At 34.9% G+C, this 115,343-nt stretch carries 115 protein-coding genes, 5 pseudogenes and 2 other annotated features (2 of these 122 only partly in view); of the genes and pseudogenes, 98 read left to right on the top strand and 22 right to left on the bottom strand.

Annotated features, from left to right (window positions below):
• The 14 genes from AN964_RS13855 to AN964_RS13790 form a co-directional block, all read left to right on the top strand.
• Positions 1–1,504: the 3' portion of a solute symporter family protein gene (locus AN964_RS13855; RefSeq protein WP_055740244.1), read on the top strand. The gene continues 35 nt to the left of window position 1, outside the view; only the last 1,504 of its 1,539 coding nucleotides appear in the window; the start codon falls outside the window, past its left edge; it ends in the stop codon at positions 1,502–1,504.
• A gap of 279 nt (positions 1,505–1,783) precedes the next feature.
• Entirely contained in the window at positions 1,784–2,959 is a 1,176-nt protein-coding gene (locus tag AN964_RS13850) for an ABC transporter substrate-binding protein (protein WP_055740243.1), read from the top strand.
• An 82-nt stretch (positions 2,960–3,041) separates the two neighbouring features.
• The gene (locus AN964_RS13845; protein WP_055740242.1) at positions 3,042–3,920 is read left to right on the top strand and encodes a branched-chain amino acid ABC transporter permease; all 879 of its coding nucleotides are present in this window, start codon (positions 3,042–3,044) and stop codon (positions 3,918–3,920) included.
• Between the two features lie 15 nt (positions 3,921–3,935).
• Positions 3,936–4,907, top strand: coding sequence for a branched-chain amino acid ABC transporter permease (locus AN964_RS13840; RefSeq protein WP_055740241.1), 972 nt, complete (start codon positions 3,936–3,938; stop codon positions 4,905–4,907).
• Positions 4,882–5,661 carry an ABC transporter ATP-binding protein gene (locus AN964_RS13835; protein WP_055740240.1) on the top strand — a complete coding sequence of 260 codons (780 nt, stop codon included), beginning with the start codon at positions 4,882–4,884 and terminating at the stop codon, positions 5,659–5,661. Before AN964_RS13840 ends, AN964_RS13835 begins: the two co-directional genes overlap by 26 nt.
• Positions 5,661–6,368 carry an ABC transporter ATP-binding protein gene (locus tag AN964_RS13830; protein WP_055740239.1) on the top strand — a complete coding sequence of 236 codons (708 nt, stop codon included), beginning with the start codon at positions 5,661–5,663 and terminating at the stop codon, positions 6,366–6,368. The genes AN964_RS13835 and AN964_RS13830 overlap by 1 nt, the downstream gene beginning before the upstream one ends.
• Before the next feature lie 165 nt (positions 6,369–6,533).
• Positions 6,534–7,766 (top strand): beta-ketoacyl-ACP synthase II, encoded by a 1,233-nt coding sequence (gene fabF, locus AN964_RS13825; RefSeq protein ID WP_055740238.1) that lies wholly within the window; start codon positions 6,534–6,536, stop codon positions 7,764–7,766.
• A 188-nt stretch (positions 7,767–7,954) separates the two neighbouring features.
• Positions 7,955–8,542 carry a TerD family protein gene (locus AN964_RS13820; RefSeq protein WP_055740237.1) on the top strand — a complete coding sequence of 196 codons (588 nt, stop codon included), beginning with the start codon at positions 7,955–7,957 and terminating at the stop codon, positions 8,540–8,542.
• A gap of 44 nt (positions 8,543–8,586) precedes the next feature.
• Positions 8,587–9,168, top strand: coding sequence for a TerD family protein (locus AN964_RS13815; protein ID WP_055740236.1), 582 nt, complete (start codon positions 8,587–8,589; stop codon positions 9,166–9,168).
• Between the two features lie 28 nt (positions 9,169–9,196).
• On the top strand, positions 9,197–9,775 hold the full coding sequence (locus tag AN964_RS13810; RefSeq protein WP_055740235.1) for a TerD family protein: 579 nt from the start codon (positions 9,197–9,199) through the stop codon (positions 9,773–9,775).
• A gap of 49 nt (positions 9,776–9,824) precedes the next feature.
• Positions 9,825–10,595, top strand: a complete 771-nt coding sequence (locus AN964_RS13805; RefSeq protein WP_055740234.1) for a TerC family protein — start codon at positions 9,825–9,827, stop codon at positions 10,593–10,595.
• Between the two features lie 289 nt (positions 10,596–10,884).
• Positions 10,885–12,075 (top strand): HpcH/HpaI aldolase/citrate lyase family protein, encoded by a 1,191-nt coding sequence (locus AN964_RS13800; protein WP_055740233.1) that lies wholly within the window; start codon positions 10,885–10,887, stop codon positions 12,073–12,075.
• On the top strand, positions 12,020–13,408 hold the full coding sequence (locus AN964_RS13795; RefSeq protein ID WP_055740232.1) for a phosphoribosyltransferase family protein: 1,389 nt from the start codon (positions 12,020–12,022) through the stop codon (positions 13,406–13,408). The genes AN964_RS13800 and AN964_RS13795 overlap by 56 nt, the downstream gene beginning before the upstream one ends.
• Positions 13,389–14,477: a cysteine protease StiP family protein gene (locus AN964_RS13790; RefSeq protein WP_055740231.1), complete on the top strand. Its 1,089-nt coding sequence runs from the start codon at positions 13,389–13,391 to the stop codon at positions 14,475–14,477. Before AN964_RS13795 ends, AN964_RS13790 begins: the two co-directional genes overlap by 20 nt.
• 6 nt (positions 14,478–14,483) lie before the next feature.
• Here the strand turns inward: AN964_RS13790 and AN964_RS13785 are convergent, their stop codons facing one another.
• The gene (locus tag AN964_RS13785; protein ID WP_055740230.1) at positions 14,484–14,720 is read right to left on the bottom strand and encodes a hypothetical protein; all 237 of its coding nucleotides are present in this window, start codon (positions 14,718–14,720) and stop codon (positions 14,484–14,486) included.
• A gap of 124 nt (positions 14,721–14,844) precedes the next feature.
• Between AN964_RS13785 and AN964_RS13780 the strand changes: the two genes are divergently transcribed.
• The 11 genes from AN964_RS13780 (at position 14,845) to argH (ending at position 30,192) form a co-directional block, all read left to right on the top strand.
• Positions 14,845–16,455, top strand: a complete 1,611-nt coding sequence (locus tag AN964_RS13780; protein ID WP_152982389.1) for a YceG family protein — start codon at positions 14,845–14,847, stop codon at positions 16,453–16,455.
• Positions 16,456–16,473: 18 nt separating this feature from the next.
• On the top strand, positions 16,474–17,580 hold the full coding sequence (locus tag AN964_RS13775) for a toxic anion resistance protein (protein ID WP_055740229.1): 1,107 nt from the start codon (positions 16,474–16,476) through the stop codon (positions 17,578–17,580).
• Between the two features lie 173 nt (positions 17,581–17,753).
• A complete protein-coding gene (gene argC, locus AN964_RS13770) occupies positions 17,754–18,800 on the top strand; it encodes an N-acetyl-gamma-glutamyl-phosphate reductase (RefSeq protein WP_187356655.1) in 1,047 nt (348 codons plus the stop codon).
• A gap of 37 nt (positions 18,801–18,837) precedes the next feature.
• A complete protein-coding gene (gene argJ / locus AN964_RS13765) occupies positions 18,838–20,082 on the top strand; it encodes a bifunctional ornithine acetyltransferase/N-acetylglutamate synthase (protein ID WP_152982388.1) in 1,245 nt (414 codons plus the stop codon).
• A gap of 18 nt (positions 20,083–20,100) precedes the next feature.
• Complete coding sequence (argB, locus tag AN964_RS13760; protein ID WP_055740227.1) at positions 20,101–20,892, top strand: acetylglutamate kinase; 792 nt, start codon at positions 20,101–20,103, stop codon at positions 20,890–20,892.
• Positions 20,885–22,057 carry an acetylornithine transaminase gene (gene argD, locus AN964_RS13755; protein WP_055740226.1) on the top strand — a complete coding sequence of 391 codons (1,173 nt, stop codon included), beginning with the start codon at positions 20,885–20,887 and terminating at the stop codon, positions 22,055–22,057. The genes argB and argD overlap by 8 nt, the downstream gene beginning before the upstream one ends.
• 2 nt (positions 22,058–22,059) lie before the next feature.
• Positions 22,060–23,139, top strand: coding sequence for a carbamoyl phosphate synthase small subunit (locus AN964_RS13750; protein WP_055740225.1), 1,080 nt, complete (start codon positions 22,060–22,062; stop codon positions 23,137–23,139).
• Positions 23,126–26,311 (top strand): carbamoyl-phosphate synthase (glutamine-hydrolyzing) large subunit, encoded by a 3,186-nt coding sequence (gene carB / locus AN964_RS13745; protein WP_055740224.1) that lies wholly within the window; start codon positions 23,126–23,128, stop codon positions 26,309–26,311. The genes AN964_RS13750 and carB overlap by 14 nt, the downstream gene beginning before the upstream one ends.
• Before the next feature lie 192 nt (positions 26,312–26,503).
• Complete coding sequence (gene argF, locus AN964_RS13740; RefSeq protein ID WP_055740223.1) at positions 26,504–27,475, top strand: ornithine carbamoyltransferase; 972 nt, start codon at positions 26,504–26,506, stop codon at positions 27,473–27,475.
• An 81-nt stretch (positions 27,476–27,556) separates the two neighbouring features.
• Entirely contained in the window at positions 27,557–28,771 is a 1,215-nt protein-coding gene (locus AN964_RS13735; protein WP_055740222.1) for an argininosuccinate synthase, read from the top strand.
• 38 nt (positions 28,772–28,809) lie between these two features.
• The gene (argH, locus tag AN964_RS13730; RefSeq protein WP_055740221.1) at positions 28,810–30,192 is read left to right on the top strand and encodes an argininosuccinate lyase; all 1,383 of its coding nucleotides are present in this window, start codon (positions 28,810–28,812) and stop codon (positions 30,190–30,192) included.
• Between the two features lie 41 nt (positions 30,193–30,233).
• Here argH and AN964_RS13725 read toward each other — a convergent pair whose 3' ends face one another.
• Positions 30,234–31,196: an FUSC family protein gene (locus tag AN964_RS13725; protein ID WP_055740220.1), complete on the bottom strand. Its 963-nt coding sequence runs from the start codon at positions 31,194–31,196 to the stop codon at positions 30,234–30,236.
• Between the two features lie 161 nt (positions 31,197–31,357).
• Between AN964_RS13725 and pssA the strand changes: the two genes are divergently transcribed.
• The 23 genes and pseudogenes from pssA to AN964_RS13605 all read left to right on the top strand — a co-directional run bounded on the left by pssA (position 31,358) and on the right by AN964_RS13605 (position 52,595).
• The gene (pssA, locus tag AN964_RS13720; protein WP_055740219.1) at positions 31,358–31,849 is read left to right on the top strand and encodes a CDP-diacylglycerol--serine O-phosphatidyltransferase; all 492 of its coding nucleotides are present in this window, start codon (positions 31,358–31,360) and stop codon (positions 31,847–31,849) included.
• Positions 31,850–31,944: 95 nt separating this feature from the next.
• Entirely contained in the window at positions 31,945–32,898 is a 954-nt protein-coding gene (locus tag AN964_RS13715; protein ID WP_083489352.1) for a 2-hydroxyacid dehydrogenase family protein, read from the top strand.
• A 361-nt stretch (positions 32,899–33,259) separates the two neighbouring features.
• Positions 33,260–34,144, top strand: a complete 885-nt coding sequence (locus AN964_RS13710) for a YitT family protein (RefSeq protein WP_055740217.1) — start codon at positions 33,260–33,262, stop codon at positions 34,142–34,144.
• A 168-nt stretch (positions 34,145–34,312) separates the two neighbouring features.
• Entirely contained in the window at positions 34,313–35,005 is a 693-nt protein-coding gene (locus AN964_RS13705) for an ABC transporter ATP-binding protein (RefSeq protein ID WP_055740216.1), read from the top strand.
• Between the two features lie 408 nt (positions 35,006–35,413).
• Entirely contained in the window at positions 35,414–36,181 is a 768-nt protein-coding gene (locus tag AN964_RS13700) for a hypothetical protein (protein ID WP_055740215.1), read from the top strand.
• 196 nt (positions 36,182–36,377) lie between these two features.
• Positions 36,378–38,777 (top strand): excinuclease ABC subunit UvrA, encoded by a 2,400-nt coding sequence (locus tag AN964_RS13695; protein WP_055740214.1) that lies wholly within the window; start codon positions 36,378–36,380, stop codon positions 38,775–38,777.
• Positions 38,774–39,763, top strand: a complete 990-nt coding sequence (locus AN964_RS13690; protein WP_055740213.1) for a serine hydrolase domain-containing protein — start codon at positions 38,774–38,776, stop codon at positions 39,761–39,763. Before AN964_RS13695 ends, AN964_RS13690 begins: the two co-directional genes overlap by 4 nt.
• A 74-nt stretch (positions 39,764–39,837) precedes the next feature.
• The gene (locus AN964_RS13685) at positions 39,838–40,302 is read left to right on the top strand and encodes a DUF3995 domain-containing protein (protein WP_055740212.1); all 465 of its coding nucleotides are present in this window, start codon (positions 39,838–39,840) and stop codon (positions 40,300–40,302) included.
• Between the two features lie 24 nt (positions 40,303–40,326).
• Positions 40,327–41,034: pseudogene (uppS, locus tag AN964_RS13680) on the top strand (undecaprenyl pyrophosphate synthase); the annotation flags it as partial.
• Positions 41,035–41,178: 144 nt separating this feature from the next.
• The gene (catA, locus tag AN964_RS13675; protein WP_055740211.1) at positions 41,179–41,829 is read left to right on the top strand and encodes a type A chloramphenicol O-acetyltransferase; all 651 of its coding nucleotides are present in this window, start codon (positions 41,179–41,181) and stop codon (positions 41,827–41,829) included.
• A gap of 129 nt (positions 41,830–41,958) precedes the next feature.
• The gene (locus AN964_RS13670) at positions 41,959–42,189 is read left to right on the top strand and encodes a hypothetical protein (RefSeq protein ID WP_055740210.1); all 231 of its coding nucleotides are present in this window, start codon (positions 41,959–41,961) and stop codon (positions 42,187–42,189) included.
• A 689-nt stretch (positions 42,190–42,878) separates the two neighbouring features.
• Complete coding sequence (locus AN964_RS13660) at positions 42,879–43,715, top strand: DUF2935 domain-containing protein (RefSeq protein WP_235950553.1); 837 nt, start codon at positions 42,879–42,881, stop codon at positions 43,713–43,715.
• Positions 43,716–43,972: 257 nt separating this feature from the next.
• Complete coding sequence (locus AN964_RS13655; protein ID WP_055740207.1) at positions 43,973–44,239, top strand: CD3324 family protein; 267 nt, start codon at positions 43,973–43,975, stop codon at positions 44,237–44,239.
• A gap of 318 nt (positions 44,240–44,557) precedes the next feature.
• Positions 44,558–45,205 carry a FusB/FusC family EF-G-binding protein gene (locus AN964_RS13650; protein ID WP_055740206.1) on the top strand — a complete coding sequence of 216 codons (648 nt, stop codon included), beginning with the start codon at positions 44,558–44,560 and terminating at the stop codon, positions 45,203–45,205.
• Positions 45,206–45,400: 195 nt separating this feature from the next.
• Complete coding sequence (locus AN964_RS13645; protein ID WP_055740205.1) at positions 45,401–46,213, top strand: DeoR/GlpR family DNA-binding transcription regulator; 813 nt, start codon at positions 45,401–45,403, stop codon at positions 46,211–46,213.
• Positions 46,197–47,507, top strand: a complete 1,311-nt coding sequence (gene murA, locus AN964_RS13640; protein ID WP_340832204.1) for a UDP-N-acetylglucosamine 1-carboxyvinyltransferase — start codon at positions 46,197–46,199, stop codon at positions 47,505–47,507. The genes AN964_RS13645 and murA overlap by 17 nt, the downstream gene beginning before the upstream one ends.
• Complete coding sequence (locus AN964_RS13635) at positions 47,497–48,114, top strand: NUDIX hydrolase (RefSeq protein WP_152982422.1); 618 nt, start codon at positions 47,497–47,499, stop codon at positions 48,112–48,114. Before murA ends, AN964_RS13635 begins: the two co-directional genes overlap by 11 nt.
• A 46-nt stretch (positions 48,115–48,160) precedes the next feature.
• Positions 48,161–48,568: an NUDIX hydrolase gene (locus AN964_RS13630; RefSeq protein ID WP_055740203.1), complete on the top strand. Its 408-nt coding sequence runs from the start codon at positions 48,161–48,163 to the stop codon at positions 48,566–48,568.
• 19 nt (positions 48,569–48,587) lie between these two features.
• Positions 48,588–48,899 (top strand): annotated as a pseudogene (locus AN964_RS13625) (class I SAM-dependent methyltransferase); the annotation flags it as partial.
• Between the two features lie 105 nt (positions 48,900–49,004).
• On the top strand, positions 49,005–49,460 hold the full coding sequence (locus tag AN964_RS13620) for a 2-thiouracil desulfurase family protein (protein WP_055740201.1): 456 nt from the start codon (positions 49,005–49,007) through the stop codon (positions 49,458–49,460).
• Between the two features lie 130 nt (positions 49,461–49,590).
• Positions 49,591–50,118, top strand: a complete 528-nt coding sequence (locus AN964_RS13615) for a DinB family protein (protein ID WP_055740200.1) — start codon at positions 49,591–49,593, stop codon at positions 50,116–50,118.
• A gap of 117 nt (positions 50,119–50,235) precedes the next feature.
• Positions 50,236–50,491 (top strand) — a binding site (T-box leader).
• 66 nt (positions 50,492–50,557) lie between these two features.
• On the top strand, positions 50,558–52,117 hold the full coding sequence (gene lysS, locus AN964_RS13610) for a lysine--tRNA ligase (RefSeq protein ID WP_055740199.1): 1,560 nt from the start codon (positions 50,558–50,560) through the stop codon (positions 52,115–52,117).
• A gap of 175 nt (positions 52,118–52,292) precedes the next feature.
• The gene (locus tag AN964_RS13605; protein ID WP_055740198.1) at positions 52,293–52,595 is read left to right on the top strand and encodes a hypothetical protein; all 303 of its coding nucleotides are present in this window, start codon (positions 52,293–52,295) and stop codon (positions 52,593–52,595) included.
• Positions 52,596–52,727: 132 nt separating this feature from the next.
• Here AN964_RS13605 and AN964_RS13600 read toward each other — a convergent pair whose 3' ends face one another.
• Positions 52,728–54,377: a M4 family metallopeptidase gene (locus AN964_RS13600; protein ID WP_083489447.1), complete on the bottom strand. Its 1,650-nt coding sequence runs from the start codon at positions 54,375–54,377 to the stop codon at positions 52,728–52,730.
• A 309-nt stretch (positions 54,378–54,686) separates the two neighbouring features.
• Between AN964_RS13600 and AN964_RS13595 the strand changes: the two genes are divergently transcribed.
• The 3 genes from AN964_RS13595 to AN964_RS13585 all read left to right on the top strand — a co-directional run bounded on the left by AN964_RS13595 (position 54,687) and on the right by AN964_RS13585 (position 56,463).
• Complete coding sequence (locus AN964_RS13595; protein ID WP_055740196.1) at positions 54,687–55,265, top strand: hypothetical protein; 579 nt, start codon at positions 54,687–54,689, stop codon at positions 55,263–55,265.
• Positions 55,237–55,779, top strand: coding sequence for a signal peptidase I SipW (sipW, locus tag AN964_RS13590; protein WP_055741241.1), 543 nt, complete (start codon positions 55,237–55,239; stop codon positions 55,777–55,779). The genes AN964_RS13595 and sipW overlap by 29 nt, the downstream gene beginning before the upstream one ends.
• 84 nt (positions 55,780–55,863) lie before the next feature.
• Positions 55,864–56,463, top strand: coding sequence for a TasA family protein (locus AN964_RS13585; protein ID WP_055740195.1), 600 nt, complete (start codon positions 55,864–55,866; stop codon positions 56,461–56,463).
• Positions 56,464–56,536: 73 nt separating this feature from the next.
• On the opposite strand, the gene AN964_RS13580 is transcribed toward AN964_RS13585, so the two are convergent.
• Positions 56,537–57,775 (bottom strand): helix-turn-helix domain-containing protein, encoded by a 1,239-nt coding sequence (locus tag AN964_RS13580; RefSeq protein WP_055740194.1) that lies wholly within the window; start codon positions 57,773–57,775, stop codon positions 56,537–56,539.
• A gap of 332 nt (positions 57,776–58,107) precedes the next feature.
• Here AN964_RS13580 and AN964_RS13575 point away from each other — a divergent pair, with 332 nt between their 5' ends.
• From AN964_RS13575 to AN964_RS13560, 4 genes are all read left to right on the top strand, one after another.
• The gene (locus AN964_RS13575; RefSeq protein WP_055740193.1) at positions 58,108–58,512 is read left to right on the top strand and encodes a GNAT family N-acetyltransferase; all 405 of its coding nucleotides are present in this window, start codon (positions 58,108–58,110) and stop codon (positions 58,510–58,512) included.
• Between the two features lie 104 nt (positions 58,513–58,616).
• Entirely contained in the window at positions 58,617–59,186 is a 570-nt protein-coding gene (locus tag AN964_RS13570) for a GNAT family N-acetyltransferase (protein ID WP_055740192.1), read from the top strand.
• An 82-nt stretch (positions 59,187–59,268) separates the two neighbouring features.
• On the top strand, positions 59,269–59,754 hold the full coding sequence (locus AN964_RS13565) for a tetratricopeptide repeat protein (protein WP_055740191.1): 486 nt from the start codon (positions 59,269–59,271) through the stop codon (positions 59,752–59,754).
• Positions 59,741–59,920 (top strand): hypothetical protein, encoded by a 180-nt coding sequence (locus AN964_RS13560; protein WP_055740190.1) that lies wholly within the window; start codon positions 59,741–59,743, stop codon positions 59,918–59,920. Before AN964_RS13565 ends, AN964_RS13560 begins: the two co-directional genes overlap by 14 nt.
• A 111-nt stretch (positions 59,921–60,031) precedes the next feature.
• Here AN964_RS13560 and AN964_RS13555 read toward each other — a convergent pair whose 3' ends face one another.
• Positions 60,032–60,847, bottom strand: a complete 816-nt coding sequence (locus AN964_RS13555; protein WP_055740189.1) for a pentapeptide repeat-containing protein — start codon at positions 60,845–60,847, stop codon at positions 60,032–60,034.
• 384 nt (positions 60,848–61,231) lie between these two features.
• Here AN964_RS13555 and AN964_RS27105 point away from each other — a divergent pair, with 384 nt between their 5' ends.
• The 7 genes from AN964_RS27105 to AN964_RS13535 all read left to right on the top strand — a co-directional run bounded on the left by AN964_RS27105 (position 61,232) and on the right by AN964_RS13535 (position 66,160).
• On the top strand, positions 61,232–61,540 hold the full coding sequence (locus tag AN964_RS27105) for a hypothetical protein (RefSeq protein WP_235950551.1): 309 nt from the start codon (positions 61,232–61,234) through the stop codon (positions 61,538–61,540).
• Complete coding sequence (locus AN964_RS27100) at positions 61,537–61,863, top strand: GyrI-like domain-containing protein (RefSeq protein WP_235950549.1); 327 nt, start codon at positions 61,537–61,539, stop codon at positions 61,861–61,863. Before AN964_RS27105 ends, AN964_RS27100 begins: the two co-directional genes overlap by 4 nt.
• 238 nt (positions 61,864–62,101) lie before the next feature.
• Positions 62,102–62,527 (top strand): DUF1801 domain-containing protein, encoded by a 426-nt coding sequence (locus AN964_RS13545; protein ID WP_055740188.1) that lies wholly within the window; start codon positions 62,102–62,104, stop codon positions 62,525–62,527.
• Positions 62,528–62,597: 70 nt separating this feature from the next.
• Positions 62,598–62,871 (top strand) — a binding site (T-box leader).
• 164 nt (positions 62,872–63,035) lie between these two features.
• Positions 63,036–64,670, top strand: coding sequence for a methionine--tRNA ligase (gene metG, locus AN964_RS13540; RefSeq protein WP_055740187.1), 1,635 nt, complete (start codon positions 63,036–63,038; stop codon positions 64,668–64,670).
• 192 nt (positions 64,671–64,862) lie between these two features.
• Complete coding sequence (locus AN964_RS26415) at positions 64,863–65,018, top strand: hypothetical protein (protein WP_161809250.1); 156 nt, start codon at positions 64,863–64,865, stop codon at positions 65,016–65,018.
• 48 nt (positions 65,019–65,066) lie between these two features.
• Positions 65,067–65,216, top strand: a complete 150-nt coding sequence (locus AN964_RS26410; RefSeq protein WP_161809249.1) for a hypothetical protein — start codon at positions 65,067–65,069, stop codon at positions 65,214–65,216.
• Between the two features lie 92 nt (positions 65,217–65,308).
• Positions 65,309–66,160 (top strand): GNAT family N-acetyltransferase, encoded by an 852-nt coding sequence (locus AN964_RS13535; protein ID WP_213083980.1) that lies wholly within the window; start codon positions 65,309–65,311, stop codon positions 66,158–66,160.
• A 78-nt stretch (positions 66,161–66,238) separates the two neighbouring features.
• Here the strand turns inward: AN964_RS13535 and AN964_RS13530 are convergent, their stop codons facing one another.
• Positions 66,239–67,090, bottom strand: coding sequence for a VOC family protein (locus AN964_RS13530; RefSeq protein ID WP_055740185.1), 852 nt, complete (start codon positions 67,088–67,090; stop codon positions 66,239–66,241).
• 219 nt (positions 67,091–67,309) lie between these two features.
• On the opposite strand from AN964_RS13530, the gene AN964_RS13525 reads away from it, so the two are divergent.
• The 7 genes and pseudogenes from AN964_RS13525 to AN964_RS13495 all read left to right on the top strand — a co-directional run bounded on the left by AN964_RS13525 (position 67,310) and on the right by AN964_RS13495 (position 72,667).
• Positions 67,310–67,870, top strand: a complete 561-nt coding sequence (locus AN964_RS13525; protein ID WP_055740184.1) for an AAA family ATPase — start codon at positions 67,310–67,312, stop codon at positions 67,868–67,870.
• Positions 67,871–68,335: 465 nt separating this feature from the next.
• Entirely contained in the window at positions 68,336–68,932 is a 597-nt protein-coding gene (locus tag AN964_RS13520; protein WP_055740183.1) for a TetR/AcrR family transcriptional regulator, read from the top strand.
• Between the two features lie 2 nt (positions 68,933–68,934).
• Positions 68,935–69,609: an SGNH/GDSL hydrolase family protein gene (locus AN964_RS13515; protein WP_055740182.1), complete on the top strand. Its 675-nt coding sequence runs from the start codon at positions 68,935–68,937 to the stop codon at positions 69,607–69,609.
• 57 nt (positions 69,610–69,666) lie between these two features.
• Positions 69,667–70,101, top strand: a pseudogene (locus AN964_RS13510) (SDR family NAD(P)-dependent oxidoreductase); the annotation flags it as partial.
• A gap of 107 nt (positions 70,102–70,208) precedes the next feature.
• Positions 70,209–71,423 (top strand): translocation protein TolB, encoded by a 1,215-nt coding sequence (locus AN964_RS13505; RefSeq protein WP_055740181.1) that lies wholly within the window; start codon positions 70,209–70,211, stop codon positions 71,421–71,423.
• Between the two features lie 137 nt (positions 71,424–71,560).
• Positions 71,561–72,025 (top strand): GNAT family N-acetyltransferase, encoded by a 465-nt coding sequence (locus AN964_RS13500; RefSeq protein ID WP_055740180.1) that lies wholly within the window; start codon positions 71,561–71,563, stop codon positions 72,023–72,025.
• 75 nt (positions 72,026–72,100) lie between these two features.
• On the top strand, positions 72,101–72,667 hold the full coding sequence (locus AN964_RS13495) for a histidine phosphatase family protein (RefSeq protein ID WP_055740179.1): 567 nt from the start codon (positions 72,101–72,103) through the stop codon (positions 72,665–72,667).
• A 150-nt stretch (positions 72,668–72,817) separates the two neighbouring features.
• Here the strand turns inward: AN964_RS13495 and AN964_RS13490 are convergent, their stop codons facing one another.
• Positions 72,818–73,375: a cysteine hydrolase family protein gene (locus AN964_RS13490; protein ID WP_055740178.1), complete on the bottom strand. Its 558-nt coding sequence runs from the start codon at positions 73,373–73,375 to the stop codon at positions 72,818–72,820.
• 329 nt (positions 73,376–73,704) lie between these two features.
• Here AN964_RS13490 and AN964_RS13485 point away from each other — a divergent pair, with 329 nt between their 5' ends.
• Entirely contained in the window at positions 73,705–74,454 is a 750-nt protein-coding gene (locus AN964_RS13485; RefSeq protein WP_055740177.1) for an aminoglycoside phosphotransferase family protein, read from the top strand.
• A gap of 207 nt (positions 74,455–74,661) precedes the next feature.
• Here the strand turns inward: AN964_RS13485 and AN964_RS13480 are convergent, their stop codons facing one another.
• Positions 74,662–75,576, bottom strand: coding sequence for an NADP-dependent oxidoreductase (locus AN964_RS13480; protein WP_055740176.1), 915 nt, complete (start codon positions 75,574–75,576; stop codon positions 74,662–74,664).
• A 229-nt stretch (positions 75,577–75,805) separates the two neighbouring features.
• A complete protein-coding gene (locus tag AN964_RS13475) occupies positions 75,806–76,144 on the bottom strand; it encodes a VOC family protein (RefSeq protein ID WP_055740175.1) in 339 nt (112 codons plus the stop codon).
• A gap of 234 nt (positions 76,145–76,378) precedes the next feature.
• On the opposite strand from AN964_RS13475, the gene AN964_RS13470 reads away from it, so the two are divergent.
• The 4 genes and pseudogenes from AN964_RS13470 to AN964_RS13455 all read left to right on the top strand — a co-directional run bounded on the left by AN964_RS13470 (position 76,379) and on the right by AN964_RS13455 (position 80,460).
• Entirely contained in the window at positions 76,379–77,260 is an 882-nt protein-coding gene (locus tag AN964_RS13470) for a LysR family transcriptional regulator (RefSeq protein ID WP_055740174.1), read from the top strand.
• 321 nt (positions 77,261–77,581) lie between these two features.
• Positions 77,582–78,469 carry a GNAT family N-acetyltransferase gene (locus AN964_RS13465; RefSeq protein WP_055740173.1) on the top strand — a complete coding sequence of 296 codons (888 nt, stop codon included), beginning with the start codon at positions 77,582–77,584 and terminating at the stop codon, positions 78,467–78,469.
• A 370-nt stretch (positions 78,470–78,839) separates the two neighbouring features.
• Positions 78,840–79,471: pseudogene (locus AN964_RS13460) on the top strand (chloramphenicol phosphotransferase CPT family protein).
• A 68-nt stretch (positions 79,472–79,539) separates the two neighbouring features.
• A complete protein-coding gene (locus AN964_RS13455) occupies positions 79,540–80,460 on the top strand; it encodes a GNAT family N-acetyltransferase (RefSeq protein ID WP_055740172.1) in 921 nt (306 codons plus the stop codon).
• Positions 80,461–80,565: 105 nt separating this feature from the next.
• Here the strand turns inward: AN964_RS13455 and AN964_RS13450 are convergent, their stop codons facing one another.
• Positions 80,566–81,384: a DUF4405 domain-containing protein gene (locus AN964_RS13450; protein WP_200915589.1), complete on the bottom strand. Its 819-nt coding sequence runs from the start codon at positions 81,382–81,384 to the stop codon at positions 80,566–80,568.
• 234 nt (positions 81,385–81,618) lie between these two features.
• Here AN964_RS13450 and AN964_RS13445 point away from each other — a divergent pair, with 234 nt between their 5' ends.
• The 3 genes from AN964_RS13445 to AN964_RS13435 all read left to right on the top strand — a co-directional run bounded on the left by AN964_RS13445 (position 81,619) and on the right by AN964_RS13435 (position 82,880).
• Entirely contained in the window at positions 81,619–82,095 is a 477-nt protein-coding gene (locus AN964_RS13445; RefSeq protein ID WP_055740171.1) for a DUF2975 domain-containing protein, read from the top strand.
• A 9-nt stretch (positions 82,096–82,104) separates the two neighbouring features.
• Entirely contained in the window at positions 82,105–82,314 is a 210-nt protein-coding gene (locus tag AN964_RS13440; protein ID WP_055740170.1) for a helix-turn-helix domain-containing protein, read from the top strand.
• A 62-nt stretch (positions 82,315–82,376) separates the two neighbouring features.
• A complete protein-coding gene (locus AN964_RS13435) occupies positions 82,377–82,880 on the top strand; it encodes a GNAT family N-acetyltransferase (protein WP_055740169.1) in 504 nt (167 codons plus the stop codon).
• Between the two features lie 140 nt (positions 82,881–83,020).
• On the opposite strand, the gene AN964_RS13430 is transcribed toward AN964_RS13435, so the two are convergent.
• From AN964_RS13430 to AN964_RS13420, 3 genes and pseudogenes are all read right to left on the bottom strand, one after another.
• On the bottom strand, positions 83,021–84,760 hold the full coding sequence (locus AN964_RS13430; RefSeq protein ID WP_055740168.1) for an ABC transporter ATP-binding protein: 1,740 nt from the start codon (positions 84,758–84,760) through the stop codon (positions 83,021–83,023).
• A gap of 406 nt (positions 84,761–85,166) precedes the next feature.
• Positions 85,167–86,267 (bottom strand): GerAB/ArcD/ProY family transporter, encoded by a 1,101-nt coding sequence (locus AN964_RS13425; protein ID WP_055740167.1) that lies wholly within the window; start codon positions 86,265–86,267, stop codon positions 85,167–85,169.
• Between the two features lie 378 nt (positions 86,268–86,645).
• Positions 86,646–87,092 (bottom strand): annotated as a pseudogene (locus AN964_RS13420) (DinB family protein); the annotation flags it as partial.
• A 133-nt stretch (positions 87,093–87,225) separates the two neighbouring features.
• Between AN964_RS13420 and AN964_RS13415 the strand changes: the two are divergent.
• On the top strand, positions 87,226–88,098 hold the full coding sequence (locus AN964_RS13415; protein WP_055740165.1) for a YitT family protein: 873 nt from the start codon (positions 87,226–87,228) through the stop codon (positions 88,096–88,098).
• Between the two features lie 269 nt (positions 88,099–88,367).
• Here the strand turns inward: AN964_RS13415 and AN964_RS13410 are convergent, their stop codons facing one another.
• The 4 genes from AN964_RS13410 to AN964_RS13390 all read right to left on the bottom strand — a co-directional run bounded on the left by AN964_RS13410 (position 88,368) and on the right by AN964_RS13390 (position 91,619).
• Entirely contained in the window at positions 88,368–88,919 is a 552-nt protein-coding gene (locus tag AN964_RS13410; protein ID WP_055740164.1) for a DUF421 domain-containing protein, read from the bottom strand.
• A gap of 138 nt (positions 88,920–89,057) precedes the next feature.
• Entirely contained in the window at positions 89,058–90,035 is a 978-nt protein-coding gene (locus tag AN964_RS13405) for a DUF3231 family protein (protein WP_055740163.1), read from the bottom strand.
• A 542-nt stretch (positions 90,036–90,577) separates the two neighbouring features.
• A complete protein-coding gene (locus AN964_RS13395; RefSeq protein WP_055740161.1) occupies positions 90,578–91,024 on the bottom strand; it encodes an SgcJ/EcaC family oxidoreductase in 447 nt (148 codons plus the stop codon).
• Positions 91,025–91,043: 19 nt separating this feature from the next.
• Positions 91,044–91,619, bottom strand: coding sequence for a PadR family transcriptional regulator (locus AN964_RS13390; protein WP_055740160.1), 576 nt, complete (start codon positions 91,617–91,619; stop codon positions 91,044–91,046).
• A gap of 303 nt (positions 91,620–91,922) precedes the next feature.
• Here AN964_RS13390 and AN964_RS13385 point away from each other — a divergent pair, with 303 nt between their 5' ends.
• The 4 genes from AN964_RS13385 (at position 91,923) to AN964_RS13375 (ending at position 94,546) form a co-directional block, all read left to right on the top strand.
• Positions 91,923–92,435, top strand: coding sequence for a DUF3189 family protein (locus AN964_RS13385; RefSeq protein ID WP_055740159.1), 513 nt, complete (start codon positions 91,923–91,925; stop codon positions 92,433–92,435).
• 261 nt (positions 92,436–92,696) lie between these two features.
• A complete protein-coding gene (locus AN964_RS27305; RefSeq protein WP_268888327.1) occupies positions 92,697–92,828 on the top strand; it encodes a hypothetical protein in 132 nt (43 codons plus the stop codon).
• 416 nt (positions 92,829–93,244) lie between these two features.
• Entirely contained in the window at positions 93,245–93,589 is a 345-nt protein-coding gene (locus AN964_RS13380) for a cupin domain-containing protein (RefSeq protein ID WP_055740158.1), read from the top strand.
• Positions 93,590–93,982: 393 nt separating this feature from the next.
• Positions 93,983–94,546, top strand: coding sequence for a GNAT family N-acetyltransferase (locus tag AN964_RS13375; RefSeq protein ID WP_055740157.1), 564 nt, complete (start codon positions 93,983–93,985; stop codon positions 94,544–94,546).
• A 249-nt stretch (positions 94,547–94,795) separates the two neighbouring features.
• Here AN964_RS13375 and AN964_RS13370 read toward each other — a convergent pair whose 3' ends face one another.
• On the bottom strand, positions 94,796–95,554 hold the full coding sequence (locus AN964_RS13370) for a metallophosphoesterase family protein (protein WP_055740156.1): 759 nt from the start codon (positions 95,552–95,554) through the stop codon (positions 94,796–94,798).
• 254 nt (positions 95,555–95,808) lie between these two features.
• On the opposite strand from AN964_RS13370, the gene AN964_RS13365 reads away from it, so the two are divergent.
• From AN964_RS13365 to AN964_RS13345, 5 genes are all read left to right on the top strand, one after another.
• Positions 95,809–96,195 (top strand): RidA family protein, encoded by a 387-nt coding sequence (locus AN964_RS13365; RefSeq protein WP_055740155.1) that lies wholly within the window; start codon positions 95,809–95,811, stop codon positions 96,193–96,195.
• 360 nt (positions 96,196–96,555) lie between these two features.
• Positions 96,556–96,993, top strand: coding sequence for an SRPBCC family protein (locus tag AN964_RS13360; RefSeq protein WP_055740154.1), 438 nt, complete (start codon positions 96,556–96,558; stop codon positions 96,991–96,993).
• Positions 96,994–97,221: 228 nt separating this feature from the next.
• Positions 97,222–98,100: a S16 family serine protease gene (locus AN964_RS13355; protein WP_055740153.1), complete on the top strand. Its 879-nt coding sequence runs from the start codon at positions 97,222–97,224 to the stop codon at positions 98,098–98,100.
• A 116-nt stretch (positions 98,101–98,216) separates the two neighbouring features.
• Positions 98,217–99,248: a S66 family peptidase gene (locus AN964_RS13350; protein ID WP_055740152.1), complete on the top strand. Its 1,032-nt coding sequence runs from the start codon at positions 98,217–98,219 to the stop codon at positions 99,246–99,248.
• Between the two features lie 142 nt (positions 99,249–99,390).
• A complete protein-coding gene (locus tag AN964_RS13345) occupies positions 99,391–99,873 on the top strand; it encodes a DinB family protein (RefSeq protein WP_055740151.1) in 483 nt (160 codons plus the stop codon).
• Positions 99,874–100,060: 187 nt separating this feature from the next.
• Here AN964_RS13345 and AN964_RS13340 read toward each other — a convergent pair whose 3' ends face one another.
• The 4 genes from AN964_RS13340 to AN964_RS13325 form a co-directional block, all read right to left on the bottom strand.
• Positions 100,061–101,389, bottom strand: a complete 1,329-nt coding sequence (locus AN964_RS13340; RefSeq protein ID WP_055740150.1) for a sensor histidine kinase — start codon at positions 101,387–101,389, stop codon at positions 100,061–100,063.
• Positions 101,367–102,077: a response regulator transcription factor gene (locus tag AN964_RS13335; RefSeq protein ID WP_055740149.1), complete on the bottom strand. Its 711-nt coding sequence runs from the start codon at positions 102,075–102,077 to the stop codon at positions 101,367–101,369. Before AN964_RS13335 ends, AN964_RS13340 begins: the two co-directional genes overlap by 23 nt.
• 805 nt (positions 102,078–102,882) lie before the next feature.
• On the bottom strand, positions 102,883–103,377 hold the full coding sequence (locus tag AN964_RS13330) for a hypothetical protein (protein ID WP_126649496.1): 495 nt from the start codon (positions 103,375–103,377) through the stop codon (positions 102,883–102,885).
• Between the two features lie 32 nt (positions 103,378–103,409).
• A complete protein-coding gene (locus tag AN964_RS13325; RefSeq protein ID WP_055740148.1) occupies positions 103,410–104,156 on the bottom strand; it encodes a YqjF family protein in 747 nt (248 codons plus the stop codon).
• Positions 104,157–104,394: 238 nt separating this feature from the next.
• On the opposite strand from AN964_RS13325, the gene AN964_RS13320 reads away from it, so the two are divergent.
• The 11 genes from AN964_RS13320 to AN964_RS13270 form a co-directional block, all read left to right on the top strand.
• On the top strand, positions 104,395–105,807 hold the full coding sequence (locus tag AN964_RS13320; RefSeq protein WP_055740147.1) for an FMN-binding glutamate synthase family protein: 1,413 nt from the start codon (positions 104,395–104,397) through the stop codon (positions 105,805–105,807).
• Between the two features lie 451 nt (positions 105,808–106,258).
• Positions 106,259–106,717, top strand: coding sequence for an NUDIX domain-containing protein (locus AN964_RS13310; RefSeq protein WP_055740145.1), 459 nt, complete (start codon positions 106,259–106,261; stop codon positions 106,715–106,717).
• Between the two features lie 193 nt (positions 106,718–106,910).
• Positions 106,911–107,762 carry a protein phosphatase 2C domain-containing protein gene (locus tag AN964_RS13305; protein WP_055741238.1) on the top strand — a complete coding sequence of 284 codons (852 nt, stop codon included), beginning with the start codon at positions 106,911–106,913 and terminating at the stop codon, positions 107,760–107,762.
• 783 nt (positions 107,763–108,545) lie between these two features.
• On the top strand, positions 108,546–109,061 hold the full coding sequence (locus tag AN964_RS13300) for a P-loop nucleotide/nucleoside kinase family protein (RefSeq protein ID WP_055740144.1): 516 nt from the start codon (positions 108,546–108,548) through the stop codon (positions 109,059–109,061).
• A 49-nt stretch (positions 109,062–109,110) separates the two neighbouring features.
• Entirely contained in the window at positions 109,111–109,617 is a 507-nt protein-coding gene (locus AN964_RS13295) for a DUF1572 family protein (RefSeq protein WP_055740143.1), read from the top strand.
• A gap of 302 nt (positions 109,618–109,919) precedes the next feature.
• Complete coding sequence (locus tag AN964_RS13290) at positions 109,920–110,525, top strand: YdcF family protein (RefSeq protein ID WP_055740142.1); 606 nt, start codon at positions 109,920–109,922, stop codon at positions 110,523–110,525.
• A 47-nt stretch (positions 110,526–110,572) separates the two neighbouring features.
• Positions 110,573–111,634 (top strand): undecaprenyldiphospho-muramoylpentapeptide beta-N-acetylglucosaminyltransferase, encoded by a 1,062-nt coding sequence (murG, locus tag AN964_RS13285; protein ID WP_055740141.1) that lies wholly within the window; start codon positions 110,573–110,575, stop codon positions 111,632–111,634.
• 50 nt (positions 111,635–111,684) lie between these two features.
• On the top strand, positions 111,685–111,843 hold the full coding sequence (locus AN964_RS26400; protein WP_161809248.1) for a hypothetical protein: 159 nt from the start codon (positions 111,685–111,687) through the stop codon (positions 111,841–111,843).
• 704 nt (positions 111,844–112,547) lie between these two features.
• Positions 112,548–113,807 carry a group II intron reverse transcriptase/maturase gene (ltrA, locus tag AN964_RS13280; protein ID WP_055737770.1) on the top strand — a complete coding sequence of 420 codons (1,260 nt, stop codon included), beginning with the start codon at positions 112,548–112,550 and terminating at the stop codon, positions 113,805–113,807.
• A gap of 165 nt (positions 113,808–113,972) precedes the next feature.
• Positions 113,973–114,863 carry a GNAT family N-acetyltransferase gene (locus AN964_RS13275; RefSeq protein WP_055740140.1) on the top strand — a complete coding sequence of 297 codons (891 nt, stop codon included), beginning with the start codon at positions 113,973–113,975 and terminating at the stop codon, positions 114,861–114,863.
• A gap of 85 nt (positions 114,864–114,948) precedes the next feature.
• On the top strand, positions 114,949–115,343 hold the 5' portion of the coding sequence (locus tag AN964_RS13270) for a DNA topology modulation protein (protein ID WP_055740139.1). The gene runs 118 nt beyond the window's last position; only the first 395 of its 513 coding nucleotides appear in the window; its start codon is at positions 114,949–114,951; the stop codon falls past the right edge of the window.

Below are 115,343 nucleotides of genomic sequence, written 5' to 3'. Positions count from 1 at the left end.
AGTTGCCCTTACATTAGTCATTACTTATTATGCAGCGAAGAAAACAAAAACCGCCAATGAATTTTATACCGCTGGAGGGGGACTTAACGGTTGGCAAAATGGATTTGCCATTGCAGGTGATTATTTATCTGCAGCATCCTTTTTAGGGATCGCCGGGATGATTGCTTTAAACGGCTTTGATGGATTCTTTTACAGTATTGGATTTTTAATTGCGTATCTTGTGGTATTATTTATCGTTGCAGAACCTTTAAGAAATCTTGGTAAATATACACTTGCCGATATGATTAATTCAAGATTTGATGCAAAAAAAGTTCGGGCAGTTGCTGCTTTAAGCACTATAACGATCGTTATCTTTTACATGATTGCTCAGTTGGTTGGTGCCGGTGCTCTTATTCAGCTATTATTTGGATTAGATTATTGGGTTGCCGTCTTAATTGTGGGTGTTATGATGACCATCTATGTATTATTTGGCGGGATGACAGCAACAAGCTGGGTGCAAATAGTAAAGGCTATATTACTTATGATTGGTACGATTGTCATATCCTTTCTTGTTCTGTATAAATTTAACTTTAATATCGCAAATATGTTTCATCAAATGAAAACCATTACTCCGCTAGGTTCAGATTATTTAAATCCTGGCGTCAAATACAAAATGCCATTGGATACGCTCTCATTAATGTTGGCACTAGTATTGGGAACCGCAGGGCTTCCACATATATTAATGCGCTTCTTTACAGTGAAGAATGCAAAAATAGCGAGAAGCTCTGTTATTACCGCAACATGGGTCATTGGGATTTTTTATGTTTTAACTATTTTCTTAGGATTCGGTGCGGCTGCATTTGTTGGGTTTGATAAAATTAAAGAAGCGAATGCAGCAGGGAATATGGCTGCACCACTACTGGCTGGTGCACTTGGCGGGGACTTCTTAATGTCTTTCGTTTCAGCAGTAGCCTTTGCAACCATTCTTGCCGTTGTAGCAGGACTTGTATTATCCGGTGCGTCTGCATTTGCTCATGATATTTATGCACAGATAATCAAAAAAGGCGAGGTAACAGAAAAGCAACAAATGAAAGCAGCGAGATATGCTTCAGTTGGAGTTGCCGTTCTTTCGATTCTTTTAGCATTGTTTGCACAAAAAATGAATGTTGCCTTTCTTGTTTCACTTGCTTTCTGTGTAGCAGCAAGTGCCAACTTGCCTGTAATTATCTTTACGATTTATTGGAAGAAATTTAATACAGCTGGTGCGATTACCGGAATGCTTTCAGGGTTATTATCATCACTAATTCTAGTTATCATTAGTCCTAATGTATTCTCCCCTGTAGAAGGTGCAGCAATTTTTACAGGAGAACCGCTTATTACATTAACAAATCCGGCCATCATTTCCGTGCCTCTTGGGTTTATCGGAGCGTACATCGGTTCGGTAATTTCGAACAAACAGGATGTAAAACGGTTTGCAGAAGTATCGGTTAAAGCGAATACAGGTTACCGTGAAAATGAGATGTAGGAATGAAAGAAGTAATGCTAATTGGGCATTACTTTTTTCATTGTAAAAAATAAAATGGAAGACTTCCAAACCAAATATATGAGTGGAAATATTGTTTATCTTATATTTAGTATTTTTCGAACTATTTTCCTATATAGTATAGACGTAGATTAAATAATTTTGTACAATGTTTTCAGAATATTATTTGTTATGGGAATTATCCCAAATGAATGATATTTAAAAGAGGTATTTCCTCAGACGAATCATCCATAAAAATAAACTTAAAAGTGGGGGCAGAAGATGAAAAATAAAAAGTTTGTAGGAATCATGATGTCATTATTGCTTTCAACAGGTGTAATTGCCGGTTGCGGATCTGCATCAACTGGAGGTTCGGGTAAAGACAGCAAGACAATAGTAATTGGCGAGAACCTAGAATTATCTGGTGGTGTTGCTTCGTATGGTTCATCGGCGGATAAAGGTATTGCGCTTGCACTGGAGGAAATTAATAAAAAAGGAATCGATGGCAAGAAACTTAAAATAGTAAAAGTCGATAATAAATCGGATCAACAGGAAGCTACAAGTGCAGCACTTAAATTGATAACTCAAAATAAAGTGTCCGCTATTATTGGAGCCGCAACAAGCGGTGACACATTAGCACAAGTTCAAATTGTAGATAAAAAGAAAGTTCCCCTTATTACAACATCTGGTACAGCATCAAATATTACTTATGATAAGGGAAAATTAAACGAATTTGTATTTAGAACCTGTTTCATTGATCCATTTCAAGGGGTTGTATCCGCTAATTTCGCTAGCAACAATTTAAATGCTAAAAATGCAGCGATCTTTATTGACAGCTCAAGTGATTATGCTAAAGGCCTTGCAAGCAACTTCAAGGATACTTTCACGAAAAATGGCGGCAAGATTGCAAAGGAAGAAGCATATTTAGCTAAAGACACTGATTTCAGAGCACAGCTGACAAACATTAAAGCCAAAAATCCGGACGTAATATTTGTACCAGGTTATTATGAAGAAGTTGGGCTCATAGTGAAACAAGCCCGTGATTTAGGTATTAATGTCCCTATTATGGGTGGTGACGGATGGGATTCTCCTAAATTAGTGGAACTTGCAGGTGCGAAGGCACTTAATAATACCTTCATCACCAATCACTATTCTTCAGGGAATACAGAAGATCAAAAGGTTCAAGATTTTGTAAAAGCATTTAAAGATAAATATGGCCAAGAACCGGACGGATTTAATGCACTTGGATACGATTCCCTTTATTTGATTGCAGATGCTATAAAACGTGCAGGTAGCGGAGATCCAGTTAAAATTAAAAAAGCCCTTGAGGAAACAAAAGATCTCCAGCTAGTAACAGGTACATTTACATTTGACGATAAACATAACCCGGTTAAATCAGCTGTTATCTTAGAGTATGTTGACGGAAAACAACAATTTAAAGCAAAAGTAAATCCTTAAGAAAATACCACTTAGAGGGGGGACTTGTCCCCCTATTAAAGTTTTTAAAGACTGGAAAAAGTTATACAAGGAGAGTGCGAAAATGGAATTCATACAACAATTAGTTAATGGTATATCTCTCGGTAGTATATATGCACTGATCGCGCTCGGTTATACGATGGTGTATGGAATTGTTAAATTGATTAATTTTGCCCATGGCGATGTTTTTATGGTAGGTTCATTTATTGGATTTTATTCTATTACCTATTTACATTTAGGATTTTTCCCGGCATTGCTTTTATCCATGCTTGTATGTGCAATATTTGGAATGTTAATAGAACGTATTGCCTACAAACCATTACGTAATGCTACTAGGATTGCTGCTCTAATAACTGCAATTGGTGTTTCTTTATTTATCGAATATGGAATGGTATATATTCGCGGAGCACAGCCTGATGCTTATCCAAGGAATGTTCTACCCAATAAAACATTTGACATTTTTGGGGTAAGTATAAGCAGTCAATCTATATTAATTCTTGTAACATCTATCGCACTTATGATTATTCTTCAAGTTATTGTTCATAAAACAAAAACAGGTAAAGCAATGCGTGCCGTCTCCCACGATGCTGAAGCAGCGAAATTAATGGGGATTAATGTTGATAGAACGATATCTGCAACATTTGCTATCGGTTCTGCTCTAGCAGGGGCAGCAGGTGTTATTTTCGGTATTTATTACATTAAAATTGAGCCGTTAATGGGAATGATTCCGGGAATTAAAGCATTTGTGGCAGCGGTTCTTGGAGGTATTGGCATCATTCCGGGAGCGATGGTTGGCGGTATATTGCTCGGAGTGATTGAAGCGATCGTCAGTGCATTTGGATTTTCGTTATGGCGAGACGGGGTTGCATTCGTCGTCCTAATTCTCATATTAATTTTCCGTCCATCAGGTATATTTGGTAAAAATATGAAGGAAAAAGTATAGAAAGGTGACGAGGATATGCAGAAAATAAAACAATTTAAAAGTTTTTATATTAATATAATAGCCGCTATAATCGTCTTTGCAATCGTTCAGTTTTTAATTTCCGGACAGCTACTAAATGATTTTTATATAAATACTCTATTAGTAATTGTCATTAATATTATTTTAGCTGTCAGCTTGCATTTAATAATTGGTATAACGGGTCAGTTTTCTATTGGACATGCTGGATTCCTTTCAATCGGAGCATACTCTGCAGCTATTATTACGATGAAATTGCAATTACCTTTTGCACTTTCTTTATTGGTTGGCGGTATTGCAGCTGCCATAGCGGGACTGATTATTGGTATCCCAAGCTTACGTTTAAAAGGAGACTATTTAGCCATTGCCACCCTTGGTTTTGGGGAGATTGTTCGTATTACTTTGCTGAATATTGATTATGTCGGCGGTGCAAGTGGTATGATGGTAGATAATTTAACAACCTGGCCATGGGCATTTTGGTGTATGGTTATAACGATTTTGGTCATAGTTAATTTTACTAACTCTACCCATGGCAGAGCATGTATATCAATCCGCGAAAATGAGATAGCAGCTGATGCAATGGGGATTAATACAACTTATTATAAAGTAATGGCATTTGTTATCGGTGCGTTTTTTGCTGGAGTTGCAGGCGGTTTATATTCCCATAACTTTTATATTATTATGCCAGGGTCTTTTGGATTCATGAAGTCCTTTGATATTTTAATTTTTGTTGTTTTAGGTGGTTTAGGAAGTTTATCAGGATCCGTAATTGCAGCAATTTTATTAAGTATTGTTTCTACATTCCTTCAGGATTACCCAGAAACTCGAATGGTTATTTACTCTCTTGTACTGATTTTAATGATGATTTTCCGCCCGCAGGGATTATTAGGTACAAAAGAGATTACCTCCTTTTTCAAAAAAGGAAAGTCATCAGATGGGGGGAAACATGATGGAAAACAAACTGTTGCTTAAAGTTGAAAATGCAGGGATACAATTTGGCGGTTTAAAAGCTGTATCAAACACAAATGTAGAGATTAAAAAAGGGGAATTAATCGGCCTCATTGGACCAAATGGAGCAGGTAAAACAACTTTTTTTAATCTTCTTACAGGTGTATATGCTCCAACAGAAGGAAATATATTACTTGAAGGTAAGAGATTAAACGGACTTCCTCCCTATAAAATTACACGAAAAGGTATCAGTCGTACTTTTCAAAATATACGTTTATTTAATGAATTATCAGTGCTTGACAATGTGAAGGTTGCCTATCATACAAACTCAAAACACAGTATATTAAGTTCGATTTTTCGACTCCCTCCTCATTTTACAGGTGAAAGAGAAATGGAAGAAAAGGCAATAGACTTCTTGAAAATATTTAATCTTGATGGCTTTTTATATGAAAAGGCAAAGAACTTGCCATATGGGCAGCAAAGAAGATTAGAAATTGCACGTGCCCTTGCTACTCAGCCTAAGCTTTTATTACTGGATGAGCCCGCTGCTGGTATGAATCCAAATGAAACAGAAGAGCTTATGAATTTAATCAGCTTCATACGTGAGAAATTCGATTTAACTGTATTATTAATAGAACATGATATGCAATTGGTTATGGGAGTTTGTGAGAGAATTTATGTACTTGATCATGGACAGCTTATTGCTGAGGGATCTCCTTCTGAAATCAGAAACAATCCAAAAGTTATTGAAGCATATCTGGGCGAGGAGGTCTCATAATGCTAAAAGTTGAAAACATAGATGTTTATTATGGGAATATACAAGCGTTAAAAGGAGTGTCACTAGAAATTAATCAAGGGGAAATCGTGACATTAATTGGAGCAAACGGCGCAGGGAAAAGTACTCTATTGAAAACCATCTCCGGTTTATTAAAGCCAAAAAATGGTGAAATACTATTTGAACGTAAATCAATAAAGGGTAAGGCGGCTCAAACGATTGTGAAGCAAGGTATTTCTCATGTACCTGAAGGCAGACGAATTTTTGCCAATATGACAGTAACGGAAAATTTGGAACTTGGGGCTTTTTTAAGAAAAGATAAAGCAGGTATACGTCAAGATCTCGAAAGGGTATACCAATTATTCCCAAGACTTTATGAACGTAAAAAACAGTCTGCAGGTACTTTATCCGGCGGTGAGCAGCAAATGCTTGCGATGGGCAGGGCTCTAATGGCAAAACCACGCCTCCTCTTATTGGATGAACCATCCATGGGATTAGCACCATTATTGGTGAAAACCATTTTTCGAATCATTGAGGAGATTAGCCAAACGGGTACAACCATTTTGCTAGTGGAGCAAAATGCTAATATGGCTTTATCAATCGCTGACCGAGCTTATGTTATCGAAACAGGGCGAGTCGTCCTTTCCGGTACACCGGACGAATTAAATACAAGTGACCAGGTTAAAAGTGCTTATCTAGGTGGACATTAGTATATATGGAATGGAAAGAATTTATTCCAAATTGGCAGAAATGTCAATTTGGATTTTTTTTTTTAAAAATAATTAGTAAATACTGGAGGTTTTTGCAATTTTATGTCGAATGTAAACTGAAAAATAGGATTATTTTGATAGGGGAAATGGAGGAGGAATGTAAATATGAAGAGGGTTGTTGTAACAGGATTAGGGGCAGTTACACCTTTAGGGAATAATCTAGAAGAAATATGGGACTCAGCAGTAAATGGCAGATCTGGGATTGGTTATTTAACTAGATTCGATGCAACTAATTTTTCTGCAAAAACCGCAGCAGAGGTCAAAGATTTCGATTTATCCAATTATATGAAGGTAAATGAAAGGCATCGAATGGATCGCTTTACACAGTATGCCGTTGCCTCTGCCATTATGGCTGTAAAGAATGCAAATGTGACCATTGGTAAGGATGTCTTACCTGAAAATATAGGAGTATGTTTTGGTACCGCGATAGGAGGTATCGAAAGTTTTGAGGAAAGCTATCAGAACTTAATTACTGGTGGGTATCAAAACTTATACCCTTTTTCTACTACGATGGTGATTAGTAATATGGCTTCTAGTCAAGTTGCAATCACCCTTGGTGCAAAAGGATATAATAATTGCGTGGTTCTTTCATGTGCTTCAAGTTCGAATGCTATAGGCGACGGATATAGGGCCATTCAAAGGGGAGATGCAGAAATGATGATAGTCGGCGGAGCTGAGGCATCCATTACACCGCTTGGTGTTGGAGCATTCTGTGCAATGGGTGCAATATCTACCAATCCAGACCCTGAATCTGCTTGCCGACCTTTTGACGCGAATAGAGATGGCCTTGTGATGGGGGAGGGGGCAGGAGCACTACTCTTAGAAACCCTTGATTCAGCAATAAAGAGGAATGCTGATATTTACGGAGAAATAATTGGATATGCAACAAATAGCGATGCATACCATATAACAAGCCCAGCTCCAGGTGGAGAAGGGAGCATAAAGGTAATGGAATTGGCATTAAAAGACGCAAGTTTACGAAAAGAAGAAATTGATTATATTAATGCACATGGAACAAGTACTAAAAATAATGATAAAATGGAAACTGCCGCTATAAAAAAATTATTTGGCGAAAATGCTTATCATATTCCAATAAGTTCTACAAAATCAATGACTGGACATATGATGGGGGCTGCTGGGGCTATAGAAGCAATATTCTCCTTAATGACGATTCGTAATGGAGTTATTCCGCCAACCATTCACTTGGAAAATCAAGATCCAGAATGCGATTTAGATTATGTTCCTAATATTGCCAGGAAGAAGGATGTAAAAACGGTTCTCAGCAATGCTCTTGGCTTTGGCGGTCATAATTCTGCCCTAATTTTTAGAGCGGTATAAGATTTATTATAAGAAATTGAAACTTTTTATTCATGACATTCGTAATAAAAAATGCAAGATGTACAACATTTCTATTAAAACGTTTACCAATTCTTTCATTAAAGGTGTTTTTGTTGGAAATTGTCTATGAATAAAGTAAAATATAAATAGTATAATGTCGAAATAAATTACATAAAGGAGTGATTTTTTTGGCTATTTCTTTAGCGAAAGGTCAAAAAATAGATTTAACAAAAGGAAACACAGGTCTTAGTTCATTATTAATTGGCCTTGGCTGGGATCCCGTGAAGAAAAAAGGATTTTTTGGCACGAAAACACCAAATATTGATTGTGATGCTTCTGTTATAATGTTAAATGAGGCAGGAAAACTAGAAAGCAAACATGATGTTATCTATTTCGGTAACTTAAAAAGTCAATGTGGAAGTGTTCGCCATACTGGTGATAATCTTACGGGTGATGGCGATGGGGACGACGAACAAATTTTAATAGATTTACATAAAATTCCTTCAAGAATTCATTCGCTTCAATTTGTTGTTAATATTTATCAGCCTGTTCAAAGACGACAAGACTTTGGAATGATTGAAAATGCATTTATTCGAATTGTGGATAATAAAACGAATTCTGAGCTTGCTCATTTTAATTTAACGGAAAATTACAGTGGTTTTACAGCACTAATTCCAGGAGAAATATATCGCCATAATGGAGAATGGAAATTTAATGCGATTGGACAAGGTACAAGAGATACTTCAATTGGGGAGATCGCTAATAAACTTGTTTAAATTCATATGAAACTCTAGTTAAATTTTGAAAGGATGTTATGGAAATGGCAATCAGCTTAGCAAAAGGCCAAAAGGTAGATTTAACAAAGACTAACCCAGGACTGCAAAACATAGTTGTAGGTTTAGGTTGGGATGTAAATAAATATGATGGCGGCAATGATTTTGATTTAGATTCCTCCGTATTTTTATTAAATTCCGAAGGTAAATGTACCTCAGAAGCAGACTTTATATTTTTCAATAATTTAAAAGGCGGAAACGGATCTGTAGTTCACAATGGCGATAATCGTACAGGAGCTGGAGAAGGAGACGATGAAACCATTTCTGTCAATCTGTCTCAAGTTCCAAGCAGTATTCAAAAAATCGCATTTACGATTACCATTCATGAAGCGGAAGCACGCAACCAAAACTTTGGACAAGTTTCGAATTCGTTTGTAAGAATTGTAAATGAAGCTAATGGGGAAGAATTAATTCGCTACGATTTAGGGGAGGATTTTTCCATTGAAACAGCTGTTGTAGTAGGGGAATTATATCGCCATAATGGCGAGTGGAAATTTAATGCAATAGGCAGCGGCTATCAAGGTGGTTTGGCAGCGCTTGTCACTGATTTTGGCTTAGATGTTCAATAAATCTACTATATAATATTGAGGTGAGAGCATGGGAATCGTACTTTCCAAAGGACAAAGAATTGATTTAACGAAAACGAATCCAGGACTAACGAAAGCGATCATTGGACTAGGCTGGGATACAAATAAATACAATGGAGGTCATGATTTTGACCTTGATGCTTCAGCATTTCTAGCTGATGCAAATGGAAAAGTTATTAATGATCTTGATTTTGTCTTCTATAATAATCTGAAAAGTCCAGACGGCGGTGTAGAGCATACAGGTGATAACCGAACTGGTGAAGGGGATGGAGATGATGAACAAATTATCATCAATTTTCCTAAGCTATCTCAACATATTGAACGTATTGGTATAACGGTTACCATCCATGAAGCGGAAGCACGCAACCAAAATTTCGGACAAGTTACCAATGCATTTGTAAGGGTTGTAAATCCTGAAAACAATCAAGAAATTCTCCGATTTGATTTGGGAGAAGATTTCTCCGTTGAAACCGCTGTAGTCGTTTGTGAGCTTTATAAACATCAAGGGGAATGGAAGTTCAATGCCATTGGCAGCGGGTTCTCAGGAGGATTAGCTGCATTATGCAGAAACTATGGTTTAACAGTATAAAAACAGCAGTTTAAATAAGGGAAGTATTTCGGAGGAGCAGTAGAAATAAATGGCACAATTTTTTCATGACTTATTTCACAATTATGGAGAGTTCTTTTCATTACATGCAATAACGTCTGAACTCTCTAATCCCGCAAGTTGGGGAGTTATTTTCAGTTTAATTATTTTAGAAGGATTGTTATCGGCAGATAATGCATTAGTGCTTGCTGTAATGGTAAAACATTTGCCTAAGAAACAGCAAAAGAAAGCATTATTTTATGGTATCTTAGGTGCATATCTTTTCCGATTTATTTCCATCGGACTAGGTGTATTTCTTATTAAATTCACTTGGATTAAGGTTATTGGTGGTTTATACCTTTTATGGTTATCATTAAAAAACCTAATCAAAAAGGAAGAGGAAGAAGACGACGTCAAAAACAAAGGCTATGGTTTTTGGAAGACTGTCCTTTTAGTAGAATTAATGGATATTACCTTCAGTATCGATAGTGTTATTGCTGCTTTTGGTTTATCTAATAAAGTATGGGTGTTATTCCTTGGTGGAATTTTAGGAGTACTAATGATGCGTGGTGTCGCACAATTATTCCTTAAATTAATTGAGAAATTTCCGGAATTTGAAACTACAGCTTTTGTATTAATCGCTATTATTGGTATCAAAATGGTTGCTGCAGCATTTGGTTTTGATGTCAGTGAAATCATTTTCTTTAGCATTTTAGTTGTCATTTTCCTTGCCACATTTGTTGTGCATTTTCTTAAGAAAATGCACAACAAAAGGGGAAAACAAATAATTGTTTTCATAGATACTAGAAAAAGACGACCTTGAATGACTTGAAAAGGGATAAAAGAAATTTTATCCCTTATTTAAATATTATGAAAGAATAAGTTTTGGATAATATAAATATTCCACAGGATGAGTCTTGTCTAGCTCTAGCGCCAATCGGCTAACGGATTTCTTCGTCTTTTCCCTACCATAAGTCAACATCAGCTCTTGAACTACATCTCTGAGTATCCGTTGGTCTCGCCTGCGACTACAAAATTAGTACTCCGATTAGCAATGTGTTACCGCTTTTATTATTACCAGTCAGGATATTACTAGAATAGGAGAGTTTTTTATGAGACATTTTCAATATCTTTCCGATGATCAATGTAAGTCAATTTTTCACGTCTCTCCTGAAAGTTGGAACAAGGATTCACCAAAGGAAATATTGGCTAATGCTCTTGGTGGAACTCTATATATGCCTGGAACAAGAACACAAATTTCTAATGATATCCTAACTGGTAAATTTTTAAATGGCCAATATGCGGGACTTACTTCCATGGTTATTTGTTTAGAAGATTCTATAAGCGACGATGAGGTTGAATCTGCAGAAATCAATAGTATTGTTCAACTACAAACGCTTTACACAGCCGTCCGCAGTATGCAATTTTCTCAAAGTAATCTTCCGCTTATTTTTATACGAGTTAGGAATCCGTTTCAAATTAAAAAGCTTGTGGGAGATCTTGGTGCTGCTTCGACTATTTTAAGTGGATTTGTATTGCCAAAGTTTAATGTTGATAATGGCAAGGAGTTTCTTGACCAAATTGTAATGGTTAATAATACATATGGCTTATCCCTTTATGCATTACCAATATTGGAAACAAAAGAGGTAATTTATAGAGAATCAAGAATGGAAACATTGTTATCCATAAAGAAAATACTAGACCTCTATGATGAAATTATTCTAAATATTAGGATTGGGGCAACCGATTTTTCAGGCCTTTTTGGAATTAGGAGAGATTGTAATACTGTAATTTATGATATTGCAGTTATTCGAGATTGTATTGCAGATATTATGAATTTTTTTGGAAGAGTGGATCAAGAGTATGTTGTTTCAGGCCCTGTTTGGGAGTATTTTCAATCATCTGGTCCCAACATGAAACATAATAATACCAATGACAGAAATCGATTAGAATTCTCTTTTCCTATCGATAATGAATACCATGAAGCATTTATTCAGGAAATTCTTCTTGATAAAAGCAATGGAATGGTCGGAAAAACAATTATCCACCCCTCTCATATTAAACTAGTTAATGCTTTAAATGCTGTTACACATGAAGAGTACATGGATTCCCTTTCCATTATGCATCATTTTCATTCTCAGAATGGGGTTATTGCAAGCGTCTTTCATAACAAAATGAATGAAGTAAAGCCACATTATCATTGGGCGAGAAAAATATTGTTGAAATCTAAAGTTTACGGGGTGCTACATGAGCAGCAAAGTTTTATCCAACTCCTCCAGTTTAATGAACGAGTACACTTATAAAATACTAAATAATTTATCCTTAAAAGTTAAAATAACGAGGAATGATTTTCAGATTTCTCCTACGGCCTTATTCCAAATGGCAGCCAGAATTAATAAGAAAAGATCTTTTTTATTTGTCAGCAAAGTACTTGGAAAGCATCTTCCCGTAAATCCGATTACTTCAATACTTGCTAGTTCTTTGTTAGCCAGTAAGTATATGAAGGAAATATTACATATAGAAGACGAACAATTTACGTTGAAGCGAAATGGCTTTTTGGAATCTATTACTCAATTTGGTTCAAATATTGAGATAAAACCATATAAATTGCCACAAAGTACGATATTTATTGGATTTGCAGAAACTGCTACTGCATTAGGACATGGTGTATTTGATAACTTTCAAAATGCTTTTTTCTTTCATACTACAAGGGAAAAGATAGAGAATAAGGAATCAATAATTCATTTTGAAGAGGAGCATTCACATGCAACCTCTCACTATTGCTATATTGAACGTAATCAAATAGAAAATCAAAATCCTATTGTATTCATTGATGATGAGCTTACTACCGGAAATACCATTTTAAACATTATTCATGCAATCCAAAGTGAATTTCCTCGTAAAAGCTACACGGTTCTTACTTTATTAGATTGGCGAAATGAAGAAAGTATAGATCAATTTCGTCGATTGGAAAGCAATATGGGAATTGAAATCCATGTTGTATCACTAATCAGCGGGGAGATAGAAGTTGATTGTAAGGATGAAAAGATGAAGAAAGAAACATACCAACACCAATCGGATAAATTTGGCAAGATTGTTCCGATTGATTTATCTGATATAAACACATCTACCTCGCCATATTATCACAATTCATCGGCTTCAAATTATTTGTGGCAAACGGGAAGGTTTGGGTTGTATAGTTCAGAAAATGAAGAGTTTACCCATTATATTCATTCAATAGCTCAAAAATTAGTACCATTTCGTTCCGGTGGAAAAACGCTTTGCTTAGGAAATGGAGAGCTGATGTACCTACCAATGAAAATTGCAGCGCTAATGGGCAAAGAAGTTTATTTTCAATCAACGACGAGAAGCCCAATATTTGTTTCTCGTAACGAGGATTATTTGATACAGAGTAAATACACATTTCCCAGTCCTGAAGATTATTCTATCCAAAATTATTTTTATCAAATTGAGCCACACCTTTATAGCGAGGTATTTGTCTTTTTTGAAAGAGAACTTGTCGAAGGAAATATGTCACCGCTTTTATCCCAATTAGCTAGTCTATTTCAATATGTGTATGTTGTTACTTTAAGCACAAGAAAGGATGATGTTATTCATGCAAATGGTCCACAGTAAACCTTTTGGAACCTATTCCAATGATGATGTCATTTTTTTGCTTAAAGATATAAGTGAAAAGATGTATGAAACTTCAACGATGGATAAGGAAGAATTGATTCAGTCCGGAAAGCATTATTCTGAAATGCTTCCAATGGAATTTGAACCTTCTGAGGAATATAAGAATTTCTTCTTAGCATCATTACATGCTTATAAAGAGAAAATTGCTGGAGCGGTTCAGATTATTGCGGAGCAAATTTTAAGGCAAAAAGGGAAGAAAACACTATTAGTTTCATTAGCAAGGGCAGGAACACCAATTGGCATATTAGTGAAAAGATATATTTTTGCAAAGTACCAAATTTCATTACCCCATTATAGTATTTCGATTATCAGAGGGCGAGGTATTGATGAAAATGCCATTAGATACCTGAGTATGAATTATCCTGACTATGATTTTCAATTTATTGATGGCTGGACTGGCAAAGGAGCAATTAAACTGGAGCTTGATAAATCAATACATAAGATTAATCATAACGATCAAACAAACATCTCTGATTCGCTAGCGGTCTTAGCCGATCCGGGACATTGCGCCAATATTTATGGGACTAGAGAAGATTTTCTCATTCCAAATGCTTGTTTAAATGCAACTGTATCAGGATTAATTAGCAGAACCGTATTAAATCGTGAACTTCTAAACAAACATGATTTTCATGGTGCCAAATTTTATCAGGAACTTTATGAACATGACGTATCGAATTATTATGTAGATGAAATTTCGAAACAATTTGATTCAATCTTGGGTCAGGAAATATCGCCTTCCAAAATGGCTGAACCAAATTGGAAGGGATTAAGGGAAGTACATACTATTCAAAAACGGTTTAAAATAGAGGATATGAATCTAATAAAACCTGGAGTAGGTGAAACAACGAGAGTATTGTTAAGAAGGCTGCCATGGAAAATACTTGTTCGTGATATAATGGATAAAAATGTATCCCATATTTTATTGTTAGCAAATGAACGGAAAGTACCGATTGAAGAATATCAAGAAATGTCCTACTCCTGTTGTGGAATCATAAAACAGGTTAAGTAGCATAGGTTATTTTTTTACTCTTATACTTTTCGTAATCCAGTATAGCAGTATAACTGTGATGAGAAATGGGATAAATACAAGAAGAAAGTTGGGTTTTGGACTTATCATTGTTTCTGTTACAAATGAAAATAATAAGGAAAATCCGACGAACTCAAAAAACAAAAGGATTTTAAATTGAAACATTTCGTTTACCAATCCTTTTACTTCTTCTGTGATCTTCTGGTTGATTTTGTATTTGAACATACAAATAGACCTCCAAAATAGTCTATATTCTTATTAGTATGCATCTAATTAAAAAGTATTATACAGACATGCTTCTGAAATTTTTAAATAGATATTAGGACTTTTTGAAAGGAATGGACCTGCTGTGAATATTCACCCTATAAAGGTTGACCTCGAACAACAGGATTGGCAGAGTTTATTTGGCCTCCCTTTATCAGAAAGAGGTCAGTATTTGGACGCTGATGGTCAAGTCAAATATATACAAGTAACGGGAAAATTTATGGGCTGTCCTATGGATGAAGAGGATTATCTTGAATTTTTGTATTCACTTGTTCATGAAGCGGATTTTCCAGTTCATCATCTGGATAAGGAGTTGGATAAGGCTATCTCCAATGATATGTTCCAATCTATCCAAAGGATCATGAATATTCACCATGATCAAAAAGGATTATCTATTAACCGATTTGTTGCATTCATGGAGGGCGAAAAACTGCTTCCTTTAAAAGACAAAGGGGATTGGTACAGACATTATAGGTCAGCTTATATTCAGCTGCTGCAAATATACCAGGATAATCATCCCGATTTATTACATCCTGATTTTCGCAGATTAATTGTGGATACCGTTAAATGGTCTTGGAATCATATCAATCTTTGGGTTAAAGACATAGATTTGAAGAGGGAAGTTCCAAGAGTAGTATGGTATGGAGATGCCACTAAAAGCCAGAGCTATTTTTTATACTTTTTGATTTTACTAGGCTTTGATGTGTTGCTTTTTCATCCGGAAGGAAAGGATGTTTTAAAAGATTTTAAGGATGATTCTATTAGTGTTTTTACTTATCCTTCTGTAAAGCCATTAATGGAATTTCCGGAGGACAAGCCTGTAAGAAAATCTACTGTTGCTAAAAAAGCTTCGCAGGAAATGGAAAGAGTGCTTCATTCAGACAATTCATTGCTATATAGACCGTGGCAATTTCGTTCCTATAAGCCGCAATCGATCACACTAAAGACGACCTACGATGAAATTTTTCTGATCATGAGGGAAAAAGCTTTTATAAGGCCAAGTTTTGAAGTGAAAAATGAAACGGTCTATATTCCAAGTATTTTTGCAAAGGTATTAGGGATATCAACTAATCAAAAGGAATATTGGGGCAGAGTACAAGAAATAACGGATTTTGATTTATCATCTTTGCATATCCGTTTTCCAATAACAAGTCCGGTAAAAGGAAATCAGTTACATCATTATCAAAATGCATTAACAAATGGAAAACTGGATCCAATGAAAATGGTAAAAGGAAACTGGTGGAGATATAAACAAATGCCAGAGGGACTTCAGATTGGACTTGCTTCAGCCATTTCAAGATATGTAGATAAAGCATTGCTTACTAAATTGGAGCATGAAACAGAGGAACAATTAAAACTTTATATGTTTTCTGCTGTTATGGAGATTCCAGATACGATAATCAAGCTACTACAGCAATTTGATTATTCACAGACGGTTCCAAGAATCGTGATTTATAATAATGGCAGCAGTGGAGAGATAAATAGAAGTGATGCGGCACTGCTGTTATTGTTAAATGAAATGGGAATAGATATATTACTGTATAATCCTACTGGACAAAATGATATTGAATTATTTATCGACTCCTCCATTTTTGATTCTCATTGGTTAGAAGAAGTTAGTTTTGAGGAGAATTTAGAAAAGCATCGTAATAAACCAAGTGTATTGATTAAAAAATTTATTCATAAATTATTTTAGAAAAAGGTGAAAAGTAGAATGTCAGTAAATGTGAATGAATTACAAACTCTCAATCTCGAAAAAAAGGAAGAAGTACTGCAGAATCCAAACGATTTGAAATTACAATTACGTAATGATCCAGAGGTTGTCCATTTAGCTCAGGAAATTGATACAAAAGATCAGCTGGCTTTATTAGAATTTGGGAAGGAACCTGCTAATCAAATATCTGCTTTTTCTGGCCGCGTGTTAAATTCGATAAAATCAAGCAGTATGGAAGAATCAAGTGCGTTGTTAAAGCACTTAGGTAAAATTATGGACAAGTTTGACAGCAAGGATTTTGTTGAGGACAAGGGTCTTTTCTCCAAAATGTTTGGAAAAGGCAAGAAATTTATCGAAAAAATCATGGCAAAATATCAAACGATGGGCAGTGAAATTGACAAAGTATATGTTGAAATCAAAAAATATGAAACGGAAATGAAAAATTCTACTGTAACGTTAGAGCAATTGTACGAGGAAAATTTTAATTATTACATGGAGCTGGAAAAGTATATTGTTGCTGCAGAATTAAAAATCGAGGACATTAGGAATAATGTGCTTCCGCAACTGGAAAGCCGTGCTGCAAATATGGATCAGCTTGCCCAAATGGAATTAGATTCAGTGCGAAATGCTGTGGAACTACTTGAGCAACGTGCATATGATTTAGAAATGGCAAAGCAAGTAGCCTTTCAATCGGCTCCACAAATCAGGATGTTGCAAAGAGGGAATACAAAGCTTATTGCTAAAATTAATTCCGCGTTTGTTACGACGATACCAATTTTTAAAACAGGCTTAATTAACGCAATAGCAGCGAAACGACAAAAACTAGTGGCGGATTCCATGAATGAATTAGATAGAAGAACGAATGAAATGTTGATAAGAAATGCACAAAATGTTTCCGCTCAATCTGCAGAAATTGCACGCCTTGCCGGAAGCTCCAGCATTAAAATAGAAACAATTGAAGAAACTTGGAGTATTATTATGAAGGGGTTGGAGGAAACCCAAGCAATTGAACAAGAAAATGTCCGCAATCGTGAAGATGGAAAACGCCGTTTGCAAGAATTGCAAAGTAGTTATGAACAATTTAAAAATAAAGCGAAGAATAGTTAAATCTTAAAAAAGAGCTGTCACCAATTGGTGACAGCTCTTTTTTATATTTATACATAATCAGTGGTTATTTATAATAAAAAAATAGTGATATTTAACTATTTTTATAAAATTCATTGCATAAATATTCCTGTGTGTTTATAATAATACAAAAATACGAAATTGTTTTATAGGAGATGAAACGGGTGAAGGTTGGTATTATTGGCGCCAATGGATACGGGGGTGCCGAGCTTATACGTTTATTACATCAGCATCCAAATGTAGAAATCGAAATGTTAATATCAAATTCCACGAAGGGGTCTCTATTAACAGACCAATATAAACATTTTCATTATATATTTGAAAAGTCATTAGAGGAATGGAATCCAGACGAAATACAAAGTAAAGTAGATGTTTTGTTTTTTGCTACTCCATCAGGAGTTTCAAAAGAGATCATCCCCCAACTTATAGAGAGGGATATTATTTGCATTGATTTATCAGGGGACTTTCGTTTGAAAGATGAATACTTATACGAAAAATGGTATAAAAACAAATCTGCAAATATAGAAGACTTGCAGAAATCCGTTTATGGGTTAACGGAAATAAATCGTAATGAAATAAAGAAGGCAACATTAATTGCCAATCCAGGATGCTACCCAACTGCCACCCTTCTTGGGCTCGCACCAATTTTAAAAGCGAATGTAATCAATATGAATTCCATCATCATTGACGGAAAATCAGGAGTCTCTGGTGCTGGAAGAAAACCAAATGTAGGGAGTCTATTCTCAGAAGTTAATGAAAATGTGACAGCTTATAAACTTGGAAAGCATCAGCATATCCCAGAAATCGAGCAAGAAATTCAAAATATTTGCGGATTTCCGGCTACTGTGACCTTCACAACTCATTTAATTCCGATGACAAGGGGAATTATGTGTACGATATATGCAAATTTAAAGAAAAATATGAGTTTAGAAGAAATGTTGGAACTCTATCAAGAAACGTATTTAGAAGAAAGCTTTATTCGTATTAGACCGAAAGATAAGTTGCCATCAACAAAGGAAGTATATGGTTCAAATTATTGTGATATCGGGTTAAATGTTGATGAGAGAACGGGGAGGATAACCATTATTTCTGTAATCGATAATTTAGTAAAAGGGGCGGCAGGTCAGGCTATTCAAAATTTAAATGTTATAGCCGGTTGGGATGAAAGGACAGGGTTAAATGGAATCCCAATCTATCCATGATGGTGAAATGATAAAAGGAATTTCTGGAGGGAATGTAATGGTTAAAGGCAAACACATTGAACTAGATAAAGAAAGCATTATGAAAATAAAAAATGGAAATGTTGCAACTCCAATTGGCTTCCAGGCAGGAGGAATGCATAGTGGATTAAAAAGGAAAAGAAAGGATCTTGGCTGGCTTTATTCCCAGGTGCCTGCTGTATCAGCTGCTGTTTATACAACCAACCAGTTTCAAGCTGCGCCTTTGAAGGTTACGCAAGAAAGTTTAGCTTTTTCCCCATTTTTACAGGGGGTTATTATCAATTCCGGAAACGCTAATGCGTGCACAGGGGAAGTAGGCATACAGAACGCTTTTTTAATGAGAAAATGGTTCGCAGAACAAGTAAATTTACAAGAGTATGAGGTTGCTGTTTGTTCAACGGGAGTAATTGGGGAGCAGCTGCCAATGGATAAGATAAAATCTGGTATTACACAAATTCCGAAAGTTGACGAAATTCATCATGCAGAGGGCTTTAGTGAAGCCATTCTTACGACAGATACATTTGTGAAACATGCATGTGTCTCTCTATTCATTGATGATCGTTATGTTACTATAGGCGGAACCGCTAAAGGATCAGGAATGATTCATCCAAATATGGCAACGATGCTTGGATTTATAACAACCGATGCAAAGATAAATCCTTCATCCTTGCAGCAAGCACTTAAAATGACGGTAAACGAGACCTTTAACATGATTACCGTGGATGGTGATACAAGTACGAATGATATGGTGCTTATAATGGCCAACGGGCTTGCAGGCAATCAAGAATTGTCGGAATCCCATCCTGAGTGGCCAGTATTTTTAGAAGGATTAAAAGAGATTTGCACATCACTTGCCAAACAAATTGCCCGTGATGGTGAAGGGGCAACTAAGCTAGTTGAAGCTCATGTCTACGGGGCAAAATCTTCTATTGATGCAAAAATTATTAGTAAATCCATCATTGGCTCAAACTTAGTGAAAGCGGCTATTTTTGGAGAGGATGCGAATTGGGGAAGAATTGTCAATGCGATAGGTTATAGCGGTGTCATCGTAAATCCAGACCTATTAACAGTTTCACTTGGGGAAATCAAAGTAGTAGAAAATGGCTTGCCTGCACCATTCTCTGAAGTAGAGGCAAAGCAATATTTACAATCGGAAACCATTCAAATCTTTGTTGATCTAGGAGAAGGGCATGGAGCTGCAACTGCATGGGGATGTGACTTATCCTATGACTATGTCAAAATTAACGCTTCATACCGTACATGAGAAGTTGGAGGATTTTACATGTGTTATTTAATTATTAAGTGTGGGGGCAGTATTGCAGAAAAATTGCCTGACTCCTTTTATCAAAATGTAGCTGTATTGCAAACTGATTATCATATTAAACCTATTATTGTTCATGGCGGGGGTCCTAAAGTGTCAACGATACTGGATAAATTACAAATGGAAACGAAATTTATCGATGGACTCAGGGTGACAAATGAACCTGTTTTAGAAGTGGTGGAAATGGTGTTATCAGGTACTGCTAATAAACAAATAGTAAGAAACCTATTAGCTGCAGGAGCAAAAGGAATTGGATTAAGCGGAGCGGATGGAAAGCTGTTGGAGGCGAAACTTGTGGCAAACCATGAAAAAGTTGGTTTGGTAGGTGAAATTGTTTCGATAAATAAAAGCTTACTAGATTTATTGCTGCATGATTTGTATATTCCGGTCATCTCCCCAGTTGCAGTCGATCAAAACAATAGACCGCTTAATATTAACGCAGATGAAGTCGCCGCTGCATTATCTAAAGCATTTCATGCACCAATCTGTATGATCACGGATGTACCAGGTGTAATGAAGGATAAAAAAGTACTGTCAACAATTACAAAAACACAAATAGAAGAATATGTTGAAAATGGTGTCATTAAAGGAGGGATGATTCCAAAGGTAAAAGCGGCTATTGATTGTATCGAACAAGGGGTTAAAGAGTTTGTGATCATGAATGGCTTAGAAGAAGATAACCTAATCAAATATGTAAAGAAGGAACCAATTGGTACTTTAGTTTGTTTGGAGGAGGAATTTGCAGATGCTTAAAACATCCTCATTGATGAATACCTATAAGCGGGCTCCGCTTTCGATTGCAAAGGGAAAAGGAAGCTTTGTGTGGGATGAAAATGGAAACCAATATTTAGACTTTACCTCAGGAATTGCTACGTGTAATCTTGGTCATGTTCCTGAGGCAGTAAAAAATGCACTCGTCAACCAACTTGATCAACTATGGCATTGCTCGAATCTTTATCAAATCAAAATACAAGAAGACTTAGCACAAATTTTAACGGAAAATAGCTGTTTCGATGTGGCTTTTTTCTGCAATAGTGGAGCAGAGGCAAATGAAGCAGCAATAAAATTAGCACGTCTTTACGCTAGTCAAATAAAGCAAATAAATAATCCGGAAATTGTTACTTTTAAGCAATCCTTTCATGGCAGAACCATGGCAACACTTTCAGCGACTGGTCAAGAGAAGATTCAAAAAGGGTTTGAGCCATTATTGGAAGGTTTTACCTATTTGCCATACAATGATAGCTCTGCTTTGGACTACTTGAAGAATCAATCTCCAGCAGCAGTTATGCTTGAATTAGTTCAGGGGGAAGGCGGAGTAATACCGGCTGATAAGGAATGGATCGAGAAACTCGTATCCATCAGTAAATGTAATGACATTTTAATCATTGTAGACGAAGTACAAACAGGAATGGGGCGAACTGGTACACTATTTGCTTATGAGCAATATAATTTTGAACCGGATATTATTACCTCGGCAAAAGGTTTAGGGTCAGGCTTTCCCATTGGAGCAATGCTTGCGAAGGAACATGTTGCAAAGGCATTTGGACCAGGCACACATGGCAGCACTTTTGGTGGAAACCCGCTTGCATCAACGGCTGGGCTTGCAACTGTCCAATATATTCTTAGTAATGAAGTTCTCGGGCACGTTCAGAGTCAAAGCAAATATTTCTTTTCAGAACTGGAAAAGTTGAAAACCGTCTATCCGCAAATCAAAGAAGTGCGGGGAAGAGGATTGCTTATTGGAATAGTGTTGGAAAATGCAGGATATTTGGTTGAGTTAGCACGAGAGGAAAAACTCTTAATTTTAACTGCGGGAGAAAACGTGGTTCGTCTTTTACCACCATTAACCGTAACGAATGAAGAAATGGATCTGTTTTTAATAAGCTTTAAAAAAATCCTAGCGAAAATGGAGAGATAAGATTGGAAAACGGATATCTCATCTTAGAAACGGGTGAAATTTTCCCCGGTCTTTTATATGGTCAAACAACCGAAAACACTATTGGTGAAGTGGTGTTTAATACGAGTATGACAGGCTATCAAGAAATTATGACGGATCCTTCCTATGCAGGGCAGATCATCGTTTTTTGTTATCCGTTAATCGGTAATTACGGAATGAACCCATTCGATCATGAAAGTAATGATTATTATGCAAAGGGAATTGTAACAAATGAAATTTCGCAAACGCCAAATCACTTTAAATCTAACAGTTCAGTTGGAGAAATATTAGAGAAGAAGGATCTCCCGTTTTTAACAGGAGTCGATACAAGGGCACTCGTGAAAACGATTCGCAACCGCGGTACGGTTAAAGGGATTATTTCAAAAGATAAAAACGTTTCTTTCCCAAATGTATCGGACCCTTTTTATATAAAAAAAGTATCTACGAAGACTGTAATTACCTATGAAAACGATGGACCGCATATTGTTCTAATGGATTTCGGTTGCAAAAAGTCCATATTGACCTATTTGTTAAAGCGAAACTGTAAAGTGACGGTTGTACCATATCATTATACTTTGGAACAAATAGATAAAATGTATCCAGATGGAGTTGTATTAAGCAATGGTCCGGGGAATCCAATGGCAATGAAAAAATGGCTGCCGGATATTAAAAAAATTAGTGCTGCTTACCCCACCCTCGGCATTTGCTTAGGGCATCAATTAATTGCATTAGCATATGGTTCCCAAACAAAAAAACTGCCATACGGACATCGTGGAGCTAATCATCCGGTAAAGGAGCTTGAGACCGGAAAAGTAATGATGACCTCCCAAAATCATGGATATGTTGTGGTGGATGAAACAATAAATGGTGATCTATTCAGTATCACATACCGTCATGTGAACGATGGAACCGTGGAAGGTCTTTCACATAGGACATTACCAATCTATACGGTCCAATTTCATCCTGAGGCTCATCCGGGACCGCAGGATACAGAATTTATTTTTGATCAATTTATCCGAATTTTAAATGGAACAACGGGAGTTTTGTCATATGCCATTCAATAAAGAAATAAAGAAAGTGTTGGTTATTGGTTCAGGTCCCATCGTCATTGGGCAAGCGGCAGAGTTTGATTATGCGGGGACTCAAGCCTGTCTGGCTTTAAAGGAAGAGGGGATTGAGGTCGTTTTATTAAATAGTAATCCAGCTACCATTATGACAGATGAAACGATTGCGGATCGAATCTATATTGAGCCAATGACCATTGAAACGATTGAAGAAATCATAAAAAAGGAAAAACCGCAAGGAATAATCGGAACATTAGGAGGGCAAACAGGCTTAAATCTGACGGTCCAGCTCTATGAAAAACACATTCTTGAAAAATATCAAGTGAAGCTGTTAGGAACACCGGTGGATTCGATTCGTAAGGCTGAGGATCGCGACCAATTTAAACGTTTAATGGAAGAGATTAAAGAGCCCATTCCACAATCTAAAATCATTCACACGATGGATGAAGGAATGGAATTTGCAAAAGTATCTGGTTATCCACTTATTATCCGTCCCGCTTACACTCTCGGCGGTGCAGGCGGCGGTTTTGCAGCGAACGATCTGGAACTGGAAAAGGTTCTTCACAAAGGGTTAAAAGTGAGCCCAATCCATCAAGTACTGATTGAAAAAAGTATCAAAGGCTGGAAAGAGGTCGAATATGAAGTCATACGAGATGCAAATGATACGTGCATCATCGTGTGTAATATGGAAAATCTCGATCCTGTCGGTGTTCATACAGGAGATTCAATTGTCGTTGCACCGTCACAAACATTATCTGACGAGCAGTACCAAATTCTTCGCAATGCATCCTTAAAAATCATTCGAGCACTAGGAATCATTGGGGGATGTAATATTCAATTTGCATTAGATCCTAGTTCAAACGGGTACTATGTCATTGAAGTGAATCCGCGTGTCAGCAGATCTTCTGCATTAGCGTCCAAAGCTACAGGCTATCCGATTGCCAGAATCGCAACGAAGTGTGCTGTTGGCTATCAATTAGATGAAATCCTTAACCCGGTAACAGGCAATACGTATGCTGCTTTTGAACCGGCACTAGATTATGTGGTCATGAAATTGCCACGTTTTCCTTTTGATAAGTTTCCGGAAGGAGATCGTAAGCTCGGAACGCAAATGAAGGCTACTGGTGAAACGATGGCTATTGACAGAACATTTGAAGGAGCATTAAATAAAGGGTTGCGCTCTTTGGAAATGAAACTGTCTGGTCTTACACATTCGATGATGGAAGGGGCTTCTTCTGAGAAATTAACTAAACATATGGAAGAAGCAACAGATTTAAGGCTGTTTGCTATTGCGGAAAGCTTTCGAAATGGGATGAGTCTTGATGAAATTTATCAGATTACTCAAATTGACCAGTGGTTTTTAAAGAAATTGCAGGGAATGATTCAATTCGAGATGGAGCTGCAGGAATTTTCGATTGACACTATTTCTTTTACTCTATTAAAAAAAGCTAAACAAATGAATATTAGTGATATTCATTTAGCTAAACTATTGAAGTGTAAAGAGAAGGAAGTTCGAGCAAAGAGAAATAATTGGAATTTGAAACCAATTTATAAGCAAGTTGATACATGTGCAGCCGAATTTGAAGCCGTAACCCCTTATTATTATTCAACATGGAATGGCTTTGATGAAGTGGAGACTACCTATCGAAAGAAGGCCATTATCATAGGGTCTGGACCAATTCGAATCGGTCAAGGAATTGAGTTTGATTATGCCTCTGTTCATGCTGTGAACGCTTTGAAAAAGCTCGGATATGAAACAATTGTCATAAACAATAATCCAGAAACAGTAAGTACTGATTTTTCAGTAGCGGACCGTTTATACTTTGAACCTATCACGGTGGAAGATATTCTTTCGATAATTGAAAAAGAAAAGCCAGAGGGAGTATTTATTCAATTTGGCGGTCAAACCGCAATAAATTTAGCAAATGATTTAGCGGATGTTGGGGTAAAACTGTTTGGAACAAGTATAGAAAAAATAGATTTGTTAGAGGATCGGAAGCTATTTTATCAGTTATTAACAAAATTAAATATTCCACATATTAAAGGGGAAATGGCTTCAAGTAAAATAATGGTTTTGGAAGCTGCGGAAAAGTTAGGATTTCCTGTACTAGTTCGCCCATCCTATGTTATTGGCGGACAGTATATGCGAATTATCTATAAAAAGGAAGAATTAGAGTCGTATATTCAAGCTCTTGGTCATTTAGATGAAAGGGCATGGCCATTAATGGTAGATCCGTATATTCCAGGCTTAGAATGTGAGCTTGATTGCATTAGTGATGGAAAAGAAGTCTTTGTCCCGGGAATTTTTGAGCATATTGAGAAGGCTGGTGTCCATTCAGGCGACAGTATTGCCGTATACCCTCCGCAGACTCTTACAGATACACAGATTAATAGTTTAGTAGAGTACGCAAGGAGAATTTGCTGTGAAGCTGGTATCGTTGGGTCAGCAAATATTCAATATGTCATTCACCAAGATGAAATATATGTACTGGAAGTGAACCCAAGAGCATCGCGAACGGTGCCAATCCTTAGCAAAGTAACTGGAATTCCAATGGTAGAATATTCAATCCGAGTCCAATTAGGTCAGTCCCTTCAATTTACCGGTCTTACAGATGAACCATCTCTTGTTGCGGTTAAATTACCTGCTTTTTCATCCAATAAGTTAAAGGATGTGGATCCTGTAGTCGGACCTGAAATGAAGTCAACAGGTGAAGTGCTTGGGATAGGAAGTACGTTTGAAGAAGCTTTTCAAAAAGTAATGAATAAGCCTTTGGCAAGCAATGCATTTTTATTTTGTTCCATTGCAGAAAGGGAAAAAAATAACATGTTTCCATTATTAAAACAGCTATATGATCAAGGGATTAATATTATTGCTACTCCCGGTACTGCGAAATTTTTACAATATAACGGATTGACGGTTACGCAAACATCCAAAGATCTTGCAGATTTGGTTACGGTTCTGAAGGATAATCCTGTTGAGGCAGCCGTTATTATCCCGACTGTTGGTGGAAATAAGGATAAAGCAGGATTTCATATGAGAGAGCTGTCTACTCTTTACGACATTCCATTGTTTACTTCGGTTGATACTTTCGCAGCCTATATATCTTTATTAAAAAATAAAAACATACAGGTCAAAGCATTAAATGACTATAGTCGACTTTTAGTACGATGAATAATGGAGGCTGTTTTCGTATAGGTTGTTGCTTTTCGCAAATGACTATAATTCCTAATAAGGACTTAGTTTCGTGGCATCTTTTCTTATAAAGGTTATTTATTCATGACCTATTTAATGATGTATATAGGGACTCAGTCTTTAAAAGCAACAAACTTTAAGAAAAGAGCCTTGATGAAAGGGAGATGTAAAATGTCTAATTTAGCTGTCCATTTAAATGAAGACGATAAAAATGGTTTTAAAGGAAAGGATTTTCTAACATTAGGGGAATTATCGAGTGATGAAATTCATGCATTATTGCAAGAAGCAATGGAATTAAAAAAAATGGCCAAAGCCGGTAAGAACATTCCGTATTTAAAAGGGAAAGTGTTGGGGATGATATTTGAAAAATCTTCGACTAGAACAAGAGTGTCCTTTGAGGTTGGGATGCTCCAATTAGGAGGAGAGGCTATCTTTTTAAGCTCGAAAGATATCCAATTAGGAAGAGGAGAAACCATACACGATACGGCGAAGGTTCTGTCAAGATACGTGGATGCTCTTATGATCCGAACTTACGGACATGAGGTGGTGGAGGAATTTGCAAAGTATTCTTCTGTCCCAGTTATAAATGGCTTAACCGATTTGCATCATCCAACTCAAGTGTTAGCAGACCTATTAACGATTTATGAAAAGAAAGGAAAGCTATCCGGATTAAAAATGTGTTATGTCGGGGATGGAAATAATAATATGTGTCATTCCTTAATGGAAGGCGCATTGAAGGTAGGGATGAACCTTTCCATTGCATGCCCTAAAGGTTATGAACCCAATAAAAAAGTCTTTCAAAAGGCGGTATCAGATGCAAAGACAAACGGATTGTCACTAAAAATAAGTGATAATATTGCAGAAATGATGAAAGACGCCGACGTGGTTGTAACAGATGTATGGACCAGTATGGGGCAGGAAAACGAGGTATCCGAAAGAATGACGGTATTTTCTCCTTATCAAGTAAATGAAGAGAATTGTAAACTGGCGAAAAAGGATTTTATCTTTTTGCACTGCTTACCCGCACACCGCGGTGAAGAGGTATCTGCAAGCATAATAAATGGTCCGCATTCAGTTGTTTTTGATGAGGCAGAAAATCGTCTGCATGCACAAAAAGCTATTTTAAAACTGTTATTATTGTAAAAAATTTTTTTAGATTCGTTGCATAAAAATCCACAATATTATATATTTATACATGTTATAGATTGTAAGGGAGAGATAAAGATGAGCAAAGAGAAAATTGTTTTAGCCTATTCAGGCGGATTAGATACATCTGTCTCCATAAAATGGCTGCAAGAAAAATATAACTATGATGTTATTGCTCTAGGTATCGATGTTGGGGAAGGAAAAGATTTAGAAGCTATTCGTCAAAAGGCATTAAATGTGGGAGCAATAAAAGCAATCATGGTTGACGCGAAGGAATTGCTTGCAAAAGAATATATTTTACCGGCACTAAAGGCAAATGCTCTTTACGAAGGAAAATATCCATTATCATCTGCACTTAGCCGTCCATTAATCTCTAAACTACTTGTTGAAGTTGCAGAACAGGAAGGAGCGATAGCCGTCGCGCATGGATGTACTGGAAAGGGAAATGATCAAGTTCGTTTTGAGGTTTCCATTCAAGCGCTTAATCCGTCGCTAAAGGTGGTAGCACCTGTTCGGGAATGGGGAATGACTCGTGATGAGGAAATTGCTTATGCGGAAGAAAAAGGCATTCCTATCCCTATTGATCTGGATAATCCATTTTCGATAGATGCAAACATTTGGGGGAGAGCCTGTGAAGCTGGTGTTTTAGAAAATCCATGGAATGAGGCACCGGAGGAAGCTTTCGCATGGACTAATCCCATTGAACAAACACCGGATGAACCGGAATACTTGGAAATCTCGTTTGTGAATGGGGAACCAGTCGCACTGAATGATCAAAAAATGGATCTTGTCAGTTTAATAGAACATTTGAATGTTAAAGCTGGCAAACATGGTATTGGAAGAATCGATCATATTGAAAATCGTCTTGTTGGAATTAAATCACGTGAAGTGTATGAAAATCCGGCAGCATTAGTATTAATTAATGCTCATAAGGAATTAGAATTTTTAACATTGCCACGTGAAGTGACACAGTTTAAACCAATGATAGATCAGCATTTTTCCAAAATTCTTTATGAGGGATTATGGTACTCTCCAATTAAACCCGCATTAGATGCTTTTGTGAATGAAACACAAAAAGTTGTAAGTGGTAAAGTTCGTGTAAAGCTTCATAAGGGTAATCATGTCGTCGTTGGCCGCGAATCTGCACATAGTTTGTATAATGAAGAACTGGCAACTTATTCTAAAGGAGATTTATTTGATCATAACGCAGCTGTAGGATTTATTAAACTATGGGGGTTACCTACAAAAGTGTATGCAGATGTTCATTCAAAAGATACGATCCTAAAGGGATAATTAGTATAGTGAATCACAAAATACCTAGGAGGATCATGATGAAAAAACTATGGGGCGGACGTTTTACAAAAGAAACAAATAAACTAGTGGATGAATTTACCTCGTCGATCCATTTCGATCAAAGATTAGCTTTGGAGGATATTGAAGGTAGCCTTGCACATGTGCAAATGCTCGGAGAATGCGGAATTATTCCTGCCGAAGATGCTGATGCCATTATTATAGGACTAGAGAAAATAGAAAAGAAAATTATCGAAGGCAAAGTCGAATTTGCAGTTGAGCATGAAGATATTCATATGAATATTGAAAAAATGTTACACGATGAGATCGGCCCAGTGGCAGGCAAGCTTCATACAGGGAGAAGTCGAAATGATCAAGTGGCAACAGATATGCATTTATATCTTAGAAGGAAAACAACGGAAATCATTAAGCTGGTAGAAGAAGTACAAAAAGCGATTGTGAGGCAAGCGGAAGAAAATGTGGATACACTTATGCCAGGGTATACACATTTGCAGAGAGCGCAGCCCATTCTATTTGCTCATCACCTCTTAGCCTATTTTTGGATGTTGGAAAGGGATAAAGAAAGATTAGAGGACAGTCTAAAACGCATCAATTGGCTGCCACTTGGAGCGGGTGCTTTGGCAGGAACCACTTTCCCTATTAATCGAGAACGTACTGCTGAACTCCTGCATTTTGACAAAATGTATCCGAATAGTTTAGATGCTGTTAGTGACCGTGATTTTATATTGGAATTTATATCGATTGGATCCATCTTAATGACACATATTTCAAGACTCTCTGAAGAAATTATTCTCTGGTCAAGCCAAGAATTTCAATTTATTGAGCTCGATGATTCCTTTTGTACTGGATCAAGTATTATGCCGCAAAAGAAAAATCCGGATGTTCCGGAACTCTTGCGCGGGAAAACAGGTAGGGTTTATGGCAATTTAATTGGACTATTGACCGTACTTAAGGGCCTACCGCTTGCGTATAACAAGGATATGCAAGAAGATAAGGAAGGAATGTTCGATACAGTTGAAACATTGGAGGGCTCTTTAAGCTTGTTAGCACCAATGATCGATTCAATGACGGTAAACCAAGATAAAATGTATGCTGCAGTTTCGCAGGACTTTTCGAATGCCACAGATATCGCCGACTATTTAGTAACAAAAGGACTTCCTTTTCGTCAGGCACATGAGCTTATCGGAAAAATCGTTTTATTTGCCATCGAACATCAGAAATTTTTATTAGATGTAACGTTGGAAGAATATAAGTCATTTAGTCCATTATTTGGTGATGATATTTATGCCGTATTACAGCCGAAACATGTTGTGGATGCAAGAAATAGTTATGGAGGAACAGGTAAACAGCAAGTTCTTATTCAGCTTCAATTAGCTTATGATAATCTTAATCATAAGGAGTAATATTCAACATAAAAAAGTGTTCATTTGAAATGAGCACTTTTTTATTTGCCTCTATTAATGTTTTGTAAAAATCTGTTTGCTTCCATTTCAAGAATCCGATGGTAAATAGAAGAATGTTTATTATAATTAAGTTGATTCTCGGATCGCCAATTTTTTAAAGCATCAGCTAAATGTAAAAAGTTTGCTGCCCAATATTGAGCCTCTTCTTTTGATATTGTTTCCTGTTTATGCCACTGTAGAATATTTTCATAAAACTGTTCAATAATGTTGTATTCCTTCCTTAAAATAGCTAGATTTTCTTTGATTATTTCAAGTTCTCTTTTACTTTTTCTCTTAAATGGGTTATAACGTAAACTATTTTCGGCTTTGTTCACACTTTGAAAAGCATCCTGAAGTTTATTCCATACAATACCATTCATTTCCTCTCGAAAAAAAGTGTTGTCAGATGCTCCATTTTCTATCCAGACAGCAAGCCCTTCCAACTTTTTGATGAGCAGGTACTTCACAGTTTGAAAAGATTCATTGGCAATAGAAGTAAAGTTTGGCGGCAATATTAATGCGTGAATAAGGATTGCTACAATAATACCAATAATTGTATCGGATACACGATACATTCCATATCCATGTAATTTTGGAGTAAATACTAGAATTAAAACGGTTGATAAGGCTATTTGATGAATCGACGTGATATTTGCTCCAAATAAAATGGATACTGCTGTACAAATTAGCAAAATGAATGTAATACTCCAACCATTCAAAGGCAATTCTGCAGAAAAGATAATGGTAAATGCCACTCCAAAGATGGTTCCAATCATCCGAGATAGAGAGAAACGAACGGATTTAAGAATAGTTGCCTGCAGACATAAAATAACGGAAAGTGTCGATAAATAAGGATATTTCGAACCTGTCCAATCCGAGATTTGCCAAGCTATTCCGGAACCCAAAGACATTTTAAGGATGAATAGGATTTTTTCAGATGATAGTAATTTATTTTTTTTCTCCAAAATAATAACCCCTTATTAATATTTCCTGCTCTTTTATTGTTACTTAAATCATTCAAATTTATTTTGCTGCTGAAGGTTGAGTGGGAGACTTTATGAATACATTGCTGAACTTCATAGAACAATAATAGTAAGTAGCTCTTTGGAGGAAAGGTGGTACCGTTTTGTTTCAACTTTTATCAAGATCACTTCCCAATCTATTTACTTTAGGAAATTTAATTTGTGGAGTTAGTGCGATTACCTTAAATAATGAAGGATTCATAAGAGAAGCGGCATTAGTTATATTTTTGGCTGCGCTTTTTGATTTCTTTGATGGAAGAGTGGCACGCAAACTCAAGGTGAACAGTGAATTCGGTGTTGAACTTGATTCCCTTGCAGATGTGGTTAGCTTCGGTGTTGCACCTGCACTTATTTTTCACACGATTACACCTCATTCCATTTTTGCACAACTTGCCTTTATCCTATTTCCAACTTTAGGAGCGTTAAGACTTGCTCGATTCAGTGCGAAGCCTACTGTTGGTCATTTTATTGGTATCCCCATCACATTGGCTGGATTAATTGTGGCAGGAATGGAAGTTTTTTTATATACCAATACATGGATTGTATTAATACTAGCGATTCTCATGATCAGCCCCATCAAAGTGAAAAAGTTTTAGTGCCAATTGATTGATAAGGAATTGTGAAAACGATACTATTATAGTAAATAATACCGAATACTTTGCGGTTTTTTAATGAGAAAAGGATGAGAAGCATGGGGAAAATATACATATCAGGGGAAATTCCGAAAATTGGTTATGAATTATTAAAAGAGCATGAGGTTGAAATTTACAGAGGTAAAGAACTCATTACTGAAGAAGAGTTAGGAGAAAAGATTGTCGATGCAGATGCACTGCTTTGCCCGTTATCTACTCCTGTTACAAGAAATGTCCTTGAAAAAGCAAAGAACTTAAAAATTATTGCAAACTTTGGGGCAGGATTTAATAATATTGATGTTTCGTATGCAAAAGAAAACAATATTGTGGTGACAAATGCTCCTGGGGTTTCGACTGAGGCTACAGCAGAATTAACAATGGGCATTATTTTAGCAGTTACTCGACGAATACCAGAAGGAGATCAGCTTTGCAGAACCGTTGGGTTTAATGGTTGGGCGCCGCTTTTCTTTCTGGGAAGGGAATTAACACATAAGACTTTAGGAATTATCGGTCTTGGAAGTATTGGACAAGCTGTTGCAAAAAGAGCAAAAGCTTTTGGAATGCACATCATTTATACATCACCAAGACGCAAAAGCCGTGAAATAGAAGAAGCATGCGATGCTACCTATGTTTCCTTAGATGAACTCCTTCATCAATCAGACATTGTTTCAATCCATGCTCCATATAATGCATCTACACATCACCTAATTACATTAAAACAGTTGGAAAACATGAAAAAGAATGCGTTTCTTGTAAATGTTTCACGCGGAGCTGTTGTGAAAGAAAGTGATCTTGTTGCCGCTTTGCAAAATAATATGATTGCAGGTGCAGCACTTGACGTTTTTGAATTTGAACCGTCTATTACCGAGGAATTAAAGCAAATGCAGAATGTAGTTCTAACTCCGCATATCGGTAATGCAACAATTGAAGCGCGAAATGCAATGGCTGAATTAACCGCAAAAAATATTATTCAAGTATTAAATGGTGAAAAACCACTGACCCCAGTGAATTAAGGGGGACCGCGGGGAAGAGCTTGATGAAGGACAGTAACCGGGAAAAAATAAGACGAATTGTCCATCATAAGCATGATGAAGGACAATATCCGAGAAAAAATAAAGCGAATTGTCCATCATATGCCCGATGAAGGACAGTAACCGAGAAAAAATAAAGCGAACTGTCCATCATAAGATAGTTTTGTTAAATAATGGGTGGAAATTGTCGTCTTATACTTGCCAACAATAAATCAGTAATAAAAATAGGTTAAATAAAGATAACAATTATAAAGGTTCCTTTTCGATTTGGAAAGGTCTTTTTTTATGTTTTTGGATTTTTTTTGCTATAATTAAATTAACATTAATAGAGGGAGAAAAGGAAATGACAAGTAGTGACATAGTAAAATATCAGCATCGCAGATTAAAAAAGAGAAAAATACTGCAAAGAGGTATTGCCATCTTACTTGGGGGCATTATCGCTGCCATAGGATTAGAAATTTTCTTAGTTCCGAATAGTGTTATTGATGGCGGGATAACCGGTATTTCTATTATGCTGGCACATTTAACTGGAATCCCACTAGGGGTATTTATTTTTATTTTGAATCTCCCTTTTATTTTTATTGGACGTAAGCAAATTGGTAAAACATTCGCATTTTCTACATTGTTTGGTATCGCAGCATTGTCCTTTTTTACTGCATTATTCACCCCGGTTCCGGCTTTTACACAAGATATTTTATTAGCGACCATTTTTGGCGGGATTGTTATTGGTATCGGAGTTGGGATCGTTATACGATTTGGCGGAGCGATGGATGGCACCGAAATTCTCGCTATTCTTATTAATAAAAAGTTTCCATTCTCGGTTGGAGAAATAATCATGTTCATTAACGTGTTTATTTTAGCAATTGCAGGTTTTGTCTTTAATTGGAATCGAGCGATGTATTCCATTATTGCTTACATTATTGCGACAAAAACCATTGATGTGGTTGTACAAGGTCTTGATCAATCTAAATCGGTTTGGATTATTAGCGATAATTACAAGGAAATCGGCGACGCTATTCTCGCGCGATTAGGCCGCGGTGTTACCTATTTGAAAGGGGAAGGCGCATTTACAGAAGATGAAAAACAAGTGATTTTCTGTATTATTAACCGTTTAGAAGAAGCCAAATTAAAAACGATTGTAGAGGAATTAGATGACAAAGCATTTTTAGCGTTCGGTGATATTGCCGAAGTCCGAGGGGGAAACTTTAAAAAGAAGGACATTCATTAAAGAGTTATACTTATCTAATAATCATCAACTAGCTTTACTCTTAGATAGAGTAGAGCTTTTTTTAATGAAAAATTTACCATAAGTATCTTTGTAACATATTTACATTAATAGAACAGTATGTAATATTATGAATATATAGAAAAAAGTTTTAGATGAAAGGGGTTTATTATGTCATTAAAAATTGAATGTTTGGATGTTGGAAAGTCATATGCAGGTGATGGTGTTACCACAAATGCAGTTCAGCATATTAATTTATCCTTTTCAAAGGGAGAGTTTACCTCAATTGTCGGTCCTTCTGGATCTGGGAAATCAACATTATTGAGTTTGATAGGAACACTTGATTCACCGACATCCGGAAAGATTTTATATGACGGAGAAGAAATCGTAAAGAAAAACAAAAAAGCAATTTCTGACTTTCGTTTTGAACATATTGGCTTTATCTTTCAGCAATTTCACCTCCTGCCTACTTTAACGGCACTCGAAAATGTCCTCTCACCATTGTTTGCCAGAAAAGTTCCCTACAATAAAATAGAACGTGCAAAAGAAGTTTTAGAACAAGTTGGCCTTTCTGATAAAGAAAATTCTTTACCATCACAGCTTTCGGGTGGTCAACAACAGCGTATAGCTATAGCTCGCGCAATCGTTCACAAACCAGACTGGCTACTTGCCGATGAACCAACCGGAAATCTCGATACGGAAACAGGGGAACGAATTTTTGACTTAATACAAGAACTTAATCAACAGGAAGGCTGCGGAGTATTTTTTGTTACACATGATCCAAAGCTTGCTGTCAAAGCAAATCGAATGATTACGATGAAGGACGGGATGGTTTTATCAGATAAAAAAGGAGAGTTTGCTTGATAGAGAAACATCATAATGTAACTCATAAAAATTTGTATTTTCTATGTACATTTGAAGTACAATATTGTTTATTATTTTTATAGAATGTTATAATTGCGTTGAGAACAAAGAAATAAAAGAAATCTAGAAAATATTGATGAACAATTGCAAGTAAATATTATATTTACATAGTATTTATACGGTGGTGAATTAAATGAATTACGGAATGTATGCAATTCTGGTATTTTTTTTGGCAGCCTTGATTGCAACTTCATATATGTTCAGTAAAATGATGAAAGAATAGCAACGGTATCCGCCGTTGTTTTTTTTTGCTTTTTTCATTTATGCAAGAAATAGCAAGGAGTTTATTGAAAAAGTTAGGGATGGAATTCTATATGATAAACCCATTATAAGAAGGAGTATAGAGTAATGAACATTCCCGAAACATTTAAAAATAAAATTGCGGGTGCTTTCGGAGAAGAGGGCATAAAATGGTTAGAAACAATTGCTTCGAGAGTTCAAATATGTGTGGAAAAATGGAATTTAAAGATAGATGCTCCAGTTACAAACCTTTCCTATAATTACGTTTTAAATGCAATAGATTTATATGGTAATCCTGTGATTCTTAAACTCGGTATCCCGGGATCTGATTTCCAAAATGAAATTAGAGCGCTGCAAGCATATAATGGTATTGGCTGTGCCCGCTTGATAAAAGCAGATGCAAGCCGCGGTGCAATTCTTCAAATGCGACTTATACCCGGAAAAATGCTATACGTAGAAGATGAGATTTCTTCTATTAAACATTTTATACAGGTATGGAAATCTATTAGGTGTCCGCTGCAACTATTATCGGGTCTTTCTTCGGAGATCGATACATACCCAGATGAAAATAAAGCCGTAATCAGGAGAATATCCAAATACATCATACATTTTGATGAACAAGAGGAGTTATTTTTAACCCCTTCGTATTTTGTCTGGCCGCATTTATTTGTAAAACGTGATAAACCAATTGGGATTAATTATTCCGTAATGGAAAATCAGCTTGAAGCAGCTAAGCCAATGTCTCCTGAGGACCTCATTAAATTTTTACGAGCAATGGGGGATTTCACTAGACTGCAAATTGTAAAATATTTAGCTGAGAAATCTCGTTCTACTAGAGAGTTAGCTGGATTGAGGGGGCAATTTCCAAACATTTAAAACAACTTAGGGATGCAGGGTTAATAACGACAAAACCTGATAGCTATTATGTTTTCTATCAATTATTGGAACAACCTTTTGAAGAATTTCCAAACAATTTAATGCAATTTATTAGATAAAATTAAAGGAAAAAGGAATGTCTTAATAGAATGAAAAGATTATTGATGACCCATTTTTAATAATATTGGAGAGTTTTATGTCAGAATATATTGAAATTAAAGGCGCATACTTGCATAATTTAAAAAATGTTGATATCAGGATTCCAAAAGGAAAATTGACAGTGGTTACAGGAGTCTCTGGAAGCGGAAAGTCTAGCCTTGTATTCGATACCTTATACGAAGAAGGGAAGAGGAGATATCTGCTTTTCTCGGGAACCCAATTTATGGTTGATTCGGTCTCCGCTTTTGAAAGCATTACCGGACTTTCTCCGACCGTGGCGGTGGAACAGCGTGTCATTCGCCAATCGAATCCAAGGAGTACGGTAGGTACTAGGACGAAAATTAGCAATTTGCTGGCGATACTTTTTGCTTCTTATGGTACCAGGGACCCAAACCATGATGATGGATTACCTCTTTCAATGGAATTTTTTCAGAAAAATTCTGCTAAAGGCATGTGTGTTAAGTGTTTAGGAAGCGGCCAGTTCTATCATATAGATGAAGATGAAATATTAAAGCTAGATATGCAAATCAAGAATATATTTAATGGATTTTTGATGAAGCATAGGCATCATCGTAATAATTTCAAAAAGTTTTGTCAGCTCCACAATGTTGATATAAATAATACGATTGGTTCTTTAAATGAAGAGGAACTGTTTTTGTTTAAATATGGCTGCCGGAAAAGTGGATTTGTTGGTGCCGTTGTTTTTTTTCATGAAATGCAAAAACATTTTGTCAGTAAGAACATGAGAAATAATACATTAAAAAAGGAACATGACTTATTTGGAATCAAATTAGCACCGAGAAGTTGTCCAAAATGTTTAGGAACTGGTCTTGGTGAACAGGCAGTTTATACTACTATAGATGGCAAAACTATTTCTGAATTAGAAAATATGTATGTTGATGAATTAGTGAATTTCTTAGAAGCACAGAAGATAACAATTGCTGGAAAGAATTTAGTGGAGGAAATCCTTATAAAGCTAAGATGTATGGTGGATGTGGGATTACATCATCTGGCACTATCCCGTCAAGTCCCAACCTTATCAGGTGGAGAAATACAACGCCTTTTTCTTGCTTCCTACATCATTGCTGACATGGATTCTATCATTTTTATTTTTGATGAACCGACTATTGGACTTCATGAAACGGAAAAAGGAATGCTGATAAAAATCATCCGAAATCTTGTCCATCGCGGAAATACAGTAGTTGCAGTTGAACACGATGATAATTTCATGAGAGCGGCTGATTATATCATTGATATAGGACCTGATGCCGGAATGTATGGTGGGGAGCGAATCTTTCAAGGGAGTTTCGAGGAGTTCTTGGCATGTAAGAAATCTAGAACTTCACCATTCTTAATAGGGAAGAAAATATTAAATAGGAAACAAGAATTTAAACAAATAAATCATGAAAAAATCCTGACAATAAAGCATGCTAATTTGCATAATTTGCGTGATATCACTGTAGATATTCCTCTTGGATTAATGGTGGGGATTGCAGGAGTTTCCGGAAGCGGAAAGTCTAGCTTAATCCATGGCACACTGGTGCCAAAACTAAAGCAACAACTGAAAACGAAAGTAATATACGAAGAAGATGACGTCTTAGAAGTCGATAACCATGTGTCCATCGAAGGATATGAACAAATTAAGAAATGCATTGTAGTAGATCAAAAGCCTATTGGAAGAAGTAAAGCATCATGTCCTGCTACCTATACTGGTATTACAGACCGAGTTCGGATGTTACTGGCTAGAACTCCGGAAGCACAGGAAAAAGGATATACTTCCGGATTATTTTCCGTTAATTCAGAAGGCGGCTGCCGAACCTGTAAAGGGGAAGGGGTTAAATCTTTTCATGTCGGATATGGTAATTTTATTGATTTAGAGTGTGAAACTTGCAATGGAACGGGTTATATCGATGAAGCATTAGAAGTCAAATTGAATGGTAAAAACATCAAAGACATTATGGATATGAATGTGGTGGAAGCTATTTATTTTTTTGATAATGAGGCTTTGCCATTTTATGATAAAAGCTTATCCGAAATTTTAAAAACATTGGATCGTGTTGGGATGGGCTATATTACCCTTGGACAAAAGACGCCCACTATTTCTGGCGGAGAGGGACAAAGGATTAAGCTTGCAAAGGAACTTTCCAAACAAAAAGGAAAAGACAATGTCTATATTCTTGATGAGCCTACCACTGGTCTTGCTTTTGCAGATATGGAACGTCTAATACAGCTTATGCAGCAGCTTGTAGATTCAGGCAATACGGTTATTGTTACAGAGCATGATCCTGCTATATTAGCAAATTGTGATTATATTATTGAAATGGGTCCAGGCGGGGGAAGTAATGGTGGAAACGTAGTAGCGAAAGGGACACCATTGGAGTTAAGCAAAAATTCCCAATCTATTATCGGGAAATATTTAAAGCAGGTGCAGATATGAAATTTGAATGGCAGTTTTCTACTCCAGAGGCGGAAGGGATGGATATTAATGTTCTCCAGGAGCTGGATGGATATTTAAAACAACATAAATATCGGCTAGTAAATAGTGTGCTAGTGGTGAAAAATGGGAAAATTGTCGTTGAAAAATATTATAATCAATTCCACGAATTCAGTAGAAACCCAATTAAATCGATTTGGAAGAGTATTCTTGCGATTGCAGCGGGGATTTGTTTAGACAAAGGCTTAATTCAAAGCTTAGATGAACCGATTGGTACACATTTAAAAGAATTTGCGGAAGATAGACATCCTTTTCATAAAATAATTACAATCCGTCATTTGCTCACCATGTCATCAGGCATTTATTGGAATGGAGGAGTTCATTATCATACTCCTATGATGCAACAAATGATGCGAACCAATGACTGGATCAATCATATAGCAGATATAGAAATGGATAGTGTTCCTGGAAGAACGTTTCATTATAAAGAATGGGACGTGATGCTCTTGTCTGCCATTATCGGAAAGGTATACGGCGGAACCTCATATGACCTTGTTCAAGAGTTTTTATATAAGCCTCTTGAAATAATAAGTGATGAATGGCCACAAAGCCCGTGTGGTTTTTCATATACTGTAATGAAGGGAGAAGAAAAGTCGGATTTATCCGCTAGAGATTTAGCAAAAATAGGCCTACTAATGCTTGGTGAGGGAACTTTTAATGGACATCGGATTATCTCTTCTGATTTTACAAAACAAATAATCAACCCATCTTTTGAAAATAATTCTCAAGGTTCTCTAGCTAATAATCAGTTTTATGGATACCTTTGGTGGCTTACTTCAGATGGGTACCATGGTAGAGGATTTGGAGGACAAGAACTAAATATAGTTCCGGAGAGCAATTATATATCCGTTGTCCAGGCTACTCCGAGTACTTCAAGTAAAGCGTATGGGGATATCAATGAAAATATATTGATGAAGGCAATTTTGTAAATTACTTTTCAAAAAAGAAAGCTTATTTTGAGTTTCACTTTCCGTTATATGAAGTAACTTAGGGAGTGATAAGGGTGAGGAAAAGCAAAAATTTTTATGCTATTGCTGGAGCCTTTTGGTGTTTCCTGTTCGCCCTCATTAGTTTTTATTGGGCAAGCGGGGGAATGGCAGGAGTGAAAACATTAGGAGGAGTCATTTATCAAAAAGCTTTCGAAAGAGAAAACTCATTCATTGCCATTGTCTGGATTACGGGCTTTATCAAGCTTATTGGAGGATTATTTTTACTATTACTTCTAAAGAAATGGTCAAAAATATTAAAAATTATATTATTTACCATATCTTTAGTGGGAGGAATTTTCTTATTTTTATATGGCTTGGCGAATTTTGTAACCATTTTACTTTCTGTAATCGGTTATATATCACTTCAAATTGAAAATTATGCTGCAAAGTGGAGACTCTTTTTTTGGGAACCATTTTGGATGTTAGGCGGGGTTTTATTTATTCTTTCGGCGTTAAAGTTTAACAGAGAGAATAAATAAAAGACTGAAGTTAAGGAGGATAAGCAGAGCTTGAATACAATTATACCAACACATATAGCGATAATGATGGATGGAAACGGAAGGTGGGGATTACAGCGGGGACTAACGAGAAGTCAAGGTCATTTTGCGGGTGCACAGGCAATGGAAGAAATGATAGATGCATCCTTAGAATTAGGAGTGAAAGTATTAACTTTATATGTCTTCTCAACGGAAAACTGGAAAAGACCAAGTGAAGAGGTTCAATATTTAATGGATCTTCCAGCACAATACTTAGGCCAAAAGTTGCCTGAGTTTAAAATGAAAAATATAAGAATATGTATTTCTGGTGATTTGGATAGGTTGCCTCGACATACCCAATGTGCTTTTAAAAAGGCAGTTCATGAAACTTCAAGTAATAATCAGCTAATTGTTAATTTTGCTCTAAATTATGGAGGCAGATATGAAATATTATCCGCAGTCAAATCTTTAATTAGAGATATAAAAGACTCTAAAGTAGAAATAGAAGAAATAAATGATGATCTAATCAATAATTATCTCTATACCAAAGAGCTTCCAGACCCGGATATTATCATCCGGACAGGTGGAGAAAAAAGGCTAAGTAATTTTTTGCTATGGCAGTCTTCAAAATCGGAATTTTGGTTTAGCGATTTATATTTTCCGGACTTTACTAAAGAAATGCTATTAAGAGCGATTAACGATGTAAATCAAAGAAAATTGGAAGTTAAAAGCTGAATAAGGGAATATTTAAAGAAGAGATAGGTCAATAATAAACTGTGTTTCTAATATTGTGTTAGCTTAAGAAAGGGTGATGTAAATGGTGAAGACAGATAAATTATCCTCCTAAAATCATAAATTAATTTTAGGAGGATAATAAAAATGAAATTTCATCCAATTGATAGAGAAAACTGGGATAGAAAGATCTATTTTGAACATTATTTACATCAAAAGTGCAACTATAGCATCTCAACAAATATAGATATCACAATGTTATTAGAGCAGCTGCGAAATAAAGGGTTAAAACTATATCCTGCCTTTATTTATATGGTAAGCAAAACAGTCAATTCTTACAAAGAATTTCGAACTTGTTTTAACGAAGATGGTGTTTTGGGTTATTGGGATCAAATGGTTCCTAGTTATACCATTTTCCATCAGGATAACAAAACATTCTCAAGCATTTGGACTGACTTCAACGACGAATTTCCTACTTTTTATAATAATTATCAAATAGATTTGGAATGTTATGGTGATTTAAAAGGACTTGATACAAAGGAGAATATCTCAGAGAATACATTCCATATTTCAAGTATTCCTTGGATAAGTTTTACGGGATTCAATTTAAATGTTCATCATGATAATGATTATTTACTTCCCATTATCACGGGAGGAAAATACTTCTATCAGAAAGACAAAATATGGTTACCAGTTTCTCTGCAATTGCATCATGCTGTTTGTGATGGATACCATGCTGGTTTATTTTTTATGGAGCTGCAGCAATTATCCTATCAAAGCAAAGAATGGCTTTCTTAAGCTAACAAAGACCCATGAAGATAGGTTATTCCTAATTGTAGGAATAACCTTAAATTGTAAAATACTACAAGGTAACGTTCATTGACTATAATAGTTTAATATAACTTATTAAAAATGGAGGTGCAATCAGTGGTAAATAAGTATAAAATTGCTTCAAATTTATTCTTTACTCTTTCGGTATTATTGATTGTCATTATGTTATTAAAAAGTTATATTGAATATCAGAATTTTGTTAAACATCCTGAATGGTCAGCACCTTTTTCGACTCATTTATTAGTATTGGTTGTTACTTACTTATTCCCCATCATTATTGCATTAATATTAGCGTATATTTTTAAATATAAGGTAAATAAAAAGTAATTGATAATGTATTGAGAGTGCGCTATTTAAAAAAATTAAACTCTGTTTCTCTGACTACTTGTTAACTACCTTTCTAAAATGCTCTCCATACGCCTCTGATTCCTAAACTTCTCATAAAAATATTGAAATAAATACATGACTACCGATTTTATTAAAAAGAGAAAGGATAATCTAAATTTCGAAAGTCTCACTAAGGAGACATATCCAATTTTTTTTAAACAAGGAATCATAAGATAGGTAAAAAAAGCATCGATGAGTAAATTTGTTTTGAAATATAAAGCAAATTTTCCATAAGTATATTTTAAAATCCAAATGGAACCGACTAAAAATGGACCAAATATTAATGGGAATTCCCCAACTATATTAGGTTTAATTCCAATTGGAAACCACCACCATTTTTTCTTTTGGGCTATCATTCCTTCTACAATGAGATAAAAGCACATAAATAATGACCCAGGAAGAAATCTTTTAAACGTTTTTGACCCAATAAATGGGACTGACAGCCAAGGTATGATCGTCATTAAAAAAATATACTTATAAGTGTTTTTCATCTTTTTACATCCCTTTATTCCGATTAGATAGTTTTATTTTTCCTATTTTCATACAAGTTATGTGAGAATGTTTTTTCTCAATCATTTCTTGCCCTAAGCCTTCGTAAATATATACAAGGCAAAGGAGGAGATATGAAATTGGCAAAAAAGTTGATATCCGAATGGGAGGAGCATTTTTTTTGGTTAGAGGTTTTGCAGGATCATGCTTTTTTTGTGAGAGATCATCTATCTGTAAGTGAAGTTGAATATGTTCAAACGGCACAACAGTATATTCAACTATTTGGAAATTTGCTTGGAATGTTAGAAAATATTCCTAAAACACGTAACACTGCGGATGAATTAATGATTGAGTTTTCGCAGCAATCTTGGCAAGTATCTAGAGGATATTTTGAATTTGAAGGAAGGCTTCAATCACTCAGAATCGATAATAAGGTTAATTTAAATTTATCCCCAACCTATTTAAACGGAACATTGGCAGAGAATCAGGAATACTTACGCATTTTAAGCTATTTAGTCCAGGGAGTGAAGCCTGAACCACTTTCTTTAGTAAATCTTATGGATTTATGGTTAGAAGATCAATTAGGGCATGCTGTTTTATGTAGAAATTTACTCGATCCAATCGAGGTTTTCCAATCAAAGCAAATAGACGGTTTTATAAATAAATATCAAGTTTTCATTGTTCAAAATCAACACTTAAAAGGTTATTTAAGATTTAAAGAACCAGGTTTTGAACGGCAGCAGGAATTTGCACATGAGGTTGGGTTAACAACCTTGGAAATGAGTCGATATATATACAATATGGTAACAAAGTATAAAGAAAATAAGCTTTTAAATAAAACTACTTTACGATTTTTAGAACATCATTTTCCGGAAACATGTTATTTTATTAAAAAGTTAAGCTACTATGATCCAAGTATACGAGAACCTGCAAGTCAATGTTCACTAAGAAGACCGACGTATTTATCGAGCAGATGATGATACTTGAGAAAAAAGGTGAAAAACAATGCAATTAAGATGGAATATAAGTATAATAATGATGAAATCAAAATAAGTGGTAACAAAGGAGGTATATAAATGGCAAATACAATCTTGTTGCCTAATACTTCAGCTACTCATGCAAAGCCTATAATGGAAAAGGCGATTCTTTGCATGGGGCAAAACAAATAATTATCGCCATTTTTATAAAGGCTTTGCACCTTATTTGCTACAAAATAAATAAGGGGCTGGCTAAATTGAAATATGTAAAGGCAAGCACGGTTTTACCGGAGAAGCTTATTATGGAAATTCAAAAATATGTGCAGGGAGAAACCATATATATCCCAACAACGGATTCTACCCGAAAAAAATGGGGGACTAAATCCGGCGGGAGAAAATTCATCGATAAGCGGAATGATGAGATTAAAGATGCATTTTGTAATGGAATGTCTGTTCAAGATTTGGCAGATGAATATTTTCTCTCTGTTGAAACCATTAAAAAAATCGTTTATTCAAAGCGCTGATATCTTCAGTGCTTTTTTAAGAGATAAGAAAGTATAAGTTTTTTGTGACAAATATTATTTAACAAGTATAGACCCTGTCTAGCTCCAGCGCCTATCGGCTAGCGGATTTCTCCGTCTCCTCCCTACGATAAGTCAACATCAGCTCGTGAACTACCTCACTGTGTTTCCTTTATCTCAGTCGAAGACTACGAAATCCGTACGCCGATGATCAAGGCGCTTGCGCTTTTCTTATGTGTATTTTTTTTATAATCGTTTTCTACCTATTAATAATCCTCCTCATCATTTAAATTAGAAAGCAGTAGATAGGGAGGAATTAAAATGGAAGCATTTATTCGTGTTGATCAGTTCCAATTCATTAAAGTTCAAACGCAAATTCTTATAAATGGGCATGCAAGCGTTAATGACAGAAATGTATTAAACGCATTAAAATCATTAGCTAGTGACAAAGTGTTTAACCTGTTTACCAATTTAGATGATGAACAAAAACGATTATTAGAACCAATTAAAGAAATAGAGGACACAGCACAAGGTGATGATTTTATAAGAAAAATAAAGCCCTATGTTATTCCTTTTAAAAAGATAACAGAACAATCATTGAAAAAACTATTCCCTAAAGCAAAAAAATTAAAACTTCCGTCTTTAGTTGACATTGACTTACAAGAATTGAGTTATTTGGGGTGGGATGATAAGGGGACAAATAAAAAATATTTGATTGTTCCTCAACAAAATAAACTTATTGGCTTTTCTGGGACATTTACTCCTATAACCAAAAAAGGTGTTTGTATGCTTTGCAATCATCACTCGGAGGTCGGATTATTCATGTCGGAGAAAAAAGGCAAGATCCAAGGAACGTTTGTGAGAAGAGGGAACTATATTTGTCAAGATAGTTTGAAATGCAATGAGAACTTAATTTCTCTTTCGAAATTGGAGGATTTTATTAAGCTTCTAAATGGCAAAGAATCTTAATATAAGTAAGGGATTCCTGTTAATCGGGAATCCTTTTTTTGTTTTATAAAAAAATTCTTGTTTATTGTCGAAAGAAAATAGGTAAAAAGACGTAAAATAATGAAATAACATGAAAGATAATGAATTATTTCATTGACAATGTTGAACTATACTGAATAAGATGGAATTAATGAAATTCTGAAAGGATGTTTTTACATGTTGGCTGAGGAACGCAGACATAAGATACTGGACATCATTGAAAAGGAAGGTCGTGTCATTGCAAAAGATCTAGCCGATATGTTTGAGATATCCATAGATTCAATTCGAAGAGATCTAACGATAATGGAAGAACAGGGTTTGCTTCAAAAAACATATGGGGGAGCGATTCTAAATAATCCAACCCCTAAGGTACGTACATTGCCACAACCTGAATCCACAAGATATGGATTGGGGGCTGCGCATCAAAATGCGATATCTAAGTTTGCTGCCTCTTTCATCCATGTACATGATACTGTATTTATTGGTGGTGCCGGCATTCAATTTGGAATGTTAAAGTATTTACCATCTGATTTTCCATATACCGTTATTACAAATTCCATAAAAATTGCAGAAGTAATAAGAAAACGAGAAAATATCACTTCCTACTTAATTGGGGGAAAATTAAGAGCTGAATCTGCAGGAAGTATGATTGATACGCTCGCTATCGAAATGGTTCGAAAATTTACCTTAGACATAAGTTTTTTAACTGGAGGAGGTATTGATTCACTCGGCATTAGTACTGCAACTCCAGAAGGAGCAGCATTTACTCATGCTGTTTCCCAAGTTTCACGGAAAAATATTTGTTTAGCTCCACATGAAAAGATTGGGCATCGTATGTTTGTCATGTCTGTTCCAATTGAAGAAATTGATTTAATGATTACGGATCAAGGTGCACCGGAGCTACCTATTCAGGAAATAAAAAGAAAACATGTTAAAGTTGTATTCGCAGAAGAGAAGGAAACGGAGTGTGTAAATGATGAAATGGCTTAAAGTAGAACAAACACCGCAATTACAAGGAAGCGTAAAAATACCAGGGTCCAAGAATAGTTCTTTAGCCTTGCTTGCTGCAGCTTGCCTTGCCGATGATACTGTTATATTGAAAGGAATTCCAAATATATCAGATTATCGTGTAATTTGTGAGATTGTCAAAGAAATGGGAGTTGAAATAGAAAGAGATACTGATGACGCAGTGCATATCAACTCCAATAAAATTTTCCATACAACGATTGATCCTAAGAAATCATCCTCCTTTAGAACCGCATATTATTTTATCGGTGCATTACTGTCCAAGTTTGGAAAAGTGTCACTTGGTTATCCAGGAGGAGACAATTTTGTTAGCCGTCCCATTGATCAGCATATAAAGGCTTTAGAAAAAATGGGAGCGAAATTCACATTTCATGAAGATTATTACGAAGTGGAAGCGGAAGAATTAACAGGTGCAACCATTTATTTTGACACCATAACATCTGGTGCAACCATCAACAGCATGCTTGCAGCAGCCCGTGCAAAAGGGACCACTATTTTAATGAATGCAGCCCGTGATCCCGAGGTAGTGGATACTGCTATGCTTCTCAATAAAATGGGGGCAAATATTAGCGGTGCTGGAACGGATACGATTAAGATTACTGGGGTTTCACAATTGAATGGTTGTACACATACGGTTATACCAGATCGATTAATTGCTGGCGCGTTTTTAATTTCTGCTGGAATGACTGGTGGTACGGTTACGGTCCAAGACATTGTACCGGAGCACTTAAGGACTTTTATATCTAAATTACAAGAGATTGGACTAGAATTTATGGTAGAAGGAAATACCATTACTTCCTACTCGACTGGAAAAATTAGAGCAACAAGAGTTCGGACAGGTATGTATCCGGGATTTCCAACAGATGTGCAGCAGCCTTTGACTGCCCTTCTTACGCAAGCGGATGGGAAAAGTATCATCAGTGAAAAGGTCTATCCTAATCGTTTCAATCACGTCCAACAATTAATAAGAATGGGAGCGGATATTAAAGTTCGTTCAGGTGTTGCCTTTATAAAGGGAAAAACACATTTAAAAAGCTCCGTCGTTCACGCATCCGATATTCGTGCAGGGATATGTTTAATACTCGCAGGTTTGGCAGCAGAAGGTCAAACAGCGATTACTGGGGTACAGCATATTGAACGCGGGTATGAAAATGTGGTAGAAGCCTTTCAATCACTAGGGGCAAGAATTACTTTACAGGATTCTAACCTTTCACATAATGACATCGAGAAAGTTGGAGGTGTTTATCATTCCCTATAAATGGCTGGAATGGGCACAAAGAATCCAGGCAATTTCTCAAGCAGGTCTAACCTTTTCGAACAATGAATATGATAAAGAACGGTATGAAGAATTGAGAAGTATTAGTTCTGAAATTGTGGAAGAATATACGGATCATGAAATGAAGACCATTAAGGAATTATTTACAGATGAAACTGGTTATCCAACACCAAAAGTGGATGTCCGCGGGGTATTGTTCCATGATAATAAAATACTGCTGGTAAGGGAAAAAAATGATGATAAATGGTCTTTACCAGGTGGATTTTGTGAGGTAGGGTTATCAGCAAAAGAAAATGTTGTGAAAGAAATAAAAGAAGAAGCTGGCTTTAATGTTAAACCGACAAAATTACTTGCATTGTTTGATATGAGAAAACATGGGCACTCTCCACAGGCATTTCATTATTATAAAATTTTTATTCAATGTGAAATTATTGATGGTCAAGCGAAAACCGGTATTGAGACTAACGATATTGGCTTTTTCAGTGAGAAAAATTTGCCACAGCTTTCAGTGAAAAGAAATACAATGTCTCAAATTAAAATGATGTTTGAGTTTTTAAGAAATCCAAATAAGGAAACAATCTTGGATTAATTTCATTGCCGCTTCTTTAATGCCTATAAGGAAGGATTGATCTAGATTGAGCGAACCTAAACATTTTGTGTCAGCTGGTGCAGTTGTTATAGACGATGAAGGAAAGTTATTGCTTATTCGCGGACCAAGAAGAGGCTGGGAACAACCTGGTGGACAAGTTGAATTAGGTGAATCTATCGAAGAAGCGGTCAAAAGGGAAGTAAAGGAAGAAACAGGGATAGATATTGAAGTTACAAAATTTTGCGGCATCTATCAAAATTTGCAAGCTAATGTTTGCTCAACTTGTTGGTTAGGCAAAGCTATTGGTGGAGAACTACAAACGTCCAGTGAAAGTTTAGAGGTAGGCTTTTACACCATTGAAGAGGCTTTAAAGATGGTAACATGGCCAACTTTTAAAGACAGAATACTAAAAAGTTTAAATGAAGGTGAACATCCGTTTTTTGTGGCATTTTGAAAGGGAAAGTGGGAAGGGCATGGATAAAATATTAAACTATTACAATCAATTCGATGAGTGGGGAAGATTGGATAGAGAGCCCATAGAATTTCTTGTAAATTGGCATTTTATTGAAAAATATTTACCTCCTATTGGAAGTGTTCTTGATAATGGTGCCGGACCAGGAAAATATTCTATGAAATTAGCTAAAAAAGGCTATAAAGTAACCCTTACAGATTTAACTCCTAAACTAGTTAATATTGCTGAAGTTAAGGCGGAAGAGCTTGGTTTAACCGAACGATTCGATGGCTTTTTTACCGCTGATGCTCGTGACCTTTCAATTTTTTACGATCTCCATCTTCTCGGTATCTCTTCCCATTTATTATACATTGGCAGAAAGAAATAATTTACGATTTAGTTAATGAATAAAATTCAAATATTTTTTTGAGGAGAAAAAATGATATTAGTCAGCTCTTGTTTAGCAGGATTAAATGTTAGATACAATGGGACAAATTGTTTGGATAATAAAATTCAAAAATTAATAGATGAGAAACTGGCATTAACCGTATGCCCAGAACTTCTAGGTGGTTTTTCTATTCCAAGAGAACCCGCAGAAATTGTCGGCGGTAATGGAGAAGATGTTTTAGATGGTAAAGCTAAAGTGGTTGAAAAATCAGGTAAAGATGTAACAGAATTGTATGTAAAAGGTGCATATGAAACTTTAAAAAAGGCACAAGAGGTTAAAGCAAGTGTTGTCGTTCTTAAGGAGTATAGTCCTTCTTGTGGAAGCTCAATGATTTATAATGGAGAATTTAAGGATAAAAAAATAGCAGGTAATGGAGTCACGACTGCCTTGCTTAAAAGGAACGGAATTAACGTTGTTTCAGAGGAGAGACTGGATGATTTCCTATAGACTAAATCTAGAAGTACAGGGACGGTTCATTTGTTTCAATGATACAAATGAACCGTCCTTTTGCATATAAATAAAACAAGGCAAATGTCAGCGCGTATATTATTTAAGATAACAACAAGGGGGATATGTTATGAATCTGAATTTTAAAGAAGCTATCGAAATATTAGAGCGTACACCGCAAACATTAGAGTGTTTTTTGTCCGGTTTGTCTGAAGGATGGTTGAAATGTAATGAAGGTAAAGATACTTGGAATGTCAGGGAAGTAGTGGAACATTTAATAGAAGCGGAGACAAATAATTGGATTCCAAGATTGGAATGGATTCTTCAAGTAGGTGAAAATCAAGTATTCCCTCCTTTTGATCGTTTTTCGCATTTAAATGAAAAAAAGGAGCAAGCATTAGACCAAATTTTAATGGAATTTAAATCAATTAGAACACAAAATTTATCAACACTTAAAACTATCATTAATCCTGAAATGCACTTCGATTTGACAGGTGTACATCCCGAATTCGGTCAGGTGAAATTAAGTGAATTATTATCCACATGGGTGGTTCATGATTTAACACATATTGCCCAAATTGTCCGTATAATGGCTGAAAGATACAGAGAAGACGTTGGACCATGGAATGCTTATTTGGGGATTTTAAATAGGAAATGATTCCATTTATATTTTGGTGGTAACGATTTTGAGCATGATCTGTAAGCAGAAACTTCATATTTTTGAATTTTATTGTTGAAAAGGATAAATGAATTTGTTATCATCATTTCCAATAACTAGAGAGCGACGAAGAGATAAGTAAATAAGAAGGAACATTACAGAGACCCTCGGTTGGTGAAAAGAGGGATGGAAATTCTTATTGAAAAAAGCCTCTGAGCTTCGTACGGAACTAAGTACCTACTTAGGGATGCTGCGACGGTTTCCCCCGTTACAGGGATAGGGTATCGCATTTAATGCCGTACCTGATGAGGCTTATTGAGCAATCAATAAGCAAACTGAGGTGGTACCGCGAAGTCAAACTCTCGCCCTCAAGATTGAAAATCTTGGAGGTGAGAGTTTTTTTTGTTCTTCTAAAATCATTTAAAATGAGGTGAAAAAAATGCATTGGGCATTTCAAATTGCAGAAAAACTAATAGAAAAGTATCCAGCAAAGAATGTTTTTACCTGTGCATCCGGTATCAGTCCTTCAGGTTCTGTTCATATTGGCAATTTTAGAGAAATCGTAACGACGTTTTTCGTTGTTAAAGCACTAGAAAGCTTAGGCAAAAAAACAAGGTTCATTTTTTCCTGGGATGATTTTGACAGACTGAGAAAGGTACCACAAAATGTTGCTTCAACGTACGAATCATACATTGGCATGCCTTATTCAGAAGTTCCAAGTCCTTCAGGTAAAGGTTCCTATGCTCAATATTTTGAAAAACAGTTAGAAGATTCGTTACAAGCTTTTGGAATTGAACCTCAGTTTATCTATCAGAGTATAGAATATCGCTCTGGAAGATATTTATCCCATATACAAACTGCGATGAAAAAGAGAAGAGAGATTTATGACATCCTTATGCGATTTAATACGGAGGAACCAACAATAGAAGAAAGAGAAGATTTTTATCCGTTAAGTTTATATTGTCAAAGTTGTAATAAAGATACTACTACCATTACTTCATTTGATGAAAACTCAGGTAATTTGGAATACCGGTGTATCTGTGGAAACAAAGATATGCAAACATTGATGCACTCAAACAATCTAAAGCTTAATTGGAAAGTAGATTGGGCAATGCGTTGGATGGCAGAGGATGTCATTTTTGAACCTGGCGGCAGGGATCATTCATCTGCAACTGGCAGTTATAATGTTTCTAAAGTGATGGCGAAGGAAATTTTTCAATATGAAGCACCGGAATATATTGCATATGAGTTTATCGGATTAAAAGGTATTAAAGAGAAAATGTCCAGCTCTTCCGGAAACGTTATTACACCAAATGAATTATTAAAGGTATATATTCCTGAACTTATCCTATTTATGTTTGCAAAGTACAAACCAAGTTCTGCTTTCAATATTGGATTAGATGAAGATGTACTGCGAAATTATTCCGAGTTTGAACGGTATAGAACTTCTTATGAACGAGGCACATTAACAGATGAGGATATTAAGATTTCATTAGAATTAGCGGGAGTGAAAGGGATAAATAGACAACCGAATTTCAACCAAGTGGCAGGAATCTTCCCACTTATTGATTTTAAAATGAATGCATTACAAACATCTTTAAGACAAAATGGCGATGATTTTACCATAAAAGAGATAAAGCCAATAAGCGATAGAGTTTCCTATTGGATTAAGCATTGGAATCAACAGCGCTTAGTAAAAATAAATCAAGAGAGAAATACCACGTACTACAAAACTTTATCGCAGAAGCAAAATGAAAAAATTGACCAGCTGGCAAAGCTTCTTTCAACGGAACAAACTTTGACAGGAGACGCTTTACTGAGCAGAATTTATGCCTTATGTCATCATGAAAATAAAAAGAAAATGCGAGAATGCCAAAAGAAATTATTTGAAGATGTATATCAGTTATTAATCAACGAGGACAATGGACCTCGCTTTCCAATCCTTTTTAGTGCGATAGGAAGAGAAAAGGTGATTGAATTACTTACATTTAGTAAGTAGTGAAAGCCTCAGCTTTAAGTGGAGGCATTTTTTTACTTACGAATGAAACATATATAATGTTATTGCGTATATTTTTTATGAGATTATTTCTAATTGGGAATAGAAAGTGCTGTTCTATCTATAAGTCATTGTAATAAAAGTATATTTATTCTAAATCCTAAGGGGAGTTGAAATAATGACGATAGTATTAGAGTTATTGAGAATTATTTTTATAATGTTCCTTTTTGTTGGTGCTATTGTTTCGATGATCCATAATTTGTACTCAAAAATTGGAGTGAATTCTGACTATTATTTATGGATGGAGTTTATTGCAACTTTCCTCCTGTTTTTTGTTCTTTATAGAAATAAATTGCAATTTAGTGGTTGGTATAAAGGTAGAGGGAAAGAAAAACTTCCAAAGAATATAGCAAAATGGCTAGTTATTTGCGCTATATTATTATGGATATTACCACTTTTCCTTAGCCTCTTCTTAAAATAACCAGTATGGTCGGGATATATAATAGATCTGAATGCTAGTGCTTATATTTGAGATAGGCATTAGGAATTTTGTGTTACAATTCAGTTTATATAAAAAAAGAAGGTTGGGACTTTTTTTAAAGTCCCACCTTTTTTAATGGACGCCTACCGCGTCATATGCATTTGAGACGGCTTGCACTTCTGGAGATGGTTGGCCATTCTTATCAGGATAGAGATCTCGTGCTGCTTGAGTAACGGCTTGGCGCATTTGGCTAAAGTCGGAAGAGGAAGTTAAGTATAGGGTTAAAGCACGATAGAAAATTTTCTCTGCTTTTGATTTTCCAATTCCGTTTACGGTTACACCGTAGTGAGTGCCTCCTGCAGTAATTAAATAGGCTGCTTTATTATTAATACTACTGTTGATATGGACTCCGCCATTGTCGGCTGTCCCCAAATAGCGTTGATCATAGTGATCAGGATAATAGCCAGATTCTGTATATCCACCAATGTATATAGAAGCTGGATCACTCAATGAACGTAAACCATCCCCTGCTTTATCCGGTGTATAGATATCTTCTCCCATTAGCCATAATCCATCATCCGTTTTATTCTCAATAAAAGATCCCATAATATCTGCCATGGATTCATTAAGGGCTCCTGATTCGCCTTCATACTCTAAATCAGCGGTATTGGATATTACACCGTGGGTCATTTCATGACCAATAACATCTAACCCACCCGATAAAGATATCATATTTTTGCCGTCTCCATCTCCGTAGAGCATTTGTTTTCCATTCCATGCGGCATTATTCCATTTATCCCCTATGTGAACAGTTGAGATAATTTTCATTCCCTTATCATCCAAAGAGTTTCTTTTAAAAGTTTTTTGATAGTAATCAAAAACTTTATCTGCATTTATATGTGCTGATACTGCTGCGGGATCATAGAAGAATGTAGATGGGCTTGATACTTCACTTCCCGTGTAGCCAAATAATGCTGAGAAGATGATAAAAATATTAGTATCTAAGTGATTGGCCGTAAATGTGTTAATTCCATTACCGCGTGTTCCATCAAATAAATAACTCTTTCCATCAGTGCCATTATTTATCGCAGGAAAAGCTTGCATCTTGCCAAAAACATCCATTCCGCGTCCTTGAATTGGTGTCCCATCGGTTTGAAGTCCCGCCTCTTGGATAGCATTAAAACTATGAATAATATCTCCGTTGGTGGCATCAATAAAGTAATGCCAATATCCAGGAGCAGGAGTCGAAGTGGATGCTTTTACTTGATATGCAAGATAGCTCTTACCTTTATATGGGTAAATGATTAGCTGCGAATCGATGTCGCCATCGTAGTTTTTAACCTCTCCTATTTGTTTTTCAATGTCTTGTTTGGCAACATCAACAGCTTTTTCATTAGAGATGGAGGCAGTTGTAGACATTACGCTGCGTGCTGTTAAAGTAGGTGTTACTTTACCAAAGTATGCAAACACATTATTGTCCTTATCCAGTGCAATAGTTTGATCGGATCCGTAAATTGGGATGCCATTAAATTGTTGAACTGTACGCACATGATAAGTTTGAGTTTCTTTGTCAAATTGTTCATGAGTAATTTTATACTGATCCTTTATATCTCCGGACGATTTAAATAATTTACTTTTTGATTGTAGAAATGCATATACAGCTTCTTGTTTGCTAAGACCTTTTGGGGCTTCCCATGTTCCAATAATAGAGGAAGGGGTTTTTAATTGTTGGTTATACTTTATTGTTTCCGCCGCAAATGAATGTTGAATTGGCAGTGCCATTCCTCCGAAAGTAATAGATGCTGCTGCCAATACTGCCGGGATTACCTTTTTGATATTTTTCTTATCTTTCTTCAAACTAGTCACCTCTCCATAAATTTTTGAATTTCAACACCATTATTCGGAATTTTCAATTTAGCGTCAATAGTTTGCGTATTGGGTTATTTTTTTCGGTATTTTTACGGATTTTAAGTATCTTTGATAAAAAATAAACTAAAAATGGACAAATTTTCATATAAAATAACCCAATTTACAACATTCTGAAAATTAGTTACGATGAGCACAAATATGAATTGGTAAAGGAGAGTGGGAATGACAAGGATTAATAAATGGGGGATTTTTTTCTGCTTATGCTGTATTTGCTTTTTCTTAGGAACTAAATTAGTAGGAAAAACAGAGGCGAGTTTTTCCAGTCAAGTTTTTCTTGGCAAAATATCCATGACTTCTGCATTTGTTTTTCCAGCAACTATTATTGATTTAAAAGAGAGGGCATTCACTATTGCAAATAGTATTGATCAATACTTTAAAACGATGAAACAACCATCAAATAAACTTGGATTTTCCGAGGTTGAAGATAGGTTAGACAGAGCAATTAGGATCAAACAATATATCAATTCATTTTTCGTGATAAATAACGAGTTGGCCGGTTATTATCAACGGGTTCATAATGATTCAGACCTTAAATATGTAGTGGATGGATATAGAAATGTGAACGATCTTATTAACGAGAAAAGAATAACAGAGCGTTCTCAACAAATCGATGAAATGATTGAATTTTATATAGAGAAGTTAAAACTGTTGGAGCAAGAAGAAAAAAATAAAAATTCACAAGAGAAGGTGAGGGCGGAGCATGATGAAAAATATGAAAAAGATATTTCGAATCTCAGGTAGAGTTATAAGCGGGATTGTTTTAGTTCTAATGTGCTGTTTGGTGATCCTAGTTCTCTCCTCTAGAGCTTCAGGGGGTGAACCTACCATTTTTGGCTATCAAGTCAAGGTTGTATTATCTGGTTCAATGGAGCCTACATTTAAAACCGGCTCGATAATCGCTATTAAATTGGGGGATTCAAAAAGTTCATATCATAAGAAAGATGTCATCACATTTAAAGATGGAGAAAAGTTAATCACCCATAGAATTATCAAGGTAAAAGAAGTGAATGGACAACCACTGTACAAAACAAAGGGAGATAATAATGACGCTCCAGACATGAATATGGTAATGCCTAAAAATGTCGTAGGAAAATATACTAATTTTACCATTCCCTATATGGGATATGTCATTAACTATGCTACTTCTAAGATAGGTGCGGCACTCCTGCTTATTATACCTGGGGTTATGTTAGTACTTTCATCCGTTTGGTCCATCTTGAGAACAATGAAAGAAGTAGAAGTGAAAAATGCTTAAAAATTAGGTATTACTCTTATTTATCAAATCTGTAGTGATAATTAAGAGATAAATAGATTTAACCATAATAGAGGAGGAATAAATATGAGTTTAACCAAAAAAGTAACAAAAGGATTTATTACAGCGGCATTGGGATTTTCATTAATAGGAGGAGGTACATATGCATACTTTAGTGACACGGAAGCAACTAATAACACATTTGCTGCTGGTACATTAGATTTATCCGTTAATCCTTCAACCGTTGTGAATGTGAATAATATTAAACCCGGTGACGAAATTAAACGTGAATTTCAATTAACTAATAATGGATCACTTGCCATTTCAAAGGTGTTATTAAACACGGATTACAAAGTAGACGATGCAAAATTAAATGGTAAGGAAAATACAGAAGATATGGCTAAGCATATTAAAGTAACGATCCTCTATAACCAAAATAATGCCAGTACACCAGTTATCGAGACAACATTATACGATTTAAAAAATCAAACCCCAGATCTTACACAAATAGACACTCTTTCTGGACCAAAAGCGGATGGGCTTGCACCAGGCGAGAAAAATAAAATGATTGTACTGTTTGAATTTAAAGATAAAGGTCAGGATCAAAATCAATTCCAAGGAGATGCATTGCAAGTGGAATGGAAGTTCAATGCCGAGCAAGCGTCAGGGTCATTGAACGAAGGTTAATAAATAAAAAGCCCATGTTAGTCGACATAGAAAACATAAAGGTTGGGTTGCATGGGCTTTTAATAATTAGTATTTATGAATTGGTAGCGATGAAAATATTTGAAATATGAAAAGCTTTTAAAGGTTGCTCTGTTTCAACATAATGGTCATATAGTTTTCTTCCAAATAAATGAATCCAACGGGTACTGTTACTTTCTTTAAAATAGGGGAGAGCATTTTTTTCAAGAAAGGTATAGTATTGATCCATTTGTTTGTCAATGTTCAGAATGACAAGCTTAAATAAAATGATATAAAGCTGATTATTGAACTGTTTGGCGAGTGAAATTCCTTCATGTGCTTTCTTTAGTAATATAGTTTTACGAAGTAATTTACCTTCTGCACAAGTATTAACATAATTATATAATCTTTTAAGATAAGTCATTGTAGCTTTTTCGGCAAGTTTTAATGCAGCATCGTAACATTTTTGGGCCTTCACATATTCTCCTCTATTATAATACTCTAGACCGAGATTGCTTAGAAACATTCCTTGTTTATCCGTTGCCCCAAATACTTCACTATCATGAATTAAGTTTTGGTACCGTTCTTCCAGTTCTTTAAAGTCAATTTCGCTGCCAATTTGCAATAAGATAATAGATTCTGCATTAAATGCATGTAAGTAATTGTTTGTTTTTTTAAAGTATTTTAGTGCTTTTTCCGCATAAATATAAGACATCATTTTCGAGCCAATATAATGATAGGCAACAGATAGATGATAAAAGTATTCTTGGTTCCCGTATTCTTCAATATTAATACGTTTTAAAAGCTGAAGTGCTACATCTTCGTTTTTAAAATCGGTTGAATGAAAAAGATGATAAATACCAAATGCATGCCAAAGCAGGTTTCTTTCAAATGGGGTTAGCTCATCCTGTTTATTATTGAGATTGTTTAAAATTTGAACTGCCTTTTCATCCTCTTCATAAAATAGAAAGTATCTAGCTAAAATTAATTGATAAAGCGATGCATATTTATAAAAATGAATATATGGTGATGAATCAAGGTTTTCCTTTATTGATTCTATAGCTTTTCTTCTTTTCATAATAATAGCATGGTGCCAGTTATGCAGTTGTTTTTCAATGTTTTGAAAGGTTTCCATTTCTTTATGGACATCAATTTGCAAACGTTCTGAAAAAAGGGTAATAATTTCCGGAGAGTATGCAGTTTTTCCATTTTCAATCTTACTGACATGTGTAGTTGTACATATTCCTTCTCCGAGTTGTGCTTGAGTTATTCCATTCCTTTCACGAAAAACTTTAATAATTTCCCCCACATGCATGTAAATATCCTCCCTTAATCATCTAATCTTTTTATTCATTAGGCAGTATATTTATTAAGTTAGGATAATATTTGCTGTAAATGTACAATAATCCTTTAGAATTTACATAATCAGGATGAATATCCTATGTTTTCAAATTTTAAGTGAATTAGATAGGACAATTGAATGAGAATGGATAGGAAAATTGGAACAGAGAGATGCAAAAAGGAAACCAATATGATGTTAAAAGCGTATATACTATGAATCGTAAAGGCTTCTTATTGATTTTACCAGTTTTATTTCTAAAATAATTAGTATCAAAATACATACAAAAATAAAGGGATGAAAACGTGTTGAAACCAATAATATATACAACTAAGCAGCCTGAGAGTTTTAAACAATTACTTAAATTATATGAAGCTTTAGGCTGGAATTCATTAAATTTATCAGAAATCGATTTAGAAAAAATGTGTAAGCAAAGCTGGTATACTATATATGCATTTGATGAAGATAAAATGGTCGGAATGGGACGTGTGATTTCGGATGGAGTGATTACCGGAATAATATGCGGAGTTTGTGTACTGCCGGCATATCAGTCTAAGGGAATCGGTAAAGCAATAGTCGATCAGTTGGTTCAACATTGTGAAGAAAACCGAGTTATTCCTCAGCTAATGTGTGTAGAAGGATTGGAACCCTATTATGTATCATTGGGGTTTAGGAAGTTCTCAATTGGAATGACAAGAAATATTACTCATTAGACTTAATGTCTTTCGTGGTAAGTCAAATTTGTGATTTTAATAGAATTGCAAATTGCCTAAAGTGGTTTATTAGAATAAAAATATCAATAAAGGAGTAAAGGACATTGGGGAATATTGAAATCAGAAGACCGAGACAGGAGGACCAAGCAGAACTGCACCAATTTTTCAATCACGTCATAAGCGAAACTTTTGCTAATGAGGGATTGTCTGAATTAGTGGATGATATTGAAAAAGAAATTGTTCAAAAGCAGAAATTACTAGAATGTGATTTAGAAAGCAAAGGGGAAGAGCGTTTCTTTTGGATTGCTGTAGATACAAGAGAAAATAAAATTGTCGGTACTATTGAATATGGTGCTTCGAGTGAGCTTATCAATATTTGCTCAAATGGTGAATTAAAAGATGTCGTCGAGATTGGCACTCTATTTGTTCATCCTGATCACCAAAGGAAGGGGATTGGAACACTTCTCTTAAATGTAATCTTTATTACTCTCCAAAGCAGGGGAATCACGAAATTCTGTTTGGACAGCGGGTATTCTAATGCACAGAAAATATGGAAAAAGAAATTTGGAGAACCGGATTATTTACTGAGAGATTACTGGGGTACGGGGAGTGACCATATGATTTGGAAAAGACAGACCTCAGATATGGCAATTATGTTTAATAAATTCTTGTAACCATAATTTTATAAATTAAAGGGAAAATCCTAGATCGCTAGGAATCTATATTTTGTAATCATATAAGTTGGAGAGGATCAAGTTGAAAAAAGAATTAGAAAAAGCAATAGAGCTGCGAAATAATGATGATTATCAAGAATCGAACAAACTATTAATAGAGCTGGTTGAAAATGATCCAAATGATGCATTCATTAATTATCAATGTGCTTGGAGTTTTGATGTTTTAGGAGAGGAATCAAGAGCTGTCCCTTATTATGAAAAAGCGATTAGGTTAGGATTGTCAGGGAAAGAATTAGAAGGTGCCTTATTGGGCTTAGGAAGTACATATAGAACACTAGGAGAATATGAAAAATCTCAAGAAACATTTTTAAAAGGGATAAAATTATTCCCAAATAATATGGCCATTCAGGCTTTTTACTCAATGACTCTATATAATTTAAACGAGTATAGTGCAGCTATGGAGCTATTACTTAAATGTTTGGTAGATACGACATCGGACAAAGATATTTTACAGTATCGGAAAGCAATAGATTTTTATGCTGATAAATTGGATAATGTTTGGAAGTGATCTTTTCCTTAAAAAGACAAATGGCAAAGAGGGGAGTGGAGGCGGTTCTGGACATATGCATCATACCTTCATTGTTTCGCCGCCTTTATCGGAAAATCTATCAGGAATTGAATTGCTTTTATTTACGTTTTGGGAAGATCAGGAAAGTCATCATTTTGTTATTTAACTTAATTAATGGCAGGCATTCGAGATTAAACACTTTTGAATGATAAAGTATAATGAAAAAGAACCCCAATTTTATTAGGTTGGGGTTAAGATAAGTTTAATTGGTGATATCTCATTTCCAATGGTCAGGACTCTTTAATGATGGTGGTAATTTCGTGTTTCTATCACCCTTCGCCGCATTCACTTGTGCCTGTGTCAAAAAAATACTTCCTGTAAGATTTGCACCACTTAAATCGGCATCTCTAAAGTCTGCCCCAATTAGGTCCGTCATTCTTAAGTCTGCATCTCTTAGATCCGCAGCAATTAACAGCACTCCTCTTAAACTAGCGCCTTTTAAATCCGCACCTTTAAGTTTTGCGCCAATTAAGTCATACTGGATTTTCTTCTTAAACTTCTTGTTAAGGGTTTTAGCTCTAACCAGTTCACTTGTGCGCAAAAGTAATTCATTAACCTTTGATCGATGCTCATGAACATTAATATTTAAAATATTTTCTGGGCTTTGTTTCGTAAGGAGTTCCGTTTCCTCATACATAACATGCAATTGTTGGTGGATAGGTTTGGAAGCTTCCGTGTTCAGAGCTTCGTGTAAATACCAAAGCATCTCGTGAAGCTGCTGTACTATAGGAAACACATTAAACATTTCCATAGCTTGTTCTGCATCATTCCGCCAATCATTTCCTTCATAGATTACTTGAGAAACTTTTTGCCCAGCACCAAAGCATTCATAAGCAGCACATCCTCGAAACCCTTTATTTCTAAGATCTTTATGGATACTGCATTGGAAATTTGGCTTTAAGTTTCTGCATGGAGTTCCGCTATCTTTATCGAAAGCAAAATCTGCAGATTTCGCATATGGTAATGCGACACAACACAAACCAAAGCAATTTTCACAATCTGGTTTTAAGTGATTTATAGATTCATTTGACAATGGTTACACATCCTTCAATAGCAACCTGATTATCTATACAAAAAAGTATAATATGCTATTTCAATAATAATCAATTATAAACAAAAATTTATGACTACAAAATATTTTTGAGTTTAATAAATATTATAAATTTTCCATTTAGTGTTTGAAATGTTATAAAATATAATTGAGAAACTATGTTAAACCTTGTTATTGATATTGGAGTCTCTTGAATTTCATCTATTGCTCGAATCAGCTTTTATTGATATACATACAGGAAGTAATGAGTAGTAACAAATTAAGGTTGAATCTGTTCGGCAGGAGTATATTATAAAGTGAAAATAGGTTAATAAACACACTCGTTGTGTCAAAGTGGGTTATTCAATAAAAGGGAGATGTTATTATTTGGACAAAAAGGTAGATTATAAAAAAGATTATAAGCAACTCTATATGCCTAAAATGTCGCCGGAAATTGTAGTAGTACCGAGGATGTCATTTTTTATGGTCAATGGTTCTGGGGACCCTAACGGGGAAGAATTCGCCATGGCAACAGAAGCGTTGTACAGTATGAGTTATGCGGTGAGAATGTCATACAAAAGTGAAAATGTACCAGCTGGATACTATAAATATACGGTTTTTCCACTCGAGGGCTTATGGGACTTGATTGATCAAAGCCCGCGACAGACAAAAGCAATTTTAAGTACACGATTATGATACGCCAACCAGATTTTTTGACTGAAGAACATTTTGAACGATTTTTGGAACAGTCGAAAAGGAAAAGGCCAAGCCCATTCCTAAAGAAAATTCGGTTTGAACATGCCGAAGAGGGATTGAGTTGTCAAATGATGCATATTGGAAGCTTTGACGATGAACCAGAAAGCTTTACACGAATGGAAGCGTTTTGTTTAGAACATGGTTATATTCGTTCAAGCAAAATTCATCGGGAAATTTATTTGTCAGATCCTCGTAAGACTGAACCGGCAAAGTTGAAAACGGTGTTAAGATTCCCAGTAAAAAAAACTGATATTCGGAAGTAGAAATAGATTTACCCATAAACAAACGGTTACGATGGGGGTTCAATTAGTAAACCAATTGTTCGTGTGGTGTGTGGAAAATCGTTAACTCAAATTAAATGGATTGTTAATAGTTCTAGCATGATTGAATGCCCTATTAATTTACTGTTTAAAATAGAAGTAATAAGAAAAGGATCGTTTTTTAGTATTATTTGAAAAAGTCGTGTTCCAATAAAATATAAAAAATGGAGAGTCAAAAATTATGTATGAATTAAAAACAAAAGAAACCGATCATAATGTTATTGATTTTATTGAAAAAATTGAAACACCTAAAAAAAAGGAAGATGCTTATACATTATTAGATATTTTTACCGAGGCAACTGGTCATCAGGCGAAAATGTGGGGAACGAGCATCATTGGTTTTGGTTCTTATCATTATAAATATAAATCCGGCCATGAAGGTGATGCACCGCTTGTCGGATTTTCACCCCGAAAATCGAAAATAAGTCTATATTTATCTCCATGTGAAGATGGTCCTCAAAAAGAGTTATTAAAGGATTTTGGAAAACATACAACTGGGAAAGCATGTGTTTATATTAATAAAGTAGCAGATATAAATATTGAAGTACTAATTTCATTAATTAAGCACTCCATTCAATTTATAAAAGAAGCATATCCCGAACAGTAAAATTAAATGTATTTATTTTTTTTATATTGACATTGGAATATTTATTTTATAAATTATGATTAATAAAAAAATAAAGGCAATGAAGAGAAAAAGTAAAATGATTTTGTTTTTCAAAAGAGAGCTTCGGTAGCTGAAAAGAAGCAAAAATAAACATTTGAAAAATGGTCTCTGAGCTTCGTACTGAACATACTTTTCGTATTAGTAGGCTGCGACGAGTTTTGACTCTCGTTATCAACGTCACAGTATAAGAGTAAAAGTTTTACTCCGTACTTGCTGAGGCAAATAGTGTGAACTATTTGTGAAATAAGGTGGTATCACGTGGGTATTCAAACCTCGTCCTTAACTATTTTTAGTTGAGGGCGGGGTTTTTTGTTTTCAAATATCAATACTCAATAGGGGATTTAGGTGCCTAAAACACAGGGAAGGTAGGAAAAATGGTCACCAAAAGGCAAGATAGGTGCCCAAAACCCAGGAAGAAGAGGAAAAAAGGATATAGGAGGTAATTAAAATGAGTGTTTTTATCGGTGGAGCGTGGGCTTATGCAAATGGCTCCCTACATTTAGGTCATATTTCAAGCTTGCTTCCGGGTGATATTTTAGCAAGATATTATCGTTTAAAAGGAGAAAAAGTATTATATATTTCCGGCAGTGATTGTAATGGAACACCTATTACCATTAGGGCAAAGCAGGAAGGAATTTCACCGAAAGAGATTGCTGACCGGTATCATCAGGAATTTGAAGATTGTTTTTCAAGATTAGGATTTTCATACGATATTTACACAAGAACAGATACACAGCATCATCATAAAGTCGTACAAGAGATTTTTTTAGATCTACTCGATAAAGGGTTAATTTACAAAAAAGAAGTGGAACAAACTTATTGCGAACATTGTGAGCAGTTCTTGCCTGATCGATTTGTAGAAGGACTTTGCCCCTCTTGCAAAGAGACTGCGCGAGGAGATCAATGTGATCATTGTTCGGCTATTTTAGAACCGCTTGAGTTGCTTGAACGAAAGTGTAAAATTTGTGGTCATCCTCCGACGACAAAATTCACCGAGCATTTTTACTTTGCACTAAGCTCTTTTCAGGTTTTTTTGGAGAACTATGTACATGACGCTGAAAATAAAAAGCTTTGGAGAGAAAATGCTGTTTCTTTAACAAAACGTTATTTAAAGGAAGGACTACAGGACAGGGCAGTCTCAAGAGATTTGCCTATTGGGGTAAGTGTTCCAATCGAAGGTTATGAGGAAAAGAAAATTTATGTATGGATAGAAGCTGTATCAGGTTATTACTCAGCAAGTAAGCTTTGGGCGAAAGAAACAAATAATGATGATTCCATCTTTTGGAACTCCTCGGCAAAATCTTATTATGTTCATGGGAAGGATAATATTCCGTTTCATTCGATCATTTGGCCAGGAATCCTCGCCGGTTTCGGGAAGGAACGATTACCAACACATATCGTTTCGAATGAATATTTAACTTTAGAAAAGAAGAAATTGTCCACCAGTAAAAACTGGGCGGTCTGGGTTCCGGATATATTAGAAAAATATGATCCAGATTCCATACGCTATTTCCTTACGATAAATTCTCCAGAGAGCAGAGATGCTGATTTTTCTTGGAGAGATTTCATTTATAGTCATAATAGTGAATTATTAGGCGGGTACGGAAACTTCGTAAATCGGACATTGAAATTTATACAAAAATCGTTTGATGGAGTCATTCCTAACAAAATCATTACCCCTGCTATTGAGAAGAAAATAAATGATTTATACAGGGAAGTAGGAAATTGTATAGAAAATACTGCTTTCAAAAGAGCACTGGAAAAAGCATTCGAACTTGTCAGATATTCAAATAAGTACTTTGATGAAAGGCAGCCTTGGATAGAGATAAAGGAAGATATCGAGTCTTGTAAACAAACTATTGCTGATTGTGTTTATTTAATAGCTAATTTAGCATATATCTTGATGCCATTCCTTCCTTTTTCGAGCTCTAAGGTAAAAGAAATGTTAAAAACAACGGAAACAGAATGGAAAGCATTTTATGTTAATTCTTTGCAATTATCAAATGTGGAACCATTATTTGAAAGAATAGACCTCACAAGAATAGAAGAAGAACTGGAAAAGTTAAATAGCCAAAGTGTTTGAAAGAATGAAGTAAAACGTTATTAATATAAAATAAGAAGTGCATTAATTACGCAAATTCTAATTAGGGTTTGCGCTTTTTTTGTTAAATAATATTACATATTTTTTACATTTTTGAAGGGTTTTATGTTCCATTAATAGAATAGTTGTATTTGAAAAATATCTTTAGAATTTATTTTATTGGGGGATTATTATTTGGATGGAACTGAATTGGAGTATCGTGTAGTTGGTAAAGGTGAGCAATTTCTTATAATAGAAACAGGAATTGGCAGTTCCTTTTATGATTGGTTCTCATTTGTTCAAAAGATTAAAAATGACTATAAAATAGTTTTATATCATAATCATCCGTAAGAATGTCCCATTAGTGGTTTGGAGGACAAGCCGGAAAATTATTTCGTTATGAGTTACATCTTACACGTAAAAGGGGATGCCACATATCTTACTATTGAACAAGATGATAATAGACAAGAAGAGGACGAAGAGAAAGATTACGATGATGATGAGCATTCAATATTATTTGCACTCAAGAGGTTAGCTGAGGCACAGTAAGTATTTCAACGAATTGAAACCGAACAATTATGCAGACAAAATCGTTTAGGGGTGATACTTAGTTGGTGAGCTGTGAAGCGGATGTAAACCAAATGAAATTTTCAGAACGTACTTTAAGAATATTTAAAAATGCTGAAATGGAAGCACACAAATCTACTAATATTGTGTATCCAATTCATTTGATACTTGGGATTTTGAGAGAAAGAACAGGGGGATGTGCAGAGCTTTTTCTTCATTACCCAAAGCTTTATGATACTTTAAAAGAACGTATGCAAAAAATAAACTTCAATAATCAAGAGCAAGGCATTCAAACTGAATTTTTTAATATGAAAGTCACCCATACAACCTTTCAGGTATTAGAGAATGCATGCAACAGAATGAAGCGATTCAAACAAGTTTATATTAATGAGGGTTTATTGATAAAAGCAATTTTTGATGTAAATGATGAGATGACCAAAGCCATGTTAGAAGGCGTGGTAGTTTCTCCGATTGTAGAAATCTTGTCATCCCCAAGAGATATGATTGTTTCCTTAAAAGACTATTCCATTCCAGATTTAACGTCAACTGATCTAATTATTAGAAAAGCTGTAATAGAAGATGCAAATGCATTAAAAGATTTTGTAGAAGCGGAGTTTGGAAATGGTTGGTTGGATTCGGTTGAAAATGGACTTCAAGAAGAAAACATTCCTATTTATGTCGCAATTCAAAACGGAAAAATTCTTGGTTTTGCCTGCTTTGATGTAGTCCGGAGAAAGAAAGGCTTGTTCGGTCCAATGGGAACAGCTATTTCAAACCGCACGCAAGGAATTGGATATATGTTGCTGCATTGCTGCCTAAAAGAGATGAAAGACATTGGATATGAATATGCAGTAATAGGGGAAGCTGGGCCTCTTGAGTTTTATGAAAAGGCATGTAATGCAGTTGTAATTCCTATGGGCGTTTGAAATCCTGGAATTGGAAGTGAATCTCCAGATGATGCAAAAAGCATCCAATCGGGAAGTTTTCCAATTGGATGCTTTTAATTAAATTTGTAATAGAATTCGATTTCCGGAAGGATCTATAGTAACAAAGTAACCATTCTCTTCTGTTACGATGGCGCCGATATTCTTCAGCTGATGAATAATATTTTTTCTAGTACCCTCATCCGGAAACTTTAGTGTATAAGAGACAAGTCCGACACTATTGGCGAGAGGTTCGGGTGCACCAATACCATTCCATGTATTTAATCCAATATGATGATGATATTTCCCTGTAGAAATAAAGAGCGCCTGATTTCCATATCGAGAGACTACAGCAAATCCGAGTCCCTTCGTATAAAATTCTTCTGTCTTTTTTAATTCTGATACATGCAAATGAATATGTCCCATAACGGTGCCGGACGGTAACGCTTTCCATGATTGCCCTTGCGCCTCTTCTAACAGACTTTGTGCATCCAATGGCTCTGTTGACATGATTACTTCGTTATTTTTCCAATCCCATGTGGATGAAGGCCGGTCTGTATAAATTTCAATTCCATTTCCATCCGGGTCAGCTAAATATAGAGCTTCACTTACCAGATGGTCAGATGCCCCTTGTAATGGATAGCCTATTTGAATAAAGTGTAATAAAATTTTTCCTAAGTCTGCGCGTGTAGGTAATAAAAGAGCAAAATGGTATAAGCCTGTTGTTCGCGGCTGTTTTGGTATCACATTTTCAGGCTGTTCAAGTGAAATTAACACTGTTTTTCCATCCGCACTTAATTTTGCGGTTGTCGCTGTTTGATCTAATACTTTAAAGCCGATTATGTCTTTGTAAAATGCTAATGATCGTTCTATATTTTGTACCTTTAAATTCACTTGTTCTACAAATGTATTAGGTTCACGATGAAAATTCATTTTAATCCTCCTGATGATGATATATAGATAAAATTATTTTGCTCTACATAATCGAAATTCAGTTTAAAATAGTTAGTAAGTTACATTATGTTAGTAATTTTACTTCTATTATTATCTTCCGTCAAGTAAAAAACACTATACAAAGCATTTCTTCAGAAGGAGGACTTTTTCGAGTTAAAGAGAATTATCCTAAAAAAGATAATTTATGAGGAGAAAAATATGAAATTTGTGTTGATATTTGGTCCGCAAGCCGTAGGAAAAATGACGGTTGGCCAGGAACTAGCTAAAATAACAGGTTTAAAGCTTTTTCATAATCACATGACGATTGATTTGGTGAATCCTTTTTTTGATTACAGTACAAAAGAGGGAAAAAGATTAGTCCATTTATTTCGAATGGAATTATTTGAGTCAGTTGCAAAAAGTGATTTGGATGGATTGATTTTTACATATGTTTGGGCATTTAATTCTCAAGCTGATTGGGACTACATTGATAAAGTTTGTCACATTTTTGAATCAAGAGGAGGAACCGTTTACTTTGTAGAGCTTGAGGCAGATATTGATGAAAGGCTAGAAAGAAATAAAACTCCTAACAGACTGGAACATAAACCAACAAAAAGAAATATTGCATGGTCTGAAAATGATATGAAAAAATCGATGGAAAAATACAGATTGAATTCACTAGATGGAGAAATAAAAAGAAAAGAATATATAAAAATTAACAATACTAACTTGAGTGCAGAAGAAGTGGCAAAAATGATTAAGGAAAAATTTAATTTATAGAAGTCAAAACTTTATTGGTCAAAGAACCATCCTAAAGAGTATGGTTTCTTTGATCAAAAACATGTAAATAAGAATAAATACATTGGTGTACTATATACTATTTTTTTGGGATAGTTTTTTGTTGCGAAATAGCTCCTTCGCCGCTATTGTAAATCATCCTATGGTCAATATGTACAATGAATTTAATGCCCAATGAAGTACCACTTCATCATCATAACTCAACTCCGTTCTTGCTAAGCCCCTTTTAAATATTGGCAACAACAATTCCCCAATTAACAGTTTATCAATATAAGGATAGTGGAATACATGTACGTATTCATTACTAAAGTATTTAAATTGGTTCGATATATTAATAGTAAAAAAATGACAATTTGATGAATGATGCTAATTATCCATCAAATTATTATGAAAATTTCGTATAATAAAATTAGAACGAACGTTCAATTTTAAGAAAGGAGTATTTAGTTGAATAAAAGACGATATGACAGTGAAAATGCAAAAAGGGAAATTTTGAAAGAGGCCTCTTTGTTGTTTGCCAAAAAAGGTTATAACCAAACATCTGTTGCAGATATTTCAAAAGCTTCCGGATATAGTAAGGGACATATATATTATCATTTTCAAAACAAGGAAAAGCTTTTTGTGTTACTGGCAAACAAAACAATGCAAGATTGGTATGAAAAGTGGATGAAAAAAGCAACCTCTTACACTTCGGCGACTGAGAAATTGTACGGTATAGCGATGCATGTTCTTTATAACTACCAAACTCCTTTATTAAAATCCGGTCAAGAGTTAGCAGCCAATCCTAATTCCAGCGCAGAATCTATAAAAGAACTATTTAACCTAGCTATAGTGCCAATGAGTTCATATCGTGCCATTTTGCAGGAAGGGATCAATAATGGAGAGTTTATTACCGGAAACATAGAGGAGTGGACTGTATTACTTGGGACATGGTTGGGAGGTTTATGTCAGCTCACGAACACAGAGGATTTAAGCAAACTCGAGCCTCTCTTTAATCAAGCCATTACTATCTTTTTAGGTTCAATTAAAAAAAGGGGGAAATAACTGTGAAAATTGGATTAGTCGGAGATAGTTTAACGGAAGGACGACCTGGCGTTTCTTTCATTAACTTTTTAAGAGAAAGATACCCAAAGATAACGTTTGTTAATCTTGGTAAACCAGGTGAGACTATTAAAAGTTTGCATACCAGATTAACGAAAACAGTATTGGAAACAGATTATGAACTTATTTTTCTTTGGATCGGGGTTAATGATGTTTATTCTAAAATGCTAAAGGTACAAGCGCAGCCGGTGACATGCGATTACAATGAGTTTCAGTCGATTTTCACTGAAGTGATGGAAATGATTACAGTCTCAACAAAACAGGTTGTGACAGTATCACCTGCAGTGGTTGGTGAGAATGTTAGGAATGAAGCGAATGAGGGACTAAGGGAGTTATCTGCCATCATACAGTCAATTTCGCAAAAATATTCGAATGCTACATTTTTAAATATGCAATCTGTATTTGAGAATTATTTAGTGAACGTCAATAGTTCGGATTATTTAAGCACTAGTATTTTTCGAGTCATGAAGGATGTTCTCTTTTACAAGAATCCAAAACGGATTAATCGATTATCAAAGTCACGTGGGCTTTATTTGACATTAGACGGAATTCATTTAAACAGTCGTGGTGCTGAGATGGTTGCTGATGAATACTCGAATATGATAGAGCAGTTATTATAATCAACAAATGATACTCCGAAATTTTCAGTGGAGGGGTTTAACATGGAAGGGAATAGAAAAGAGCAAGGATTCGGACATATCGTCAATACATCATCAGCAGCTGGGATGGGACCTTCTCCAATATGTTCAGCATATTCCGCAACCAAACACGCTGTTGTCGGACTTACAACGTCCCTCCATTATGAAGCAAAAGAATTTGGAGTGAAAGTCAGCACGCTTTGTCCTTCCTTCGTTGATACTTCTATTTTTGAAAACGCAAAGGCAATAAATATGAATAAATCAGTAATCACACAACAATTGACCAAACAAAAAATGATGTCATCTCAAAAACTAGCCAAAATTACATTAGACGGCGTTCATAAAAATAAACCAATAATCTGTCCGATGCCAATGCGAAAAACCATTGATGTTATCTTTACAATTTTTCCTCCATTACATCGCTCTCTAATGTCATTAGTGTGTAAAGAAAGTAGAAAAGCACATATTTCATAGTGAATTAGTTAATTATTGGTAGTTACAGCTAGAGACTTTTCATCAGCAAAGGTTTTTATGGATTTTTGCCATTATAAAGGACATCCTACCTGCAAGGAGGGATGATAATGGCAATAAGAATTTTATTTTTACTTATGATTATCATTTTTAGTTTTACATTTAATACCTATGCTGAAGCTCCACTTAAAGCGGCTTTTATAAGAGATCATCAGCTTTGGATAAAAGAAAACGACAGAGAAAGGCAACTTACTAAAGGCTTGAATGTTTCCTCACCTAAATGGTCAAACGATGGTCGATTTATCGCTTATTTAGCTGGAGACGAGCTTGGAGAAAAAACTTATTTGTATGTATATGACACAAGGAAAAAAGAAAATTATCAGCCATATAAAACAATCCAGACAAGCAATTTTAAATGGTCACCAGTTTCCAATCAATTAGCCTATAATGCAGGTGGCGTATTAAACATTACAAAAACGAAGAATGGACGCCCAGAAGGTTTTGAGAACGTGTCTTTAGGTACTAGTGATTTTGAATGGTTTCCTGACGGTAAAAATTTCATCGTTTCCTCACAATCCAATTTACTGCCTACTGGATGGGAACCAGTTCGTCTTTTTAAAGTTTCTGTAGATGCCAATCTTAATAAGAATAAAATCAAGCCTTTTTATACGATTCAAACAGATCCAGATGACCTTTTTGCTATTTCTGCAGATTATTTTAAGTGGAGTACTGATGGGAAGTGGGTTAGTTTTCTTGCAATGCCTACTGCATCCTGGTCCAATGACAGCAATACACTATGTGTACTTTCATCAAAAGGAGATCATTTTCAGGTTATTGGAAAGATGCTTTGGTATGAAAATTGGATAAAATGGGCTCCTACCAAAAATCAATTAGCTTTTATATCTGGCGAAGGAAGATTTTTTGTAGAAAATAAAAATACGACGATAACAGATATTCCTACCATACATGAAAGGAAAGAATACACGCCTAAAGGATATGTTGACCTGGATTTAGAATGGCTCTCACTAGATAAGGTTATAGTGGCACGGGCTAAAGAAAATAAGGAATGGAAAGAAGGACCGGTTCCCACTATGTTTACTTCCCTATACGTTATTAACATCAAATCAGGGGAACAAAAGCAGATTACCTTCCCGAATCATAATAGAATCGATGATTTCCCACAAGTTATCGATTCAAAAATTACTTGGTACAGAAAGACTGAAAAGTCAAAACAGGGAGATGTATGGATCAAAGATGGAATTAGCAGCCCAGAACACTTGTGGTTAAAGAGGGTAGACGTTGCACCGACTTTCTATAAAGAGTGACTTTTTCCTTGGTGTTGTTCATATAAGATATTGCGTTTCTGTTTTTATGGGAGCGCATTTTTTTAGTTGTCAATTGAAGGAAATTATTTTCTTGTAGCGAATACATACTTATTATCTTTTAAAAAGGCGATGAAAAAATGAAGTTCATACCAATCGATGTAAATAAACATCAAAAATATGTGGTCCCTTTTCGAAAAGATTCATTTATTGTTAGTTTTGGTTCAGATAAAGATTTCGGTGATGAAACCGAGTATCTTGATTGGTTAAAAAAGCAGATAGCAAAAAATCCTAAGGGGTTTGTGCTAGCAGTAGAAAATGAACAGCCAATCGGGCAGCTCGAACTAACAATTAAGATTTATGAAGGAAAAGAAATTGGATACGTAAATCTTTATTATCTTATTCCGGAAAAAAGAGGGGTGGGATTAGGAGCACAATTACACCATTATGCCATTAATTTTTTTAAAGGCAATAATGTTAACGAGTACCACCTGAGAGTCTCTACGACTAATGAACATGCATTAGCTTTCTATTCGAAAAATGGAATGCGTGTGATTCAGTCTGAAATGGATGGAAAGGTTATTCGAATGGCGGGATATATTTAATATCTTAATAGTGGGTGCTGTTTAAATTTTTTTATCAAAGTAGTGGAGTTAGATTAACTGTAAGGGAAGTATACGATGAAAACATTCATATATATGGTAAGACATGGAGAATCACCAAAAGACGGAATGGAAAGAACAAGAGGTTTGACGGAAAAAGGGAAATCAGATGCTCTGCGCATAACTGATTTATTATTAGAGGAAGGAATCGACGTTTTTGTATCGAGTCCTTATAATCGATCTATCTTAACGATTCAGGAATTGGCAAACAGAACAGGGAAAGAAATTCGTATATTTGAAGATCTTAGAGAGCAAAATTTTTCAGGAAATGATAAGCGAATTTCTGATCAGGATTTATTTCCTTTATTACATAAGTCATTTTCAGACCCGAATTTTGCTTTGGCCGGTGGAGAATCCAATGCAGAATGTCAGAACCGAGCGATAAAAGTTATACAAGAATTATTACAAACTTATCAAGGGAAGAAAATAGTATTAGGTACTCATGGAGCGATTATGACTTTAATGATGGGGTATTATGACAGTCAGTACGATTTGAAATTTTTACTTAATACTTCCAAACCAGATATATACAGAATGGAATTCAATGGACAGGAATTGGTGGAAGTTAAAAGATTGTGGACATGATAACAATTAATATATGAATCTTGTTATTAAAAGCTAGGCTATATAACGTTGATGGTGGATATAACCTTAGGGACTAAAAACCGGAAGGAATAATTCCTTTCCGGTCACATTAATTCTTCTAAGATATTTAAAGAAGGTTACCGCCTAATTCTATCTGTAAGAATTATGTTGCGGGTCAAACAGATCCTCTTCTGCCTTCCTCACCATAGAGAAATGGTCAACATTATAATGACCATGCAGGATTGCGTTATGATGGTTGATAATTTGTTTAGCAGATAATGTTTTGCTATCAGTAGTTGAATGTCCATCTTCTACGAGCGTAACATCAAACCCTTTTACGGTTGCTACTCTTACTGCTGTATCAATACAATGTTCTGTTTTGCATCCCATCACAATTAAATGTTCGATTTGGTTTTCCTTAAGAAAATCTAACAATGGTGTAGCATAGAATGAACTCGTTGCCTTTTTATCAAAAATAGTTGCACCCGGAGGTATATTAATTTCTTGATGAACTTCAAAACCTTTGCCCTTACCATCAGCAACATCTAGGTCTCTTATGAATACAATTGGATATCCTTGTTTTACAGTCCTTTCAACAACTGAATTGATATTATGAAGTAGTTCCGCTTTGTTATAAACACTTGGCTCACGATCGTTACCCTCAATTAACTCTTGTTGGGCATCAATAATTAATAATGCTTGATTCATTAAATATCCCCTTTACTTTAAATTATAGACGTATACACCCGTAGTTTCTTTTGATTATCATTACAACCGCTTCCTTTTAAAGTTCTAATATAAGATATTCGGCTTTTTATGATAGATTCCTGCTTTAATAAATTTTAAAATTATAATGAAATACTTTGAATATCGAGGTACACTTTGGGGGCTGTGATTGGTGTTAGGTGTTATCATTTGGTCCAAAGTAGAAAGTCGTCTCGGCAAAAAGGTTAAGAATTCGCGGGTGACTATGTCATTTTATATGTTTGTAGAATTCAATCGTTCTTTTCACTAAAAGGGCAAAGGAGGAGTTATCAATGAATTTAGGTACCTTGATAGCAGAGGGAAATACTGCAAAAATCTACTTAATAGAAAACAAGATTATTAAAGTTTTTAATGACCATTTGCCCGATACAGAATCAACGTATGAAGCAAACAAGCAAAAGTTTGCTTATTCGTGTGGGTTATCTGTACCTAAAGTACTGGATGTCACGAAAATTGATGGTAAACAAGCTATTATTATGGAATATATTAAAGGCAGGACTATTGGTGATATCTTATCTGAAAATAAGGAACAAGCTGATTATTTTATGAGTATTTCTGTAGATGTACAACAAAAAATCCATAAGATACCCGCTACTCAACTTGAGTCCATGTCTAATAAATTAAAACGTCAAATTTCATCAGCCGTTAATTTAGATAAAAAGCATAAGACTGCGTTAATTAAAAAATTGGATTCGATGTCATATGAAAAAAGGCTCTGCCATGGGGATTATCATATATACAACTTGATCATGTCAGACAACGAAGTAACAATTATAGATTGGGTGGATTCCAGCGCAGGTGATATTCGTGCTGACGTATACCGCACATATCTTTTGTACTCACAGTTTTCAATAGAATTAGCTGATATATATTTACGTCTTTATTGTGAGAAAAGTGGCTTGTCAAAAGATGAAGTTTTCGAATGGGCTCCAATTATAGCCGGAGCAAGATTGTCTGAAAATGTATCAACTGAAAGCTCAGAACGTCTGTTAAATATAGTAGAAAATTATTGTTCTATATAAGTATCAAAGTAGTAATTACTAGTTGATGAAATAATGGGAAATTCCGAATTAAACAAAAAAGATTATTATATATGCCGGGATTTGATTAATGATAATGGGCAAATAGAAGTAAAAGTAATAACAACTAAAAATAATAAAAAGAGGCTGCCGCCAAATAGTGGGAGAAACCTCTTTATAAATTTTCCAAATACATTTACGTAATACACTTTAGCTAATTGAAAGAACTACCTTTCCTCGGCCGTGGCCACTCTCCATTTCCCGATGAGCATCAGCGGCGTGGTGAAGCGGAAATACCTTTCTGATATAGATCTGCAATTTCCCTTGGGAGTATAGTTCTACTAATTCAGCAAGACGAGCCACGGATCTCTGGCTGCGTATAGTTCGAACACTAAGTTCCTCTGCAAGGTCGAACGCAACAATTGTGCCGATTCGGTTTTTGTTTTCGACAAGTTCTAACGATGCGCGTAGAGCATCGTCTCCGGCGGCATCGAAGGCTACATCCACGCCATCTGGTGCTAGAGCGCGGACTCTGTCGGCAAGACCGTCTCCATAAGTAACAGGAATTGCACCGAGTGATCGAAGGTAATCGTGGTTGCGTTCACTTGCGGTGCCGATGACAGTTGCTCCCCATGCCTGAGCCAGTTGTACTGCGAATGTCCCAACTCCACCAGCTGCCGCATGAATCAGTATGGTGTCTCCTTTGCCCACGCGAAGTTCTTGTAGCGCAGTGTGAGCGGTTTGACCAGAAGCAGTTATTGCACCAGCCTCCTCCCAAGGCATATTCTTTGGCTTATGCACAATCTGATCAACACTAACCACCACATATTCTGCATAACAGGTCAGTAAATCCCATCCAAGTACTTCATTGCCGACAGAGAAGTTTGTGACTTCATCGCCCACTTGATCAATAATTCCTGCAAACTCGTTCCCAAGAATCTGTGGATACCGCACCTCTAAACCGGGTGGTGCCCAGCCACTACTACGCACTGCCAAGTCGAACGGCTGAATTCCAGCAGTCTTAACGCGAACCCGAACTTGCCCTGCACCAGCATGAGGATTTTCAAATTCCATTACTTGCAAAACATTTGGAGGACCAGAAGTAGAAATTGCAGCGGCTTTCATGCTAAATCCCTCCTTAATAGGTTGGAGTTCCAGCTTATGGTGGAGTAGAATTGAGTATGAATTAGACGGGAAAAATTTATAATCGCTTTTTCTTGTTTGAAAAGACTAATTAATCGAATCGTCTGATCTTTATTCATAGATAATCATCCCTTCACAATATTTTAAAATGTAATCACATGATTACGATTTTGACATGTTCTGCAATCGAACGGTTATTGAATGTCATCATTCAACTAAGAACCTCGATGGTAAATCCACCCGGGGCTTTAACATAGAATGTCCAGCGATGAGCCCTTTTTGGCGGATTAACATTAAATCCATCATTCTTCAAGCGCTGATAGATCTCGTTCACCCGCTCCTCGCTTTCCTGCGAAAAACCTATATGAAAGGACTTAGGGTAATCGACTTGAGTACCTTTCATCAATGTGAGCAATAATCCATCATCGTCTAATAGTACAGCGAATGAATCCCTATGCGTGCTCTTGGTTTGTAGGTCGAAATATTTCTCCAAGAACTCTCGAGCAGCGTTTACGTCGGTGACCGTTAGATTGATATGGTTTAGTTTCAAAGGTTACACATCTCCTCTATAGTTATAATTATTTACCCCTATTATTATCCTTTAAAAAAATACTCCATCAAATTGGAAACAGGTAAATCTTAATACTTATATTCAAATCCTCTAAACTCTTTGCAAGCTTTTATTGCTTACATGTTTTATTCTATAATTGATTATTAATAAATAAAAAGACATATTAATATATCTCTATATATACTAGAGTATATGAATGAAGGAGTGACGAGCATGGAGCTACTGCAACTGCATTATTTTCTAAAAGTCGCTAAGTTAGAGCATATGACGAAGGCTGCGCAAGAGCTTCGCATCGCGCAGCCTGCTCTCAGTAAAACCATCGCTAGGTTGGAAGAGGATTTGGGTGTACCGTTATTTGATCGTAAAGGAAGGAACATTCGACTCAACTCATTCGGAAAAGTGTATATGAAAAAAGTAGAAATGGCACTGATGTTGCTTGAAGAGGGACGAAGAGAAATTGAAGATCTTGCGGAAATGGAGAGAGGGCGTGTATCTTTAGCAACAACTACTCATAAATGCTTTTCCGACGTAATAGGTTCTTTTATATCCTTGCACCCCGATGTCAAACTTCAAATCACTCAAGCTTCAGAGAAGGAAAAGGTGCAACAGCTCCGAAATGGAGAAATCGATTTTTGTATCACTTTCCCTCCCATTGAGCAGGTGGGGATAGAGGGATTGTCCTTTCTCACTGAAAAAATCTTACTAGCTGTTCCTCATACACATCGATTTGCTAATAGGAGTAACATAGACTTGAGTGAAGTAGCTGATGATCCTTTTATTTGTATAAAGCAAGGGAATCCATTCCGACAAATGACGGATGAATTTTGCCAAAAAGCAGGATTTACTCCGAATATTATATGTGAAGTCGACGAACATTCTGCAGTAGGTCATTTCATACGGATGGGAATTGGTATTGCGTTTATGCCGGAAACCTTAATTGAAAAAATAGAGACATCATTTCATTTAGTGCAAATTGATAATCCTATTTGTCAGCGTACCTACCAAATTGCATGGCTTGAAGGGCGCTATATGTCCGTGGCGGAACGTAAATTTCGAGAGTTTTTTGTCCGGAGCTTTACCGAATTAAAGAAGTAATAAACCTTTAGTTTAGATTCGAACATTATCAGCTTAAAGCTCTAAATATTAGGAACGGAAGGTAAAAGGTTGAACTAAGCTATCTTCTTTCTTCACTTTCAGGCTAATGATGGATTCATACATTATCACACCTTTTCTTACATAGATTCATTCGAAGCTTGTATCTAGTAGTTGATAAAATCGAAGGTTATTAATAAGAAGTGAAATAATCCTTTGAACAAGTGTTCAATATCATAATAAATAGAGGATTACTTCGAAAGGTTGGCGAAATAAAAGAAGGCTACAGATAGTTGTGGATTTATATTAGTGAGGGATACACGTATGAATAATATAACTTTTATAAAAGATTATAAGGATAATAATAAATTACGTTCGAGCTTTAATGAACTTGCAAACAGTGTATTTGGAATAAGGTTTGAGGAATGGTACCAATATGGTTTTTGGAATGAAAGGTATATCCCGTACTCTTTTGTCTTGGATGAAAAAGTGATTGCTAATGTTTCTATTAATCTCTTGAATTTTTTCATAAATGATGAGGAAAAGAGCGCAGTACAAATTGGCACCGTTATGACACATCCAGATTTTCGTAATAATGGCCTTTCAGGCGAGCTTATGCGGAAAGTTATAAAGGATTATGAGAAAATATGTGATTTCATGTACTTATTTGCTAATGATTCAGTACTAAACTATTATCCGAAATTTGGATTTGAAATGGTAAAAGAAACTCAATTTTATTATGATAACTATAATTCTTCCCCAGGACGAACACCACTTAAAAAACTTGATGGTAATAGTCATACTGATCTGCATTTTATCTATGAATTTGCAAAAGACCGAGTGCCGGTTTCTCAAATCTTTGGTTCGACTAATTCCCATGGCATACTTATGTTTTATTGTTCGAGTGTGTTTCGAAATAATTTATACTATTTAGAAGAGGATAATGTTATTGTGGTTTTACATGAAGAAGGGGATACTGTTCATATTTATGATTTAATCGCTAAGAAGAAATTTTGCTTAGAAACGATACTGAATAAAATAGTACCGAATGGGATGAAAAAAGTAATATTTCACTTTACACCAGATGATGAAAACCATTTAAAAATGAAAAATAAACCATATCATGAAGAAGGGGAGACATTGTTTATTAGAAATTTAGGGAATGTTCCATTTCCGGAAACTTTTAAACATCCTCTCTTATCACAGGCATAAGGATTCATGAAAAAGGGACTGTAATCTTAACTGTTACAAAACTTTATAAAAATAGATGGACTAAAAAATAGTTTGTTCATAATAATTAATATGTAGCTGCTTAGACAGCTATTTTTTTATAAATTTAAAAAAGTGGGGGGATCACAGGTGAAAATATCTGCTCAACTTAGCAATCGTATATTTAACAACAAACTTTGAAACTGTTTTTGACTTTCGGTGCTTAATATTAAAATAGAAAAAGATTAGGTGGATATTTTCGAAGTGGATGATTATATAAAAAGACTTTTCTCAAAAGACTTAAGGTTTATGATATAGAATCACAACAAATCTTCTTTTTAATAATCCATTTAAGGAATTAAGCTTAAAGGGGATGAAACCAGTGTTAAATCAAAATGACCATGGGAACATCGTCATTCTTAACGGTGCACCAAGATCAGGGAAATCCAGTATTGCCACTGAAATACAGAATACATTTGAGGGAGTATGGATGAATCTAGGGGTAGATCAGTTTATGAATATGACCCTCAACGTTATCAACCAGGTATAGGACTGCGTCCCGGTGGTGAACGACCTGACCTCGAACCCCTTATTAATGTGATGTATCAGGCCATGTATGAATCAGTGGCAATTTATAGCCGATATGGACTGAATGTTGTGGTAGATGTTGGTCACCATGATGGGTATTCAACCCCGCTAGGGATTCTGCCTAATTGTGCTCGGATACTTAAAGGTCTTCCGGTTTTGTTCGTAGGAGTTAAATGTCCTATTGAGAATATTATGGAAAGACGGCATGAGACTTGGAAAGTCGGTTATACCGAAGATGGGAAAATTCCAAGACCAATCAGTTTATGGCAGGAGCTTGTTCATGTTCCTGGGATTTATGACATGACAGTGGACACATCGGTGTTAGGCCCAAAGGATTGCGCAAACTTGATTCATAAGCGTCTCGAAAATGGACCTCCACCAACAGCTCTTCAGAAAGTGGCAGGATTAGGACTATAAAAAAGTTATATAAAACACAAATGACCTAATAAAAATAATCTTTTCATATAGAAATGAAGTGACTAATATTGAAAATTTCGATAGAACAATATAATTCCAATTATAAAGATTCGATAAACCAACTATTATTTGTTTGTTATGTTGATGATAATGACTCAAAAATGTATTTTGAAAGAGGGAGGCAAAGCCCTCTGAATATTTGTACATATATTGCCAAAAATAATGAAGAAGTTATTGCTGCTATCACAGCGTGGAAAACTACTTTCCATCCATACTGTACTTACTTCTCCATATTACTTCATCCTTTATACAGAAAAGCAGGGATTGAAAAGCTGCTATTAAAGTATGTTGAAGCATTTAATAGCAATGCTATACCCCTTCAAACCTCTATATGGGAGACTTTTTATTCATTGAAAGACTTCTATGATAAAAATAGTTTCTCGGAGATAAGAAGAACATATATAGCTTCTTTAAATATTTCTTCGTTAGTGAATGTTGAAACTCAATTTATACAAAAAAATTGCTTTCCAAAAACTTCGATAAAAAGTTTAAGAGATATTTTAAATAACGTGGATCTAAAGGAAAACTTAGTTCCTTTTGTAAAGAAAATTTACGAAATCACACATGAAGCCAATCCACCAGGTATTCATGATTTAACAAAATGGGAAAAGTTGATATTCGATGAAGATACTTTGCTGGACGGTAGTTACATAGCAATTACAGACGAAAATAAAATATTGGGATTTGCATTATTACATACAGGGGAAAATCCTAATGTTTTGGAATTTGGTTGGAGAGGAGCAGCGGAAAGTATTGATATTAATCTGGTAATCTTATTAACCATTTATCAGACGAGATATGCTAGAAAAAATGGTTATAAAATAATAAAGGGAGAAATTGATACAACCGATATCTATTCTTTGGAAATGCTTAAATTCTTTCCGTTTAGCCCTTCGCCATCGTTAATTACATACCAAAAGTTAAAGTGAAACATATGTTGCGATATCTACCCCAGGAAAATGTTATATAATATATCGCTCATATAAAAAAGAAGATGTGCGCAACATCTTCTTTTTTACATGAAAATGATTAGATTATCCTTCATTATGTTTTAACTGTAAGCTTTTTTGATTCCGTCTCTTCGATAGGAATCGTTTATCTATAAAGTAAACTGGTATTATGATAATAGCAAATATCCCCAAATACTGAAGAATCACGAGGAATGGACTACCACCACCATGGTGTCCAAATTTTCCTTCATCATGTCCATGGAATGTTCCATTAGGAGGTCCTTGGAAATGAGATCCATTTACATTTCCACTATTAAACGATTGAATATCACTTTTCTGTGCAAATTGCTTAAAATCTCCTGATGCAGGTTGAACTGAAGAATACCACTGGATTCCACCAGCTAATAAAACAATTGATAGAATTACTGATGCAAGAACACCTTTTTTCCATTGTCCTGTTTTTGATTTAAAAATCTTTCGGCAAACTCCCTTAATCCATTGCCAATGTACTCCAAGATGACAACCGACTAATACAAGGGTTCCATTAGCTGCAAGATTGTGTAAACCACGTATCATATGATTACCATTAATAGCTAAACCCGGGAATACAACTCTTGAAATAAAAATTCCAGTGATAATAATAGTAGACATCGAAATTAATAGAAGGATATTTAATAAATAACTCAATCTCGTTTTAAAAGGAAGCTTTGGATCAAAGATTTTCACCGTTGTATTTTTTACCCAGCGAAAATTTAATGCGATATGTGTAAGAATGGCAACTCCGAAAATCAAACCTGCAATTTCGTGAAACGGTAAACCACTAAGAACTTTAGGGTCCATTAATAAAGCAAAGGTTAATGCCATTAGGAAATCCAGAGTAATTTTTACATAATTCTTTTTCAAGTTCGCTCCTCCAGTATGAAAGCACTAATATAATAACTAACTGTCGTTTATTTTAACAACTGATTATTAAATAATTATTAAAATGAATACATATAATTTTTTTCTACAACAAAAAATTTTGCGTGGAAAAACAAGGATGATATTTTGATTGTTTTAATGATAATTGATAAAAGTTTATTGATTATCGATAAATTAAATTGTATTATATTGGTAAAACGAAAGGTGAGGTGAGATATGAAACGGGGTACAACAACAGGTTTAAAAGTTGCGATTATGATAATTGGAGTAATCGTCCTTGGAGCTTGTATTTTCGGGTTACCTAAGATCGCGAAATACTCCTCGGAGATGAATCCAGAGTTTGCCTATTTGAGATTGCCAGTCCTTTTTGGACTTTATGCAACCGCTCTTCCTTTTTTTCTGGCATTGTTCCATGGAATGAAGCTTTTAAATTACATTGAAAAAGAAAATGCATTTTCGGAGCTTACGATCATTTCATTGAAAAGGATTAAGAAGTGTGCTTTAACAATCTTCTGTCTTTATATAATTGGTATGATTTTTCTTCTCACACAAAATGCACTGCATCCTGGAATTGCTGTTATTGGTTTTGTAATATGCTTTGTAACTATAGTAGTGTCACTCTTTACAGCTGTCCTTCAGAATCTTCTTAAAAGTATAATGGAAATCAAGAACGAAAATGATTTGACAGTCTGAGGTGGTGGTTTGGCTATTATTGTGAATTTAGATGTAATGTTAGCCAAAAGGAAGATGAGTGTAACTGAGCTTACTGAAAAGGTAGGAATTACCATGGCGAATCTTTCTATCCTAAAAAATGGAAAGGCAAAAGCGATTAGGTTCTCGACATTGGAGGCAATTTGTAAAGCATTAAATTGTCAGCCAGGAGATATTTTAGAGTATCGAGAAGGAGAATGAAGTAAATATACAAACATTACTATTATTTCTAAAAAGCTTCATATAGAAAAGAGGAGAGGCCATTGAATATTCGTATTTTAACGGAGTCAGATGCAGTTACTTTCCAAGAATTGCGATTGAAAGCATTAAAAATGAACCCTGAAGCATTTGGGTCGACTTTTGAGAGAGAAGTGGAGTTCACGGAGCAAATGGTTCAAGAACGTATAAGACCATCAAAAGACAACTTTGTTCTGGGTGCTTTTGATAAGCAAAATTTGTTAGTCGGAATCGTCACTTTTATGCGTGAAACCAGTCTTAAAACTGCTCATAAAGGAAATATTTACGGGATGTTTGTAGCACCGGAAACAAGAGGGATGGGGGTTGGAAAGCTACTCTTGGAAGAATTAATAAGAAAAGCAAAAAATTCCAATGGATTGGAACAATTAAATTTAACGGTAGTTTCTAACAATGTTGCTGCCAAGAAATTATATACCTCTTTAGGATTCGATGTCTATGGTGTAGAACGGAATGCTTTAAAAGATAATGGAGAGTACTTTGACGAGGATTTAATGGTTTTATTTATTTAAATTTTATCGGTCTTAAAATAAAAAAACTATTGGTTCTACTAAATTTCAGGTGCATTCATTTAAAATAAGTATGTATTTTGGAGTAAGCAATAATAAAAACCGGCTCTATAGCAAAAAGAGCCGGTAAAATATTTCGTCCATTAAACTAATTCAAACTGTTTGGAATATAGTCGTGCATACACTCCTCCCTTTATAAGCAATTCATCATGTGTACCTTGTTCCACAATTCCTTTCTTCGTAAGCACGATGATTCGTTGTGCGTTGCGAATTGTAGAGAGGCGATGAGCAATAACAATTGTTGTACGACCTTTTGATAATGCTTCCAGAGATTCTTTGACGATACTTTCACTTTCGTTATCCAGTGCACTCGTAGCCTCATCAAAAATAACAATTTGCGGATTCTTTAATAAAACACGAGCAATGCTTAGACGTTGCTTTTGTCCACCTGAAAGCTTAACACCTCGCTGACCAATCTCGGAATGATAGCCGTTTGGCATACTCATGATAAATTCATGGGCATTTGCATGCTTTGCTGCTTCGATAACTTCATTGTCACTTGCAGAAGGATTTCCGTAACGGATATTTTCCAATATCGAACCAGAAAAAAGGTAGACATCTTGCTGCACGATACCAATATTCTTTCTTAAGGTTTGGAGATCTATATCACGAACGTTCATTCCGTCCAACAATATCTCTCCATCTGTAACATCATAAAAGCGTGGGATCAGTGAGCAAAATGTAGTTTTTCCTGCACCAGAGGGTCCGACTAATGCAATATATTCTCCTGGATATATATGAATGGACATGTTCTGAAGAACATCGTTTAAATGTTCTTCGTACCGGAAGCAGACATTTCTAAACTCAATTTCTCCACTTAACTTATCAAGAAACATAGCATTTGGCTTATTCTCAATGTCAGGTTTTAGATTCATGATTTCCATAAATCGTTGGAAACCCGTAATTCCTTCCTGAAATTGTGTGCTCATATGAGTAAGTTTCTGGATTGGTTCAATCATATAGCCAATATACAGCAAGAAAGTTATTAGATCTGCTAAATCCAAGTTGTGATTCACAATACTGGCACTTCCCAAGACGATTACAGTGATGGTGATTAGCTGAATAACTGTTTCTACTCCATTAAAATAGTATGCCTCAGAACGATAAGTATCTTTTCTGCTATGAAGGAAACGATTATTTTCTCTATTAAACTTTCTTATTTCTTCTTGCTCGTTGGTAAATGATTTTACTACTCGGATACCGGATAAACTATCTTCCACCTGTGCGTTAATATCTGCAATTCGTTCTTTGTTCCGTCTTAATCCTTTATTCAACCGCTTATTAAAATACAAAGAAAAGACGCCTAAAACTGGCAAAAAACAGAATACAGCTATCGTTAATAGCGGGTTAATGAAGATTAGTATGACAAATGCCCCAATAAAGCGGACGAGATATTTGATATAATCCTCCGGACCATGATGATACAATTCGGAAAGTAATAAGAGGTCATTGGTTATTCGGGACATTAGCTGACCGGTTCTTTCTTTATCATAAAAACGAAAAGAAAGTTTTTGCATATGAGCAAATAATTCGCTACGAAGATCTCGTTCCATGCGGGCACCTACTTCATGTCCCTTATAGTCCACAAAAAAATTAGCTGTATTTTGGATTATTGCTAAAATCAGCATTAATCCGCCAATCCAAAATACTTTGTTTAGGGCAGTAGATAGGTTTCCAACTAGAACATCTTTGGTTATATAACGGACTAACAATGGAAATACCAATGTCAAACTTGATCCAATTAGGGCACATGCCAAAATGGAAACATACAGTTTTAAATAAGGCTTGTAATAAGAAAAAAATTTTTTTACTGGAAAATGCATAAGTTACCCCTCTTTATGTTATTTCAATATGCGCATATTAGGGGGTACACTGATTAGCTGTTAAGAAAGTGTTCCACCCCTAAATATTTGAATGGATTGTTGAAAAGTCATTTGAACTACCTCCTAATTCTTGATAATAAGATTATAAACGATATCATTTTTTAAATAAACAGAATATTTCCGAAACATGGCTTTCAAGTATTTGGGTGTTTAATTGTAGTTCTGTTATTGAACTAAATGAAGCCTTACTAGTGTGATAGAAGTAAATGTGGATACTTTAGTACATTAAGGATAGATGGAAGCAGGGATGATGCCATCTATCCTTTATTATGATAAACATTTCTTTAATCATTGAATTGTATAGTTTCAAAAATACATTCTAAACTTTTAATTAAACATTTTTGAATTATGTTTTCTTATTCGATTTTATCTTCATAACAATGGATAATATAACGAACAAAATGGGGATGTAGATATATCCTATGATAAATCCAATACTATTAATTATACTATTTAAAATATATATTTTGTCTTTTTCATCAAAGAAGATACAACCCATTAAGATTAGAAAACTTAAAATAAGTGTACCGTATTTCATCTTTAATTTTGTTGTTCTTTTTAGCAATCTGCTTGCGCACCAAAGAGATATACAGATGCTTGGTAAAATAACTATACACCAGTTGGCGATTCCAATAAATTCAAAACGTTCCACAACTGGTAATTTTACAATTTTAAAAGCGGTCAACGTTGGCCAGACTTCCTTTGCCAGTTGATCCTTTGAATAGAATGCAAATGAAAGAAACGATGTGTATATGAATAAGACGGTAGTAAAAATCAATGATAATTGTCCCCATTTATTAGCTTTACTGGGGTTCTTTATAAAAGGATAGAACATAAGGATTGTTTCATAGCCCATGTTTGACAACGACATACTTTCTGATGCCTTCATTACATCATGAAAGGAATGGTCAAAGACTGGGAAAAAGTGTCGGAAATCGGAAAATTGTATCGTGAAACCTTGGATAAAGATGATATAAAATGGGAGTACAAAAGCGAAAAATGCTATCCCAATGATTGTCCGTATTCCGCCGAAAACAATATAGATACATAATAAAATATAGCCTGCCGCAAACCAAAAAGTGCTTAAATCAGGGAACATCCAGACCTGAACAATTGCGATGTAGTTCCGAAGGACAGTGATTGCATACCATAAATAATATATAGCAAATAAGATATTTAGAAGATTCCCGAACTTTTTTCCGAAAATAGTCCAATGTATATCGCAAAAATCCCCCTTGACCATTTGTAGTTGTTTTAGCATAAACCACATCACAATATTGGTAGTCAACCCTGCAATGATAACTGCCTGCCACCCATCGTACCCTGCAAACTTGGTAATGAATTTTTGGAAATCAAGGTAACCTATTCCAACTTGCGCCATCACTATAAGAAAAAAAATATAATAAGGGGAGAACTTTTGAGCATCTGAAAAGGTTTGCGCCTGCATCTAGCTTCCTCCGGTAGGTATCTTTTCTTTTTATTCATAAAAGTTATTTTTACCAATTAAAGGAGAAATATGAAAATCTAATAAGCTTTTATTAAAGTCAGAAATTATTTCTTTTATAAAGTAGGAAATCAACTGATTGCAGTAATTTTATTAAAAAGCAGCGGGGCAATTCTTTAGTAAACAAGCAGGAATAGGGAAATATGGTTTACTAATTTAATTTAGATGATTATGTTGTGTTGTAATTTTTCTTAGTCATCTGTTTATCAAATAAGTTAATTTTAAAAAAAAAAACTGCTTTTCAATTGAGATTCCGAGTGAAATTTGTAATACAAGACAAAAAATAAAGCTTTGGTTGATGTCCAAAGCTCATTCACAAAATTACACTGTTTTTACTTGTTCAATCTTTAATCCAAAAATTTGTGGGGCTTCCATTTCGTTTATTTGTAAATAGGCTGAAATTTGCCCGCGATGATGGATTTCATGTTCTGGAATTGCCATAAGTATTCTCCACGCACTAACTTCATGACCATGAAGGGTTAAAACCTTTTTTGTTAACACATCGTCACCAACTCTTAGTAGACCCTCAGTTAGTTTAATCTGACATTTCTCTAAATAATTTGAAATATTTTCAAGAGATACTCCCTTACTAGTATCATGTCCTTCATATGTCCACGAACCATGTTCAAATATACCAAGAAACATCAATCGAGTTGATCCGATATGCCGTAATAAATCACCTATAGAAAATTTATCTTCAGAAGGCTTCCAAACTAAGAGTTCATTAGGAATTACTTTCACATATTGCATCGTTCGTTTATGAATACCGTCTAAATATTTTACATTAACCTACTCTGGTAAGAAGAAGTTGGAGTCTGAAGATCTAAAGGTGTTTGGAATACTTAAATAAGATTTTTATGGTAAACTAAAAAAAGAAAATAAATTTGAAGCGAGGGAAAATATGAACGCAATCAAAAAACATAAGTCAAAAACTGTAAAAATGCTCTTAAGAGGATTGGTAATCATTATTGGTGGATTTATTGCTGCATATGGACTAGAAACGGTATTAATCCCAAACAACGTTTCTGATGGGGGTGTGACGGGTCTTAGTATCGTAGGTTCCGAATTATTTGGACTACCATTAGGAGTTCTAATTGCAATTATTAACATACCGTTTATTTGGTTGGGATATAAACAAATTGGTAAAAGTTTTGCAATCTATTCCATTATCGGAATAGCTTCTCTAGCTGTTGGTACAAGCCTCCTGCACCATACCCCAGCGATTATCGAAGGAGATACGTTGTTAGTTACAGTTGTGGGTGGTATTATTCTTGGTTTTGGAATGGGTATAGCATTACGTAATGGCGGTGCATTAGATGGAATTGATATGCTCGCGGTATTACTTTCTCGAAAATTACCATTTGGGACAAGTGACTTCATTCTTTTCCTGAACTTGTTTGTATTTATTTTCGTTTCATTTGTATTCGGACTTCAGGGGGCAATTCTTTCTGCTATAGCTTACTTTATTGCATCGAAAGTGATCCACATTGTTGAGGAAGGTTTAAGTGGTTCTAAAACCTTTAAAATAATCACAACTCAACCTGAATTAATGGTGGAGACCATACGTGATCGCTTAGGTAGAAGCGCAACGTATAATGAAGTATATGGTGGCTATTCCAAAGAAAAATTCAAGGAAATTACTTGTGTCATTAACCGATTAGAAGAAAGTAAAATAAAAGAAATCATTCATGAAATTGACGACTCCGCATTTGTTACTGTATATGACGTTGCAGAAGTGAAGGGTGGTAATTTCAGAAAGCATAATATTCATTAGAAAAACAGGTAAATTTTATGATAGACACAAAGAATCACCTTTTTTATCTTAAAGGTGATTTTTTTATAAAAAAAGTGATCAGAGAATAAAGGCATTTGTTTTTATTATTATTGTAGTAGTAGGGCATGTTATGTAAGTAGATACTATTCCCTTGGCGAAACCGAAGTCAATGTACAATAAAACTAGATTAGGGTGAAAAGATTTTCAGGTATGACCAATAAAACATTTATATGTCAAATTCATTAATATGGTTATGTTGTGTAACAGGGTTATTCTTGAATGTTTTCTTTAGAAACTCTTTGTTCAATAGCGCGAAGTTGTTGGAGCAGATTCGACTGAAGTTGTTCTATCATCTTTTCTAAGTCTCCAAGTGTTACGGTCTTTGCATGATTCATTAACTCATATCCAAACTGCCCAGTAATTTCTATAGAGGCAGTTTTAACATCGGTGACGGAAGATATACCGTGTTCTCTTAATCTTGATTCCAATTGGTCAACGGTGATGCGAAGCTTTTTTAAATTGTTCATAATTATTTTACCATCTTGGATGACTGGTGTAGGTTTCCCTATCAATAACCTTTTAACAAAATTAAATTTTATTGCTAAAAACTGAATTAGCAAAAGAAGTGCTACAAGAGAACATAGGGCAATTATGGTTTTAATTAATCCTTGTTCTGAAATAGCGTGACCAGTCGTAGATGCAATTGCTAAAATTGTTATAACTTCCAAACCCGACATTTGAGCAACTGTTTTTTTACCTGCAATTCGTATTAAACAAACACCTGTTAATAAAATTACCATTGATTCCCAAATAAAATTCATAGATGACCTCAATTTAAACGTTATAATAAACGGTTTTTTTTATTTTCCCCGTCTGATTTATCAAATATTCTAATTTGGGACTTGTTGATACATAATCCAATTTTTAGACAACTTTTTCTTTTGACGCTTTGTTGGATATTATAAATCCATTTTTGGCGGTTCCTCTAACCAACCTTTCTCGATCATTAGCTCAGCACCCTCTAGTGTATATGCATATATATCTTTAGCAAATAACATTGTTTTTGCGATTATATCATTACGCAAAATAAAACCTGCACTAAATCCTTGTCCACCGAGACTAAACCCACACAAAAGGTAGTTGCAAAACATCATCAATTTATCAGAAAATGGTGCCTCGGACGAACTAGTAACAGTTCCTCCGGATGTAGCAGGTGGCTGAATACCATTCTGGATGAGGATTTGACCTGTTTTATCTAAGATATCTTTTGAAAGATTGCTTCCTTTTGTAAAATATTTCTTCAATTCTTCATCTTTGGCACATTGTGCAAATCCTTTCATTAATTGCATACCGGTGATATTTGTCTCGAAGGAATGATAAAGAATTCCAAATTCAACCGTATTTATCGTTCTCTTATGTCCAAAAAGATTCGTTCCATTCATGTACTGTTTGTCGTTGATAAAATCAATTGATTTTGGCATGTTAGTATAATTAGGATGAGGAAGGACATCTTTTTCGAGAAGATATTGTGTGAACTGTTCATAATAGGATTGTGTTATTTCAGTAAGTTGTTTGTAAAACTTAATAATATCTTTTCGATAAGATATAGTCATATGAAGTACATACATACCCATGCTTATTTCTTTTAATATCCTGCAAAACATAATATCGAAGCCGTTCGTAAATAACTCTGGAGCTTTTAGATTAACATCTTCTTTAGTAAATCCGATTGGTACTGCTGCTCCTTCATTTTCTAACATTGTTTTTATTTCGATTACTTTTGGATGGAGTTTTTCCCATAAACCCGACATTAGATCTTTTGCATCTTTATCATCCGATTTCTCAATAAAGTACTCTAATATACGAAGGATCATTGTTTTTTTATGGTATGTCGTCCAAAGTGAACCGAGTTCCGTTGAGCTCATTTTAGTTTGCATTTAAATCCGTTTTCTCCATAAATTTATTCAAATTACTAGATTATAGTATGTGTAGAATAATAAGAAGCAATACCAAGAGCTATAAATAAAAGTGCATCCATTCAAAAAGATATAGCGGGGACAGTAGTGTTTTTTATGGAAATTCAGGAAGGAAATAGGGGGGTTCAATGAACTATAAAAACGACACCTTTAGTTTTGGAATCAGAGCAAAATAGAACTCAAAGAAATAAAGGTTATGGTGCTGAAGAAAAGCAATGCTTAAATAAATATTAATTTGATCAATTTGTATTTAAATAACTTTATTATAAGTGAATTTTTCCTCATAAGAACGAACTGTGGTTTTATGAAAAACGGAAATATAATATTTATTAAAAATTTAGAGCAATGGACTTTAGAAATAATTCAACAATGGGAAAGTGATTTTATTAAGAAAAAAGTCATTTTATATAACATGGAATGTGAACAAGAAAAGCGTGTTTTAGCCATTCGTTTTTTCAAAAACACGCTTTTTAATTATGAAGTTGGTTTTATCAAACTTTATTTTATTTATTATTTCTATTCATAAACCATTTGATTATAAAGTTTGGTTCCTTTATGCGACAATTATGGAACGCTGAAATCTTCCACTCCTCATTTTGCTTTACAAGCACATTAGTATTAATGGATTCTCTATTTTTAGGATAATCTTTTTGTTTAGGCATTTTCGTGTTTCCAATACAATGTACAATTGCGATGTTTTCATTAATGAAACGTATGCTAGTTATTCGCCCTTGCATTTGTGAACCCTTTAAAATCCCATTGAATAAATTTTGGTGGGAAATCTCCACTTCTTTCTTGCCTTTTAGATGTTGTCCAAAGAAGGTGACATAATCTACTTCTTCAGTAAAGCAATTCGCAAATGCTTTGCCGTCACCACTACTCCATGCAGAAAACATTTCATTAAATAGCTCATTAATTTTTTCTTCTTCTTTTGACCATTTTTGAGTCATTTGTTATTCACGCCCTTTTTTATTTTTCATTTTTAATAGATGTATTAATCTGTTCCTTTAATTGATACGACCACTGCAATTCAAGCTCCCATTGCTTCAATTGAAGTTCCATTAAACTGCGAATTGTTCCGTAAAATGAAGTGTTTTTCATCGATTCGACTTGCTCAGGGTTTTCATCAAACTCGAATTGTTGTTTTTTTATATGATCAATAGCTTTTTGACAATATTTTATATAGTGGTTAACTAAATAGTACTGGTCCTCTTTACTTAAAAACTCCATGGAGATTGCTTTATTATGAAAAATTTTTGAATAGTTCCCTGGATTTTTTTCAGTGTCCATCATCAATTCATAAAAGCGCGCTTTCCCCTTTGTAGTAATTTGGAAAGTGCGAGAGGGTCTTTCTGTTGGAAATGGAACTTTTTTTGGATTCGCTTCTTCTATTAGACCTGCTTTATCTAGTTTGTTTAACATCGTCGAAAGAGTTCCTCTGCTAACACTTTCCCAAGGACCAATTGTGTCATTGGCTATTTTTGAAATAAGATATGCATGTAAGGGGAATTTCATTAATAAAGACAAGACAAGAAGTTCATACAAAGTTATTACACCTCATTTCTTTTAGTTTTAACAAAATGGTTTTAATAAAACTATAAGAGGTTTTTTGACTGTTGTCAATAAGAAGAGAAAATTTATTTTAAATTTTATAAACAATGGGTTTGATAAAGTGTTAACAATATCTAAATGAAGGATTTAATACTGAACTAAAGTAGCATGCTAGCTATGTACGATGGGATGTATCAATAGAGAATTAATGAAAAGTACGAACAATAAATAAAATTGAATTAGAAAAGGGATAATAGACCATAATAACTTTAGATAAACCATATTAGGGATGATAGCATGATATATATCTATAATGATTATGGTGGAACACATACCACATCTATGGCTGCGGCATATCATTTAAAACAATTACCGCAATCGGAAAAAAAACTAACCACAGATCAAATATTAAATGTGAAATATTTTAATAAATTGACGAAAGAGGATTTTGGAAAACTTATTTTCCATGGAGTTGATGAAGATGGAAATTCCGTGTATTCAATTGGACGAAAAAGGAACAAACTTGTTGTTAAAGCATTAAAAGAATTGACTTTATTACTGGAAGATAAATATCAATTCAACGAAAAAATCGTTTTTTCCAATACCTCACCGACAGTACCAATCGCAATGTCTTTTGGTGGATTTTTCTCCAGAGGATTAAAAATTGATTTCATCGGTGTCCCATTGTTAGTAATGGGTGCCAAACAGTGTTGCGATAATATTTTTCGGTTAGTTGAAAATACGAAAAAAATTGGGAAAGCTGAAAACGGGGAAAAAGTGATTATCTTACAAAATGATAACTTTAAATAATTCTCCATCTTTAAAGGAAACTTACTCCATAACAGTTAATTAATATTCTTTTATCATTGATGCTTCCTGTGGCCACTACTAGTGGCTTTTTCTTTTTGAAGTCTTATGGAAATACACTTAATGAGTAGAAAATTCGGGATAGGAGTTTCCAAATGACACACCGACTTCCAGTCCAATTTTCATAAGCATAATGTAGAAGTCACATTTAGTTATATAAACCAATTCCGATGCTGGAAGCCTTATTATGAATGGGCTGCCTGAATGGAGATGACAAGCGGGTTTCCACAAAGTATTATGTTAAATGGAATTTCAGCTCACGGCATAATAACAAAACAACTGTTGGAAGAAAAAGAAATCTATCTGCTAATTGGCCGTATCCCTCGATTACATTAATATTGGATTTATTCTAACTGGAATTTCTAAGGAAAATTGTGAAAGAAATGTACTCAATAATATGTAAAAGATTTTTTGTAATTTTACTGTACTGAGAGGAAGATTAGCAGAAGGTAATGAAGGAAAAAGGTGTAAGTTTATGGAATATAAATCTATAAATCCTAATGATAAGAAAGTTTTATATTAAAAAGACTATATTAATAACTGGAAATCTGCAAGGATAGTAGCTTATATTCCACACTTATCAAACTGGTAATTTTAAAATTATTACTGAAAATAATGTATGGAAAATAATTTTCATTCAACAAAAGTAATGAAATTCACATGGCAGGCTAGCATAAAAACAAATTATGATTACTGTTCATTATGTCATGAAAAAACGAAAATAACAAAGTTGTTTGTTGGAGGTAAAATCTATGGAATTTTATAAATTTAACAAAGAAGGAAGTAATGAAATTGGAAATTATCATTCAAAATCAGCTTTTTATTCAAAAATATTAAAAACAGAAGAAGCAACTAATATAGGCTTTATCCATATTGAACCTAACGGCATTGTTGGTTATCATGAGGCACCTGTTCCACAATTATTCGTAGTAGTACAAGGGGAAGGATGGATAGCAGGCGAAGATGAAAAGAGAATTACTCTAAAAAGTGGAGAAGGTGTATTTTGGAAAAAGGGTGAGGGACATGCATCAGGGAGCACTAAGGGTATGACAGCTTTAGTTATTCAATCAGAAAGATTACCGAATCCATACCTGTAATTAGATTGTATCTTTCTGATCTATAAATTAGATTGACTGTATTAAACCTAGTATGGATAGTAATGGATATTTAAGTTCTCTATACTATATTTTCTATCGTGATGCATGGATGACAGTCGGGTGAGTTAATCCAAAAAGGATTATCTTACATTCATCGAAGAGGTCAGATAAGGAAGAAGGAAATTTACTATAAGGAAGTTGGCAAGTGAGACTTATAATATAGTATTTTAGACTACGAATGAAAAAACTGATGGATTAGGGGGGGAAGTACTGCAAATTTATAATATAGCAGCTCTTTTGTTTATTCACTTACGAGGTAGAATACTATAGTAAGAAGGAAATAAGAGTAAGTTTATAGAATGAATTAGGATAATTTTTTTAGGGGTTGAAATGATGATTTATTGTAAAAACGAGAAATCAATAGAAACGGATAATTTACTTCTACGTCTATTTAAAGAATCCGATGCAGAAGATGTTTGCCATTTATGTAATAATTATAATCTTTATAAGAATACTTTATATCTACCTTATCCCTATTCAATAGAAGATGCATTATCCTGGATAAAAAGTCACCTTGAAAATTTTAATAATAATAAGAAATTTGAATTCGCCATTACAGATAAGATTACTGGAAATTTATATGGAGCAATCGCATTAACTAACAATCAAAATGTTAATAATGGTGAAATTGCTTATTGGGTTGGAGAAAAGTATTGGGGAAATGGTTATGCTACGGAGGCTGCAAAATCTATACTTGAATTTGCTTTTATTGAAAAGCAATACCATAAAGTATTTGCACGTCACTTTAGTTCAAATCCAGCCTCAGGAAAAGTTATACAAAAAATAGGTATGAAAAAAGAAGGCGTCTTAAGAGAACATGTCATGAAGGAAAACCGATATGAAGACCTTGTTTATTATGGGATTTTTAAACATGAAGCCAATTACCTCTGTAATTAAATAACGTTATTATAATTTATGTGTAAAACCATAAAATATATATTTAAAATAAAACAACCTTATTATATGCGTACAAGAAACTATGGAGTTTATAATCACTCCATAGTTAGGTTTCTATATTTATTTTTGATCTTCAACTTAGGTTCTAGATAAATATATTTTTAAATCTTTTTAATGCGTAGTGTTTAAAATTGTTCTAGCATCAAGAATCATAAATTCGTATAAAGCTATGTTATTCTAAAAAACCACTCATTTCTTCATTGCCATACGTTCTAATAATTCAGTCGCTTCTTTAGCAGTTGGTATATTTAGTAAGTTTTCTTCAACAAACTCATTTGCTTGCGGGTCTTTGCTTGTTATAATTTCTTTCGCAGCTGACTTAAAATCGTATGTGGTCCGACGGAATTCATAACCTTTTGAGCAAAGCAGTAACCAGTAAGCTCCTGGCTCTTCAGCAAATGGCATCCCTACGCTTCCAGCATTGAGAATACGAATATTACCTAATTGTCGTTCAAATTGGATATGGGTGTGTCCACATATAACAAACTTTTGTTGAATATCTGCAAAAATATTTGTAAGCCGTTCTTCTGTGGTAATAGGTGTAAAGATCTCCTCATCACTTCTTGGTGTAGCATGACAAAATAGAATATCTCCCAATTCATCCACTTTAATTGTTAGGGTTTCTGGTAATTCAGATAAAAAATCTCGATGAGATCTAGTTAATTGGTCTGCAACCCATTGGGTCTTTTGGCGACCTTTTTCAGACATAGTTGATGGAAGGGGCTTTCTATCAAAAGCTGTAACCACTTCCCTGTCTCCATTTCCACGAATGAAGCGTATCGTGTCGGTCAAAGACAATATTCGGTCCAATGTCTGCTTAGGCATGGGCCCTGAAACGATATCTCCTCCAATAATAATTAAATCTGGTTTGATCTCTTCTAAGTCGAGTAGTACCGCATTCAGAGCTGGCAAATTTCCATGAATATCATAAAGGGCTGCAATTTTCATCTTCTTACCTCCTTATTAATAAAAAACATTTTTGTTTAACAGAGGAATTGAAATAAACTGTCTTTATAATAAACGAATTATATAGCCAAATAGATACGGGTATTAACGCTTTTTTTGTTAAAGATATTTTACTTAAGGGAAAGTTGGCACAATTTACGTCGAACTAATCATTAAAGAATATTGTTAAACTGTTTAACTAGGATTTCTAAATATTTATAAAAATCTGTATAATATGTTTAAAGGAGGCAAAACAAATGCAAATAAAAAAAGCAAATCCAGAAAATGTTGCACCCCCAATTGCACAGTATCATCATGTAACCGTTATCCCTAAAGAAGCGGAATTGGTTGTATTATCTGGACAAGTCGGTAATGACAAAAACGGTACTATACCTGACGATATTGAAACTCAATTTGTCAATGCACTAGAAAATATTAAATCGATACTAAAAAGCGAAGGCATAGACGTTACTAATGTATTTAAAATAAATATTTGGTTAACCGAAAGTATTAATAGGGAGCTGTACTTAAAAAAGTGGAGTGAATTCCATAAACAGTCGCCACCTGCTACTACCTTGGCATATGTTGCAGGGTTAGCCCGACCAGAAATAAAAGTAGAGGTGGAAGCTTGGGCCGCGAAATAAAAAATAGATGTTTCTTGAAAAATTGGTACAAAATTAAATAAATATGGTGAAAAGTCCTTGAACCCCATATCATAGAGATAATTTGTTATCTCCCGAGCTATTGTTATTTGTTATTAATAAATAGCTTATTATATCTAGAGGGAAAAATGAGAAGGATTTTTAATTTTAGTTTACATAACTATATTATTAGCAATTTCAAGGTGTGTAGGTCTCTATATGTCGTTACCAAAGATGCCATTAGATAGTTAAATGGGTACCTACGTTGAAACAGAGAAAGTTGTAGTGGAATCATTATGCAAAAAATTTGGTCTACAAAACACATTATGTTTTAAACATGATAACTACTAAGGATGAGAAGGAATGGCTACTATTCGTAAAGAAATCGTAATTAAGGCAAATGCTAAACATGTTTGGGACGCAGTAAGTGATATCGGTGCCGTACATCAAAGGTTTGTACCAGGGTATACTTTGGATACACGGTTAGATGGTGATGATAGAATTCTATTTTTCCCGCATGGAGGAGTAGTACGTGAACGGATTGTTTCGGTTGATGAAGGAACACATCGCCTTGCTTATTCGGTTATCGAGGGAAGTAATCCACCCTTAATTCATCATCATGCTTCTTTTCAAGTTTTTGCAGCGAATGATAACGAAAGTATACTCGTCTGGATCACTGATTTTCTACCAAAACATACAGAACCTGAAATGAGAATCCGCATTGATCGAGCATCTCAAGTAATAAAGCAGACAATAGAGAATGAAGTGAGAAAAAGTAATCCCATACAAGAGGAGAAATGAGAATAGAATGAACAGAACTTATAACTTTATCCCAAAAGATTGCTAAGGAGCAATCTTTTCTTTATTACTGATAGATTTAAGGATGTTAAAACAAATATTGTACTAAAATTATTGTGTTCGTTTTATTCAAGGAGGATAAATCCTTATTATTGTTGAAGTTTCTCCTAGTCCTAAAAGGATAGTTACTTTAATAAAAATAATTTAGAGAAAAGGGGGTATGTGTATTTAATGAATAAATCAAGTTTCATAATCGGTGTTTTAACTATTATTTTTTATCTTTTATTTTTACTTTTATATCTTCAAGATGTCATCAATGAATTTGTTTTTGTATGTATATTGTTTCTTAGTTTAATAATTTTGCTAATAAACTTAATCGTCTTTCGAAAACAACGTGTTAATAAAAGGAAAATCACGATTGCCACTTTTATTATCTTCCTTCTATTCCTCTATGAGTTTCCACTAGCATTGATCTACAATCCTCCAACTTATCTAGCTAATATATATAAACAGCCAAGTGAGGTATTAGAAGGTTCCGGAATTTTTTTAGTAGGGGTCAGTCAATTGAATTTAACCGAGAAAAGTAAACAGGATGTTATAGAGCTTTTATCCAAACAGCAGGCTGATGTTCTATCTGTTGAAGAAGTGGATAATAAAATGAAATATAGCAGTAAAAATAGCCAAATTCTAAAGTGGCTTCATCTTCAAAAAGAACCGATAAAACAAATGGGCGAAAATGTGAATCAATATTTAGGGCAAGAAGAAGAATTTGTTAGTAGTTTTACAAAACAATCAGACAATGCAGGGAACAGTGCTGGACTTGGTTTGGCATTATCGGGTCATATCAAAAATGGTGACTTTCAAAATCGTTTGCATATAGCGGTTACTGGGGCAATTAATGAAAATGGGGAAGTTTTATCCATTGGGTATATGAAAGAAAAAATTCAAATTGTTGAAAAGACTCGAATTCCATTTATGATTATCCCGAGTGAAAATGCTGAACAAGCGGCAGCAATACAAAAAGAATTAAAGGCAAACGTCGAAATTTTTGATGTAGCACATGTTAATGAAGCTATTCAATTAATTCAACATTTAAATGACATACATTAAATTATCGTATTTTGAAATTAGTTTTTAGAAAGGATTATTGCTTTTTTTGTAGAACAATAGAACAATGCGGATATTACAAACGAAGCTAATCGAATTATATGAAGGTGGGAATCAACATGTTAATAAAGCCTAAGAAATTACAGCCGGGAGATGTTGTTGCAACAGTAAGTCCTTCTTGGGGTGGGGCTGGTGAACCAGAACTGAGATGGCGTTATGAACAAGGGGTAAAGAGACTTGAAGAAGTTTTCGGACTAAAAGTTATCCCGATGCCGAATAGTTTGAAAGGGGCAGAATATCTTTATAATAATCCTCAAGCCCGTGCTGAAGATTTGATGACTGCATTTAAGGATGAAAATATTAAGGGGATTATAGCAAATATTGGTGGAGAAGATAGTATTCGCTTACTTCCTTATATTGATTTTGATGTAATACATGACAACCCGAAAATTTTTTTGGGTTACTCTGATGTGACCGTGTCCCATCTATTTTGTCATAAAGCGGGTGTTTCTTCTTTTTACGGTCCTGCGATTTTAACAGATTTTGCTGAAAATGTTGAGATGGATCCATATACGATTGAAATGGTAAATCGAACGCTCTTTTCAAATAAGATTATTGGGGAAATTCAGCCTGCTAAAGAATGGACGAGTGAGCGTTTAGAATGGATAGAAGCGAATAGGGACCAACGTCGGACTATGCAGCAAAATTCAGGCTATGAGGTACTTCAAGGCTCAGGAATAGCAAAAGGACATTTAATTGGAGGTTGTATTGAAGTACTAGAGTTTGCAAAAGGAACAGAACTTTGGCCAGATAAGAAATATTGGAACGAAAGTATTCTATTTTTTGAAACATCTGAAGAAAAGCCGGATCCAAACCTTTTGAAGTATTGGCTGCGAAATTATGCTGTACAAGGAATCCTGCAAAAAGCAAATGGAATCATTTTTGGCAAACCACAAGATGAGATGTATTACGAGGAATATAAAGCAGAAATTCAAAAAGTCATGAGGGAATTTCACTTGGAAGATCTGCCGATACTATATAATTTGAATTTTGGTCATACCGAACCGAAATTTATATTACCATATGGTGCAAAGGCAGAAATTAATTGTGATAAGAAGACTTTCACGATTTTAGAAAGTGGAGTGGAATAAAATTAAAAATGTAGAAGGGCACAATTCGTTATTAATTGGTTAATTTGAGATATTCTTTTTGACTGACTGTAAAAAGTTTAAATTACGATGAGATAATTACAGAAATGAAAGAAATTACATTCTTTAAAAGGAGTGTAGCAGTATGTTTCATGTAAAAGATGTATTGTCTGACCAGCTGTTAGCTAATGCAAATGATCCGAGTTGGTATGTCCCATTTTCAGAATCTGTTAAAAATTTGACAGTGCAAGAAGCTTTTTGGAAGGGGAGTAATGAAAGTAATAGTATTGCCGAAATTGTACAGCATTTGCTTTATTGGAATGAAACGTGGCAAACAAGGTATAAAGAATCTAGTGTTTATGCCGTTTCGTCGGTTGAGAATAATGAAAGGACATTTATAGTTTCAAAAGATAAAACATTTATTGAACTTCAAAAACAACTTTTAGATGTTCTATTGCATTGGCAAGAAATAATAACGAAAGAACAACTGGAAAGCGATGTTCACGGGTTCACTGATGCTAAATGGTGGCAAGTATTAGCGAATGTAACGACCCATAATGCATATCATATCGGTCAAATTATATATATTCGGAAGTTGCAAAAAAGCTGGAATAGTAGCATTAAGTAAGATATTTATTTAGAATTTAGGAAAGGATGAGTTTAAGAAGATTATAGATGATAGCGAATTGTTCTTATTTAGAAAAAGATACAAGGGTACTATATATGCAAAGCATATATAGTACCCTAAATTTAATAGAAAAAGGGGACAAAAAACTCCAAGTGATTTATGTTTGGCAAACATAATGCTGGAAAGTTTAACTTTGTACATTAAAAGCTATGGGAATCCATCCAGCGACAAGCGCACCACCATCTGTATGGTTTTTGACGGTTAGGTCTCCTCCATGCCGCCTAATAATTTTTTGTGAAATTGTTAACCCTAAACCAACTCCGCCTGTCGAGCGATTTCGGGATACTTCTCCCCGATACAATGGTTCAAAAACATGTTGTAGTTCTTCTGAAGTGAAGCCCCGACCTGAATCCTGAAAAGTGAAGGTAACCCTCTTTTTATCCTTGTAGCATTGGACAAGAATTTTTCCATTGATGGGTGTATGTCTGATAGCATTGTCCAATAAGTTATTCATAGCACGTTCCAATAAATACGAATCACCCATTATCATACAATCATCTTTAAAATCTTTCATGATTATAGAAATATTTTTTTGCTGGGCTCTAAGACTCAGGCTGTCTATCGATTTCTCCAAAACTTGTTTTAGGTCAATCGAATTTTTATTAAGTTCCATCTCTAAATATTCCATCTTGGTATAAGTGAAAAGCTCTTCTACCAGTCGGTCTAATTGGGCAGACTTTTCCTTACAAATCTCCAAATACTTTGCTTGTTTTTCCGGAGAATGTGCAATGCCTTGCTCTAGACCATCCAAATATCCTCGTAAAGCAAATAAAGGTGTTCGTAAATCATGGGCAACGGAAGAAATGACAAAACGCCGTTCTTCTTCCATTTCTATTTGTTTCTGAAAAGATTCTTTGAGACCACGCACCATAACATTAAATCCATCACCGACTTCAGCAATTTCAGTGATCCGCGCTACAGGTAATTGAACGTCCAAATCTCCTTTAGCGATTTGTCGAGCGGCCAGGCTCATTTTTTCGAGTGGTTTGAGAATGAATCTACGCATTTCAAATCCAACAATAAAAAAGGCAAGCAATAGCCCAGTGAATGCTGCAATCATCTGAAATAATTTTAAATTGGGTAAATAGAAAACTACCTTTCCAAGTACCTGTCCATCCTCTATGATGGAAAACTGTTCAGTTGTCTTAATTGAGTGGTTCTGCTTCGGTATGAAACGAAAAACCTCCTGATTAGAGGCAGATAAAATACTTACACCCATGTGCGTTTTCTTTAATTGGCTTTTCAATTGGTTTTGCCATTTGGGGCTATTCCAGTTCTTCGTATTTGTTTCTATAAATTGAACGGATTTATCTAAGTTTCTTTGCTGAGTTTCGTTTTTTCCGAGACTGAGTGTTTTTGTGTCTATAAAATGCGCAATTACAAAAAAAAGCCAAGGCAACGTAAGGATAATGAAAAGGCTTAGTATAGTAAATTTACGAATGCGAATTGTTTTCATTTGCTTCTCCTGTGAATCGATAACCTATCCCCCATACGTTGATAAGATATTGCGGAAGGTTCGGATCAGATTCAATTTTCTCCCGAAGCCGACTAAGATGGACACGAACAGTGTGTTTATCACCAACTCCTTCCCAAAATTTCTCCAGTAACTGCTCATATGAAAAAACATATTTTGGATGTTCAGCAAACAACCGCAACAATTCATATTCTTTCGGTGTGAGCGAGATGTTTTCTCCGTTGATAAATACCTCTCTTGTTGATAAATCTAAGGTAAGTCGTCCATAATCCAATATTCGTCTATTGGATTCTTGTTGGGAATTGGAGCGTCGTAAAACGGCTTTAACTCTTGCAACAATTTCTCCGGGTGAAGCGGTTTTGACAATATAATCATCTCCGCCAAGTGCCAGTCCGCGAATTTTATCTACATCATCACTTCGTGCACTTAAGAAAAGAATAGGTACGTTGCTTTTCTCCCGAATCTTCCTACAAAACTCGAAACCGTTTTGTCCGGGCATCATAATATCAAGAAGTATACAGTGGATTTTACTAGTATGAAACATTTCCAATGCTTGATTGGTGTCATAAGCGGTTTTTACATGAAATCCGTCATTTTCCAAAAAATCCTTCATTAACTCTACGATGCTTTTGTCATCGTCCACAACAAGAACAGTATGTAATTGATTCATGAAAACCTGCCTTTCTGCTGATGAATCTAAGATCTTATTTCATTATTCGAAATTTAATTTTAGTTTATCACTTTTTTTGCAAGGAACAAGATAAACCATATGTTTTGTGATGGCTTGTTGATAGTTTTGTGACTATTTTTTGCAACTATTGCCGCTTTGTTTGAGTGGAATGTTCAAATTGTACTGTTTGGTGGATTAGGTTTATTAGATGCAATTGCACCTTCCCGAGGTGATGAAAAATCCGGGTGAGGTATGAAAAAAAGAATAACAATGGATGAAAATCATGGGGAAAATGATGAAAAAAAGCAATCAAACTGTTGAACTTTTTAACGAGGTGTATCAAGACGAGGTAACTATGGTAACTCAACGATTTCTTCTAATTAGATTCTGTATACTTAGGCAACCCCCGCCTATAGCTATTATTAGATTTAAATTAGCATCGGATTGAAATTTTAATATTGGACTTTCCCTTCAAATTAGAACTAGAAACAGGGAGGTTCAATGAGCGCTTTTAAGTGCCCCTTACCAATTCTCCATACAATAGGGAGTTGTGTGAAGTGCTGTTATTTGATGGAAGGTCGGATTCATCTTTTGAATTATATATCATGGATTTTTCAAAAATGGCATCATGAAATGCCATTGTCCACTAGCAAAAATAAATTTACAAGGATAAATAAATTAAAAGTACAATTTCTTAATTTTATTACTGAGAAATTGCACTTTTTATTGCAGTTATCCACGGCTGCGTCATTATAATCATCCTACATTGCAAATCGCTTTTTCTTAACTTCCTTTAAAGTATTTTTTAAACCTCATCTTGATTTTTATAACTTGCTGCTTTCTTAATGGATTTTTCTACCATGTTTTGAAAGCCATAGATAACAATTGCCAAGAATACATTAATACAATACCAAGTAGTGTGTTTCATTTTGATAAATTTTACGATCCTAAATTTACTCCCAATGTAAGGCATAGGAAATGCGTTAATTAAATCCAATACCGCATTTGTTGTTAAATACTTAAAGAATTTCCCATATGTAAATCTAAATATCCAAAGTGTTGCTACAAAATAAGGACCCAATATATATGTGAAATCTATAGGACCAGGAGATAGAGGATTATTCGTTATCCACCATTTTTTCTTATTACAGATTAGACTAAAAACACTTAAAATTAAGTTAACAAAACTCGCTACGGGTAAAAACCTAAAAAAATTCCTTTTTCCCATAAAAGGGACAGTTAGCCAAGGCAAAATTAATGTTGCTAAAGCGAATGCCATTTTTTTATTATGCTTTACCAATTAAGCTCCTCCTTAAATTCGTTATTTTTTCACTAGATGCGTAATTTTTTTATATTCCACATAAGCGAATCTACACCGGTGGAATAATGAGCAATTGGTTTTACATTCGAAAAGTCCAAATTAAAAGGTGTAAAAAGGGTATTCCTGTCTAATTCAATCTCTGCTTTTTGTAACGGCCAAGGCTGATGGTGTATATCACCGCAATAGATGTTGACTCTGTTATTTGAACTATAGAGACAATACCGTTCAGTGAGCCAATGATCCAAAGTTCCTTCTTTTGGATAATAAACTTCCGATACTGGACTATATTTGCCCTTTAATGATATTGAAGGATTCTCGGTTCCTTTACGAATACTTTGAAAAGAATAGGTTTGTTCTTCCTTTCGTAAAGAAATTTGCGCCGGATGATAGGGTAAACGATACCAGCGCTTTGCTATTTTTAAGGATGCCCAGTTCTCAACATCAATAGACATAAAATAAATACCGGGTTTTCCTTCGTAATTTACATACGTTCTGACATTGATTTCCGGAAAAATTGGGGTTAAGGAAACAGATGATATTCTAAGGGGAAAGATTCCTTCTAAAACGAATAAAATGATCCCTAACCATGCAGTGCCATTAAAGGTTTCAATTTGTAATGACTCAGGAATATGTGGCCTAAGTTTTTCAAGTGGGATCGGCCAATGTAAAAACAATACATTTCTCCAAGTTTGTCGCATAATCCACTTTTTAGAAGGTATTGGATAAGGGCGGTGAATACTATCATTCAATAAGTTCAAAAAAATAACCTCCTTCTTACGTGGAGTAATCATTAAATTTAAAATCAACAATGGTTGTTGTGCAAATTTGAAGATCTTTTATAGACTTTCCGTTAAAGGAAATTTTTAATCTATTCTTTTTTATCTTCTTTTCACGATGTAAATGAGGGAGATTCATATCTAACGATAATTATTTCTTCTCTTTGGGCAATAATGGTAGTAACAACTTTATAATTTGTACAATAGTGGAGAAGTGATTATGCCGAATTTTTTATATTATGTGCTTTTTGTAATGGTATCAATATTATTTATTCTTATATTATTTATCCTTATTGGTTGGCGTTGGATAATTAAACGAATGGTTAAACAAATGGGAAAAATCATTTTTACCGATAGTTATCAAGAAAATCTAATAGAGTTATTACCAGGTTTACGGCATATGGGTATTCAAAATATCCTTGAAAATAGCCTACGTGCACAATCAGGCGATGTTCTTCATCGTCCGCTTGGTTCTTCAAAAAAGTGGCCGAATTTAGATTCGATTACGTTTATCCCTGCACAAACGTCCCCATTTCCCGTTGATGGTGAGGAAGAGGTAGATGTTGCCGTTATCATCGGTCCAAAGGCGAAAAAGCCTATGAAAATAAAAATTCCGCTTATGATTAGTGGGATGGCCTATGGTATCGCACTTAGTGAGGAAGTGCGGCTTTCTTTGGCCGGAGCGGCTAAAAATGTGGGAACTGCTATTAACTCTGGTGAGGGCGGAGTTATGCCCGAGGAGTTAGATGCTGCCGGAAAGTATATTTTACAGTTTTCTAAAACAGAATGGTCAAAGGAAGATGATCTTATTAAGCGGGCCGATATGATTGAAGTTAAGTTAGGGCAGGGTGCATTATTGGGAACGGGTGGAAAAATTTCACCAAAAAATTTAACAGGTCGTGCCCGTAAAATAATGGGACTAAAGGAAAATGAGGATGCTGTAATTTATGATAATTTTGTCGAAAATCAAACACTGGAAGATTTGAAGGAGCTTGTTGATGAACTCCGAGATATGACTGGGGGAGTTCCAATTGGATCAAAAATTGGTGCAGGTGGAAAAATTGAAGAAGATATTGATCATTTAATTTCTATTGGAGTTGATTATATCGCAATTGACGGCGGACAAGCAGCAACCCATGGTGCCCCTCCAATTTTAGCCGATGATTTTGGGATTCCAACTTTACATTCAGTTTTCCGAGCCGCCAATTATCTGGAGAAGAAAAATATGAAAGGACAAATTAGTCTAATTGTATCTGGAGGATTATTTGTTCCTGGACATTTTTTAAAGGTGCTTGCACTAGGTGCTGACGCTGTATATTTAGGTTCAGCCATGTTATTTTCAGTTGCACATACTCAAACTCTTAATGCACTTCCATTTGAGCCACCTACACAAGCTGTTTGGAATCAAGGGAAATACAAGGATCAATTTAAGACCGAAGATGGCGTTAAAGCAGCAGAAAAATTCTTAACAGCTAGCATTGAAGAAATGAAAATGGCATTAAGAGCAATGGGAAAACGCTCTTTAAATGAACTTTCAAAAAAGGATTTAGTATCTTACGATGAGTCAACTGCTAAAATGCTTGGCATACCATTTTCATTTCAGCCTTGGGAGGACCTACAAAATAAGAAATAACATATTGTGGCAATCCATTCTTATCAAGAAATGTCATCAAGGAAAGGAAGATTTTACACCTGAACTACTACAAATAGTAAAAAAAGTATTCCATAAAAGCATGTGGGTAAGCAATACTGAAATTGGCAAAGTATATCATCCATGTAATAAGAATTCGCTGTGCAGTCCCGCATTTAACACCCTTTACGCAGATACAACCTCAAGAATAGAAAATGAAATAACATGTGTTTAACTACTGGAAGATGAAAATGCGCAATTGTAATGTTACAAGGTAGAAACAGAATAAACTTTTTTATAAAAAACGAAATTTATTTCTACTCGATTCTTTGGATCAACCTTTTTTCAAAATGAATTCTTTATATTTATCATAAGTATGTGCTTGCGTGGTATTTTTGTTCAAACTATTAACTAGTAAATTTTGATGTAATAAAATTGAAACAGGAGGTATGGAATGCGAGTGGAGAATATACGAAAAGCTATTGGTGCAATTGTTTATCAAAATAATAAGTTTCTAATTATAAATAAAACAAAAATGAATACAAAAGAAGGAAAAGAAAATATAGAAGGCGAATGGGATTTTATTAAAGGTGGGGTAGAAGAGGAAGATGATGAATTAGTGGATTCGCTATTACGCGAATTAAAGGAAGAAACCGGTTCTGAAGAATATAAGGTTATAAAACAATTTGATGAAAAAATATGTTTTGATTTTCCGAAATCCATTCAAGAGAAAATCGGATTTGTAAGGCAAGAAACAACAATGTTCTTCGTTGAGTTTTTAGGTAATGAAAAAATATTAACTCCATTTGACAATGAAGTTAGTGACGTGAAATTTCTTGAAAAAGATAAATTGCTAGATACACTAACACACTCAGAAACAAAGGAATATTTTATAAAGAATGTAGGGATTTAGAAAACTTTTTTCACTAAGTTAAACTGTTTATTAGAAACTCTTAAACGTTTGATTAAGATACAGAAGGCAATCAAATAATGTAAATATTCTTAGAAAATATAGGACATATATGAGTGGGAATTTTCACTTTTTTATTTTGCAAAAGGTGATGAAAGAAAAACGAGTCTATTTACAATTATTTATTCTTAGGGAGATGAGAATCTTGAGGGTAACTTTTACAACGTTTAAAGGTGTCCGCGAATTAAATGAGGATTCAATAATTATTAATGACAAAATATCCATATATGGTGTTGCAGACGGTGTTTCTTCCTTGACGCCGTTTATAAGTAAAGAAGGTTATACTGGTGGCTATATCGCATCTAATGAAGTAAAGCAGTACTTTGAGTCCCAAACTACCTATAATAGTTTTACCAATGATTTATTTACAATTAATAATAAGCTTTATAGAAAAATGAAAGAATATAACATTGATATATTGAAGAAAGAACAGCTATGGGGAACTGCACTAGCTGTAGTTAAAGTATCTGATACATATGTGGATTTTATACAAATGGGAGATTGTATGGTTCTAGCATTATATCAAAATAATGAAGTCAGACCATTAACTCGAATACAAACTTCTAATGTTGAGAATGCTGCTATAGCTAAATGGAAAGATATGATAGACAAAGGGATAAGAAATAGGGAAGATCTATTTGAAAATGTAAAAGATATCCTCATCTCTAATAGACAGAAAAGTAATACGTTGGATGGATATGGGGTTTTGAATGGTGAGAACCAAGCTCTTGATTATGTAGAAAGCGGAAAAATAAATAGAATTGGGCTAAAGCATCTTATTTTACTAACAGATGGAATGTTTTTGCCAGCAGAAAGTATCCCAAATAGCATAAACTATTGGAATTATGTTGTAGAGTGTATTTTAAGTAAAGGAATTGAAAAGTATACAAGGGATTTAATAGATCTCGAGGAAACAGATCCAGAATGTGTAAGGTTCCCGAGATTTAAAAAATCTGACGATAAAACTGGTATGATGATTAGCTTTTAAATCAGGATTGATACTCTAAGTTGGAAAAGGGGGATTATCAATAGGAACTTAATACACGAAACTTAGGAAAAAGTTCAAATACATGCATCCATGACTGCCCGTCATCAGAACGATAAAAATATACAAGAAATAATGTTAGGTTTGAAATCCTATTCTGAAAAATATAATGGAATAAGTTTTTTTAAAGATTTATTTACTTTAATTCCAGATGAATTCTGATAAATAGTATGGTGGGAAAGACAAAGCTATAGGATTTTATCTTTTAGAAGAATCAAATGAAAACTTACGCCATTTTCATTATCAAAATGTGAAAGTGATATTATCAGGCTGCTAAATTAGTGGCTTTTTTATTTTTTGAAGAAAATTTAAAAAGGAAAAATTATGTAACAAATAGAAGTAGTAATAATTAAAAGGTCGAGTCATTTTGTAAAAAGTGCAAATGGTTGATTAGATAGCATAATCCTAGAAGGAATGGGAGGCTATTGTTTTCACGATCATACTATTCTACGACCCTTTCAATGTCAAATTGCGACCGAAAATATTATTACGGGGGCAAATTAATTGTGGATTGATGTCAAATTAATCGATTTGAAAAATAGTGGCGAACCAATGGAATTATTCCCAACTCCTCATGGGCTACATTTCTATTAATAGATTGACTATTCATTCCGTATTAAAACGGTTAAAAGAACTTATATAATTTTGAAGCATTTGGACTAATTTTTAAATTAGTAGAACCCATTATTAAATAGGGAAATAGATGCAGTGGAGGTGAGTGGACATATGTCTAAAGTAATCTTAATTAGGGGGAAGGCAGGAACCGGAAAATCTACTTTGTCAAAGGCGTTGGGGAAAAAACTAAATGTAATGATTCTGCACAAGGACGATATTTACGATACAGTTGCCGCCTTCATAAATAATCATGGTGATAGAAACAAAATTTGTTTTGATCTACTACATAAAATACTTATATCTTCACTAAATTCGAGAGTGGATATTATCATAGATTTTGGTTATAACAACTTGGATGATGTCGAAAAGGTAAAAACGTGGGTGGAGCAACATGATGGTGAATGGAAATCTATTATGTGTACTTGTGACGATAAAGTGTGGGCAGAGCGATTAAATCAAAGAAAATCGAACCCTTTACCCAACCAACTATTAACTGACGTAGAAGATCTTAAGAAACATTATTCTAATGTACGTACAGGTATCCTAGAAGAGGAACTTGTCCTGGACACGTCTTTGGATATTAACCATCTAGTAAATCAAGCAGTCAATTATATTATAAAAAAGTGAGATGGTTTGATTATTAACGACATACATAAGTATGGAGGAGGTGATGCTAATGGATACTTCTGTAATATTAATTGAAAGTATGCTGGGAAAGTTTAAAAGTGAGAAGAAATGGGTTATTCAAGCCATTAACCAATTATCGGAAGAGGATATTTCTTGGTCACCGACTTTAGAAAGTAATAGTATTGCCAATCTTGTATCGCATATTAGAGGTACAGTCCATCAAAGACTTGAAACTGTTTTTTATGATGTACCTGATACTAGAAATAGAGAAAAGGAGTTTGACAGAGAACTTTTATTATCAAAAGAACAAGCTCTTTCGCTTGCTTCTCAATCCTTTGATGTCATTATTCAAGTATTGGAAGAAATAAAATCAAAGCCTGATTTGTTAATATGGCAACCTTTCCTCGATAAGCCTCCTGTTACATATAGTGCGAATAATAATCAATCAACACTACTTGATATGATGGTGCAAATGGTTAGAGAAGTTCATAGTCATACTGGCCAGATTATATATATAGCAAAAATAAGAAAAGGGAAATTGCATTGGCAGTATTAGATATTGGTAAATTCCCTTCGTGGCCGCGCAAAAACCTCATCATCTAAAATGGTGGGGTTTTTAGTAATGGAACGGGTTTAGCGCCGCTATTTGAGTTAATAAAAAATAAAGATTGAATTCAATTCATTGTAAGGCATAGTTTTTGTTTAACCTCACCCTTAGTAAAAGAAGGGAAAATAAGTCATTACATAGGTAAGGATCTCTTTTTATTTAAGAAAGTTTCTGTTAAATTGAATGTAAATATCAAACAAAGAATAGAAATGTAAAAAGTTTAAAGGTTTTATAGAACAGGGGATGAAATTATGTTAATTTCCGAAATTCAAATAGATACGTTATCAGAACAACAAATTACAAAAATTATGTTTGATGGAATGCAAGATGACGGATGTAAGGGTGATCTTATACTTGTCTTTGGAAGCAGAAGTGTACATCGAGTTAAAAAGGCAGCTGACTTATTTAATCAAAATCGAGCACCATTGATATTAGTGTCGGGTTCTGAAAAAAGATGGGGAGAAGGAGAAGTATCAGAAGCCATATGGATGCGAGATTATCTAATTAAATTAGGAATTCCGGCAGACAAAATTCTTTTAGAAACCCAAGCCGATAACACGACTGAAAATGTAATCGGCTCCGCATTTGTCATGCAAAAAAAGATTGGATTACATATGATAAAGAGAATCTTAGTTGTAAGTGCACCATTTCATGTGAAAAGATGTAATTTAACCCTCAAAACATATATGCCTACTTGGATAGAATACACTATATGCCCGGACGATAGGCAATTTGGACAATGGAATAATTGGAATAGAGATCCCGAAACAAAAGCACTTGTGTTAAAAGAACTTAACTCCATCATCAAATATGTAAAAATGGGGATTCTTCGAGATTTGGAAATGGATGATATTTGAATCCAAAATTGCATTGATACCGTAATACAGAAAAAATAGGAGGATTTATGCCAAAAAGGACAATTGTATTTACTGGTGGAGGTTCAGCAGGACATGTAACACCTAATATAGCAATCATAAAAGAAATTAAGGAAGACTGGGAAATTTTTTATATTGGTTCCAAAAAAGGAATTGAAAAAGAATTAATACAAAAAATAAATATTCCATACTTTGGTATAAACAGCGGTAAACTTAGAAGATACATAGATTTTGAAAATGTAGTCGACATATTTAGAGTCATTAGAGGTTGTATAGAGGCAAGAAGCCTTTTGAGAAAACTAAAGCCAAAATTAGTATTCTCAAAAGGCGGATTTGTATCTGTACCAGTAATTTTAGCAGCGAAATCGCTTAAAATACCTGTTTTCATTCATGAAAGTGATATTACACCGGGATTAGCCAATAAAATTTCACAAAGATTCGCAACCAAGATATTTAGTTCCTTTGAAGAGACAAAAAAGTTTTTTCCAGAAAATAAAACGACTGTTGTTGGTTCTCCAATAAGGAAAGAAATATTAAATGGTTCTGCTGCAAATGGTAAAAAACTTCTTAGGTATGATGATAAAAGCCCTATCTTAACGATAATGGGTGGGAGTTTGGGAGCCCAAAAAATTAATGAAGCAGTCAGGAATTCTTTGAAGCAGCTAACTACCAAATATCAAGTTGTTCACTTGTGTGGGAAAAATAACCTTGATAACAAATTAGTAAAGATTCCTAGATATAAACAATATGAATATGTACATGATGAGTTAGCAGACATATTAAATGCGACAGATATTGTTATTACAAGAGGTGGCTCCAATGCCATATTTGAATTTTTAGCATTAAAAATTCCAATGTTAATTATCCCTTTAGGATTAGATCAAAGTAGAGGGGACCAAATATTAAATGCAAAAGCCTTTGAACAGAAAGGGTATTCTCTTACTTTGGAGGAAGGAAACCTTAATAATGAAACATTGGTGGAATATATCGAAACGGTGTTCAAAAACAGCGAAGCTTTCCGTAGAAATATGAAAAAATCGCCTAGTGGAGAAGCATTGAAAATACTGGTTAAAGAAATAAATAATATTTAATAATTTTAAGAATTGATATTTAAAAGTTCTATTCAGGTGGAGGGATTGTTATGAGTATTTCTCCATTATCTAATGTTAATCATAAAGAGGTTGTCCAACTATTTGGTGCCGAGATAGATTATTATCAATTTCTTATTAACGATTTAGTTACCAACAATTATCAGGGCGATCATTTTAAGGTTTTGGAGAATATGAAAATGGCATATTAGTATCCATTTTACTTAATAATTTTAATAATGTTACCTATTTTTTTGCGAATGGACTGTATTAGTTGTCTGAACTTTCTTAGTATCAAATCATGTAATAGCGAGAAATATGAGAAAGAGCTTTTGATTGAAAGCTCTTTTTTGTTGTGCGCCCGGCATGGGTGTAGTCTCTAGGGTGAAAGTCCCGAACTGTGAAGGCAGAAGTAGCAGTTAGCTTAACGCAAGGGTGTCCGTGGTGACGCGGAATCTGAAGGAAGCGAGCGGCAAACTTCCGGTCTGAGGAACACGAACTTCATACAAGGCTAGGTATCATTGGATGAGTTTGCAATACAAAACAAAGTCCTTTCTGCCGAAGGTGATACAAAGTAAATGAAGCAGATAGATGGAAGGAAAGATTGCACTCTTACCCGGGGAGGTCTGGTTGATACGCCAAGTACACTTGGTAACCTATCTAGTAATGGATAGCTGAACAATCAGAAGTCAGCCGAAGTCGTAGTACTTGGTTTGCTCGAGAGAATCAAGGAAGGACTGAACCATTTTAGGAGAACAAACACTCGGCAAACGGTTCTTTATGTATGAAAGCAGAAAATTCTTACGGAACCTACCTGAAAGGAAGAAATGGTGAATTCCATGGGGGACTTCGGGAGGGCTTAGTAAAGAACCCACTTAATGAGAATGTATTGTTCACGTAGAAAGGATAAATCTCAATGTTAATGGAACGAATGCTGTCACGGGAAAATCTTTTACTGGCATTAAAGCGAGTAGAAAAGAACAAAGGAAGTCATGGAGTAGACAATATGTCCGTAAAAGACCTACGAAGACATATTCTCGAAACGTGGGATACACTTAAAACATCCTTAATGGAGGGTACTTATCAACCTTCTCCTGTCCGTCGGGTTGAAATCCCAAAACCGAACGGTGGAGTAAGGTTATTAGGTATCCCAACCGTGACAGACCGTTTCATCCAACAGGCGATTACTCAGATTTTAACCCCTATCTTCGACCCGACTTTTTCAACACAGAGCTATGGTTTTCGACCAAACAAACGAGGTCATGACGGTGTTAGACAAGCGAAGAAATATATCGAAGAGGGATACCGATGGGTAGTCGACATGGACTTGGAGAAATTCTTTGATAAAGTCAATCATGATAGATTAATGCGGACTCTATCCAAAAGGATTCAAGACAGAACGCTCCTATCACTAATTCGGAAGTATCTACAGTCTGGCATTATGATTAATGGAGTCATAACGAAATCCGAGGAGGGTACGCCCCAAGGTGGACCATTAAGTCCTTTACTCTCCAATATCGTTCTAGATGAACTAGACAAAGAGTTAGAAAAGAGAGGGCACAAGTTTGTCCGATACGCAGATGATTGTAATATCTACGTAAAATCGAGAAGAGCCGGAGAGCGAGTAATGGACTCGATTACTACTTTCATTGAATTTACTCTAAAACTAAAGGTGAATCGAGAAAAGTCAGCTGTAGACAGACCTTGGAAAAGAAAGTTTTTAGGTTTTAGCTTCACATTTCATAAGAAACCGAAGGTGCGGATGTCAAACCAAAGTATTCAACGTGTCAAGAAACGGATACGAGAATTAACTTCAAGGTCAAAACCAATTCCAATGGATTATAGAATAGAGAAGCTGAATCAATATTTGATTGGCTGGTGCGGATATTATGCATTAGCAGATACACCCACTATTTTCAAAGAATTAGACGAATGGATTAGAAGGCGTCTCAGAATGTGCCAATGGAAAGAATGGAAGAAACCAAAAACCAAAGTAAGAAAACTCATTGGATTAGGGATTCCAAAAGAGAAGGCATACGAATGGGGAAACTCTAGAAAGAAATATTGGAGAATAGCCAGAAGCCCAATCCTACAGAAAACCCTCACAAACTCCTATTGGGAGATGCGAGGGCTGAAGAGTCTTTATGTGAGATATTCTCAACTACGTCAGACATAAATGGAACCGCCGTATACGGAACCGTACGTACGGTGGTGTGAGAGGTCGGGGGTTAGTCACCTCCTCCTACTCGATTAATTATTACTGAAAGTAGGGTTACCAAAAGAAGGAATTTTAAAAATCAATACGGAATATAAAAGTAATATAGATAAATGAGGAGATATTATGAAAATTAAATTGAACTATGATTTCAGCCTAACTAGAGCTAATGTGAAGGATTTTGCCATTCATTACACTACGTATAGAGAAAATATATTTTTTAGACAGAGTTGGGAAAGACGAATAGCTATATTTGGAGATGATACTCCCTCCTATTGGTTATTATTAAATGGGAGGCGAATTGGTGGAGTATGTTTAGAGCCAAATACCTTATGGGCGTTTTTTATAGAACCGCCATTTACGGATATATATCTTGTATTAACATGGTTAAAAAAATATATGATAGAAATATCGGATTCAACAAAACCAATTAACGCAGTAGGAATCTTACCATATCAGTCTGAACATTTTTTACGATTAGGCTTTCAACCAATAGAAACTAGACGTATTATGATTAGACCAACTGAAAAATTTGATAGGATCGATTGGGAAACTGATTTTGTAATTAAAAAACCAACCTCAGAATGTTTAGAGGAAATTGCACAACTTTCTTATAAAGCTTATTTAGGACCCGATAGTATTGGACATCCAACAATCAATACAATCGAACAACAAAGGTTGGAATTAGAGGATTATTTCAACTACAACAAGGAAGAATTGCTTCAACAATCTTCCTGTCTTGTCTTTGATCAAACAAATAATAAGTTAGTAGGAGCATGTTTAATCTCCATTTGGGAAGACTTGCCATTGGTATACAATATTGTTGTAGACCAAAATTATCGAGGAAAAGGTATAGCTTCAAATCTAATAAAACATGCTTTAACTATTTTAAAAGATAAATATGAAGTTATTCGACTTTTTGTAACCGTAGGAAATGCGGCAGAGTCTTTGTATTATAATTTTGGATTTTTACCGGGAATAGAACAAATTACATACGGATTACCATGTAAAGAATAGTTTGAAAATCAAAAATAGAAAAAGATTAAGGTTATAGAATCTACCGTTAAGGTAATGAAGTTTAATTGAAAAAAGTGGGGTATAAATGAAAAAAATTGCACTGATTGGTTCTGGGGGATCTGGTAAATCCACATTGGCAAGGAAATTAGGTGAAAAGTTAAAAATAAAGGTTTATCACCTTGATGCAATTTTTTGGAAACCTAATTGGGTAGGGGTCCCAAAAGATGAACAAAAGAAGATTCAAAATGAATTAATAAGAGAAAATGAATGGATTATGGATGGGAATTATGGTGGAACGATGGAGATAAGACTAAATGCTGCAGATACTATCATCTTTCTTGATATACCTAGGACGATTTGCGTAATTCGTGCATGTAAACGAATATTTCAATTTAGAAATAAACAACGACCAGACATGGGGGAGGGATGTAAAGAGAGATTATCTCTCGAGTTTCTTAAATGGATATGGGAATACCCAAA

The organism is Heyndrickxia shackletonii, from assembly GCF_001420715.1.
Taxonomy (GTDB): domain Bacteria; phylum Bacillota; class Bacilli; order Bacillales; family Bacillaceae_C; genus Margalitia; species Margalitia shackletonii.
This window is presented reverse-complemented; position numbering and strand designations above follow the sequence as displayed.

Coding starts and splice junctions, on each gene's coding strand:
- AN964_RS13850 (WP_055740243.1), top strand. CDS start 1,784: ATGAAAAATAAAAAGTTTGTAGGAATCATGATGTCATTATTGCTTTCA.
- AN964_RS13845 (WP_055740242.1), top strand. CDS start 3,042: ATGGAATTCATACAACAATTAGTTAATGGTATATCTCTCGGTAGTATA.
- AN964_RS13840 (WP_055740241.1), top strand. CDS start 3,936: ATGCAGAAAATAAAACAATTTAAAAGTTTTTATATTAATATAATAGCC.
- AN964_RS13835 (WP_055740240.1), top strand. CDS start 4,882: ATGATGGAAAACAAACTGTTGCTTAAAGTTGAAAATGCAGGGATACAA.
- AN964_RS13830 (WP_055740239.1), top strand. CDS start 5,661: ATGCTAAAAGTTGAAAACATAGATGTTTATTATGGGAATATACAAGCG.
- fabF (WP_055740238.1), top strand. CDS start 6,534: ATGAAGAGGGTTGTTGTAACAGGATTAGGGGCAGTTACACCTTTAGGG.
- AN964_RS13815 (WP_055740236.1), top strand. CDS start 8,587: ATGGCAATCAGCTTAGCAAAAGGCCAAAAGGTAGATTTAACAAAGACT.
- AN964_RS13810 (WP_055740235.1), top strand. CDS start 9,197: ATGGGAATCGTACTTTCCAAAGGACAAAGAATTGATTTAACGAAAACG.
- AN964_RS13805 (WP_055740234.1), top strand. CDS start 9,825: ATGGCACAATTTTTTCATGACTTATTTCACAATTATGGAGAGTTCTTT.
- AN964_RS13800 (WP_055740233.1), top strand. CDS start 10,885: ATGAGACATTTTCAATATCTTTCCGATGATCAATGTAAGTCAATTTTT.
- AN964_RS13795 (WP_055740232.1), top strand. CDS start 12,020: ATGAGCAGCAAAGTTTTATCCAACTCCTCCAGTTTAATGAACGAGTAC.
- AN964_RS13790 (WP_055740231.1), top strand. CDS start 13,389: ATGCAAATGGTCCACAGTAAACCTTTTGGAACCTATTCCAATGATGAT.
- AN964_RS13785 (WP_055740230.1), bottom strand. CDS start 14,720: ATGTTCAAATACAAAATCAACCAGAAGATCACAGAAGAAGTAAAAGGA.
- AN964_RS13775 (WP_055740229.1), top strand. CDS start 16,474: ATGTCAGTAAATGTGAATGAATTACAAACTCTCAATCTCGAAAAAAAG.
- argC (WP_187356655.1), top strand. CDS start 17,754: ATGAAACGGGTGAAGGTTGGTATTATTGGCGCCAATGGATACGGGGGT.
- argJ (WP_152982388.1), top strand. CDS start 18,838: ATGGTTAAAGGCAAACACATTGAACTAGATAAAGAAAGCATTATGAAA.
- argB (WP_055740227.1), top strand. CDS start 20,101: ATGTGTTATTTAATTATTAAGTGTGGGGGCAGTATTGCAGAAAAATTG.
- argD (WP_055740226.1), top strand. CDS start 20,885: ATGCTTAAAACATCCTCATTGATGAATACCTATAAGCGGGCTCCGCTT.
- carB (WP_055740224.1), top strand. CDS start 23,126: ATGCCATTCAATAAAGAAATAAAGAAAGTGTTGGTTATTGGTTCAGGT.
- argF (WP_055740223.1), top strand. CDS start 26,504: ATGTCTAATTTAGCTGTCCATTTAAATGAAGACGATAAAAATGGTTTT.
- AN964_RS13735 (WP_055740222.1), top strand. CDS start 27,557: ATGAGCAAAGAGAAAATTGTTTTAGCCTATTCAGGCGGATTAGATACA.
- argH (WP_055740221.1), top strand. CDS start 28,810: ATGAAAAAACTATGGGGCGGACGTTTTACAAAAGAAACAAATAAACTA.
- AN964_RS13715 (WP_083489352.1), top strand. CDS start 31,945: ATGGGGAAAATATACATATCAGGGGAAATTCCGAAAATTGGTTATGAA.
- AN964_RS13710 (WP_055740217.1), top strand. CDS start 33,260: ATGACAAGTAGTGACATAGTAAAATATCAGCATCGCAGATTAAAAAAG.
- AN964_RS13705 (WP_055740216.1), top strand. CDS start 34,313: ATGTCATTAAAAATTGAATGTTTGGATGTTGGAAAGTCATATGCAGGT.
- AN964_RS13700 (WP_055740215.1), top strand. CDS start 35,414: ATGAACATTCCCGAAACATTTAAAAATAAAATTGCGGGTGCTTTCGGA.
- AN964_RS13695 (WP_055740214.1), top strand. CDS start 36,378: ATGTCAGAATATATTGAAATTAAAGGCGCATACTTGCATAATTTAAAA.
- AN964_RS13690 (WP_055740213.1), top strand. CDS start 38,774: ATGAAATTTGAATGGCAGTTTTCTACTCCAGAGGCGGAAGGGATGGAT.
- catA (WP_055740211.1), top strand. CDS start 41,179: ATGAAATTTCATCCAATTGATAGAGAAAACTGGGATAGAAAGATCTAT.
- AN964_RS13650 (WP_055740206.1), top strand. CDS start 44,558: ATGGAAGCATTTATTCGTGTTGATCAGTTCCAATTCATTAAAGTTCAA.
- AN964_RS13645 (WP_055740205.1), top strand. CDS start 45,401: ATGTTGGCTGAGGAACGCAGACATAAGATACTGGACATCATTGAAAAG.
- murA (WP_340832204.1), top strand. CDS start 46,197: ATGATGAAATGGCTTAAAGTAGAACAAACACCGCAATTACAAGGAAGC.
- AN964_RS13620 (WP_055740201.1), top strand. CDS start 49,005: ATGATATTAGTCAGCTCTTGTTTAGCAGGATTAAATGTTAGATACAAT.
- AN964_RS13615 (WP_055740200.1), top strand. CDS start 49,591: ATGAATCTGAATTTTAAAGAAGCTATCGAAATATTAGAGCGTACACCG.
- lysS (WP_055740199.1), top strand. CDS start 50,558: ATGCATTGGGCATTTCAAATTGCAGAAAAACTAATAGAAAAGTATCCA.
- AN964_RS13605 (WP_055740198.1), top strand. CDS start 52,293: ATGACGATAGTATTAGAGTTATTGAGAATTATTTTTATAATGTTCCTT.
- AN964_RS13600 (WP_083489447.1), bottom strand. CDS start 54,377: ATGGCACTGCCAATTCAACATTCATTTGCGGCGGAAACAATAAAGTAT.
- AN964_RS13595 (WP_055740196.1), top strand. CDS start 54,687: ATGACAAGGATTAATAAATGGGGGATTTTTTTCTGCTTATGCTGTATT.
- sipW (WP_055741241.1), top strand. CDS start 55,237: ATGAAAAAGATATTTCGAATCTCAGGTAGAGTTATAAGCGGGATTGTT.
- AN964_RS13585 (WP_055740195.1), top strand. CDS start 55,864: ATGAGTTTAACCAAAAAAGTAACAAAAGGATTTATTACAGCGGCATTG.
- AN964_RS13580 (WP_055740194.1), bottom strand. CDS start 57,775: ATGCATGTGGGGGAAATTATTAAAGTTTTTCGTGAAAGGAATGGAATA.
- AN964_RS13560 (WP_055740190.1), top strand. CDS start 59,741: ATGTTTGGAAGTGATCTTTTCCTTAAAAAGACAAATGGCAAAGAGGGG.
- AN964_RS27100 (WP_235950549.1), top strand. CDS start 61,537: ATGATACGCCAACCAGATTTTTTGACTGAAGAACATTTTGAACGATTT.
- AN964_RS13545 (WP_055740188.1), top strand. CDS start 62,102: ATGTATGAATTAAAAACAAAAGAAACCGATCATAATGTTATTGATTTT.
- metG (WP_055740187.1), top strand. CDS start 63,036: ATGAGTGTTTTTATCGGTGGAGCGTGGGCTTATGCAAATGGCTCCCTA.
- AN964_RS26410 (WP_161809249.1), top strand. CDS start 65,067: ATGAGTTACATCTTACACGTAAAAGGGGATGCCACATATCTTACTATT.
- AN964_RS13535 (WP_213083980.1), top strand. CDS start 65,309: ATGAAATTTTCAGAACGTACTTTAAGAATATTTAAAAATGCTGAAATG.
- AN964_RS13530 (WP_055740185.1), bottom strand. CDS start 67,090: ATGAATTTTCATCGTGAACCTAATACATTTGTAGAACAAGTGAATTTA.
- AN964_RS13525 (WP_055740184.1), top strand. CDS start 67,310: ATGAAATTTGTGTTGATATTTGGTCCGCAAGCCGTAGGAAAAATGACG.
- AN964_RS13505 (WP_055740181.1), top strand. CDS start 70,209: ATGGCAATAAGAATTTTATTTTTACTTATGATTATCATTTTTAGTTTT.
- AN964_RS13500 (WP_055740180.1), top strand. CDS start 71,561: ATGAAGTTCATACCAATCGATGTAAATAAACATCAAAAATATGTGGTC.
- AN964_RS13495 (WP_055740179.1), top strand. CDS start 72,101: ATGAAAACATTCATATATATGGTAAGACATGGAGAATCACCAAAAGAC.
- AN964_RS13490 (WP_055740178.1), bottom strand. CDS start 73,375: ATGAATCAAGCATTATTAATTATTGATGCCCAACAAGAGTTAATTGAG.
- AN964_RS13485 (WP_055740177.1), top strand. CDS start 73,705: ATGAATTTAGGTACCTTGATAGCAGAGGGAAATACTGCAAAAATCTAC.
- AN964_RS13480 (WP_055740176.1), bottom strand. CDS start 75,576: ATGAAAGCCGCTGCAATTTCTACTTCTGGTCCTCCAAATGTTTTGCAA.
- AN964_RS13470 (WP_055740174.1), top strand. CDS start 76,379: ATGGAGCTACTGCAACTGCATTATTTTCTAAAAGTCGCTAAGTTAGAG.
- AN964_RS13465 (WP_055740173.1), top strand. CDS start 77,582: ATGAATAATATAACTTTTATAAAAGATTATAAGGATAATAATAAATTA.
- AN964_RS13445 (WP_055740171.1), top strand. CDS start 81,619: ATGAAACGGGGTACAACAACAGGTTTAAAAGTTGCGATTATGATAATT.
- AN964_RS13430 (WP_055740168.1), bottom strand. CDS start 84,760: ATGCATTTTCCAGTAAAAAAATTTTTTTCTTATTACAAGCCTTATTTA.
- AN964_RS13425 (WP_055740167.1), bottom strand. CDS start 86,267: ATGCAGGCGCAAACCTTTTCAGATGCTCAAAAGTTCTCCCCTTATTAT.
- AN964_RS13415 (WP_055740165.1), top strand. CDS start 87,226: ATGAACGCAATCAAAAAACATAAGTCAAAAACTGTAAAAATGCTCTTA.
- AN964_RS13410 (WP_055740164.1), bottom strand. CDS start 88,919: ATGAATTTTATTTGGGAATCAATGGTAATTTTATTAACAGGTGTTTGT.
- AN964_RS13405 (WP_055740163.1), bottom strand. CDS start 90,035: ATGCAAACTAAAATGAGCTCAACGGAACTCGGTTCACTTTGGACGACA.
- AN964_RS13395 (WP_055740161.1), bottom strand. CDS start 91,024: ATGACTCAAAAATGGTCAAAAGAAGAAGAAAAAATTAATGAGCTATTT.
- AN964_RS13385 (WP_055740159.1), top strand. CDS start 91,923: ATGATATATATCTATAATGATTATGGTGGAACACATACCACATCTATG.
- AN964_RS27305 (WP_268888327.1), top strand. CDS start 92,697: ATGGAGATGACAAGCGGGTTTCCACAAAGTATTATGTTAAATGGAATT.
- AN964_RS13380 (WP_055740158.1), top strand. CDS start 93,245: ATGGAATTTTATAAATTTAACAAAGAAGGAAGTAATGAAATTGGAAAT.
- AN964_RS13375 (WP_055740157.1), top strand. CDS start 93,983: ATGATTTATTGTAAAAACGAGAAATCAATAGAAACGGATAATTTACTT.
- AN964_RS13370 (WP_055740156.1), bottom strand. CDS start 95,554: ATGAAAATTGCAGCCCTTTATGATATTCATGGAAATTTGCCAGCTCTG.
- AN964_RS13365 (WP_055740155.1), top strand. CDS start 95,809: ATGCAAATAAAAAAAGCAAATCCAGAAAATGTTGCACCCCCAATTGCA.
- AN964_RS13360 (WP_055740154.1), top strand. CDS start 96,556: ATGGCTACTATTCGTAAAGAAATCGTAATTAAGGCAAATGCTAAACAT.
- AN964_RS13355 (WP_055740153.1), top strand. CDS start 97,222: ATGAATAAATCAAGTTTCATAATCGGTGTTTTAACTATTATTTTTTAT.
- AN964_RS13350 (WP_055740152.1), top strand. CDS start 98,217: ATGTTAATAAAGCCTAAGAAATTACAGCCGGGAGATGTTGTTGCAACA.
- AN964_RS13345 (WP_055740151.1), top strand. CDS start 99,391: ATGTTTCATGTAAAAGATGTATTGTCTGACCAGCTGTTAGCTAATGCA.
- AN964_RS13340 (WP_055740150.1), bottom strand. CDS start 101,389: ATGAAAACAATTCGCATTCGTAAATTTACTATACTAAGCCTTTTCATT.
- AN964_RS13335 (WP_055740149.1), bottom strand. CDS start 102,077: ATGAATCAATTACATACTGTTCTTGTTGTGGACGATGACAAAAGCATC.
- AN964_RS13320 (WP_055740147.1), top strand. CDS start 104,395: ATGCCGAATTTTTTATATTATGTGCTTTTTGTAATGGTATCAATATTA.
- AN964_RS13310 (WP_055740145.1), top strand. CDS start 106,259: ATGCGAGTGGAGAATATACGAAAAGCTATTGGTGCAATTGTTTATCAA.
- AN964_RS13305 (WP_055741238.1), top strand. CDS start 106,911: ATGAGAATCTTGAGGGTAACTTTTACAACGTTTAAAGGTGTCCGCGAA.
- AN964_RS13300 (WP_055740144.1), top strand. CDS start 108,546: ATGTCTAAAGTAATCTTAATTAGGGGGAAGGCAGGAACCGGAAAATCT.
- AN964_RS13295 (WP_055740143.1), top strand. CDS start 109,111: ATGGATACTTCTGTAATATTAATTGAAAGTATGCTGGGAAAGTTTAAA.
- AN964_RS13290 (WP_055740142.1), top strand. CDS start 109,920: ATGTTAATTTCCGAAATTCAAATAGATACGTTATCAGAACAACAAATT.
- murG (WP_055740141.1), top strand. CDS start 110,573: ATGCCAAAAAGGACAATTGTATTTACTGGTGGAGGTTCAGCAGGACAT.
- AN964_RS26400 (WP_161809248.1), top strand. CDS start 111,685: ATGAGTATTTCTCCATTATCTAATGTTAATCATAAAGAGGTTGTCCAA.
- ltrA (WP_055737770.1), top strand. CDS start 112,548: ATGTTAATGGAACGAATGCTGTCACGGGAAAATCTTTTACTGGCATTA.
- AN964_RS13275 (WP_055740140.1), top strand. CDS start 113,973: ATGAAAATTAAATTGAACTATGATTTCAGCCTAACTAGAGCTAATGTG.